Here is a 115,343-nt window from a genome sequence, read left to right on the forward strand (position 1 = left end):
ACACACATCCACCCCCGAGCGCCGCGACGCCCCCACCACCTCCTCGCCTTCCCGAACCAAAAGATCAACCAACAGACTCCCGATAAGACCACTCGCCCCCAACACCGTCACCTTCACCCTGCCAACACCTTCCATCCACACCACCAACCCAAACAACGGAAACCCAGACTACGTCGCACACCACACCACAAGATGCGAAAAGAACCTCCGCGCTGCGATCCGGTCATCTTCGATGTCGTACTCACTCAGAATGTCGATGCTTACGCCGCCCAGTTCTGGCATGGGGATGAACTGGACCTCGGCACCGTCGAACTTGACTGCCTATCCGCTGAGTAGCGTCGCGTTGCCGGACTTGGAACCGAACCGCCCTCGCCGAAAGGTTCGATCCTCGATCGTCGAAACCTACTGTGGTGCAAGTGTTCTCAAACGAGAACATGACGCACTACCTGTTGGCCTCACGTGGCGGTGCGTTCGGCTATCTCGAACGCGAGACACAGTTCGGCGAGTTCGCGCGGCACGGTCAGGGAGCGACCCGTGCGTTCCTCTATGCGCCGCAACCGGTTCCGCACGGTATTGGGATGGCAGAGCATGGCATCCGCGGTCTCCGAGATTGAGCCGCCATGATCGAGCCAGGCCGCGAAGGTCTCGCTCAGGGTGAGTCGTTCGTCGCTGGGCAGCGAACCGAAAGGGCCCAGGATGATCTCGGAGAGCTTGTGGGTTACCTCCGGCGCGCTGACCGCAGCGATACCCAGTACGGAATCATCGAACAGCCGCACCCTGCCATCCCGCCTGGTCGGCGCGTCGAGCGCCACCCGGGCGTAGCGCAGCGAGGTCGCCGTGTCGGCGAGATCGTTGAAAATCGGGCTGACACCGATATCAGTGGTCGTCACCTGTCCCAGCAGCTCGACGACGCGGGCGAGCAACGCGCTGGAGGGCAGGTGGGCAATACCTATCTGGAGATCGGGAAGCAGCCGCCACGCGGAGTGCACGTCTAAGTTACGCAACATGCCCGCGGCGCTGCGAAGTGCGTGCTGGCCGATGTTCGGCAATCTTGCGACGACCACAATATAGGGGCCGCGGGCGGGCAACCCCAGCAGCGCCGCAACATCCCACAGGCTGTACTCCCCCAGGGACCGACCCTGGAGCAACGCGCTCGGGCCGGATGGCTTGGTGCTTGCCACTATCGGCTCGCTGACGGAGAACTCCGACAACGGCGATCATCACACCCCGGCCAAACTCAACACCGGACCGGCGCCCGCCTGGGATTTGTGGCGCAGGATCGCGGCCAAGGATCCGTCATTCGGGCACCCCGACGTGTTCGGCGGCGACATTCCCAAGACCAAATGGGAGTCGGCCACCGTCACCACCTTGGATCACCGTATCCCGGAATACATTCAGAAGATCTGCAAACGAGATCCGTTCAGCGGCAAGGTGGTTACCGGCGGTATCGTCACGGTACGTGACTCGAAGTGGTTGATGAGCTGGACGGTCAACCGCCAGCCACACTTCAAACAGCAGCCCAAAGACCAGATCGTGGTCTGGGTGTACGCGTTGCTCGTCGACGTGCCCGGCGACTACGTCAAGAAACCGATGCAGGAGTGCACCGGTGAGGAGATCACCCAGGAGTGGCTCTACCACCTCGGGGTACCCGAAGCGGACATTGCCGACCTGGCCGCCAACGCGGCCAAAGCGGTGCCGGTGATGATGCCGTATGTCACTTCGTTCTTCATGCCGCGCCAGGCCGGTGACCGCCCCGACGTGGTGCCCGAGAAGGCGGTGAACTTCGCGTTCATCGGACAGTTCGCCGAGACCAGCCGGGACTGTATCTTCACCACCGAGTATTCGGTGCGAACGGGCATGGAGGCCGCGTATCGGTTGCTGAATATCGAACGGGGCGTACCCGAGCCCTTCGGATCCACCTACGACGTACGCAAGCTCATCGAGGCGTCACTGCATCTGCGCGACGGGGAGGAGATGCACCTACCGGTGCCCGAGATTCTGCGCAAGCGGATGATGGCCAAAGTGACCGACAACGAAGTCGGCACACTGCTGGTTCAGCACGGCCTGCTCGCGGAGTAGCGGCTCGCCGAGAACTCGCACCATGCGGTGCCAGCTCCCTCCATCTATGCCGTGCTGCTCCGATCCTCGATCCATTTCGATGATCGGAGCACGCGTGCTTTCACCGACCGCACCGGTAGAGGCGTTGTCACCCCGCCTTGACGATGTAACGGTCAGAGTGCCGCCGGAGCGGCGGATGGCGGTGCTACGAGTTGCGCGTTCTGGCCTCGTATCGGTGCAGCTGAGGCGTTCGCGTCAGACGCCAGCGCCCTGTCGCAGCTCCGCCTCGGCTCGGTGCCAATTCTCCTCATCTGTCCCACGTACTTCCGAAAGTGAGATGTGGTAGGCGCGTTCGGCAATCATCTCGTGGGTGAAGTCTGGCAATTTGGCGTTCACCGTCGCCCTGCTGGCGGTCGGCTTCTTCGCCCTCGCCGCCGGCTTGCTGTCCGGCGCCGCAGTCCTCTTCGAGGGTGCGCGGCGGGCGGGTGGCTTTGCCGTCCCCGCGTCCGTCAAGGTCTTTTTCGCTGCCATAACGGCACTCCTTTTACGTGCAATAAGCCGAGGCGTCGATGCCCGGCGGAAATCATTCTTCCTCGGCAGCCGGTGTTCATCGGTCACTGCGCGTGCGTGTCGCGGTGGGATGTCATCCCGTCGATCGACCGTTGTCGGACGACTACGCGTTGGGTGCTGTCAGCGGCCGGGGCGCACTGACACCCTAATTGGAGCCTCCATGTGCCCTCGGCTTGCTTAAATGAATGCGTGGGGGCGCTAGACCATGGATGACACAGTGATCGACGACGGTGACGCCACTGAAGAACCAGGGCCGGCGGGAGAGTTCGGCCGCTACGAACTGCTGTCTCTGCTGGGTGCGGGCGGTATGGGACAGGTGTGGCGAGCGCGTGACACACAGACCAACCGAGTGGTGGCGCTGAAAGTACTGCCCGAGAATTCCGCCGATGACGAGGAGCCGCGCGAACGCTTCCGGCGCGAATGCCAGGCGGTGGCACAGCTGACCGAGCCGCACGTGATTCCGATCCACGACTTCGGCGACATCAACGGTCGGCTCTATCTGAACATGCGCCTGGTCGACGGCATCGACCTCCGCACGCTGATCAAACAAGAAGGCGCCATGCTGCCGCGGCGTGCGGTGGCGATCGTCGCTCAGATCGCCGGCGCACTTCAGGCAGCCCACGACGTCGGGCTGGTGCACCGCGACGTCAAACCCTCCAATGTTTTGGTGTCCGCCAACGACTTCGCGTACTTGATCGACTTCGGGATCGCCCACGCCTCGGAAGACCTCACGCTAACCAAGGCCGGCCAAACCATCGGTACCGCAGCCTATATGGCCCCGGAGGCCATCGGCGCTGCGATCAAAACCCATTCCCGCGTTGATGTGTACGCGCTGACTTGCGTGCTGTACGAATGCCTGACCGGTCAGCCGCCGTTCAGCAGTGACATCGGTGTGCAGGGCATGATCGCCCACCACCTCCACACCCCACCGCCGAAACCCAGCGTGACCAAGCCCGGCGTGCCGGCCGCGTTCGATGCCGTCATCGCCAAGGGAATGGCCAAGAACCCAGACGATCGCTACCAGACCGTCCAAGACCTGGCTGCGGCCGCTCGCGTCGCAGTGGACGATCAGGTGGTCGACACCCCCGAAGCAGCGGAGTCAAAACAGCAACGAAAGCGATTGCCCGGTACTGCAATCAAGTGGATCGCCGCGGCGATCGGCGCGGCTGTTGCCATCACGGCGGCGCTGATCATCGACGGCCGGCTGTCGTCCGACAAGGGCGGCACGTCCAAAGTGCCGACCACGCAGGGCTTCTCGGCGCAGACGCCGCTGGGATTCGTCGACGTGCATCTCGCCACCGGTGTCGCGGTCGATGGGACCGGCGACGTCTACGTCACCGACATCGGTACCGACCGAGTGCTCCGGCTGTTGGCCGGCAGGGAGACAGCGGACACGCTGCCCTTCAGCGGCTTGAAGAACCCGCGGGATGTGGCAGTCGATTCGGCGGGCGACGTCTTCGTCGCCGACTCGGGCAACGACCGGGTGCTGCGACTGGCGGCAGGAGCGCCGGCCGCAACGCCTTTGCCCTTCATCGGGCTCAACGATCCGCGCGGTGTGGCGGTGAATGCCGCGGGCGATGTTTTTGTCACCGATCGCGGCAACGATCGGGTGTTGCGGCTGGACAAGGGTTCGGCTACTCCGACGGCGCTGCCGTTCACCGGTCTCAACGATCCGCGCGGCGTTGCCGTCGACGCAGTGGGTGATGTCGTCGTTACCGACACCGGCAACAATCGCGTGCTACAGCTGGCCGCGGGCGCGGCCGCGCCGACGGTGCTACCGTTCGCCAGCCTCAATGATCCCCAGGGCATAGCGATCGATGCCCGCCACAACGTCTACATCACCGATCGCGGGAACGCCGGAGTGCTTCAGCTGCGGCCCGACGCGCCGGGTGCGATACCGCTGCCCTTCACCGGCCTCAACGATCCCCAGGGTGTGGCAGTCGACGGGATAGGCGACGTCTACGTGACCGATGTGGGAGCTACCCCCGTGGTGAAACTCCCGGTCAGCTAGTCACAATGACGTCGTGGTCCTATCGGGTCTAGATTTTGGCGTCCTCGGTCCGCTGCAGGTGAGCGTCAACCGCGAGTCGGTGCCGTTGGGTACGCCCAAGCAGAGTGGCGTGCTGGCGCTACTGCTGATAAGTCGCAATCGGCCCGTGTCGAGGGACTCGATCATCGACACGATCTGGGACGACTCGCCACAAGCCGACGCGATCCACAATCTGCACGTCTATATCGCAAACCTGCGCAAGATCCTCGGCTCATCCGGGAGCGATCCCAAGACCATATTGGCCAGTGCGCGGCCGGGCTACCAGCTCAACGTGCCCGACCCCGCCTGCGACCTGGGCCGGTTCAACACCGAAAAGGCCGCTGGCGTGCAAGCCGCCGCCGCAGGTCGTTTCCCACTAGCCAGCGACCGTCTGTCGGCGGCGTTGGCGCAATGGCGCGGCCCGGTCCTGGACGATCTACGTGAGTTCAGGTTCGTCGAACCGTTCGCCGCTGCCCTTGTCGAGGACAAGATGACCGCCCACGCGCTGCGTGCCGAAGCCGAAATCGCTTGTGGGCGGGCAGGTTCAGTGATCAGCGAACTCGAGGAACTGGTCACCGCGGACCCCTATCGGGAACCGCTGTGGGCCCAGTTGATCACCGCCTACTACCTGACCGAACGACAAACCGACGCCCTCGACGCATACCGGCGACTTCGATCCACGTTGTCAGAGGATCTGGGCATCGAACCCGGACCCACCGTGCGTGCGCTGCAGCAGCGGATCCTGCGACAGGAGCGATTGGACGTCCAACAGATCGCCCAAAACGACGCGTCCGAAGTCGCCACCATGCTCGAGCTCCACACCTCGACGGTGAACCCGGCGCCCTCATCGAACCGTGCACAGCTGCGCGACGCCGGCGGCCGCTACTATCCGCTCGAAACGGTGGTCACCGGGATCGGCCGGCGCGCCGACAACAGCGTCGTGATCGACGACCCGAAGGTGAGCCGCTACCACGCGACGATCATCGACACCGGAGCCAGCTTTGTGATCAACGACCTGCGCTCGGGCAACGGCATCGTGGTGGGGGGCCAGCGCGTCCGCGGCAGTGCGACGCTGGCCGATGGCGACGTCATCCGCATAGCCGGCTACACATTCACCTTCGAAATCGCGCCGGCCGAGCCAGCCTGACCTCGCAATTTCGGCGTTGAGGATCCGTTGAGGATCCCGTCCGATCCTTTTTCTCGACCAGCCCACAGGCTTCGAGAAAAGGACTCCACATGAGCACCGACAACTTCGGGTACAAGCCCGAACTCAAAAGATCGCTCGGGTCTTTCCAAGTGTTCGCGATCTCGTTCGCATCAGTTTCCGTCATCATCGGCATCTTCTCGACGTTCGGCAACGTCCTACAGAGCTCCGGCCCGGTCGGAATCTGGCTGTTTCCGGTCGTTGCCGTCGGCCAGATCCTCGTCGCGTTGGTGTACGCGCAATTCGCGGCCCGCATCCCGCTCACCGGCTCGTCCTACCAGTGGGCATCGAGGCTGGCCAATCCGAAGATCGGCTGGATGTTCGGCTGGGTCACGACGTGCAACGTCGCGATCAGCGCACCTGCGGTCGACAACGTGTTAGCCAGCCAAGTTCTGATGCCGTTGTTCAACATGGCGCCCAATGCGCACACCGCAAAGGTCATCACGATCGTGCTGCTCGTTGTCCAAGCCGTCATCGTGATCATGTCGATGAGGGTCGTGGGCTGGATGAACTCGCTTTCGGTGGGCATCGAACTGATCATCGTGGTGGTACTTGGCGTCGCATTGGTTATCGCCGTCGTGCTCACCGGCCACGGCTCAACGGAGAATCTGGTGTCGCAGGGCATCGCTGCGGGCGCACCGAACTACTACGCGATCGGCGGTGGGCTGATGGCCGCGATGATCATGGGCCTGTCGACGCTCCTCGGCTTCGATGCCGCGGCGAATATGGCAGAGGAAGCCAAGGATCCGTTCCGCTCTATTCCTCGGGCGATCGTCGGATCCGTCGTCGCCGCAGCGATCTTGGGAACACTGTTCGTCGTCGCGCTGACCGTCTCGATCAAGGACATGGGTGCGGTATCGCACAGCGCTTCGCCCGTCGCCGAGATCATGAATCAGCAGTTCGGTCCCGGACTGGAGCGGCCCTTCCTGGTCGTGATCGCCATCGCGTTCTTTGGCGGCGCAGTCCTGGCCATGGCTGGGACTTCTCGGATGATCTACGCAATGGCACGCGACGATCGCTTTCCCGCACACCGCGTCTTCAAGCGGGTGAATCCCCACACGCACACGCCGATTCAAGCGACCCTTCTTCAACTCGGGCTCGGCGTCGCGCTGATCACGGGGTTGAGCGACGGCGTCATGATGCAGCTGATCCTCGCTGGCGCGATTATCGTCAACATTCCCTACGGCATGACTGTCGGCCTGTACTTAGTGGTGCGAGGCAAGCTCGAGCGCACTGAGGGAGCCTTCAACCTCGGCCGCTTCGAACTGCCCGTCGCAGTCACCGCGCTTCTCTGGCTCGTGTTCGCCGCATTCGTGTCGATCGTGACCTCGCCGTCCATTGTCCCGATCCTGATCGTCGTCGGGATGCTGCTCGTCGGCGGCATGTACCTCGCCTACCTCCTGGTTTTCCAGCGACATGTGCTCGAGCACGAGCCCGGTCAAGCAGTGGGTGCCGCCCTCACCGAGGACGAGCAGGAGACGCCGTCGAAGGAGAAGGAACTGGTCTGCTGCTAGCTGGTCCGTCCGGACAGGAATTGCCCGAACCCTCGCTGAGGGTTCGGGCTTTTTCTTGGGGAAATGCACTGCGCCACAGCGATAACCAGTAGACCGTCCGCATCAGCGAAAGTTCGTCGAACCTCATCCCGGCTTGCGAGCAGGTCGATGGCAACATGGCGCGCTGCAACGCTTTCTGCCACGCATTGAATTCTGACCTGCCCCAGTGCCTAGTTGTCGGACGGCGGGGATTTCGGTTGGAAAGGTTGATACCACCACCAGTCGGCGCGTTCGCCGGCGGGTCCGGGGCATGATGGGACATCGGGTGGGGGTGTGGTTGGTGGGCGGGCCAGCGACCCCGCGTGCAGTGCTCGACCGTTACTGTCGGTGACGATGAGGTGGTCGGCAGGTCCGCTGATGGTGATGTCGCCGCGGTGGTGTGCCCGATGGTGGTGCGGGCAGAGCAGGACAAGATTGTGTAGTTCGGTGGGGCCGCCGTCTTCCCAGTGGTGGATGTGGTGGGCATGCAGTCCGCGGGTCGCGCCGCAGCCGGGCACTGCGCACGTGGCGTCGCGGTGTTCAAGTGCGCGGCGCAGCCGCCGGTTGATGGTGCGGGTGGTGCGGCCCGCACCGATGGGTTGACCGTCGCGTTCAAACCAGACCTCACAGGTGGCATCACAGGTCAGGTACTGCCGTTCGGCCTGCGTAAGAAGAGGGCCCAGATGTAGTTCCCCGGTGCGCTTTTCGACGTCGAGGTGGACGACCACGGCGGTGCGTTGACCGTGGGGGCGGCACGCAACTTCGGAGTCCCAGCCGGCCTCGACCAGGCGCATGAACGCGTCGGTGGTGTTCGGGAGAGGTGGGACGCTGTCTGTGGCGTGGTTGTCGTGGTCGCGTTTGTATTCGACGACCAGGGCATCGAGGTGCGACTGTAGTGCGGCATCGAAGGTGGCTGCTTCGTCGTGGGGAAGGGTGATCCTCCAGGTAGTCGTATCATCGCCCGAGGTTTTGGTGATCTTGCGCTGCGGTTCTGGCCGGGGAGCGTGGTCGGGGCGGGGTTCGAGTTTGATCGCTTTGCGCAGCTGTCTGACCGTCGCAACGGCGGCCTGCTGTGCGTAGTGTTCATCGGAGCCGTCGGCGGCTCGTTCGGCGATGACACCGACCTGATCCAGTGACAACCGGCCCTCCCGCAACGCTTGTGTGCAGCGAGGAAACTCCGCGACCCGGTGGGCGATGGTGGCGATGGTGGCGGCGTTCGTCGAGGAGACACCGAGTTTCCACGCCACCACAGCCGCCACCGACCGCGCCGCGGTCATACCGCAGAGGTTGCCGTGGTCCAGCTCGCCCACGAGCTCCACGATGCGCCCATCAATCGCATTGCGCTGACCGGCCAACTCCGCCAGCTCCTCGAACAACGCCTCGAGACGCTCTTTAGGACTGACTACCGCGTCAGAGGTTGCCGTCACGGACATAACGACATCATTGCAGTGGGGTACGACAAGTCTCGGCTGCGCGAGTTCTGATGCTACGAGTGCAATGAGGCCCCGGGTACGACGAGTTCGACGCGGCGAGCGGCCTCGTGGTCGCCGGCGATTTCCGCGGTGACGCTACGCACTTGCTCGTACCCGGTGAGCGCCAAGAAGGTTGGTGCGCGCCCGTAGGACTTCATGCCGACCACGTACATACCAGGCTCGTCCGGATGTGAGAGTTCCGCGACGCCATGCGGTAGCACGCTTCCGCAGGTATGCACGTTCGGGTCGATCTGCGAAGCCAGTCTGATTGGGGCCTGCAATACCAGGTCGAGCGCCAAACGCAGTTCGGACAGGATCGACAGGTTCGGTCGAAAGCCGTTGAGTGCCAAGACCACATCGGCCGCAGGAAGGGAACATCCGTCCTCCCCGACAAGAACCACCTGCGTGCCGTCGACGTCGACGCGGTCGGTGCGAAACCCTGTCACCACGCTCAACAGCCCTTCGTCGACCGCGGCGTGAACCCGGGTGCGCAACGCATCTCGCTGGGGGAGAACGGAATCAGCGGGTCCGCCCGACGCGCCGCGGCGAAGCGCCCATGTCACCCGTGTCGTCGGCTCGCGGCGCACCGTCTCGACAAGACCGATGAGCGCAGTCATCGCAGAATGCCCACTTCCGACCACGACGACGTGCCGGCCAGCCCATGACATGAACGATGAACGGCGCGTGTCGGCGGCCCGGCGTCAGCACCCGGTCGTGTCCCTGACGCGAGACACCGGTCACTCGCTGGACATACCGCACGCGTTCGCCCAGCGGCACCAGATATCCGTCGTGCCATTCGCCGCCGGTCGGATACCCAGATGCCGGTGGGACCCAACCCGTGGGAGCCAGCAGTCGTACCGCCGCCTCGTCCACCAATTCGGGCGACGGCGAGAACATGCGTACGTGACCCCACTGCGCTACGGCGGCCCCGGGGCCGTCGCCGGCTTCGATGACCACGGGCTCCAATCCCTGTTCCAGCAGATGAGCTGCTGCCGCGAGCCCCTGCGGTCCCGCTCCAATCACAACGACAGGCAAATCGGTCATCGTGCATTCCTTCGATTGAGCGTCAATAGTTTTGACGGTTGCCTCAATGCTTGTGGCTGGTCCTCAACGGAACCTCAATGCAAGCTCGGCGCAAGTGCGGTCTGTTCGCCGTCCGACCGGGTGGCGGCACTGAAGGTACTGCCCGAACATTCCGCCGATGACAAAGGTCTGCGCGAACGGTTCCGGCGGGAGTGCCAGGCGGTAGCGCAACTGACTGATCCTCACGTGATTCCGATCCACGATTTCGGCGATATAGATCAAACTTGCAGGCAACTAGCCCGTTATTCGCCATTGAGGATCCGTTGAGGGTCCCGCTCGATTCTTTTTCTCAACCAGCCACACCAGGTGGCTTACGAGGAAAAGGAACTCCAATGATCAAGACCCGCATCGCCAGCACCGCAGCAATCTTCACGTTCGGGCTCGCCGCCCTCGGCGGGGCCGTCTTTGCCGCACCGGCCAGCGCCGCGCCCGAGACGACCGTGACCGTGGATGGAACGGCTATGAAGGGGACCGCCGGACCGTCCGTCGAAGACGCCGGGCGGGTCGCTAACGAGTTGGAGAGCGCGACCCGGGGTCCGAACGTCACCGGCGTGTCCGCACCGGGCAGCGCCGCGACCAAGGTCCACGTCCTGTTTCCGCACGACCCCGCGCCGCACAGTGACCACAATGGTCAGGGGCATAAGGGCGGCAACGAGACGCGGCCGGAGCCTGGACAGCCTCCGTCATCCATCGGACACACGGACACGGTGCACGGACGAGGTTAGACGTTCGTGCCTATGGCCTGTAAAGCGTTTTGGGACCGTCTGCCACACTTTCGCCCCGTCGGGCGCAGTGCACAATGTGGGTGATCCGGCATCTGAAACATGTTGATACGAATCTGAAATCTGTAGACGCAGGGATTCGGCTCTTCCTACGACGTGCGCCCGCTCCGCTCGAGTGTCAAGGCAACGGCTATTGCGGGAAGGCGTGTGAGATGCGGATTTTCCAAGCACCGTCGGGTTGGCGCTGGAAGATGTCGACCCCATCCTCGCGGGTGGTTTCCAGCGTCTTGCCGGTGGTATCGGTGACGGTGAGCGGCCAGATCAGGCGGACGGCGGCCAGGTCCCCGTCGACGAGAATCTCGGAAATCTCAGGTTCGGCGTAGGTGTAGCGCCTGGCGGGATCGGCAAACAGGTTCTGCATCTGGTCGCAGAATGCGCGGTGGTCGCGGTCGCGGCTTTGCGGGTAGGCCAGCACGACGTCATCGGCGAACAGCCCGCACACCGCCGACAGGTGGCGGTCGTTGAAGTCGTGCGGCCATTGCCGTAGTGCGGCTTCGATGGCCGCCCGGTCGGCGGCGGGATCATGCCGGGGCGCGGCCCGGTTGTCGCAGGCTGTCACCATGGCAACCAGCATGACCACTGAGACGAGCGCTGTGCGCATCCCCACAGGCTAGTACACACTCAAAAGGATAATTGGGGGTTGTGCTGCTCGGCGAGGTTGGTCGCGTTGAGGCGACGCTCGCAGCTGATGCGGGCGTGGCATAGAACACTGGGATAAACAGTGCCCCAACGGATTTGGTGCGCCACTGGCGGATCGTGGGTGACTGCCGCACATGGCGATACGGCCTGGGATCGCGGACGACGCTACCGACGGGCCGGATATCACACCAAGTCATTGACGAACATGGGCTGCAAGATGTCCTGCAGGCGCACGTAGTTCGCGAAGGGCCGATTGTAGATCCTGCAGGTGGGGTAGCACGACGAGCCCGTCACAGCCCGGGGCGCCGCTCTCCATGCCGCCGGTGGAGAAGTTTTGCAGGATGTATTTCCCGGGGACCGCCGCGGCAAAGCACGGGACCTGCGCCGCCGGGTCGAGTGTCAACTCATCCACGCCAGTCACGCTGGCCAGTGCCGATCCGGTGCTCTCCGAGAACGTGCCCGGTTCGAGGTTGGCGATGAGCTCGGTGGCAACGCGTTGGCGTGCTCGTCATCTGGAGTGACGGGCGACAGCAAGTGCGCATCGAGAGCGCACAGATAGAACGGCACCCCTCGAAAAGGCATCAACTGCAACCAGTTTAAATACCTCGGCGACTACTTAAACTGGCGCACGAGCGCGGCGGTGCCGCGCACCGGCGCACCCGAACCGCTCGCCAATGTAGCCACCCACTAATCAACCCGCGGTTCGGATCAGCTAGTACGATCACCGGGCGTCCGAACGACAGTCCCCGACAGAACCAGGCGATTCACTCAGCCAGGCGTCTGGACACTACGAGGAGGCGGGGAGGTTTTGGCATACCTCGTGGAGTTCGGAGTGGTAGGTGTCCGAGAGGTGTGTCCGCAAGAGTTCAGCGAATCCGCCGGTATCGTGTGCCTTTATTTTTTCGACCATTGTGTGGTGTTCGGCGATGATCGCCTCGCACCGGGTGAGAAGAGTCTCGCCGTAGCTCAAGAGTAGGAAGCGCTGGCGGTCGCCGACCTTGTCGTACAGTTCCAACATCACGCGGTTGTCGCCCGCTTCGACGAACGCCCGGTGGAATTCGATCGTGAGTTCGATGAAGCCGACAGCATCGCGATCGGCAAGGCTGGCTCGTTGCCGGTGGATTTGGGCGCTGAGCCGGCTAACCAGCGCATCATGTGCCACGGATGTGGCACGTTGTACCGCAGTGCTTTCGATGATCAGGCGTGCATCGGCGAGGTCCCTGACATCCCGGGCGCTCAGGCCGCGGACCAACGCTCCGCGCTTGGGATAGACCGTGATCCATCCTTCATCTTGAAGGAGAGCCAGCGCCGTGCGCACGGGTGTTCGGCTCACCCCGATCTCTGCTGCTAGCCCGGCTTCTCCGAGCATCGTGCCGGGTTCGTAATTCCCCCGGAGAATGCCGTCGAGTATCGCATCGTAAGCGCGCCGTGTAGCACTCCCAGTGTCCGCCATGGATACATTTTGTCCCCTCAGGCGTACAACGTCCAGTTTTAAAGGGATAAAACGCAAATCACAGCCGACCAATAGGGGTGAATATCGCGATTCCATTTGTTGGATGCATCTTGTATCCTAGCTTTATGAAGCGAAACGTGATGAGAAGGGGACTAGGTACAACGATCCGGTCGGGCGGTCGCGATCTAGCGGCGGTGTGGGTTGCGCTGGCCGTCAGCCTCGTGCCATTCCCAGAGGCATCTGCGGTTGGCGCGACACTTGCGGAAACTGGTCCAGATCCGGTGTATGACCAGGTGTGCATGAATCTGGCGTTCCGCCATGCGACGCACGGTGTCGGGATGAACGCGCATTCCGCGAAGTGCGCTGCTGCACTGAGTCCGCCTGACTACAACTGACAGGTGGCAAGCGCATCGGGAGCCACCCGGGGTGCTTTCGGCACCGAGCCGTAACGACCAGTGGTCGCGCTGTTCATCTAAAGACGCTGCAGTCTAACGCTTTTCAGTGAACCAGCAAGGCGATTGCCCGCATGGAAAGCGGAGTTAATGGCGCTGGGCAAATTCTGTGCCGCCACGCCAGCATCCACCCGATCTGGCGACCTGGGCGTTACGCTCCTCGGGACCCCAGCACCTTATGTCTGCGAGGGCCCTTGCTGTTCGCGGCACGTTGGATCATAGCGATTGTGAATGAGTCAAGCGTGTGTGAGGCTTGTGGTGAGACATTCGATCGCAGCGGCGATCGGTGATTCGGGATGCCACACCGCCTCGTAGAAGATCTCGACTTCCTGACCGTCTTCGAATAGGGCTCGATGGACGGTGTCGGAGGACGTGATCTTCGATTTCGGCAGGATGGCTAAGCCCAAACCCAAACCCGCCCACTGTTCGAGGACGCTGTAGCTGGTGGCGGCACCGGGGTAGGTGTGCAGGTCCAGTCCCTGCGCCTCGAACAACTGTTCAGTGAACTGGCGCAATCCGCAGGTGTTCGGTACCACGATGAATGGGCCACCGGCTGCCTCGGTGAGTTCAACGGGGGCAGCGTTGGCTTTTTGGCGAGATTCCTTTGGGCTGACAAGGACTACCGGTTCCGAATCGATGATCCGATGTTCGAAGCGGGGCAACGGTTCTACGGACGGTATCAGGATGACGTCGAGCTCACCGCTGAGCAGCCCCTCGCGCAGTTCGGTCATGTCTGCCTCGAGCAGCACAAGTTGGCGGGGATGGTCGAGCCCGCACACACCGGCAAAAGCGCGGGCAACCAAGGCTGGGTTGATCAAGGGCGACAGACCCATCCGGATGCTGTCACGCTCTGGGGTCCGGGTGAGCCGTCGTGCCTCGGAGACGATGGCGTCCAGTTCCCATAGCGCACGTTCGATCAGGGGCACGATCTTCTCGCCGAACGCGGTGAGGGTCACCCCGCGGGGCGAGCGGTCGAAAAGCCGTTCGCCCAGCCGCTCTTCGAGTTTGGCGATTCCGTTCGACAACGCCGGCTGCGTTACACCGTATGCGCGGGCTGCTGCGCTGAAGGACTTGGTCTCCGAGACCGCCTGAACGTATCGCAGACCCTCTAGGCTGAGGCGCTCTGTCATTACCGTAGTTTATCGCGACAGCGACGATGGTTAGACCTTCAGTGCCAGCACCCAGCGCGCGGGGCGGGGGTCACACGTTGCCCAGGGTTCCTCCGTCGACACAGATGGTTGCATCGTTGATGTAGTCGCGTGCGTGCTTGCAAGATAGACAATCGCCGCGGCAATCTCTTCGGGCCGGGCGAAGCGGCCAATGTCATTGGGATACCACTCTACTGATGCGCGGTGCTCGATCGCGTCCCAGTCGTGGACCCAACCACGTTGGGCGGCAATCTCTATCGCCATCCGGCGGAAGGGTTCGGTGAGGATGATGCCGGGGAACGGTGTTCGAGGTCACTCCCCTGCCGGCCAGGTCCCGAGCCAGCGAAGTCGCAAGGTTGTGGCGAGCAGCCAGTGCTGCGCTGTAGCGCGGTTGGACAGGACCGGGTTGTATCGCGAGCCTGCACTGCGAATGGCGGCGGCGACATCTCTGGTGCGGCTTTCGTTGCGGCCGTGCACAATGACCGACGCTCCTTCAGCGGCCAGCATCTGGGCGATCGCACCCCGTCAACCGGTTGCGTGGGTCGGTACTAGACGCGGACCGCTGCTGCCGGGACGCCGGTTGCGTGACTGGCCGTCAACGCATTCGACAACCGCTGCATGTAGGCCTCGGTCAGCGGGGTGGGGCGCAACGCATACCGTTCATTGAGTAGCGATCTCCACAGATCGGTCAGGGAGGCGCGTTCGGCGGCGACGAGCACCGTTTGCGCCAGGATGTCTCGCTGCGCGTGGGAGGCGCCGATCCGGATGACCCGGTAGCGGACAGGAAGAAGCCTGTCCACCGCCACCGCGTAATTGCCCTCGGCGAATGCGAGTGCGCCGTCGATGAGACGCCTGCCGATACTCACGGTGATGTCATGGTTGTCGCCGACGCCCTCGCGTTCAAATCGGTCCAGTGAGTCGCGCACCCGTGCGAGGTCGCCGGCACTCCCTCCCCGGGCGACGCTGATGGCCAGGTGAAGGTCGTTGAACGCCAACACATGATCGTCAACCCGGGCCATCCAGGCCCGACTCAACTGCGCCCACCGGTCTCCGACGGAAGCACCCGCCAACTCCACCCGCCACAACATCGCCGTGCCGTCGATCATGGCCAGAAGGTCGTTCTGGGCGACCAACGGTTGCACAAATTTGTCGTAACCGGCCAGCGCCTCATCGAATCGGCTGTTCTCGATGAGATAGAGCGCCAGGTGCCATCCGTTGTGGACGGCAAGATTGTGCGATCTGCTCCACCCCGGCTGGGCACCTTTGAGGAAATCAATACCCTCTTCGTGGCGGCATTCGTCCTCCAACACGTGAGCCAGTGCATGGACGGCCCAGCCGTCTTCGGGGTCGAGTGCGATCGCGCCGCGTGCCATGTCTTCGGCGCGGCGCAGGTCGCCGGCTTCTTCGAGCCCGAACGCATATTGGCCCAAGATCCGACCGTAGAAAGCATCCGAAGAGCTCCAGAACGGCAGCGTCCGCGCTACCGAATCGCGAATCTTCTGAGACTCACCCAGATACAGGTACGCCTCCTGAGCGAATCGGCCGGCCAGCGCGTCACGGGGATTTTCGAGCAGAATCGATTCCCAGATGTCGGTGGCCTTGTGCATCTTCCCCGCAGACAGTGCGCGTGCGGCTTCCAGATGCATGCGCTCACGTACTGTCGCCGCTTGCGCAGTCACCTCGGCGGCCGAGATCGCCTCAGTCACTTGACTGTTGATTCCCGGGTTCCCGCCGAGCATCAGCATGCTGGCGGCCATACTGTTGCCGAGAGAGAAGCCGGGGTCAGCTGACGCTGCGTCACGCAGTGCCTGCGCGGGTGCGCCCCGCCAACTGCAGTAATCGACGATGACCGTGTCGAGGACCTGCACGCTGGATGCCGAGCCGGTCACGTCAAGTCCGTGCGCATCACGTAACAGCTGAATCACCTTTCCATTCAACGAGTGTCACCACCAGGATTTGTTTCGATTGAAGGCGGGTCGACATTGCAGCGGCCGCAGCGTTGGTCGCCTGTGGCGGGCAGTTGGCTCCCGCGGCCGAGTCGCTCGACGGTTTGCCCGCGCCGAACCGATATCGGCGGTGCTGCCTCTACGACGATGAGCGTCGCACATCGGTCGCGGAGTCCGCAACGAAGTCCATAACTCCTCGTTATGGTGCGATATTCAAATCGCCTCTACTGCAGGTATTCGACACCGCTCTACGGTGGTCTTGGCAATGAGAGGGCCGACGGTAGCCCTCGGTAGACGCGAAGAGGATGTGAAGGCAATGGTCGCGGTCGCCGACTTGCTGCGTGAATACGACCGCGCCCGTGCGTATACCGACGACCTGTGGCGCGATCTGTCCGCCGACGAGGTGATTTGGCGGCCACATGAGAATTCGAGTGCGATCGGCTGGCATCTTGGGCATCAAGCGCATGTGGCGCACTTCATGGTGCGCAACCTGACCGCCGCGGAACCCTCGCCTGACCCCGAACTGGACGCGGTGATGGATTCCGCTCAGCCGGAACAGTTTCGGGGCGCCCTACCAGCGGTTGAGAGGATAGCGCGGTTTCGCAGTGCGGTGGCCGCGCGGGTTCATGCCCGTATGGAGGACATCGCTGCTAGACGCGTGAAATCCCCGGATCAGATGACCATCGTTGCGACACACTTGATGACTGCATTGATCAACCACGAATACCAACACGATCAATGGATCGGAGAGGTCCGGACGCAAGCGTTGGGCCAGGAGCTTCCTCCAGATCCGGATACAGACAGTGTCACCCGCGTCGACGGCTACCTTGTCTTGGCACCGCCGATCTGACCTGACTCGCCTGTACACAACTGCGGTGCAACAAGAACGACCGCCCAAACTGCTGCCCTCGTAAAAACACAACGAATCACCAGGAGAAGCCATGTGCTACCACGAACACACTGACGTCAAGTACGCGCGCAACATCCGCACCTCCATCCCGGAGGCCTTCAAGGCCTACATGGAATGGGACGAGCACGTTATGCGCAACCCCGACAACGAGATCCCACCCAAGTATGCCGAGCTGATCGCCGTCGCCGTTACCTTGGTCACCCAGTGTGCGTACTGCATCGAAACTCACGCGAAAGCCGCTCGGCGACTCGGCGCGACCGAGAAGGAACTGGCCGAAACCATCATGATCGCAGCCGCGCTGCGCGCCGGCGGCAGCTACGGACACGGATTCATGGCCATGAAGTTCTTCCACCAGGACGACGAACAGGCGTAGCTGTCGAGCTGCCCCGGACCGCTCGGTTGCCCGCACCCCTAGCTGTGGGCAACCGAGCCCACCGTCATCGTAGGGGCGTCCGCAACGTCAACAACGGCTCTCGCCAGAACGCGTTACTGTTCTGACGAGGGCCGTTGTTGGCTTTTTCCCTTATGCCCGCGGCAGATTCGACCTCGAATACGTTCGGGGATGTCCAAGTGCGTGACGGCTCAGGTGAGCACATCGCGCAGGTGCGCCTCGAGCGCCTGCTTGGACAGCGCACCACTGATCGACTTGATGATCTGTCCCTTGCGGAAGACCTTCACCGTCGGAATCGTCGTGATCTGAAACCGCGCACCCATCGAAGGATTCTCGTCGACATTGACCTTGACGACCGCGAGCTTGTCAGCGTATTCGGAGGCAACGGCGTCGATGATGGGTCCCAACGCCCGACACGGCGGGCACCACGCGGCCCAGAAATCGACGAGAACTGGCTTATCAGAGGTCAACACCTCGGCGTCAAATTCAGCTTCAGAAACAGCACGTGCTGGGGACATGGTTCTCCTTACGTTCCCACTGTGGTTACGAGCGATGCTGCGGCACAGCGCTATTCATTGGTGTGCGGTTTGGCGCGGTGGTCAGGTCGTCGCAGGTTGCAGAGCGTTGTCAGTAGCGTCGTCGAGCGCCGCCAGATACTGTTCAGCGTCAAGCGCGGCGACGGCTCCCGATCCCGCGGCGGTGATCGCCTGCCGGTAGTGCGGATCGATGACATCGCCAGCGGCGAAAACGCCGGCAAGGTTCGTCCGGGAGCTGCGGCCCCGCACGGCAATCGTGCCGTCGATGGTCAGGTCCAGCTGACCGTGTACCAAGTGCACCCGGGGGTCGTTACCGATGGCCACGAACACCCCGCCGACCGCCAGACGGCGCTCGTCGCCGGTCACGGTGTCCCTCAAATGAATGCCCTCGACCCGAGATTTCCCGGAGATGCCGGTGACCGCGCTGTTCCAAACGAAGGCGATCTTCTCGTTGGCCAATGCCCGCTGCTGCATGATCTTCGACGCCCGCAGGGTATCTCGCCGGTGCACGACGTACACCTGCGAGGCGAACCTGGTCAGAAACAGCGCCTCTTCCATGGCCGAGTCGCCGCCGCCGATAACCGCGACCGGCTGGTCGCGGAAGAAGGCGCCGTCGCAGGTGGCACACCACGACACGCCGTGTCCGGACAGCCGGCGCTCGTCGTCCAAGCCCAGCGAGCGGTACGCCGAGCCGGTCGCGATGATGACCGCAGGCGCCTCATAGGTCGCACCTGAACCGACCGTCACGGTTTTGACCGGCCCCTGCAAGGACACCTCAGTGACGTCGTCGTACAGGATCTCGGCGCCGAATCGCTGCGCCTGCGCCTGCATCTGGTCCATGAGCTCGGGCCCCATGATGCCCTCGGGGAACCCGGGAAAGTTCTCCACCTCAGTCGTCTTCATCAACTCGCCCCCAGCCTCGACCGCCGAGGCCACCACCAACGGTTCCAGGTCAGCGCGCGCGGCGTAGATGGCCGCGGCGTACCCGGCGGGACCAGACCCGACGATGATTATCTGTCTCATACCCGAACTCTTTCTGTCGTGTGCGTAAACCGCCGTTGCTGCGGCCGCCGGGAGGCACAACCCGGGACGGCCCGGCTCACCGCCCCGCGCCCGCAGGCCATCGCGGCGTTTAGGCCGTGGTGTAGACCCGGACCTCGGGGTCCGCCTTGAGCAGAGGGCCCAGCTCGCCCACGACATCCTTGGTGAACAGCTCCGAAGACAGGTAGGCCTGCGCCTGTTCTGCCGTATCGAAGCCGTGCAACACCTGGACGTCATCGTCACGGACCAGCAGCTCTTTGCTCGTGGCGCCGTCAATCGTGTCCAAGAACGGCTGCTTGTAGCGTTGGTAGACGCCGGCGGCGGTCGCGCGGTCCGCGTCGTCGATCGTCAGCGTGATTTCCAGATAGGCCATGTAGATCTCCCTGATTTTCTGCAGATGGCAAGGTTTTGCCACATGCAAACGTTATGGGAGGGTCGTGTGCCCGGGTAGACACTCCACCTGAATGGGGATATCAATTGCCGATATGCCCCCGTTGGTTGCGCCTATCGCAGAGCGACGCGATAGCCAGCTATTTGAGGGACTGTTGATCAAACGTAGTGCATGGCGAGGCGGGTGCTGTTGCAGCCAGTGCTCAATCATTCATATTCGTTATTGCTTGATTCGTGTACCGCACCTACCTTGACGCCCGCCCGACCCCTAGGCTTACTCGCTATCAGGTCCTTTGTCGATAATGCTCCCGCATGGGACAGAAGGGTGCTGCCGGATGGTCAGCAGTGCTGTTGTGATGCGTGTCGACGCCCCAGGCGGGCCGCTTGAGCCGCACCGTGTCACGCTCACCTCACCGCAGCGCGGCTGGGTGCGTGTGGCGGTTGCTGCCTGCGGTGTCTGCAACGCTGATATCGGCACGGCGAAGGCCGGCGGCGGCGCTCAACTGCCGGTGACACCCGGCCACGAAGTTGCCGGTGTGATCGCCGAAGTCGGCGAGGGTGTCGACGGGTGGGTGACAGGCGACCGAGTGGCTGTGGGGTGGTTCGGGGGCAGTTGCGGTCACTGCGGCTTTTGCCGCCGGGGTGATGTCGTCCATTGCCCGGAGCGGAAAATACCCGGCCTTTCGTATCCGGGCGGCTGGGCCGAGTCCATCACGGTCCCGGCCGACGCGTTGGCGCGGATTCCTGACGGGTTGGATCTGGATGAGGCAGCTCCGATGGGCTGCGCGGGCGTCACCACGTTCAACGCGATCCGACAGGCCAATATCGGCGCCGGCGGGCGCGTCGCGGTGTTCGGCCTCGGTGGTCTCGGCCACCTGGCTGTGCAGTTCGCCGCGGCGATGGGCTATGACGTCTGCGCGATCGCCCGCGGCCCGGAACGGGCCGACATCGCTCGGCAGCTCGGCGCGTGCAGCTATATCGACAGCCAAGCAACCGCCCCCGGTGCGGCGTTACACGCCAGCGGGGGCGCGGATTTGATAATCAGCACGGTGCCCACGACCGAGCCGGTCGCCGAGCTCATTCAGGGCCTGCGTGTGCACGGCCGGCTGACCCTGATCGGAGTCGACGGTGGATCACTGCAGATTCCCGCCGCTCAGCTGGTGATGAATTCCCAAGTGATTACCGGCCATCTCACCGGCAGCCCCGCAGACACCGAGGAAGCGATGCGTTTTGCCCACATCAACGGTGTCCGGCCCTTGATCGAACGGATGCCGCTGCAGGCGGCAGGCCAAGCCGTCGACCGCCTGCGCAGCGGCAAACCACGTTTCCGCATCGTGCTCGTCGGGCCGCCGCCACGATGAGCCCGGACGTGGCTCACTGCGAGGTAGTTGTTGTCGGTGCAGGGATTTCCGGACTCGCCGCTGCTGACGCGTTGACCTCGGCAGCCCACTCAGTCATGGTGCTGGAGGGGCGCTCTCGTGTCGGCGGCCGCGCCCTCAGCGTCGATTCTGCGGCAGGCGGTGTCGATCTCGGTGCCACCTGGTTCTGGCCCAACGAACCTCTCATCCGATCGCTCACCGACGAGCTCGGCGTCGCCACCTTCGAGCAGTACTTGGCCGGTGATGCGCTCTTCGAACCCGATACGCCCGACTTCGTCCGGCGCATCGATGGAAATCCGATCGACATGCCCGCCGCGCGGTTCACGACCGGGGCTCACACGCTGGCACGCCGGCTGGCAGACCGAGTGGGCTCAGCCGCAGTTCTGCTCAACCATCCCGTCCTCGGTGTCACCGTCACCGGTGACGGTGTCCTCGTCGAGACACCCACGATGACGGTGAGCGCAGAGCACCTCGTCCTGGCCGTCCCCCCAGCGCTGGCCGTTGAATCGATCACGTTCACACCGCAATTGCCCACGCAGCTGCGCAGCACCGCCGCGGCGACTGCGGTGTGGATGGGCGACATGGTCAAAGCCGTGGCCATCTACGATGAGGCATTCTGGCGCACCGATCGGCTGTCCGGGTCGGCCATCAGCTACCGCGGCCCGTTCCGCGAATTCCATGACCACAGCGGCTCAGATGGTAATCCGCCGGCGCTGTTCGCCTTCGCCCCGGCTCAACACTTCCGCGGCGTCGACGCCGACACCATCGACTGCGTATTCGGCCAACAGTTGGTCCGCCTGTTCGGCGTTGCCGCCACCCGAGTTCGCCAAACCCACATCATCGACTGGAGTCGCGAACAATTCACCACCCCGGCCCAGCCGGCCCACAATGCCGGCACTCACACTTACGGTGCCCGCGCCTTCCACCAGCCGGCCCTCGGAAGAATCCATTGGGCCTCAACGGAAACCGCCGACATGTACGCCGGGCACCTTGAGGGGGCGATCCGCTCGGGCCTGCGCGCCGCACGCCATATCACCCGCCAGCTGGTACCCGCCTCTACCGATTCCTAGCGACGCATCCCGTCCGCCACCGGTCAGTACCCGGTGCGCAGGCAGTTCCGTACCGCCACCACGGGTGGTGGCCGTCGCTGACACTAGGGAAAGAAAGACGACGAATGCTGCAGCGCACGTTCGGTGCTCCTGATGATGAGCCATCGGTGAACGCCGGGAGCGCGCGGCGCCAGCGCAACCTAATCGCCGTCGCGGCAGTAGCCGCCTTGTCCTGCTGGTTCTCCGCCTCGGCGGTCGGACCCAGCCTGGCCGGTTTCCTACACATCGGCACGGCCGAGTCTGTGGCGTTGACATCGATCGTTCAAGTGGGTTTCGTCATCGGCGCGTTCGGCTCTGCCGCGTTGAACTTGGCCGACCGGTTTCGCCCCAACTCGATGTTCGCCGTGAGTGCCGCGCTCGCGGCCGGATTCACCGCATTACTGCCGTTGTGTGCCAATACCTTTCAGGCAGCGCTGGTGCTGCGGTTCGCGACTGGGTTTGTCTTGGCAGGCGTGTACCCGACCGGGATCAAGCTGATGACCAGTTGGGCCTCGGAGCGCACACGCGCGTTGTCGCTGGGCATGCTCATCGGCGCCCTCACCATCGGATCGTCACTGCCGCAATTGATTCGCGGACTCGGACCGCTACCATGGCAGACGGTCATGCTCGTAGCGGCAGGGATCACCGCGTGTGGGGCATTGACGGCAGCGTCACTCATCAAGGTCGGACCCAATGTCAAGACCTCCGGCGCAGTGCGCGAAATAGGCTATGCCATCCGAATGTTCACGCAGCGTCGCCCGCGACTGGCCAACCTCGGCTATCTCGGCCACATGTGGGAACTGTATGCCTTGTGGGCCTGGATGCCGGCGTTCCTGATCGCCAGTCAACAGGCACGCGGTGCGGAACCGACTTCAGCGGTGTACCTCACCGCATTCCTGGCGATCGGCATCTCGGGGTTCCTGGGATGTTTGGCCGGCGGCTATGTGGCGGACCGCCGTGGACGCTCCGCTGCTGCCGTCATCGCCATGATCATCAGCGCTGTCTGTTGCGTGCTGTCGTTCGCGGTGTTCTCGGCGCCACTGCCGCTGCTCGCCGTGTTTGCCTGCGTGTGGGGAGCCGCGGTGATCGCTGACTCGGGGGTGTTCTCGACCGCCCTGAGCGAAAGCGCCGACCCGACTCTCGTCGGTACAGCACTGACGGCCCAGATGGCCTTCGGGTTCCTGTTGACCGTCGCCAGCATTCATCTCGTGCCGATCCTCGCGGCCACCATCGGTTGGCGGTATTCGCTGACCGTTCTGGCGATCGGACCCATTCTGGGCGCCCTGGCGATGCGTCACTACGACCGCGGCTGACAGCTCGACCGTCGCCGGCCGTAGTCTCGGGCGAGTCGGGTGCGGTGTGACGACAACGAGGTGTTCGGCTTCGTGCCAAAGCGCTGTCCAGGGTCTTCGTGCGGCGCCTGCACCGCGCGTAGGGCGCACTGCACTGGTCGCGGTCGACGGACCACGATCGTGTTGGGCGGGTGGATTACCGTTGTGGCAACGACCCGACAACGATCAGAGTCCTAGCTCTTGGGGGCGAATTGTGACAGGCGCAGGCGAGGTGGCCGCGTCCCCGTTGCGGCGGGACGCTGGTAGGGCGCTCTGGCAGCAGTTGCGCGAGGATGTGTTGCGCCGCCTCGACGCCGGTGAATTCGCTGAAGCTTTTCCTGGAGAGCAGCAGCTGCGCGAGGAATATGGCGTCAGCCGTCAAACCGTACGGGAGGCTCTGCGCGCGCTGCGGGAGGACGGTATCGTCACCGCGGCCCGCGGCCGCCAACCACGCGTCGGTGGCCACGAAGAAATCACCCAGCCGCTCGGCGCGCTCTACAGCCTGTTCGACGCTGTCGAAGCCGCGCACCTGCGCCAGCACAGCCTTGTGCTGCGTCTTCACGAAGTCCACGATGCGCACGCAGCAGTGCGGCTGGGCTTGGAGGAGTCCACGCCATTGATTTACCTGGAACGCTTACGACTGGCCGACGGGACTCCCCTCGCCGTTGACTGCACCTGGCTTCCGGCCGCGATCGCTCGGCCGTTGCTTGGCGCGGACTTCTCCCACACATCGCTGTACAACGAACTAGCCCACCGTTGCGCGATCCGGCTGACCGACGGCCAGGAGGACATTCGGGCGCATATTCCGACCGCGGTGCATCGTCGTCTCCTTGAAATCGGCGACGACACTGCGGTGTTGCGCGTCGAGCGTATCGGTCGAGTGGGCACCGTCGCAGTCGAGTGGCGCATCACGACGATCCGTGCCGACCGGTTTTCCCTGCACGCCAAGTTTTCGGCCCGAACCGGCTACATCACCCAGATCATGCAGTGATCGCTGTCACACGACCCATATGTTCTCGACAGGCCGCCGAGTCGGGGCAGCGACCGTGGCTGCTCGGGCTCGATGTCCGCACCCAGGCACGGCATATTGGTCCTCGAATTCCCTTGAACACGTGCTCCTTCGGGTGTCTCCATTCTGAGCGGATGTGCGTAGTTAAAGAGGGATGCCGTCGAGGTCAGGGAGTGATCAGCCCCAGGCTCTGGATCGCGACGTAGCCGGCGACGACGACGAGCATCGCCGCGAATGTTCTGGCCAACACGGACTCCGAAACATGCTGCGCCACAAGCTTTCCCAGCACCGAGCCGAGGATGGCTGCGGCGGCGACCGGGAGGATGACCGCCCAGTGCGGTGCGCCATCGCCGATTCGCGCACCGAGAGCGACCAGCGAGTTGAGTGCGATCACCAGCAACGACGTGCCCACGGCGACAGGCATCGAATATCCGAGCAGCAGCACCAGGGCGGGCACGATGACGAATCCACCACCGACGCCGAAGAATCCGGTCAGCAGTCCGATGACCACCCCGGCTAGCACGACGCGGGGAAGTGACGTCGCATGCCTTGTGGGGCTCCGCTCGGCACTGTCCTCGACGGGGGTCTGGTAGGTCGCGGCGGTGCCGGCCGGCAGAGGCTGTGCGGCCCAGCTGGCGGCTTTCCGGGGTCTGGTGCGCATGACCAGTGAAAGTGCCACCAGGATCATCAGCACCGCGAACGCGCCGAGGATCGCCGATGCCGGTACCAGTCGGCTCAGCACGGTGCCCAGCGATGCGGCAGCGCCACCGATCACTCCCAGGCTCACACCGGCCCGCCACCGAACGTGGCCCACCCGCGCGTGCGCGACCGTCGCCGCCACCGAGGAGACAGCCACGATGATCAGGCTTTGGGTAACTGCGTCGGCTAGCGGCTGGCGCAGCAGATAGACCAGCGCCGGCACGGTGATGATCGACCCGCCTCCACCGAGCGCACCGAGGCATACTCCGATACAGCAGCCGAGAAGCAGTGAGAGTGCAATCGTCAATGTAGACAACCCTTTTGGCGGTGTGCACCGGGTGATGCCAGCATGCCGTGTGTGGTGCCACAGTTGCCGGTGGAGTTCGGAACCATCGTGTGCTCCCGTTGCTTGTTCGATGTGGATACGCGAGCCGGTTCGACCAGAGAAACGCCGTGGCGGGATGGGGCGATGTCCGTGTCGCGTATGCCGTCGGTGTTGCCCGGCCGACGGTTCTTACGTTAATGTACGGTCATTCAATATATTAATGTACGTACATTAATCAATCTGATTGCAAGGGCAGGCCACACGCGTATGACCTCCACATCCCCACATCACGAGATCGTCATCCTCGGCGGCGGCAGCGCGGGAATCAGCGTTGCGGCCCGGTTGAACAAGCAGGGTCGCAGCGTCTGCGTGATCGACCCCGCCGTCACGCACTACTACCAACCGCTGTGGACACTGGTCGGCGGCGGTTGCGCCAGCATGGACGAGAGTGGCCGACCCGAGGCATCGGTGATGCCGTCGAACGCGCACTGGATCCAGCAGGCCGCCACGGGCGTCGACCCGATGCGGCGCGAGGTTCGAACCACGGGCGACGGCGTGATCACCTACGATCGCCTGGTCGTGTGCCCGGGAATTCAGCTCGACTGGGATGCCATTGCCGGTGCGAGGGAAGCGCTCGCGACACCGTACGCGTCGAGTAACTATGAACGTGCGCTTGCGCCCAAGACCTGGGAACTCATCCGCAACATGCGCTCGGGTACCGCAGTCTTCACGATGCCGTCAGGTCCGATCAAATGCGCTGGTGCTCCACAGAAGATCGCCTACCTTGCCTGCGACTACTGGCGGGCACAGGGTGTCCTTGCTGACATCCGGGTGGTGCTTGTGCTGCCCACTCCGCGTACGTTCGGACTGCCCGCATTCGCCGACGCCCTCGATGCGGTGGCCGCCGGCTACGGCATCGAGGTTCGCACCGGCAGTGAACTCACCGAAATCGACCCAGACATGCGGCAGGTCACTATCGTCGATAACGCCACCGGCAGTCACGACGCGCTCGCCTATGACATGCTGCACGTCGTGGCCCCACAGTCGGCGCCGGATTGGATCAAGGCCTCGCCGATCGCCGACCCGGATAATCCTGCCGGCTGGGTGGACGTCGATCAGTACACGATGCAGCACCAGCGGTTCGATGACATCTTCGCCCTCGGTGATGTCGGCTCGACACCGAATGCGAAAACCGGTGCCGCAGTGCGTAAACAAGCTCCCGTCGTCGTCGCCAACCTGCTCGACAGTCTGCGCGGGCTCCCACTGACCGGGCGCTACAACGGATACGGATCATGTCCGCTGACGACTTCCCGCAAGGCAATGCTGCTCGCCGAGTTCGACTACGACATCAAGCACACCCCGTCGTTCCCGCTCATCGACACCACCAAACCACGCCGTGACATGTGGTACCTCAAACGATACGGGCTGCCCTTCCTCTACTGGAACATGATGCTCAAAGGACGGGCGTGATGCCGTCCAATCATCCTGCTTCTCACGGTATATCGTTTACGCGGTCGCCAATCACACTTCTGCGCAGATGGTTATCCTAATACTATTAGAAATAGTAGGTCGGCATGGAGTGTTGACACATTTACGGCAGACAATGAGCCGGTGTGGGATCTCCGGTGGCGTGATTCGCGGTGAGCTGACCGGCGGCGAACGGGCAACAAGCTAGCCGTACTGGTGCTGGGCTATTTCGCCGGGAAACGCAATCAGGCTGTCTAACAGACTATCTCGGCGCGATTGAGTTTGCGATGAGGCAGGTGGACCGGCGGCGCGCGGTCAGGACTTCCGCGCGACGTAGTAGTAGTTATTCGGATCCGCCTCGGTCTCGGCGACCTGCACGTCGGCGAAGCCGGCGTCACCCAACAACGATATGGCCAGATGCCGACCCCACATCGTTCCTAATCCGGCGCCCCCGAGACCGAGCGAGACCGACATGCAGTGCATTAACGATACGGCGTAGCGATAGGTCGACATGGGAACCCCGACGTTGTCTTCGAGCCGGCTGGACGCTTCGATGTCCACCATCAAAAGCACGCCACCTAATGGGAATTGATCAGCGAGCCTTCGATCGGTGATGGTCGGTTCGGGTGATGCTGATTTCCGAGCTGCTGGTCGGTGAGCACTACTGCCACTTGGAATGCTGGTCGATTCCTAGGCCTAGATCGTGCCCCGGCCGGTTGGTGAGGTCGCCTCTAGCGCTGATGGGGTGTCGTGCTTCGAGCACTGATCCATTAGGTTGCCGCCGGGTGTCCTTCGGCTCGAACAGGTTCCGTTACATCGAGCGAGCAGGGAGGCGAGTTGACGCTATTCATTGGAGACGACTGGGCTGAAGACCACCACGATATTCATCTGATGGACGCCGATGGCACCAAACTGGCGTCGCGTCGATTACCCGAAGGACTGGCCGGCATTCGCGGGTTCCACGAACTGGTCGCCGCCCACGCCGAGGCACCCAACCAGGTGGTGATCGGTATCGAAACCGACCGCGGCCTGTGGGTCGAAGCGCTCGCCGCGGCCGGCTACGAAGTGTTCGCGGTCAATCCGCTCGCCGTGGCCCGCTACCGCGATCGCCACCAAGTCTCGGGCGCAAAGTCTGATGCTGGCGACGCCAAACTGCTCGCCGATCTGGTGCGCACCGACCGGCACAATCACCGCCCGATCGCTGGGGACACGCCGAATGTCGAGGCCATCAAGGTGCTGGCGCGGGCGCACCAGAACCTGGTCTGGAGCCGCAACCGCAACACCAATGCGCTGCGTAGTGCGTTGCGGGAGTACTACCCCGCTGCGTTGGAGGCCTTCGACTCGCTGGCCGACCGCGACGCCCTGGCCATCTTGGGTCGCGCTCCCACCCCGAACGACGCCGCACGACTGAGCGTGGCAAAGATCCGATCGGCACTCAAAGGCGCTGGGCGACAACGCAACCTCGATGTCAGGGCACTCGAGATTCAGACCGCTTTGCGCACCGACCAGCTCGCCGGCCCGCCCGAGGTCGCCGCCGCGTTCGGGGCCACCACCCGCGCCGCGGTTGGGATCATCGCCGAGCTGAACCATCAGATCGCCGAACTCGAAGCCGAGTTGGCGACACATTTTGAGGCACACCCGGACGCCGACATCTACCGCTCCCTGCCAGGACTTGGTGTCATCCTCGGCGCCCGGGTGCTCGGTGAGTTCGGGGACGACCCGAACCGCTACACCACCGTCAAGTCTCGCAAGAATTACGCCGGAACCTCACCATTGACCGTCGCGTCGGGCAAGAAGCGTGCCGTGCTGGCCCGTCACGTCCGCAACCGGCGTCTCTATGACGCCATCGACCAGTGGGCTTTCTGCGCCCTGACCAACAGTCCGGGAGCCCGCGCCTTCTACGACAAGCACCGCGCCGCCGGAGACCTGCACCACCAAGCGCTACGAGCCCTGGGCAACCGCCTCGTCGGCATCCTGCACGGCTGCCTACGCCACCACACCACCTACAGCGAACACAAAGCCTGGTCCCACCGCCAAACCGACTCCGACAACAAGGCTGCTTGACAACTTACGCACCTGGGATGTCTAGGCGCAATGAGCGATGGATATTCGCCAACACTCGCGCGGGGTCCGCCTGATCGTGAATCGCATCGAAGGCCGTGACCGCATCGTACGTGCCAACAACGCTCAGTTCAGCCAGGTTTCGATCCTCGAACGTCACGTTAGTCAGCCCGCGCCGGGCCGCCTCGTGTGTGCCGGCGGCAATCGCGTCACCAGAGAAATCGATACCGGTGAACCGGCTTGCTGGAAATGTCTGTGCCATCAGGTTGACGGCGTGACCACTCCCACAACCAAAGTCGGCAAGATCGATTCCTTCCCGAAGGCGTTGAAGCAGGCCCGGGACCAACGGAATCACCACGTCGATCAGCGATCGGTCGAATACTTCGCCGCTTCGCTCTGCCATGACCCGGTGAAACCGCGGATAGTCGCTGTAGCTCAAACCGCCGCCGTTATGAAAACAGTCGATGATCTTCTGCTCAACTTCGGCAAGAAGGGGGATGTACTGAGTGACACGGGCCAAGTTCGCGGGACCCGCTGTGCGGGTGAGGACTTCGGCCCGATGCGCTGGCAATGTGTAGCTAACGGTATCCGGGTCGTAATCGAGGACGCCTGCCACGGTCATCCCACCTAACCACTCACGCACGTACCGTTCATCGAGGTTGGCCGCGCGAGCGATCTGGCTGCTAGTTGCAGCACGCTGTTCCGCCAAGACATCCAACAGTCCCAGTTGATGCCCGATGCTCAGTAGCAATGTAAGGCCCGCACTGTCAATTGCCGACACCATCCGCTGCGCGAAAACATCCGCGGTCTCACCGACTCCACACGACATGTCACCATCAGCGCTCACGTCATGAGATGCTACCCCGATCCTGGAAGCAAGTCGCACAAGACAATTCGAAAAGACGTGCGATGCAGGTCGATTCAGACGGACCGTGACATGTCGTGGGGTGTAGAGGCGTCGTTTGCCCATCCACCCACCGCCGTCGGCACGAACCACCGTGCTATCCGCAGGCGGTGGGCAGTCGGCGCGACAACAGTCATCGTGATGGCCGCCCTCACCGCCGTGGTTGCTGTGAGCCTGAACTGCGGCGAGTATCAGCGCACTCACGACGCCGGCCATCTCGCAGCTAGTTCATGGAACGCCGCGGTCACCTGGTTGCGCGAGCAGTGCGGGTGACTCATCTCACCGGAGCGGTGGGGCGGGATCGGGGTTTGGGACAAAATCACGAATGTTGTTCCTAATTCTCGCGACTGGCGTGTCTCGTCGGCAAGTTGCTTTTTGCGAATCACGTTGTTCCACAACGTTATTTCATTTACTGAAAATGGACAGACGTCGACATGACGGTGAGCCGACCGGAATAACAAGGGGCACAGTTACTTTCGGTTACGCGCGAGAGTCACTCATTCGACGGAGGCCTCTGCGATGGACTCTCGCACCCAATTGTTCCTTCCCCGTCCACGTGGGGACGGGCTTCGGATCGCGAGGCGCAAACAGATGGCATCTTGATCCGAACGTGGTGCGGCCACCGGAGCGGTGTGTGCAAAGCTCACTCAGATCGGGATAGTGCGCCGGTCACTTCGTCGGCTGCATGCTGAAGCTCGGATCGGGGCACAGCATGCGCAGGTCGGTGCCATAGGTCTCTCCGAGGTGCCGGCGCAGCGTCTCCGCGAACGCCGTAGCATCGCCGTCGCGCAGCTCCTGGACGAGCACGACGTGCTCGTTGATGATGTCCGCGCACCGCCCGAGCAGGGCGTCGCCGTAGCTGAACAGGAGGAACCGCTGTCGATCGGCGAGGCGGTCGTTCAGTTCGAGCAGGACCATGTTCTGGCCCGCCTCCACGAAGGAGCGGTGGAACGCGATCGCGGACTCGATGAAAGCGCGCAGGTCGCCGCGCGACAGTGTGTTCCGTTGGACCTCGATCGACTCGTCCAGCCGCGATGTCAAAGCCTCCCTGCTCGCGGCGTCGGCGCGCTGCACCGACGTGGATTCGAGGATCAGGCGCGCGTCGGCCAGGTCGGCGACCGCCCGCTCCGAAAGGCCTTTCACCAACGCTCCCCGCTTGGGATACACGGTGATCCAGCCGTCGTCTTGCAGACGCGCGAGAGCGGTGCGCACAGGTGTGCGGCTGACACCGATCTCGGCGGCCAGAGGTGCCTCGGCCAGCATCGTGCCGGGCGGAAACTTGCCGTTGAGGATCCCATCAAGGATCGTCGAGTAGGCGCGATCTAGGGCACTCTGTGGGGTCGGCATCTACCTCATCCTCTTTGAACGCTCGACTTCCCGGGCGCCGCATCCATTTGGCCTGACTGCGAGTCGGTCTGCCGGGCTGTCCAGGGATTCAATTCAAGATACATGTTGCGGCAACAGATGGATCCATCTAGGATGCAACAGGATCCAAGTGCGTCTCAACCCGCGGCTCGGTCAGCCACTACGTCCTCACCCACTCGCCAGTTCCGGTCGTCGTGGCGCCCACCGACAATGCCCGCGACTGACAGTTCGGCACCACCAGAAATGACCACCAGACAAGGAATGACAGATATGTCCACACGCGACCTCACAGCAACCGACTTCACCGACACGATCGAGGGTGACGGCATCGTCCTCGTCGACTTCTGGGCCGCCTGGTGCGGCCCGTGCCGGATGTTCGCTCCCGTCTACGAGGCGGCCTCCGGCGAGTACGAGGATGTCCTCTTCGCCAAGGTTGATACCCAGGCCAACCAGGATCTCGCCGGAGCGATGGGGATCACCTCGATCCCCACGGTGATGGCGTTCCGCGACGGCATCTGCGTGTTTTCCCAGGCCGGGGCGCTCCGCGCCGCCGCGCTGGACGACCTCATCACTCGGATCCGCGCGCTCGACATGGACGAAGTCCGAACCCAGATCGCACAGCAGAGCTGAACCTGGGCAACGGGTCGCATCGAGCGGGGAACTCATACGCGGTAACTAGGATGCATATCGCATTTATTCGGGATGCGTAGCCGGGACGCAGCTCGCGCACCAACCTGGCTGAAGTGTTCGCTGCCGGCGACGTGATCGACCCGCATTACCGGCAGGCCGCTACTGCGGCCGGTTCCGGGACCGTCGCCGCTCTCGACGCTGAGCAGTACCTGGCTTCTCTGGAGGGCGGCACCGCAGCGGTAGACCACGACGTGCTGGCTGGGACGGTCCAGCGATGAGGCGAGGCAAGCACGCCGACCGGATCGACGTCCTCAAGCTCGACATCGACGAGAACCGCGGCTCCGCGTAGCGGTACGCGATCCAGTCCATCCCGACGATGAAGCTCTTCGTCGGCGGCGAGGTCGTCAAGACGATCACCGGCGTCGTGTCCCGCCGAACCGTCGAGGCCGAGCTCGCGGACTACTTGACCACCAACCGAACCGAATCGAGATAGGCCACCGAAATGACCGAACAAGGACAAGTGCAGACACAATCCGCGCCGATAGGGGAACGCTGGACCGGCGCAGCATGGGGCCTGATTCTCATCGTTGCCGGCGCGTTGTTCCTCGACGGGTTGGACCTGTCGATGGTCAACATCGCCCTGCCCACGATCGGCAGAGAACTCCACCTGGAAGCCGGGGCGCTGCAATGGATCGTCAACGCCTACATCCTCGGCTACGGCGGTTTCCTGCTTCTCGGCGGTCGCGCGTCCGATCTCTTCGGCCGACGCACCGTGTTCCTCGTCGCGGTTGCCGTGTTCGGTATCGCCTCCGTGGTCAGCGCCTTCATGAGCGACATCGGCTGGCTGATCGCGCTGCGCTTCCTCAAGGGAGTCGCCGCCGGTTTCACTGTCCCGGCGGGCATGTCGATCGTGTCGACTGCGTTCGCCCCGGGCGCCTCACGGATGCGCGCACTGAGCATCTATGCCGTGTTCGGGACGATGGGCTTCACCCTCGGCCTGGTGATCGGCGGAGCATTGACCCAGATCGGGTGGCGACTGACCCTTCTCGCGCCTGGACCGATCGCCCTGGTGTTCTTCGTTCTCGGCCTCAAGCTCGTGCCCACGACGGTGCGGCCGGTCTTTTCGTGGAGGCAGTTCGACCTGTTCGGCGCGGTCACCCTCACGGCCAGCTTGCTCCTGCTCGTGTACGGGCTCGTGCAGGGACCGGCGCTCGGCTGGGGCAACCCAGGAACCTGGGTTCCGATCGTGGTGGCGATCGTGTTGCTCGCCACGTTCCTCGTGATCGAGTCCAAACACCCGCACCCGCTCATGCGACTGGGCATCCTCACGAATGCTGGCGCGGTCCACGCGAGCGTATCGGCGGGTCTGTTGCTCGGCGCGTTCATGGGCTTTCAGTTCCTGGTCACCCTCTATGTGCAGGGCGGCCTGCTCTGGATTCCGATCATCGTCGCGCTGGCGTTCCTGCCGTCGGGTCTGCTCCAGCCGTTCCTCGGCCCACGCATGGGACCGATCCTCGCGCGCCGAGGATCCACCGGAGCCATCCTCGTGGCCCTCGGACTGCTCACGATCGGATACCTCCTCATGCTCCGGACCGAGCCGGGAATGTCCTACTGGGAGTTCCTGTTCCCGACCATGCTCCTCATCGGCCTCGCACACTCCATCGGCCTGCCCGCAGTGACCGTCGGCTCCACCCACGGCGTGCCGGAGCACGAGCACGGCCTGGCCTCCGGGCTGCTCAACACGAGCTTCCAGGTCGGAGGGGCCATCGCCATCGCGGTCGTCGCGGCAATCCTCGCCAGCGCCAAGTCCACGCCCGTCGAAGGGGAACTGCTGCCGAACTTCCACCAAGGGATGTTCGCCGTCGTCATCTTCGCCGCCGTGGGGGTCGTACTGTCGGTGATCCGGCTCATCCGCGAACAACGAGAGCACCCCCGCCCAGAAGCACTGGCGCACTGAAGTGTCGCCGGCGGGGTCCCGTCAGCGACGCCCTGAGGCGGACCGACGGATACCTGCTCCTCAACCCCCTACGCTGACAAGCGGCCGTACCGGCCGGACAGGTGAAGCAGCTGACCGACGACTCACCACCGTGCGGCTGCGCCAGTTGGTCATTGAGTGGATTGTCGGCACGTCTCCTTGCAGATGTCACTTCTCGTGACCGCGGCTTCGACGTTCCATCGGGCCCAGAAACCTACTATTACGTATAGTACTTAGTCAGATAGTAGGAGTGGATCCAGTGGGGTGATGGGACCTGTGCGGCGTGGAATGTCTTCGTGGTTGCGGAATGTCGGCGGGTTGGCGCCTGGACTAAAAATGTGGACACCGCGCCAGGTGTGGTCCGCGGCGGCGGCGGCCGCCACGTTCGGGTTGATGATCGGCGTGGTAACCGCACTGATTCCGAATCCGATCTTCACTCGCGACATACCCCCGCTCTGGTGGAATTACCCAGTTTGGGTATTGACGTCGGTGTTGTCCGGGATGTTGGTGGCCACCTACGTGCCCGGGCAAGCCGACTCGCAGGCCAGGAGGGGTGCGCATCCGGACGACGGTGACGACTCTGTGCCCTCGGAGCGGACAACGGGCCGGTTCGGGATAGCCGGTGGCATGTTGGCGTGGTTCGCGGTGGGCTGCCCGGTGTGCAACAAACTCGCTGTGCTGGCGTTGGGCTACTCCGGTGCGATTACCTGGTTCGCGCCGGTTCAACCAATCCTCGCCGTGGGTGCACTGATCTTGACCGCTACGGCTCTGACCTGGCGGCTGCGCCGGCAGCTTGTATGCCCAATTGAGACCTGAAAGATCCCAACCTGCCATTCCGGTCAGACCTGACGCCCTATGCCCGGCCTACCACCCTCAACGGAAAGAACGACTCAGCCGCACGCAGGCAAGCCGCTGTTGTGGCAGCGAATGTCGTTGCGGCACTGCGCAACCGGATACCAACTGCCCGGTGTGGTGGTTATATCGCCCGCCCGAGGGCGTTGACCGCACTGCAGGGGCCAAGACGCAATCGTTTGCCACCCTCGCCCATACGGCGTGAGTGTCATGGTTGTGGACTGAGCGCCGACCTCGCTCTGGTGCCGTCGGCAACGCGTCAGGATGGCAGACCGCTCGCCGTGTGAGTCTGCCCCTCATGTTTCGATGACGCGGGTGACGTAGGGCGTCATCCCAGAGGTGCGCACCGGCGACACCTTGACCGGCACCCCGGTCTGTTGCGCTTCGAGCATCTGTCCGGCGCCGAGGTAGAGCGCTTCATGCTGCCCGCCGCCGGGGCCCCAGAACAGCAGGTCCCCGCGTTTGGCCTGCGATGGAGGAAGCTGACGGCCCGCCCTGTACTGGTCGCCGGAATACCGGGGCAGCAGCACTCCTACCCCGGCGAACGCATACCGCGTCAATCCCGAGCAGTCGAAGCCGACGGTGTCGGCGCCGGAGTCCACCCCGCGGCTGGGCCCGGTCAGGCTGCCACCTCCCCAGGAGTACGGCACACCCATCTGCGACCCTGCCCGGCGTATCACGTATTCGATTGCTTGCGGGCCGCGAATCCGCCCGCCGGGCATCGAGTTCATCGCGGGTGTTTGGGTACCCAGAATGCCTACGCTGCCAAGGAATTTGCGGCCAAGTTCGAGAGTCGTTTGAGTCGACAGCTGCATGGCCTGCAGTGTTGCGTTCGCGATCGCTACCGGATCACCAGGTGCCCCTGCGCTGACCCGTTGAGGCAGCGTGGGATCCCACGCCCCGGGGTCGGCTACTGCAGTTCCGGCGGGCATGCCGATCACTAATCCGAGTGCAGATAAGCACCCGATGTGGATTGCTGCGCGGCGATGCAACGCTGTCTCCCGTCGTCGACAAACGGTCTATCTACGTACTTACTACATACGTAGATAGACCGTAGCTAGTGGAGTTGCGACGACTGAGCACGAATGTGTTCCAGTTCGGTAAAGCTGCGCCGCGGCATGCTCGGCGCCACCGCCGCGCCCGACCGCCCGCGGCGCCTGGCGGTCAGTCCTACTGGCAGCGGGTCACAATGTGCACAGAGTGAGCGCGACGGGCAGGAGTCCGATAGTCGCCATCATGATCGCTCTTAGTACGAGTCCCCGAGGTTGCCACCTGAATTGAGGCGGCGGCTGTGCCAGTCGGATGGCCCGGTCCAGCACCGCGGTACCCGCCGCGGCCAGGACCGTGCCCTCGCGCGGTTGCCGAGTGCTCAAAGCGACGATGCTGGTCAACAACGCATCGCGGGAATGGTGGCGGGTCGCAACGTCGTCGGCGCACATCTCCAGCAAGGTAGGCACCGTACGTGCGGCGTAAACCATCAGCGGCAGCCGCGGTAACGCTGCCGCCAGCGCGTGCAGTGTGGCGACGATGAGGTGATGTCGTCCACGCAGGTGCGCCCGCTCGTGCGCCAGCACCGCCGCCAGTTGACGAGGATCCAACAGTTCTAGAGCCCCGGTGGTGACGACGACCGCAGTCTTGCCGCCGCCCGCAACGCAATAGGCCGTCGGCTCGGCTGCCGTGACCGCCACGACACCGTCGTACTCCGACGGCCGTCCCACGATGCGGACCGACTCCACGTGGTGCCGATTCTGCCGCCGCGTGCTCAGCAGCGCGCGCACCAGACGTCGCGCGGTGTAGACCGCAACCGCCGCCGTGAGCGTCAGCAGCACGGCCACAAGCACGGTGGCGACAGGTGGCGGGGATGCCAGCACTCTGGTGATCCCCAGTGTTTCCACGCAAAAGGTGGGGGCGGTGTGGGTGAGCAAGCTGCGCGACGCACCGATGACAAGGATCGCCAAGGCGCCGAGCCAGGCACACAGTGCCGATCCGACCGCAGTCAACCAACCCGCAACGGACAGTCGGGGCTTGACGTCCTGCCACACCGGGCTGATGAGGAGGACCGGCGCCAGCCAGGTGAGGGCCGCTGCGTACAGGAGAAGAAACGTGACCGCGTTCATCGCGCGGATCGGTTCTTCTTGAGCCGCGCAAGCGCCTGACGCAGCTTCACCGAATCATCTTCCCCAATCTGGTCGAGAAAAAAGTTGAGGATCAACTCGCCGTCACCGCCGGATTCGAAGACGGTACGCATCAACTGCGCGGAGTGCTCCTCACGGCTCATCACCGGCCGATAGTGATAGGCCAGTCCGACCTTCTCCCGTAACAGCCAACCCTTGCGGAAAAGGTTATCCATCGTCGACATCACTGTGGTGTAGGCGATCTGGCGGTGCGTCGAAAGCTCGTCGTGGACCGCACGAACCGTCGTGGGCTCCGCGCGTGACCAAAGCACCTCCATCACGACGGCTTCCAAGTCACCGAATGTTCTAAGACTCACTGTCGCTTCCCGCTCGCTGCGAAATCTCGGGACCGGACGAGTTGGTTTCGCGTCGACCGTCTGCTGTTCGCACCCCGCTAGCGCGATCGTAGCCGGTCTCGTTCGGCGCCTCGCTGGTCTCGGTCGAGTCGCTGTTGGCCGGAAGCCGTGTGCGCCGGCGGCGGGCGCGGATGAGGCGCCACCCGATGAGAACGGCCGCCACGAGCAGGATGAGCACTGCATCGTTGATATGCGAAGACAATTTGGCCAGCCAGACCTGCAGGTCGTACTCCGAATCGACAGTCAGCACACTGCCGAGGCTCGCAGTTCCGTCGGTGAGAAGAAATGCCACCCCGAGGACTATGAGGATCAGCCCGCTCAGCAACGATGTGGTGTGGGTGCGGACGGGTCCCAGCTGGATTGGACGTCCCCGCAGCCAGGAGCGTTCAGAGAGCCGCAAACGGTTCCACATCCAAGCCAGCAGAAACAGCGGCGCGGTCATACCGAGCGCGTAAACGGCCATCAGCAGTCCCCCGTAAACGGGGTCCGCGCCCATCGCCGACATGGTCAGCACCGCGCCCAGCAACGGCCCAGAACAGAAACCGGCCAACCCGTAGACGGCTCCCAACGCCAGCACCGACATGGTGCCTGAGATGTCGATCCGGGCGGTCAACCGTTGTATTCCCGGCAGGGCAAATCCTCTACCGAACAGCGTCACGACTCCCAACCCGATGAGCACCAGCCCACCGACTGTGGTGAGTTCGCTGCGATAGCGGGTGATCGCGCCTCCTAGTGCGCCGACGCCGGCACCCAGGGGCACGAATACGAGGCACATGCCCGCCCAGAACGCCAGGGTTCGGCGCATCAGCACCTGCACGCGGTCGAACGCGTAGGCGAAAAACGAGGGGAGCAGCATTGCTGAGCACGGGCTGAGCAGGGAGGCGACCCCGCCGAGGAAGGCGCCGAGGAATCCGATTCCGGTCATCGGCGGTTGAGAGCGTTGTCGATCGCCTGAACGAAATCGGCGGTGGGTTGTGCACCCAGCATGGGTCTGCCGGCGATCAGGAATGCCGGCGTGCTCGGGATACCGATGCTGTTTCCTTGTGCGAAGTCCGCGTCGACGGCCGCATCGAAGGCGCCACTGTGCATCCCTGAGGTAAATCGGTCGATGTCGGGAACCCCGGCCTGCCGGGCAAAGCCGATCAAAGCCTGTTCGGTCAGGTCGGGCTTGGATCGCTCCGGAGCGGCGGCATAGACAGCTCTATTGAATTCCCAGAACTTGCCTTGATCGGCGGCTGCTCGCCCAGCCAGGGCCGCCAACCGCGATTGCTCACCGAAGATGGGGAAATCACGCCACTCGATGCGCAGTTTCCCATCATTGACGAAACGCTCTATCAGCACGGGTTCGGTATCGCGGCTGAATTTGGCGCAGAACGGACATCGATAGTCGGAAAAGATCACCATTGCCACTGGCGCGCGGGGATCGCCCAAGGCCAAGGGGTCGCCGGGTTGACGACGCTCTATTGCCGCCGAAAGGCCGCCGTCGGGGCTTGTGGTCGCCGCGACACTGTGTTCGGTCACCGACGGACCCGCCACGGTGGCCGGATCACCGTTGAACTTCATCATGACCACAACAATCAGCACCGTCGCGACGACCAGCAGGCCAATCACGAACCGGACATCGTTCTTGCCGTCGACTCGACGACCACCCATCGGCTCCTCCTGCTACCTTGGCCTACGTACCTACGGCGTATCTACGTAGATATTACATACCGGGAATGTTCGTACCGCATCGTCAGATGGGAAGTGCTCACGTGTCGCGACGCATCCACCAAAGTCAGCGAGCGGCAACAGGACTGATCACTGTTCCGCGATCGGCGCATCCTCGGCTGCAGCGCAAGCATTCGAGGTCCGTGCTGGCAACACTGCTGGTGGTTTTGACTATGTGCGGCTCGATTGCGACCGGTAGAGGACATGCCTTCGAGGAGTCTCCCGAGATCGTGGCACCGCCCAGACTCGACGTCACCGTGGTGCCGCTTGGCCACGGATACCGCGAAGACGCACCACCCGTGCTCACGCCGCCCCCGCCCGACCCTTCGTTGCAGAACCCGGTCACCTTCACATCCACCTCGGGGGCCGCGTTGCTCGAGGGAAGCACATACGGCGTTGGCACCGTCATCGTGGCCAGATTCGACCGAGCCGTCACCGACCGGGCGGTCGCCGAGCGTGAACTGTCGGTCAGCACCGACCCGCCCGTTGCGGGTTCGTGGTACTGGATGGACAGCCGGCACGCTCATTGGCGACCCCGCGACTATTACAGCCCAGGCACCCAGATCCTCGTCACCGGGCCGGACGACAGTCGATCCGCCATCAGGATCGGAGATTCGCACGTATCGATCGCCGACGATAAGACCAAGAAGATCGCCGTCTACCAAAACGGCGAACTGGTACGCACCATCCCCACGTCGATGGGAATGGGCGGATCCGAAACCGTTTCCGGCAACACCATTTCGTTTTGGACGCAGCCGGGCGTCTACACGGTGATGGACAAGGCCAATCCCGTGGTGATGGATTCGTCGAGCTACGGCCTGCCCGTCAACTCGCGGTTGGGTTACAAACTCACCGTGAACTACGCGGTGCGGCTCACCAACAGCGGCATCTATGTACACCAGCTCGAGGACACCATTTGGGCGCAGGGCAACACGAACACCTCGCACGGATGCCTAAATGTGAACGCCGCCAACGCACAATGGTTCTACGACTTCTCCCAACCCGGTGACGTGTTCGAGGTCCGCAACACCGGCGGAGAACCCCTGCCGATCTGGCAGAACGGTGACTGGAGCGTGCCGTGGTCACAGTGGCGCACCGGCAGCGCGCTGCAGTAGCCGATACAGCATCGTGGCAGAGCGCGCCGGCGCTGTCGATCACGAGTGTGTGGGGTGGTAGGCGACCGCTCGGTGAAAAGCAGACGCCGGAATCACTGCGCCGGGCTCGGGTGACGGCCGCGCGGCCTGCTGGTCATCCAACGTCTTTGCGTCAGTGAGGAAATTTCTTCACCGGGCCGGTTGGGTAGATGAGAATATGTTGCTGTTCAATGCCTTTAGAGTCGCCAATGTTCATACAATTGAGGTGCGCATATTGCTTCGCGCCGGCCCTGCTACGACGTAGAAGCAGCGGGTGAAACTCGCCGCTGTAGGTCTTGACGTGTTGCGGGGCAACAAGAAACATCCCGTCGTGACCGGTGCGCTCGGTGTTGCGGGATTCGGTCGGCGAGAAGTCCCAGTGCGCTGCGAACAGGCTGTCCGCGAAAGCCGCGATCTCGGTTGCGCCCCGCCACGTTTCACACCACTGCTCGATGATGATCCGCCCGGCCTTCTCCTGCTCCCGAAACCAATTCCAGACGTACATGAACATGTACTTCTTGTTCTTGCGCTCACGTTCGTTGGTCGTCATGATGGCCTGCCGGACACCACCGACCATTTCTACGGCAATCCCCGATGTAATAAGAAGTTTTAGGATTTCCAAGTCGTAGCACGGTCACCGGGAATCGCCGTCCCCTCTTACGAAGCGTGACCTTTGTGTGCACCATGCACGTTCCGTGAATATGCGCGACACGAATCATCATCCCCTGAAGGCAACTTGGCGCGCAGACTTGTCGCCATGAATGCTTGCCGACCCTGGCGCAGCACCCGCGCCGCCCTCGCGTTCTGCGCACTCCTTCCAATACTGAGTAGCTGCGGGTCCGGCGGACACCCTCCCAACGGTTCGAGTGAACAGACTCAGGCGGCAGGTCAAGTGGTGGTCACTGATGCGCGCGGACCGGAAGGGCCCCTGTTCATCGATGGCAAGCTCTACTATCTACAGTGGGTATCCGGCACTCTTTCGGTCTGGGATGGCCAAAAGAGCATGGTATTGAACGATACTGCCGATTGCGGTCACAACGGTTTGGCGCTCACCAAGCAGAACACCTTCTTCGTGACCTGCAGTCACGACCCGGGCGCGATCCTTGAACTCGACAAGACCGGAAAAGTACTGCGCAGCTGGGATACTGATGGCACCGGTCAGAAATTCGCCGGCGGTTTGAACGACGTAGTGATCGCAGCCGACGGCGGTGCGTACGCAACGGCTTTCGGCCCAGCACTCGCCACCCCCACGTCGGTGGCCGGCAAGCTGTTCTACTTGCCGCCGGGCGGATCGAACTGGACGAAAGTGGCGGATGACTTGAACTACGCCAACGGTGTAGGTATTTCGCCCGATCAGAAGACGCTCTACGTAAGTCAAACGGTCAGCAACTCCATACTGCAGTTCAACATCGGGAAAGACGGCACGCTCAGCGACCGCGCAGACTTCGCCGTCCTCAGTAGTCTGACCGACTCGGGGAGTAGGTCGCCCTGGCTCGGTCCGGACAGCATGAAAGTAGACGGCGAGGGCAATGTTTTTGTGGCCCAATGGTTCGGGGGCAAGGTGCTGAAGCTGTCCCCCAAGGGGGAACTCCTGCACGAATTCGACATCCCCGAGGGTGACGGTACGACGAACATCGCGTTCAGTCCGGACGCGACCGACCTCTATGTGACGGTGGTAAAGGATGCCAACGATCCCGACGCCAAAGGCAGCATTGTGAAGATCAAGAATGTCCAATAGTGTGCCTCGACCGCTACGCCAGTGCTGACTCCTGCCCGCAGACCGAGGGTTTCTGACTGGACGTTTCTTAGGGTAAAACGCTCGCCTTATCGAACAGGACTACGTCGAGTAGGAGCTGTGGATGCCGAGTTGGACCAAAGACCTGGCTACTCAGCGGAGTACTTCCTTGACGTGGGGTATCACGTTGGAACCCCATGCCCCCAACCGTTTTGATCTAATGCGAGCTTGAGTGGCTGGTCGTCCAACGGGCCGGTCAGCTCGGACATTTTGTCATTGACCGTCTGCAAATGGGGCGAGGCCACCTCGCCGCCCGAGTCACTCCGCTACGAAACTAACCGGTCGACGAGAACCTGCACGGAGCCGGCTCAAGACGTCTGGCGACACCCTTATCGTTGAGTCACCCGTCCCGGACTACCGCCAGCAGTGGGCGTGACAACAGCCGATTTAACGATACCCCCACGGGTCCAGGCATTGGACGCCGAGTGGTTCGAAGTGTCGGGTGTTGCGGGTGACGACGATCTTGTCCGTGGCCTGGGCGACGGCCGCGACTAACGCATCGTCATACGGAGCGTGCTCGGGCACGCGGTAGGTGGCCAGTGTGCGGGCGGCGGCGAGATCGAAAGCCAGTGTCCGCCGGGCGAACACGGGCAGCACTTTGTTGTCGAACCAACGTCGTAGGTGTTCACCCTGAGCTGGGTCGGTCCGTTCCTTGGCGATCACGCCGCGTTCGATCTCAGCCAGCGTTGTGGCCGCGATGAACTGTTCGGACGCTTTTACCGAGTCTGCCCACGCTGCCACCGCCGGATTGCGTCCCGGCACGCGCAAAGCCGACACCACGTTGGTGTCGAGTACGTAGGTCACAGTTCTGGGGTGCGTGCGGTCAGGCCGAGGCGTTCGGGCTCGAAGTCGATGTCATGACCGGTGTCGGCAGCCAGCAGTACCGACATGGGGACATCCTCGCCCGACAGTCCCGCGGTGAGGATCGCACGGGCTTCGGCTTCGACGGAGTGATGGTGCCGTGCGGCACGTACGCGCAGTGCGGCCTTGGTTCCCTCGGGAAGGTTGCGGATCACGATCTGCTCCATACGACAATGATATCAAAAAAGTGATATCAAATTGCGATACCTCCCGCGGCGGTGACTCCCAAGTTCGTGATCAAACCGGCTGGCACGGTGATCAGCGGCTTCGGCCGCGACGGTCATGACATAAGCGTATCTAATGTATAGTAAGAATTATTAGCTTCACTGAAGCACCGGAGCGCCCTACGGTCGACCACATGGCCTCCCCTGTCCTGCTCGGCTTTCTGACCGCGATGACGCTTATCGCCGCCATCGGCGCACAGAATGCGTTCGTGCTGCGTCAGGGCATCCGTGGAGAGCACGTAATCCCGGTGATCGCGTTGTGCACGGTCTCGGATCTGATCCTGATCGCCGCCGGCATCGCCGGCGTCGGGGCGTTGATCACCGCCCATCCCGACGCGGTGATGGTCGCCAAGTTCGGCGGTGCCGCATTCCTCATCGGATACGCCGTACTGGCAGCCAAACGGGCCTACCAACCGTCGACCCTCAACCCATCGGAGAAGACGCCGGCACGCCTGGTTGAGGTGCTCCTGACGTGCGCAGCACTGACCTGGCTCAACCCGCACGTGTACCTCGACACGGTGGTCCTGCTCGGCTCGCTGGCCAACGAACAACACGAGCAGCGTTGGCTTTTCGGTGCGGGCGCGGTCACGGCCAGCGCCGTGTGGTTCGTCAGCCTCGGGCTGGGTGCCCGCCGGCTCGCCGGGTTGTTCGCCACCCAGCTGACCTGGCGCGTACTCGACGGCGTCATCGCCGTCACGATGGCAGCGCTAGGCGTGTGGATGGTGGTGTCTTGACGCATCCGCGGGGTCGCCGCCGCGCCGACCCGCTCCTTCGGCAAGCTGGATACCAACCGAAACCCGAGGAGGAGCATCCGTGGACTTCACGACGATCCGGCACCAGCTCGACGACGGCATCCTCACTGTTGTTCTCGACCGCCCGGAAAACCTCAACGCCTTCACCGTCGAGATGGCCGACGAGTTGGAACAGACCTTCGTGGCAGTCAACGATGATGACGCGGTCCGCGCGGTCATCGTCACCGGCGAGGGCCGGGCGTTCTGCGCGGGCATGGACTTGTCGAGTGAAGGCAATGTTTTCGGCCTCGATGAGTCGACGTCGCCGTCCCTGGCTGACATGGCCGATCTCGACTCCCCCGAGTTGCGGCGGATCCGCGATACCGGCGGTCGCGTGACCCTGGCGATCTACGCCTGCCGTAAGCCCGTGATCGCCGCCATCAACGGGGCCGCGGTGGGCATCGGCGCGACGATGACGCTTGCGATGGACGCCCGGCTCATGTCGACCAAAGCCCGGTTCGGCCTGGTCTTCGGAAAACTCGGTATCACCCCGGAAGCGTGCTCGACGTGGTTCCTACCCCGGATCGTCGGTATGCCAACAGCTTTGGACCTGGTATACCGCTCTGACATTCTCACCGCAGACGCTGCTCGCGAGATCGGGTTGGCGCAGGCGGTTCACGAACCCGACGCACTTCTCACCGAGGCGCGGGCCGTGGCCGATGCGTGGACGCGCGACCGCTCACCAGTGTCGGTCGCGCTCATGCGTCAGATGTTGTACCGGAACTCAGCCGAACCACACCCGGTCAACGCACACCGGGTGGACTCGCTGGCCATGTTCTACACCAGCATCGGCGACGGCAACGACGGTGTCCGGGCCTTCCTGGAGAAGCGGGCCCCGCAGTTCTCCGCCCGCGCCTCCGAGATGCCACCGTTCTACGGGGAGTGGATCCGCAGCGAGTAGCCCGCTGCCAGAAGCGCTTTCGAATTGAGCTTCGTCGTCGTGAAGGCGCCGATCGAGTTCATCCATCTACGGGGTAGTGCGGGCCGGCCGCCGGCGGCCGCAGCCGTCACCGCAACGGCGGTCGGTAACTCTTCAGTGACGCGACCACTGCAAAGCAGTTACTCTGGCTAAGTGCCGACAATTGTGTCCCGGCGGGGGTTTCTGGCTATCACCGCGGGTATGGCGCTCGTGGCCGCATGCAGTTCGGAAAAACCCGGCGAGGTCGCCAGGGACGGTTCCGTTACCGTCCGGCACGTCTTCGGCGAGACAAAGATCCCGGCCGCGCCGCAACGGGTGGTCAGTGCCGGCTTCACCGGCCAGGACGACCTCCTCGCGGTCGGCGTCGTACCGATCGCGGTCACCGAGTGGTTCGGCGGTGAACCGTTCGCGGTATGGCCGTGGGCCCGCCCCGAACTCGCGGACGCCCAACCCACCGTGCTGAGCCTGACCGACGGCATCCAAGTCGACCAGATCACGAGGCTCAAACCGGACCTCATCATCGCCACCAACGCCGGGCTGGACGCCGACACCTATACGAAACTGTCCAATATCGCCCCGACCATCGCGCAATCGGGCGCCGATGCCTTCTTCGAGCCATGGAAGGACCAGGCCACCAGCATCGGCCAGGCGGTGTTCAAGAACGACCAGATGACGGGCCTGATCAACGGTGTCGACGAGAAGTTCAAGACCGCCGCCGCCAACAACCCGCAGTTCAACGGCAAGAAGGCGCTGTTGCTGGGAGGCACGCTGTTCCGCGACAGCGTCCAGACGACCACCCCCGGCTGGCGCACCGACTTCCTGACGCAACTCGGCTTCACCATCCCACCGGTCGAGGAGCTGATTCCCCGCGACAAGATGGCCGCCGTCCTCGACAGCGCCGACGTACTGATCTGGACCACCGAGAGCGATCAGGACCGCGACGCGCTGCTCGCCGACCCCACCATCGCCGGCCTGCAGGCCACCGCCCGCAACCGCCACGTGTTCACCACCAAGGATCTGGCCGGAGCGATCGCCTTCGCCTCTCCGCTGTCCTACCCACTGGTGGCTGATCAACTGCCGCCGCTGCTGGCCCGCGCGCTGGCCTGACAAGATAGCCCGGTGACAAGCACCCAAGAGCAGGCGCACCGCGGCACGGCAGCCATCGGCTCCGCCTACTATCCGGTACTCGTCGCGGTGTTCACGGCGCTGGTGATCATCTCCAACGTCACGGCCACCAAGGGCGTCGCGTTCGGGCCCATCATCACCGACGGCGGGTTCATCGTCTTTCCGCTCACCTACATCATCGGCGACGTGCTCTCGGAGGTGTACGGGTTCAAGGCCGCCCGCCGCGCGATCTTCCTCGGCTTCGCGATGAACGTCCTGGCGGCATTCATCTTCTGGGTGACCATCTATCTGCCGGCTGCGGACTTCTATACCAACGAAGAGCACTTCGAGAATGTCGTGCACGCCTACACGCAGCTGATCGTCGCCGGGCTGGCCGGTTTCATCGTCGGGCAGACCATCAACGCGTGGGTTGTCGTCGCGATCAAGGAGCGGACCAAGGAGAAGCACCTGTGGGCCCGCCTCGTCGGATCCACCTTCGCCGGACAGCTGGGCGACACCCTGGTGTTCTGCAGCATCGCCGCCGGCGCCATCGGCATCTCGACCTTCAAAGACTTCGCCGTCTACACCGCGCTGGGCTGGTTCTACAAGACTGCCGTCGAGGTGGTCATGCTGCCGGTCACCTACCGCGTGATCGCTTTCATCAAGCGTCGAGAGCCCACATATCAGCTTGCGGTGTGAGGCTTCGGTAAGGCAGCTCTGGCAAGGCTCATAGAGCCGCCACTTTCATCCCTACTCGCAGGTAAGTTCGGATTATGAGTGTGACATCAGATGTGGTGGACGCGCTGGTCTTGCCAGCCGTTCACGAATATGGGGATCATGGGCTGCTGTTCGAGTTCGACAGTACCGCCGAGGTTTTGGCGTGGACCGCCAAACTGCAGGAGACCGATCTGCTCGGCGTCGTCGATATCGTCCCAGCATCTCGCACCATCCTGGTCAAGCTCGCCAGCCCGCGCTACCAGCCCGGCGCCCGGCAGCGGCTGAGCAAGCTCCGGCTGGCGCCGGAATCGATCGTGCCCCAACCCGCGAGCGGCAAGGTCGACCTGACGATCGATGTCGTCTACGACGGCGCTGACCTGCAGGAAGTGGCCACACTGACCGGGTTGACCCCTGCGGCGGTGATCGCGGCGCACATCGGCACCCCGTGGCGGGTCGGATTCGGCGGTTTTGTACCAGGTTTCGCATACCTGGTGGACGGCGACCCGCGACTACAGGTCCCCCGCCGCGCCGAGCCGCGCACCAGCGTGCCGCCCGGAGCCGTCGCGCTGGCCGGCGAGTTCAGCGGTATCTATCCGCGGCAGTCACCGGGCGGCTGGCAGTTGATCGGGCACACCAACGCCGTGCTGTTCGATGCCGATCGCGACAAACCGGCGCTGCTGACACCGGGCATGCGGGTGCAGTTCCGGGCAATCGGCTGACCGGCCACAGACGTAGGAGAAGTCGATATGACCACGACATTGGAAGTTCTGCGCACCGGTCCCCTGGCACTGCTCGAAGACCTGGGCCGGCCCGGCCTGGCGCACCTGGGCGTCACTCGCTCGGGTGCCGCCGACCGACGCTCCCACACGCTCGCCAACCGGCTGGTGGCCAATCCGGGTGAGCACGCCACCGTCGAGGTGACCTTCGGCGGGTTCTCGGCGCGGGTGCGCGGCGGCGACGTCGCCATCGCCGTCACCGGTGCCGACACCGATCCGGCGGTGAACGGAGTCCCGTTCGGCACCAACAGCATCCACTACGTGCATGACGGTCAGGTGATCTCGTTGGGCGCACCGCACTCGGGTCTGCGCAGCTATCTTGCGGTGCGCGGTGGCATCAACGTCGAGCCGGTACTCGGCTCACGCAGCTACGACGTGATGTCGGCGATCGGCCCGACCCCCCTGCGGCCCGGGGACATCCTCCCCATCGGGGAGCACACCGACGAGTTCCCCGAGTTGGACCAGGCGCCGGTCGCCGCGATCAGCGACGAAGTGGTCGAGCTGCGGGTGGTGCCCGGTCCACGCGACGACTGGTTCGTCGACCCCGACGTGCTCACCCATACCAACTGGCTGGTGACCAACCGCAGCGACCGGGTCGGCATGCGCCTGGTAGGTATGCCGTTGGATTACCGCTGGCCGGACCGCCAGCTCCCCAGCGAAGGCGCTACCCGCGGAGCAATCCAGGTACCGCCCAACGGTTTTCCGGTGATCCTCGGGCCGGACCATCCGGTCACCGGCGGCTATCCGGTGATCGGTGTGGTGACCGACGAGGACATCGACAAGTTGGGCCAGGTGCGGCCCGGCCAGACCGTCCGACTGCACTGGGCGCACCCGAGGCACCCGTTCGAATGAGCCGCACTGGCCATTGACCGGGTACCGAGCCGAGACACCCGCGCGCGTCACTGGTAGAAACAGGGTGTGCTTACCGGGGATTCTGCTCCTCACGTCCGTGGAGACTTTGGTGCTCGTGTCCGGGACATCCACACCGCACGCCTGGTCCATACCTCCGACCTTGACCACGAGACCCGCGAGGACACCCGCCGCATGGTCATCGAGGCGTTCGGTGGAGACTTCACCGACGCCGACTGGGAGCACACCCTCGGCGGTATGCACGCGCTGATCTGCCGTCATGGTGCGTTGATCGCGCACGGCGCGGTCGTCCAGCGGCGGCTGCTCTACCGCGACACCGCGCTGCGCTGCGGTTACCTGGAGGGTGTCGCGGTGCGCGAGGACTGGCGCGGTCAGGGGCTGGCCACCGCGGTCATGGACGCCCTGGAGCAGGTGCTGCGCGGCGCCTACCAGATTGGTGCGCTGAGCGCATCCGAAGAGGGCCGGCCGATGTACACGGCGCGCGGCTGGCTGGCGTGGCAGGGTCCGACCTCGGTGCTGCAGCCGGCGGGCGTGGCGCGCACGCCCGGCGACGACCGGTCGTTGTTCGTACTGCCCATCGATCTACCGGACGGCCTTGAACTGGACACCACCGCCGAACTGACGTGCGACTGGCGCGACGGCGACGTCTGGTAACCGCCTCGCACGTCGGTCTACTGCTGGTTCCACCTGTCCGCCGCAACAGGCGTCACAATGGTCCCGACAAACCGACACTCCTCGGTAATGGCCGAGGTAATGACTTGGAAACACGGCGTCCCATGACTGGAAACATGACCGAGCCCGACTGGGCACCGCTCACCGGCTTTCGTGTGGCGGTAACCTCCGCCCGACGTGCCGATGAGCTGAGCACGCTGCTGAGACGGCGTGGCGCGACGGTGACCAGCGCGGCCGCCATCACGATGGTTCCCCTGCCCAACGACGACGAGCTGCGCACCAACACCGAGACACTGATCGCGAATCCGCCCGACATCGTGGTTGCCACCACCGGGATCGGCTTTCGCGGCTGGATCGCCGCTGCGGCTGACTGGGGCGTGGACTCTGAGCTGACCCACGCCCTGAGCCAGGCGCGCGTCGTATCCCGCGGGCCGAAGGCCACCGGCGCGCTGCGAGCCGCCGGTCTGCCGGAGGAATGGTCACCGGATTCGGAATCCTCCCGCGAAGTCCTGCGCTACCTCGTCGAGCAGGGAATCGCGGGCTGCCGCATCGCCGTCCAGTTGCACGGTGCGACCGACGAATGGGATCCGTTCCCCGAATTCCTCGACGAATTGCGAAGTGCCGGTGCGGAAGTGGTGCCGATCAGGGTATACCGCTGGCATCCCGCGCCACGCGACGGCGAATTCGACCAGTTGGTGACCGGTATCGCCGAACAGCGTTTCGACGCCGTGAGTTTCACGTCGGCGCCGGCCGTGACCGCGGTATTGATGCGGGCTGCGGAGATGGGAATCGCCGATCAGGTGGTGGCGGCACTGCGCACCGACGTGCATGCGATGTGCGTAGGACCGGTCACCGCTCGGCCACTCGTCCAGCTCGGGGTGCCCGCCTCGGCACCCGAACGCATGCGGCTGGGTGCGCTGGCCCGCCACATCACCGACGAATTGCCTCTGCTGCAGGCCCGCACCGTCCGAGCCGCCGGTCACACACTGGAGATCCGGGCTACCTGCGTGCTGATCGACGGCGTGGTCAAGCCGCTGTCCCCGGCTTCGATGGCGACCATCCGCGCGCTGTCGCACCGACCGGGCGCGACAGTGTCCGAATTCGACCTGCTTGCCGTCTTGCCGGGTAGCGGAACCGACATTGACGCCGTGGAAACGGCAGTGCTGCAACTACAAACTGCCTTGGGAGACAAGAACATCGTGTCGGCGGAGGCGAGCCGCGGCTACCGGCTGGCTGTCGACGAACCACACTCTCCGGTGGATGCAGACCTCTCCGATGCGCGATAGGCCTGGCACTACTGTCAACCGTTACCGGCCGATCGCATAGAACTGACCTATGCCGCCACCGGCACGCTCAGCGTCGCCGAAGCCAGCGCGCAGCGCCAGCGCAGCGGCCGCCTTGTGGTGGCGTCCTACCTGTTTGCCGACGGGCTCTTCCAGGATCGGTTGTGTAATGCCGGTGAGGATATCGTCAGCGAGCCGCTGGGCTGGCACCCCGGCATGATTCGGCTGATCGCCAACCGGTTCCGCAGAGCCGGTGTGCTGGGCCTGCCGGCCGCGGCGTGCGGCCTGTGCGCCGACCACGAACGGCCCGGCAAGCACAGCCAGCAACGCCACTGCGCCACCTCCACCGACCGATAGTGCCGCCGTCCGGCGCTCGGCGACCAGCCCCTCGCACTGCTGGGCGTAGTCACTCATCGCATAGCCCGGCCCGGCCAGGGTGTGCTGGTCCAGATTGAGCAAATCCTGCTTAGCTGCGACGTCGTAGGACGGGTGCATACCGGTGCCGCACGGAATCGGCGCACCGGTGCGGTCGACCACATCAAGACCAAGTGGCAACGTCAGCGCGATCGCCGCGCCGAGCACGGCGGCCGCACCGAGCAAACCGACCATCTTCGCCATGGAACCCGCAAACGTCATCCTCGTCAGCCCCTTTTAGAAGCACCCTGCTACGCGATAGTAGCGGTCTACAGCGAACTTATCTAGTTAGCCATAAAGATCCGCCGGGGGTCGCTCACACTTATTCAACTACTGTTCATCGCGATGCTCTGCGGTATAAAGACCGTGTGTATGCCGATATTTGTCCACGTAGCCACATAGGTTGGCGTTCAAGTCGGTCACGGTGACGCAGTAATCGAAGGTTGTACTCAGCTATCGCGTGTCCAATGTTTCGGCCGATACGCCGCGCAACGGCTCCGACAGCGCCGAGTTCGCCGCAGCCACCGCGGCCCCGCTGCGGACGAACTCCACGGCAGCTTCGACCTCGCGGGACAGGAATCGGTCCTGGCCAGGGCCGGGCACCTGTTCGCGCAACGCGGCGACGACAGCCCCGGTCGCCGGGCCCGGCTGCAACGGTGCGCGCAGATCGATGGCCCGCGCCGCGGTCAGCAATTCGATGCCGAGCACCCGGGTCAGCCCGTCGATCGCCAGCCGGAGTTTACGGCCCGCAGACCATCCCATCGAGACATGATCCTCCTGCATCGCGCTCGACGGGATCGAGTCGACGCTGGCGGGCACGGCCAGCCGCTTGAGCTCGGACACGATCGCCGCCTGGGTGTATTGGGCGATCATGTGACCGGAGTCGACGCCCGCGTTATGCGCCAAGAACGGCGGCAGGTGGCGCGACCGTGCCACGTCGAGCATCCGGTCGGTACGCCGTTCACTCATCGACGCCACATCTGCGACTGCAATGGCCAGGAAGTCCAGCACGTAGGCGACCGGCGCTCCGTGGAAGTTGCCGTTGGACTCCACTCGACCGTCGATCGTGACGACCGGGTTGTCGATCGCCGAGGCCAGTTCGTAACCGGCGATGGTGCGGGCATGGGCGAGGGTGTCACGCGCAGCACCGGCGACCTGGGGCGCGCACCGCATCGAGTATGCGTCCTGGACGTAGGTGCAGTCGGGACCCACGTGGCTCGCCACGATCGGGGAATTCGCCAGCAGCGCACGCATATTCGCGGCCGCCACGGACTGGCCCGGCTGGGGCCGCAGGGCCTGCAGATCGGCCGCGAACACGCGGTCGGTACCGAGCATCGCCTCGACGCTCATCGACGCCGTCAGATCGGCGCAGCGCAGCAGCATGTCGAAGTCATGGCAGGCCAGCAGCAGCATACCGAGCATGCCGTCGGTGCCATTGATCAGCGCCAGACCATCCTTTTCCGCAGGCTCGACCGGCTCGATGCCGACCTCATGCATCGCGTCGGCGGACGCCCGCAGATTGCCTGCGGCGTCACGCACGTCACCCTCACCGAGAAGCGCGAGTGCGCAGTGTGCCAGCGGCGCCAGATCGCCCGAACAGCCCAGCGAACCGTACTCCCGCACGACGGGCGTGATCCCGGCATTAAGCAGGGCGGCCATGGTGGTGGCGATTTCCGGCTGCACCCCCGTGCATCCGGTGGCCAGCGTCGAAAGCCGCAGCAGCATGAGCGCGCGGACCACCTCACGCTCCACCTCGGGCCCAGATCCGGCGGCATGCGACCGGATCAGGGAGCGCTGCAACTGCACTCGCTGGTCGAGGGGGATGTGCACACTGGCCAGCGCACCGAAACCGGTCGACACCCCGTAGTGCGGTCTCACATCGTGGGCCAGCGCATCGATGATGGTGCGCGCCTCTGCGATCGCAGCAAGCGCGTCGCTACCGAGTTCCACGCCCACTCCGTGTCGGGCGACAGCAACGACGTCAGCCTCCGAAACCGGCCCCTGGCCGACGATGACCCGGGGCGGCGTGCTGTTCATCTGATTCTCCCTACCGAATGGGTGTGAGATCTCACGGAACCACGATGGACCAGCACCAGAGAGTGCGGGCGATTTTGATGGCAGTCGAACCGTGGAAAAGCCAAGTCCAGTCGCGGTTCTGCGACGGGGCGCTACAGCTCGATGAATGCATACATTCAGTATCGACTTCCAGGTTAGTGTGATTATCCAGTAGATATTGGCCGGGGACCGTGAACAGGTCTTCCTTCACAGTGCACATTCGGCTAACACCGTCGAATCGAGGGACGATGCCGACAGGGCGGACACCAGCAGCTGCGGCCAACGTTCGGCGCTCGCTCAACATGCTGATCGAGGGGCGGGCCAACGCTGGCTAGAGGAGTTCGACCAGCGCGCCGCAGACCGCAATCCGTTTCTCGATTAGCCGCTCTACCAACGAGGTTCAAGGGAGAGATCACATGGAAGGCGCCCGTCCAGTACGTGCCCCCCGCGGTACCACCCGGACTGCTCGCAGCTGGTACACAGAAGCCCCGCTGCGCATGCTGATGAACAACCTGGACCCGGAAAACGCCGAACGGCCGGACGACCTCGTCGTCTACGGCGGCACCGGACGAGCCGCCCGCAACTGGGCCAGCTTCGACGCCATGGTGCGCACCCTGAAGACCCTGGCTCCTGACGAGACCATGCTGGTGCAGTCCGGCAAGCCGGTCGGCGTGTTTCAGACCCATGAATGGGCCCCGCGGGTGCTGATCGCCAACTCGAACCTGGTCGGCGACTGGGCCACCTGGCCCGAATTCCGGCGGTTGGAGCACCTCGGCCTGACCATGTACGGGCAGATGACCGCCGGGTCGTGGATCTACATCGGTACCCAGGGGATCGTGCAGGGCACCTACGAAACCTTCGCTGCCGCAGCGGAAAAGCGCTTCGGCGGCACCCTGGCCGGAACCCTGACCCTGACCGGTGGCTGCGGCGGTATGGGCGGCGCGCAGCCACTGGCGGTGACCCTCAACGGAGGTGCCTGCCTGATCGTCGACGTCGACGAATCCCGGCTGCGTCGGCGCGTCGAACACCGCTACCTCGACGAGGTCGCCGACGACCTCGAGGACGCGATCAAGAAGGCCGTGGACGCCCGGACCAACAAGCAAGCCCGGTCGATCGGCCTCGTCGGGAACGCCGCCACGATCTTCCCCGAGTTGCTCCGCCGCGGTGTGCCGATCGATCTGGTCACCGACCAGACCAGCGCACACGACCCACTGTCGTACCTGCCGGAGGGCATCGACCTCGAGGACTGGCACGATTACGCGGAAAAGAAACCCGACGAATTCACCGACCGGGCCCGCGAATCCATGGCCAATCAGGTCAAGGCCATGGTCGAGTTCCAGGACGGTGGCGCCGAGGTGTTCGACTATGGCAACTCGATCCGTGACGAGGCCCGCCTCGGCGGCTACGACCGGGCTTTCGAATTCCCCGGATTCGTTCCCGCCTACATCCGCCCGCTGTTCTGCGAGGGAAAGGGCCCGTTCCGCTGGGTCGCGCTGTCGGGTGACCCCGAGGACATCTACACCACGGACAACGCCATCATGGACCTGTTCCCCGACGACGACCGCCTGCACAAATGGATGCGCGGCGCGCGTGAGCGCATCGCGTTCCAGGGCTTGCCCGCCCGCATCTGTTGGTTGGGTTATGGCGAACGCGACAAGGCCGGCGTGCTGTTCAACGATCTGGTGGCCAGCGGCAAGGTGTCGGCACCGATCGTCATCGGCCGCGACCACCTGGACTGCGGCTCGGTGGCCAGCCCCTACCGAGAGACGGAGTCGATGCTCGACGGATCAGACGCGATCGCCGACTGGCCGCTGCTCAACGCCCTGACCGCCACGTCGTCCGGTGCGGCGTGGGTGTCGATCCACCACGGCGGCGGCGTCGGCATCGGCCGGTCCATCCACGCAGGTCAGGTCGGTGTTGCCGACGGGACGGAGCTTGCAGCACAGAAGCTTTCCCGACTGCTGACCAACGACCCAGGCATGGGCATCATCCGCCACGTCGATGCCGGTTATGAGCGGGCCGAGGAGGTCGCGAAGCAACGCGGCGTCCGGATCCCGATGAAGGAGGGCTAGTGCCCGTACACGAGGAGGACAAGATGGACCCCGCACGCGAGGAGGACAAGATGGGTCAGCGCAATCTCTCGGAGCGATTCGTATCGCTGTGGGCATCGCTCACGCCGATCGGCCGCGACCCGGGCACCGGCGGTTACCGCCGATTCGCCTGGAACGCCGCCGATCACGAGGTGCGCGCATGGTTCATCGATCAGGCCAACCAGCGCGGCCTGTCCTACCGGGAGGACCGCAACGGTAACCAGTGGGCATGGTGGGGCGAGCCGGGACCGGATGCCGTGGTGACCGGAAGCCACCTCGACAGCGTGCCCGACGGCGGCGCCTATGACGGTCCGCTGGGTGTTGTCTCGGCTTTCCTGGCGGTCGACGAGCTTCGCGCGCAAGGGGTTGAGCCCGCACGTCCGTTCGCGGTGACCAATTTCGCCGACGAAGAAGGCGCCCGGTTCGGCGTCGCCTGTATGGGCAGCCGGCTGCTGACCGGCGTGATCGAACCCGACCGGGCCCGCGGGCTGAAGGACGCCGACGGCGTGACGCTGGGCGACGCGATGCGCGCCGCCGGTGTGAATCCCGACGGGCTGGGCCGTGATGAGCAGGCACTCGAACAAATCGGGGTATTCGTCGAACTTCATGTCGAACAGGGCCGAGCGCTGGTCGATATGGACGCCGCGGTAGGAGTCGCGACCGCCATCTGGCCGCACGGTCGGTGGCGGTTCGAATTCCTCGGCGAGGCAAACCATGCCGGCACCACACGCGTGGACGACCGCGTCGACCCCATGTTGCCGTTCGCGAGCAGCGTGCTCGCTGCCCGGGACACGGCCGCGCGCATCGGCGCCCTGGCCACCTTCGGCAAGGTTCTCGTCATTCCCAACGGCGTCAACGCGATTCCCTCGGCAGTCCACGGCTGGCTGGACGCCCGCGCGGCTGACGACATGGTGCTGGAGAAGTTGGTTTCGGAGGTCACCGCGGCGGGCGAGGCCGCGGCCGCCGAACACGGCGCCACGTGCACCGTGACGCGCGAGTCGTATTCGCCCGTCGTCGGATTCGATAACGGGCTGCGAGACCGAATCAGCGCATGGCTCGATGATGCGCCCCAGCTACCGACGGGGGCCGGCCACGACGCCGGGATCCTGTCAGCACACGTCCCGACGGCAATGCTGTTCGTACGCAACCCAACTGGTGTGAGCCACAGCCCGGCCGAACACGCCTCCGACGAGGACTGCGTCGCCGGAGTAGTGGCGCTGACGAAGGTGTTGCGGGAATTGGTGAATGGGTGAGTCGGTGATGCGATATTTCGCCGATTACGCCTGGCTCGGTGGCGACCAGGTCAGCGATCGGGTGCTCATCGAAGTCGACGGCGAGAGAATCAGTTCGGTGACGGCAGGGCAGGACCGCCCGCCCGACACCACCCATCTGCCGGGCGTGACGCTGCCCGGCCTGGCCAACGCGCACAGCCACGCGTTTCACCGCGCCCTGCGCGGACGCACCCACCGTGGTGGTGGAACGTTCTGGACCTGGCGCGAAGACATGTACGCCGTGGCCGGCCGGCTGGACCCGGACTCGTATCACGCGCTGGCCCGCGCCGTGTACGCCGAGATGGCCCTGGCCGGCATCACCTGCGTCGGCGAATTCCACTACGTACACCACAGCCCGGACGGGACGCCCTACTCCGAAGCGAACGCCTTGGGCGAGGCGCTCATCGACGCGGCCGCCGACGCCGGAATCCGGATCACACTGCTCGACACCTGTTATCTGACAGGTGGTTTCGACATCGATCTGCACGGCCCGCAGGTGCGGTTCACCGATGGCACCGCCGCCGCATGGGCCGACCGCGTCGAGCGGTTGGCCCCCAGCCGCCAGGCCCGCATCGGCGCCGCAATCCATTCGGTGCGCGCGGTTCCGGCCGATCAACTCGACACCGTCGCCGAATGGGCGCAGAGCCACGGTGCTCCGCTGCATTTCCACATGTCCGAACAGCGCGCGGAGAACGAGGCTTGTATGGCTGCACACGGCTGCACCCCGACCCAGCTGTTGGGTGACCACGGTGCCCTGGGGTCGCTGTCCACGGCGGTGCATGCCACCCACCTCACCGACGACGACATCGCCGCGTTGGCCGGTTCGCACACCTACGTGTGTATGGCGCCGACCACCGAGCGGGATCTCGCCGACGGGATCGGCCGGGCACGCGATCTGTCCGATGCCGGTGGGCTTTTGGCTCTCGGCAGTGACAGCAACGCCATCGTGGACCTCTTCGAGGAAGCCAGGGCCATGGAACTCGACGAGCGGCTGCGCACCGAGTACCGCGGGCACTGGTCGGCGGCGGAGCTGATGCGGGCTGCGACGTCCGACGGGCACGCCTCGCTGGGTTGGCCCGAGGCGGGCCGGATCCAACCGGGTGCGCTCGCCGACTTCGTCACCGTCACCCTCGACTCCGTGCGGATGGCGGGCGCGGACGCCGCCACGCTGCTGGAGTCGGTGGTGTTCGCCGCGTCCGCCGCCGATGTGACCGATGTGGTGGTCGGCGGACGCCGCGTGGTCGAGCACCGACAACACGCCCGAGTCGCGGATATTCCTGCAGCGCTGCATGATTCGATCAGAGCGGTGGTCCGTTGAGTAGTCTTCTGATCGACAACATCGGCGCCTTGGTCACCAACGACCCGACACAGCAGGCCGGCCTGGTCGGCTTGATCGAGGACGCCGCCCTGGTTTTCGACGACGGCGTAGTGGCATGGGTCGGCCCGCGCGGCGCGGCACCGGATACCGACGACCGGGTCGACGCCGACGGCCGGGCCGTCATACCCGGGTTCGTGGACAGCCACAGCCATCTGGTGTTCAGCGGTGACCGCTCGGCCGAGTTCGCCGCGCGCATGGCCGGAAAGCCCTACAGCGCAGGCGGAATCAACACCACTGTCAACGCCACGCGCGCGGCGAGCACCGCCGAACTGCGGGCCAACGTGGGGCGCCTGATCGCGGAGTCGCGGCGCTCCGGAACCACCACCAACGAGTGCAAGTCGGGCTATGGACTCACCGTCGAGACCGAGCTGCAGAGTCTGCAGCTCGCCGCCGAGTTCACCGACGAGGTCACGTTCCTCGGGGCCCATCTGGTGCCGCCCGAATACGCCGACCGTCCCAACGACTACGTGGAATTGGTGTGCACGGCCATGGTCGACTCCTGTGCGCCCGCCGCAAAATGGATCGACGTGTTCTGCGAGCGTGGCGCGTTCGACGGTGACCAGACCCGGAAGATCCTCACGGCCGGGGTCGAGCGGGGCCTCATCCCGCGCGTGCACGCCAATCAGCTCGGCCCGGGCCCGGGTGTGCAAATTGCCGTGGAGTTCGATGCCGCCTCAGCCGATCACGCCACCTTCCTCGATGACGAGGACATCGCTGCGCTTGCCGCAGGCAACACCGTGGCCACGCTGTTGCCTGCCACCGAATTCGCCACCCGTCAGCCCTATCCGGATGCCCGGCGGTTGCTCGACGCAGGTGTCACCGTGGCGTTGGCCAGCAACTGCAATCCGGGTTCGGGTTTTACCACCAATATTCCGTTCTGCATCGCGGTGGCAGTGCGGGACATGAAGATGACGCCTGACGAAGCACTGTGGTCAGCGACCATGGGTGGAGCACGCGCGTTGCGCCGCACCGACGTCGGGCATCTGGCCGTCGGCGCTCGCGCGGATGCCGTACTGCTGGAAGCGAATTCACACGTACACCTGGCCTACCGGCCCGGCGTGCCATTGATCGAGGCGGTGTGGCGGGGCGGCGAGCAGGTCGTCGGCAGCGTCGGGAACCGGCACGGTCGGACTGGCAGCGCGTAATCAGGCTCGGACGGCTTCGCTGACGGCGAACAATCGCCGGGAACATGAGCGTAGTCCACTCAAGTTATAGGGGTAGCAGACCGGTGCAGTGCCGGTCTCCACCGACGAGGAGATTGAACATGAGCACATTGGCAGTGTGGGGCCGGCCCGGACATCCGGTCGACAGCTGGGTACGCACCGATACCCTCGCTCCTCGCGTCCGCGGCGAATGGATCAAGGACTTCAGCCCAGCCGCCGAGGTCAGTAAGGAAGGCGACGACGCGGTGGTGCGGCTGGAGCTGCCCGGAGTCGATGTGGCCAAGGACGTCAACGTCGAGCTCGACCGGGGCCTGCTGGTGATCCACGGTGAGCGTCGCGACGAGCGTGCCGAGAACACCGAGGGACGCACCGTGAGTGAGGTCCGCTACGGCTCGTTCCGCCGCGCCTTCAAGCTCCCGGCACACGTCACCGATGACGCGATCACCGCGTCCTACGACGCCGGAGTGCTGACCGTCCGGGTGGCCGGGGCCTACACCGGCGCCGAGCCGCGGCGCATCGAGATCTCGAGCAACTAGGAAGACAACGAAAGCCGGTGGAAATCAAGCAGTTCCACCGGCTTTACGCTATCGAGGGATCAGACCTCGCGTGGACAGACAGGGAACGTTCAGCGCCAGCGGACCAGGATCTCGTTCGCAGTCCCGGTCAGTGCCCGCTGCAGGAACGGTCCGAAGCTGATTCGGCCCACGCCGAGCGGGCCGAATGACGCCGGATCGTCGGCCTCCGGTATCGCGATCGCATTGACGGGCAGCGGCAGCTCAGATGTCAACTGTCGCATGGTTTCCGGATCATGACATCCCACCGGGTACAGGCAGTCGGCACCGGCCTGGGCGGCCAGTTTTAGCCGCGCCACCGCACGTTCTACGCGATCACTCTCCGAACCGTCCTGACGCAAGAACAGATCGGTGCGGGCGTTGATCACGACATGCACCCCGGCCGCGTCGGCGGCGTTGCGCAGTTCACCGACCAGCGCGGCATGCTCCTCGGGCTCGCGCAGCCGCTTGCCCTCCTTGTGCACGGTGTCCTCGATGTTCAGCCCGACCGCACCCGCGTCCAGCAGACCGTCGATGAGCCGCCCCGGCGTCTCTCCGTACCCGGACTCGATGTCGACCGAGATCGGCACGTCGACCGCACCGCTGATCTGGGCAACCCGCGCGGTCAGATCATCGAACGACATGCCCTCACCGTCGGCTTTCCCGACCGAATCGGCCACCGGATGGCTGCCCAGCGTCAACGCCGCGAAGCCCGCATCAACGGCGGTTTTGGCAGACCAGGCATCCCATACCGTGGGCAAAACCACCGGATTGCCCGGCCGATGCAACGCCAGCAGAGCCCTCGCGCGGTTCTGCAGAACCTGTTGGGACAGAACTTGTCGGGACATGCTCAAACCTCCCACTCAACGTGACCCGTGTCACTCTCAACTCATGATGCAGCTAGCACAGTTGTCGTAATGTGATTCATGACACCTTCAGCCCAAGGAGGTCACATGCCCAACTCCGAATTCGCCGAACTGCACGACCTCATAGACGAGATGCGTCGTTGCGTCACAACGCTGGCGGCCAAGTACGGCGACTCACCGGCCACGCGTCGCGTGGTCAATGATGCCGAACGCATCCTGCTCGACATCGACCGACTCGACATCGATGCCGAAGAACTCGAGATGCGCCACGGTGTCACCCGGCTGCGGCAGGACACCGAGAAGATCGCGATCCCCGACACCCAATACGACAGTGAATTCTGGGGAGACATCAGCGACGGCGGCGTCAGCGGCTAGTGGCGACACCACGGGCAGTTGACGCCTCACACAACAACTGAACCTGACGAAAGGGAACCGTGAGCGCGAACACCGCTGACCGTCGTGCGACCGGGGTCTTCTCCCCCACGCGCGCCCAGATTTCGCAGCGCACACTGCGGACCGACCGGTGGTGGCAGGCGCCGCTGCTGACAGATCTCGGCCTGGCGGCGTTCGTCATCTACGCCACCATCCGGGCGTTCTGGGGCAGCGCTTACTGGGTTCCGCAGTACCACTACCTGACGCCGTTCTACTCGCCGTGCGTGAGCACCGCGTGCGCTCCGGGAGCGAGCCACTTCGGGCACTGGGTCGGCGCCCTGCCCTGGTTCATCCCGATGGCCTTCATCTCTCTGCCGTTCCTGTTGGCATTCCGGCTGACCTGCTACTACTACCGCAAGGCCTACTACCGGTCGGTCTGGCAGTCACCGACCGCCTGTGCGGTAGCCGAGCCGCACGCGAAATACACCGGAGAGACCCGCCTTCCGCTGATCGTGCAGAACGCCCACCGGTACTTCTTCTATGTCGCAGTGCTGATCTCGCTGGTGAACACCTACGACGCAACCGTGGCGTTCCACTCCGAGGCAACCGCCAGCGGTTTCGGATTCGGTCTGGGCAACCTGATCCTGGTCATCAACGTCATTCTCCTGTGGGTGTACACCGTTTCCTGCCACTCCTGCCGGCACGTCACCGGCGGACGCCTCAAGCACTTCTCCAAACATCCGGTCCGGTATTGGATCTGGACCCAGGTGTCCAAGCTCAACACCCGGCACATGCAGTTCGCGTGGATCACGCTGGGCACCCTGATGCTCACCGACTTCTACATCATGCTGGTCGCCAGTGGAACCATCTCGGACCTGAGATTTGTTGGCTGACAATGCAATTCATAATGATCAAAGTAGTGGGGATATAGATGGCTGAACTGGAACGGCATCAATACGACGTTGTCGTGATCGGTGCCGGCGGCGCAGGACTGCGCGCGGTGATCGAGGCCCGCGAGCGGGGTCTGCGAGTGGCAGTGGTGACCAAATCGCTGTTCGGCAAGGCACATACGGTGATGGCCGAGGGCGGCTGCGCCGCGGCGATGCGCAACGTCAACACCAAGGACTCCTGGCAGGTGCACTTCGGTGACACCATGCGCGGTGGCAAGTTCCTCAACAACTGGCGGATGGCCGAACTGCATGCGCAGGAAGCCCCGGACCGGGTCTGGGAACTGGAGACCTACGGAGCGTTGTTCGACCGCACCAAGGACGGCAAGATCAGCCAGCGCAACTTCGGTGGCCACACCTACCCGCGGCTTGCGCACGTCGGCGATCGCACCGGCCTGGAGATCATCCGCACCCTGCAGCAGAAGATCGTCTCGCTACAGCAGGAGGACAAGCGCGAACTCGGCGACTACGAGGCGCGCATCAAGGTGTTCCACGAAACCGCGATCACCGAGCTGCTGTTGGACGATGCCGGGCCCGAGAAAAGAGTGGCTGGGGCGTTCGGCTATTACCGCGAAAGCGGTAATTTCGTGCTGTTCGAGGCCCCCGCGATCGTGCTGGCCACCGGCGGCATCGGCAAGTCGTTCAAGGTGTCGTCGAATTCGTGGGAGTACACGGGCGACGGGCATGCGCTGGCTCTGCGCGCCGGCTCGACCCTGATCAACATGGAGTTCATCCAGTTCCACCCCACCGGCATGGTATGGCCGCTGTCGGTGAAGGGCATCCTGGTCACCGAGGGGGTTCGCGGCGACGGCGGGGTGCTCAAGAACTCCGAGGGCAAGCGGTTCATGTTCGACTACATCCCCGCGGTGTTCAAAGGCCAGTACGCCGAGACCGAGGAGGAAGCCGACCAGTGGCTCGCCGAACAAAGAGGATCAGCCGACGGCAATGCCCGGCGCACTCCTGACCTGCTCCCCCGCGACGAGGTGGCTCGCGCGATCAACTCCGAGGTGAAGGCGGGTCGCGGTTCGCCACACGGCGGGGTGTATCTGGACATCGCATCGCGCATGCCGACCGAGGAGATCAAGCGGCGGCTGCCGTCGATGTACCACCAGTTCATGGAGCTCGCCGAGGTCGATATCACCAAGGACGAGATGGAGGTCGGGCCGACCTGCCACTACGTGATGGGCGGGATCGAGGTCGACCCGGACACCGGTGGCGCCATCACCCCCGGTCTGTTCGCAGCTGGTGAATGTTCGGGCGGGATGCACGGCTCGAACCGGCTGGGCGGAAACTCACTGTCGGACCTGTTGGTGTTCGGCCGCCGTGCCGGGCTCGGTGCCGCCGACTACGTGCGGGCGTTGCCGGAGCGGCCGAAGATCTCCGACGCCGCGATCGGAGAAGCCGTCGCAACCGCGTTGGCGCCATTCGAGCAACACGAGCAGCCCGAGAACCCGTACGCATTGCACGCCGAGTTACAGCAGTCGATGAACGACCTCGTCGGCATCATCCGCAGAGAAGCCGAGATCGAAGAAGCGCTCGACAAGCTCGCCGAGCTACGCCGACGTGTGCACAACGTCAGTGTCCAGGGCGGACGGGTCTTCAATCCCGGCTGGCACCTGGCAATCGACCTGCGCAACATGCTCCTGGTCAGTGAATGCGTCGCGAAGGCCGCACTGGCGCGCACCGAAAGCCGGGGCGGACACACCCGCGACGACCACCCGAGAATGGACGCCAATTGGCGCAACACGCTGCTGGTATGCCGGACCGTCGACGATGAGGCCGGTGATGCGCTGGTCCCGGACGTCTCGGTGACACCGGAATCGCAAGCCCCGATGCGGGCCGACCTGCTGGCCACCTTCGAGCTGTCCGAACTGGAGAAGTACTACACCCAGCAGGAACTGGCCGAGCACCCCGATTGGAAGGGCTGAGATGGCTAAATACGACGCGAGTCTGCGGGTCTGGCGCGGAGACAATACCGGCGGTGGCTTGCAGGACTACACCGTCGAGGTCAACGACGGCGAGGTGGTACTCGACATCATCCACCGGCTGCAAGCCACCCAAACGCCCGATCTGGCGGTGCGGTGGAACTGTAAGGCGGGCAAGTGCGGGTCTTGCTCGGCGGAGATCAACGGCCGCCCACGGTTGATGTGCATGACGCGGATGTCGACGTTCGACCCTTCCGAGACGGTCACCGTGACACCGCTGCGCACCTTCCCTGTCATGCGCGACCTGGTCACCGATGTGTCGTTCAACTACGAGAAGGCCCGGCAGATCCCGTCCTTCACCCCGCCCAAGGATCTGCAGCCCGGCGAGTACCGCATGCAGCAGGAGGACGTCAACCGCAGCCAGGAATTCCGTAAGTGCATCGAGTGCTTCCTGTGTCAAAACGTCTGCCACGTGATCCGTGACCACGATGAGAACAAGAAGTCCTTCGCCGGCCCGCGTTTCCTCATGCGGATCGCCGAACTGGACATGCACCCGCTGGATACCGTCGATCGCCGGGACATGGCCCAGGACGAATTCGGGCTGGGCTACTGCAACATCACCAAGTGCTGCACCGAGGTCTGCCCGGAAAATATCAAGATCACCGACAACGCGCTGATCCCTATGAAGGAACGCGTGGTGGACCGCAAGTACGACCCGATCGTGTGGCTGGGCAACAAGCTCTTCAAGCGGTAGGACAACACAACAGCCAGTGTTCAATGACGAGGCGGCGTAGGCTCGTCGAGAGCAGCCAATCAAAGTCGAAAGGCAGCCGATGAGCATGCGACAGACCTACAGTGTCAACGACATCCGTACGGCAATCCGCCAACTTTCGGCCCGCGCGGAACTGGCCCGCAAGGAAGGCCGGCCGGAAGACGCCGCCGAGATCGAACAACGAATCGCCGGTTATCGCGAGGAACTCTCCGAACGTCCCTGAGCTGCCTGGTCAGTCCTCACCCAGCCGACGAAATGCACTGCGGTGGAACACGATCGGTGCGATATCGGAGTGCACGGTGATCTCGCTGACCCGCAGCAGCACAATGGTGTGATCGCCGGCGGGCACCAATTGTTCGATGGCGCTCTCCAACCACACGCTGGTGCCGTGGATGAACACCGCACCCGATTCGCGTGATTCGGTCTCCAGACCCGCGAAGCGGTCGCCGGTCTTGGCTGCCAGCGTGCGGACGGCGGCGTCGTGGCACTCGCCAAGCACACTGATGCCGAGGGCGGGCAGTTCCTTGAGCTTCGGCCATGTGGTGGAACTGTTCTGCACACAGAAGGACACCAGCGGCGGGTCCAGAGATACCGGGACGAAAGTGCTGGCAGCCAGACCGACCAGCGCGCCATCGACCTTGGCGGCGATCGCGATGACACCGGTCGGGAAATGACCGAACGCTTCACGCAGCGATGTCGGGCTCAAATCTGTAGCACTCATATCAGCTCCATCTTCACATGCAGCGTCACCCACCGGCCACCGTCACGCTTGCCGTGAACAGAACTTGGCCGCCCCACCGCCGAGCGGTTTGAGTAGCCTGACGCCATGCCCAACGTGTCGATTCCTTCCGTGCTGTGTGAACGTTCTCGTCTGGACGGGTAGCCGGACGACCGCTGAATCAACATGTGGATTACGCCGTTGCTGGTGATGGCCGCTGCGGTCAGCCTGGAGCCGTTTCGGCTCGGCATGACGGTCCTGATGCTCAACCGGCCCCGACCGCTGCTGCAACTCGTCACGTTCCTCGCCGGTGGTTTCGCGATGGGCATCCTGGTGGGTGTGACAGCGCTGTTTGTCCTCAGACCGGCCTTGGGATCAGCCCATTTCGCCCTGCCCAGGGTGCAGATGGCGGCAGGTGTGATCGTGTTGCTGGTCGCGGCGGCTGTGGCCGTTGGCCTCGGTGGGACGAAAGCCGGACGCCGGGGACAGCTCGCGACACGCACCAGCCGACTGATGGAAGGCCATTCGTTGTGGATAGCGGGCGTCGCGGGGCTCGGCATCGCACTGCCGTCCGTGGACTATCTCGCCGCGCTCACGATCATCATCGCCTCCGGTGCCGCGGCCGCCACCCAGGTCGGTGCGTTACTGCTGTTCAACGTGGTGGCGTTCGGGCTCGTCGAGATCCCTCTGATCTGTTACCTGGTGGCTCCGGACCGCACTCGGGCGATGCTTTCGGCACTACACGACTGGCTGCGGGCGAGGCACCGCCGTGAAGCCGCCGCCCTGCTGGCCACGGTCGGCTGCGTGCTGTTCATCGTTGGGTTCGTCGGCCTGTAGCGACGCCGAGGCACGCCTCGTCAATTACGAGGCGTCCAACCGAGTGAATTCGTCCTGCTGGTACTGCTCTGCGCAGGCGGCGCGGCGGATCTTGCCGCTCGTCGTCGTCGGGATCGACCCGGGAGGTACGAGCACGAGATCCCCGACGTTCAACCCGTGCGCATTGGAGATCGCGGAGGTGACGTCGCTCTTGACCGCACTGAACCAGTGCACGGCCTCGACTGTGGACTCCGTGCGCTTCTTGACCTCGATGACGGTGACCAGCTTCTCGGTGCTGTTCACCGGAACCGAGATCGCCGCGACCCGGCCACCGGTGATCTGCTGGACCGTCGCCTCGATGTCCTCGGGGTAGTGATTGCGCCCGCGGATGATCAGCAGGTCCTTGATGCGCCCGACGATGAACAGCTCACCACCGGAGACGAAGCCCAGATCGCCGGTTTTCAACCAGGGCCCGGCAACCGTGCCGGGTGTTGGGTCGGCGAGGGTGGCACCGAAGCACTCCTGCTCCTCGGGTGACCGGCGCCAGTACCCGGCTGCGACGTTGTCGCCGTGCACCCAGATCTCGCCGACCACGTCCTGCGCGCATTCCTGGTTCGTGTCGACGTCGACGATCCGCACCGCCGGCGATTGCGGCAGCTTGTACTTGACGAGCGCTGAGCCGCTCCCGGCCGAGCACCGCTTGACGCGACCGGCCGACAATTCATCGGTATCGAAGGCGACAGCCCCCGACGAGTCACTCCAGATGCCACTTGCCACGTAGACGGTCGCCTCCGCCAGACCGTACGAAGGCCGCAGCATGTGGTCACGGAAATTGAAGTGGGCAAACCGATCTGCAAAGCGTTCCAAGGTGGCCGGGTCGACCCGCTCCGCACCGTTGATGATGCCCAGCACTCCACCGAGGTCGAGTCCCGCGAGATCGGCGTCCTTGGTCTTACGGGCTGCCAGGTCGAATGCGAAGTTGGGCGCGGCGGAAAAGGCACCGGAATTCTCGGCGAGCGCCCGTACCCATCTGGACGGCTTCTCCAAGAAGGCAACCGGGCTGGTCAGCGCTGCCGGATAGCCGCCCAGGATGGGTGCGCAGACACCTAGCACCAATCCCATGTCATGGTAGAAGGGCAACCACGACACGATCGTCCTGTCGGTTGCGGACTTGACTCTCGCATCCGCGAACAAGCCGTGCATCAGCTGCTCGAAATTCGTGTGAAGGTTGCGGTGCGAGATCATCACCCCGGTGGGCAGCCGCGTCGAACCGGAGCTGTACTGCAGATACGCCGTGCTGGGGAACTCAGCCGCCTCGGTACTGGGTTCGCCTTCGGCATCCAGGTTGAGCGCATCGACCGCCACGATCTTCGGCACGGTGTCCATTTCTGACTGATCGACGTAATTGCCGACATCCTGCGCGACAGCGGACGTCGTGAGGACAACCGCCGGCGTTGTATCGGCGATGACCGCACTCACACGATCATGGCTCGAGCCGCGATGAGGCAGCGGTAGCGGAACCGCGATAAGCCCTGCCTGCATGGCTCCCAGGAAGGCCAGGATGTATTCCAGGCCCTGCGGGGCCAGGATCAGTGCCCGATCGCCGACCTCTCCGTGTGGCCGGATCTCACGTGCCATGTTCATGGTCCGGCGGGACAGCTGCGCCCACGTAAGACTCGTCGCGACGCCCGCCGGGTCGTGTTCGTAGTCGGTGAACGTGAAGGCCACATCGTCGGGACGCAGGCTGGCACGTCCGTGCAGCATCGAGAGAATGGTTGATTGGGTAGACATCACATCACGTCCGTAACTAGTCGAATCTGTCGGCTCGGTGTCGTAATCAGCCGGCACCCTTGGGGTTCAGCACGGACATCGCGGCGTTGACGATCTCCGACATGGGATCGGTACCGCCGCCGAACGTCGCCTTGTTTGCCGGTGCGGTGACTTCCGCGGGGTCGAAACCGTGCACCGGGTCCACTGTGACCGGAGCGGTCGCCGGATCGTCGTTTCGCGAATAACCCGCATTGACCATGGGCAGCAGCACCGCATCCAGCTGGTTGAGCGTGTTCTGGTCATATCCCAGGTACTTGAAGGGCAACACCAGCGGCAGATGCTCCTCGGGGATCAGGTACGTCGTCGTCGTCGCACCCTTGGAGTTGACCGTCGTCCGGATGTTCTGCGGCGGGACATTGCTCGGATTGGTGAACGCAATCGCGGTGTGACCGGTGGCCAGCCCGGCGATCGCGTTGATGACGCTCATCCAGTTGTCGGGCCGGTCCGGCCAGTCGGCGATGCTGTCGTAGGCCGAGACGAACTGGTCGGTGTGGTACTGACTGTCCACAGGAGCCGGCATGCGGTAGTCCATGAACGGTACGACGCTGCCGACGGGAAAGTTCTGGGTCAGGAAACTCGCGTTGAAGGGGCTCTTGGCGAGCGGGTCGCCGAACGTCGCGAAGGACAGTTGGTCTGGCGGCGGAGCCGTCGGATCGTTGGCCAGGCGCGCCTTCACGGCATTGAGCACGAGCGCTCCCTCGGACAACCCCATTGCCTTGCCTTTACCGCCTTTGCGAATGGCGGCATCGAGATTTCCTTCGCCCTGGTCGACCGACTCGCCGATGCTGGGACCGTCCAGCCCCAGACCGGGCTGGATCTGCTCGCCGATCGCACCGATACCGGGGAAGAGACGTTCCAGGGTGTGGCCCTGAACCTGTCCTGCCGGATAGTCGACCTTCACCCGCTTCAAACCGGGGAACCACTGCTCACCCGTCATCCGGATGTACTCATCGTAGGGAATACCGAGAACATGAGCCCCGCCCAAGGCGTACGCGGTTCCACGGTCTGGATTCGCAGGGGCCGGCGGTCTGGACGACACCGAGTCATCGGCCCACGCGCTCCCAACAATGCCGAAAGATCCTGTGACGCTGGCGGTCACCAGCAGTGCAAGTCCAGCTAGGAGTTTCTTCATGTCCACTCCCATCGCCCCGCTTCGGTTCGTAGTTTCACATACATCACGTGCACGCGTCCGGCCCGCCCCGCCTGAGAAATTGCTCCCTCACGTCGGCAGCAACTTTATTGCTCCTCACGTCGGCAGCAATTTTTTTGCTCCTCACGTCCGCAGCAACTTTATTGCTCCTCACGTCCGCAGCAACTTTATTGCTCCTCACGTCCGCAGCAACTTCGACTTGATCAACCGCGACGGCCAGAAATTCGCCTGCCCTACCAATGTTGCAATGGCAGGCACCGTAATGGTGCGCACCACGAAGGTATCCAGCAGGATCCCCACACCGATCACGAAGCCGCCTTGAACCACGAGACCGATGCTGGAGAACAGCAGACCTGCCATGGAGGCCGCGAAGATGAGGCCCGCCGCGGTGATAACGCCGCCCGTCGAACCCAAGGTGCGAATGACGCCGTACCGCACACTGTGCAGAGACTCGTCGCGCAATCGCGACACCAGCAGCATGTTGTAGTCGGCGCCCACGGCGACCAGCACCACGAACGCCAATGGCGGCACACTCCAGTGCAATGGCTGGTGGAGTAGGTATTGGAAGGTCAGGACGCTGACTCCCATCGCCGCGAAATACGAGATCACCACAGAACCGACGAGGTAGAGCGGCGCCACGACCGACCGCAACAGCAACATCAGGGTCAGCAGCACGACGATGAGCGTCGCGACGATGATGTAGCGGATGTCCTGCTGGTAATAGTCGCGGGTGTCGCGCAATGCGGCGGGGAACCCGCCCATCGATATCGTCGCGTCGGCCAGCGCGGTGTTCGGCTGGGCGCCCCGAGCGATGTCCTGAATCTGATTGACCTGGTCCATCGCTTCAGAGCTGAACGGGTTGAGCTTGGTTTGCACCAGGTACCGCGCCGAGCGACCGTCCGGCGAGACATACGCCGCGGAAGCCTTCTTGAAGTCCGGCAGGCCCAGCACTTCGGCTGGGATGTTGAATCCCGCCTGTGACGGGTCCGCAGCATCGGTCCGCATCGTTATCAGGAATGCCGAAGCCTGATTCAGTCCGTCGGCGATCACCTTGACCTGTTTGACGAGTTCGTCAACCCCGCCTGCCACTTCGCGGCTGCCGCCGGCCAGCCGGTCGGCCCCTTGTTGCAGCTGCCTCATGCCGGCCTGCGGGCCGCCGGGTTTGTCGAGACCCAGGGTCTTGACCACCTTGGAGACGCTCGCCAGGGCGGCGTTGAGCTTGTTGACCGTCGCGGTGAGGGTCTGCTTGTCGTCGACCCCCTGGAGTTGATGCGCGAGATCGTTGATCTGGTCAAGGTTTCCGTCGCCCCGCGAGTCGCTCAGTTTCTGGAACTGGGCGCGGGTTTCGCTGCACGACGGGTTGGCATCGCAGACCGCATTACCGTTCAGCGCCTGCAGAACCGGGTCGATCCATCCGAAGATGTTCTTGACGGCCGAGAAGTTGTACCCCATGGAGTTGGCGAGCGTGTTGATGCTCTGCACCAGCTTGGCCGCGGTTTGGACGTCCTTCACCAGTTTGTCGCCACCGTATTCGGTGCGCACCGAGGACATGGTGTCGACCAGGCTCTGAATACTGGGCGCCACCTGCGCGATCTGGGTGCGCACGTCGGCGAGGCTGTCGGCCAGGGTGTTGGCCCCGTTCGTCAGTCGGTTGAGGTCGCCGGTGCGCTGGCCGATCTGATCGGAACCGTTTGCCAGCCGGTCACCTACCAGGCCCGCCTGGTAAGTGGCCCGGAACTCGGGCGGCACGTCGCCGAGGGGCCGGGTGATTCCGCTGACCATACCGACATCGGGCAACTGCGCGACCCGTGAAGCCATCTGCTCCAGGTCCGCCAGCGCACGCGGTGTACGCAGGTCGTGCGGCGACTGCACGAAGATGTATTCGGGAATGGACTGGGCGATGGGGAAATGGCGTTCGACCGCGGCGTACCCGATGGAACTCGGTGCCGACGCCGCCACCACCTTGCGATCGTCGTAGCTGTATCGCGCGAAGATCGCGCAACCGGCCAGTAGGGCCAACACGAGCAGGCTGGCAGCCAGGTGCGCCACGGGCCGACGCACGATCCGAATACCGGAGCGCCGCCAGAATCGAGCGGTCAGCTCGCGCCGTGGCTTGACCCAACCACGTGGCCCGGCCAGCACCAAGATCGCAGGCAACAGGGTCAGGCCGGCGACGAACGCGACAGCGATACCGATCGCCGACGACACCCCGACCGTTCTGAACACTCCCATCTTGGAGAAGCTCAGGAGAAGAAACGTCATACCCACCGTGGTCGCGGATGCGGTGATCACCTTGCCGATCGAGATCATCGCCTTCTTTACGGCCTGATCGGAATCCGCGCCCGAACGCAAATAGTCGTGATAGCGGCTAATGAGAAAGACCGCATAATCCGTTCCGGCGCCGGCCATGATCGCGCTCAGGAACACCACGGACTGGTTGGAGACACCCGAACCGGTCAGCTCGGAGAAGCCGGCTACCAGTGCTTGTGCGATCACGAGCGACGATCCGATGGTCACCAACGGCAGCAGCATGGTGACCGCACTTCGGTAGACCACCAACAGCACCGCGAGGACCAGGACCGCGATCGCGATCTCGATCGGCAGGCGATCGCGTTGACCCGCGACGGTGAGGTCGGCAGCGGTGGCCGCAGGACCGGTGACGTGCACCTGCGTCGTGCTGCCGGCTGTACTACGAGCCACGATCTCGGAAACCCGGTTGAACGACTCGAACGCCCGGGGCGTGCCCAGCTCACCCGCGAGACCCACCGGTAACACCCAGGTCGTCTTGTCCTCACTGGTCATGAACTTCCGCAGCTGAGGGGTGGCGATGAAGTCCTGCACACTCACGACATCGGCCTGGTCGTCGCGCAATGCGTCGACCAGCTTGCGGTAGGTCGCCTCGTCGGCGGGTCCCAACCCCTTCTCGTTGATCAGCGCCACCAACAGGAGGTCGTCGTTGCCCGGTTCGTGAAACGCCTCGGTCATCTTCTGCGCGGTGACGCTCGACGGCGCATCGTTGGGCAGGATGGCCAGCGGATGCTTCTCCGCCATGTCGCTCAGCGACGGGAAGGCCAGCGGTAAGGCGACGAGCAGCGCCACCCAGACCCCGATCACCGCCCAGGGCCAGCGCACCACGAGATCGGCTAACCGTCGCATGTCGCGCTCACCTGGCCATCACCATCCGTGTTCCTCGCGGTTATCCCGTGCTCCTCGCGTCCGCAGTGTTATTCCGTGCTCCTCGCGTCCGCAGTGTTATCCCGTGCTCCTCGCGTCCGCAGTGTTATCCCGTGCTCCTCGCGTCCGCAGTTTTGCTCTCCGCTAGGCGACGCGGCCCCAGTCTCCGCTGTCAGCAACCCGTCCGGATACCGACTTCATCGCCTCCAGGTAGCGAGTCACCGATTTCTCGGCGACCGGATTGTCGGGATGCATGATCGCCATGACCGTGCCTTCCCCGTACCGGAATATGTAGATCGTCAATTGATAGGAGAACCGATTGTCCGGATACATTCCGATATTGTTCGCGAGGCCCAAGTCGCCCGCGGCGAGGATGGCGTTGAGCGGTGCCGCGCCACCATGCAAGAAGTTCGACACCGGGAAGTTCGGACGAGGCCAGTTCAACCACGGCGCCAACTCCAGTACTCGGTAATACGGAACTCTCGCCATGTCGAGGCTCGAATCGAAAGAAGCCTGCGCTGCCCATGCGGCATCACTGAAAGAGGTCGCCGCGACCGGCACGGTGATGGGAATCAAGCCGGTGAACCAGCCCTGTGTCATGAAATTGTCGCTGGCGGTGCGGGAATCCCTCGGAGTGAGCCCGTAATACGTGAGCGCACCGGTGAACTCGTGCTCCACCAGAGCCAGACAGGCAAACAATCCACCGACGAAGCGCGCTCCGGCCGCCGAGCAGGCCGATTCGAAACGTTCCGTCTGCGCCGGGGACATCAGGACCTCCGAGCTCCAGGCACTACTGGTCGACTCGTCCGGGTTGCCCAGCGGCAGCGGGAATTCGGGGAAACCGTCACTGTTGTTCGCAGCGAAGTCAAGCCATGCCCGCACTCCCGGCGAATCCACCGTCAGCGCCGACGTGTACTCGCCCTCGCGCACACAGAAGTCATCGAAGCTACCGGCATCGGGCAGCACAAGGGCTTGACCGCTGCCACTCATCGCCGAATACATGCCGTTGGCTTCCATCATCGTCGTTCCGATCAACGTCGCGTCCCCGTGAACGTGATCCATGGCAGCGAAGAAGGTGAAGTGACTTTCGTTCTGAACGATCCCGAAAGTGAAGCAGCCCCATTCCAACGGATTCGGTATGTCGACGACATGGGCACGTATTTCGTCCGCCGTCATGTGACCCTGATCGACCGGTACGAATTCGATGTCGGCCGGATCGTCGAGGGCATGGCGGATGAAGTCACCTTCACCGGTCCGTTCGAACCAACTGCGGAATGTGTCGTGCCGACGCAGGTAGGTGTTGACGGCGTGGTCCATAGCCGAGATATCGCACTGACCGGCCACCTCACAACTGGCGATGATCTGCCGGGAGAAGTTCAAACCCGCAGCTGTGCGTTCGCTGTAGTTACGAAGATGCTGGCGCTGCATGTAGCTAACCGGAACCGGGCTGACCGGCGCTCGCTTCGCCTTTTCCTGAGCGGCGGGCGTGGGGTGCCAGGACGTGACCACGCCTGAACTCAACGACCATTCCTCAAGTGCGCCAACCGTTATCTTCCCGATGCGCAAAAGCTCGTCCCCTCTCAGGACTCCCGGTTAAAGCTGGATCCAGGGTCGGCATGACCCGTCGCGGCACAACATACCCTCGGTACCACCGCAGCCGTCCAGTACAGGTTCCTGGCAGGGCAGCGAACGGCGCACGCCCCGGCTGGGCACGCCTATAGTGTGCGTCGAGTTGATCGACCGGGCGCTGCGGGGAGCGCGGAGTCTCAACCTGACCGCGATGCAAGGAGGACAACGCCATGGGATCCGTCGAGCGTCCGATCGAGCCGCCGCCCCGTTTTGCCGTCGTCGGCTACGCGGCACGGTTCCCAGGAGCACCGGATGCCGAGACGTTCTGGGATGTGCTGCGAGAGGGCCGCGACGCGATCTCGGAAGTACCCGAGGACCGCTGGGACGCCGACGAGTTCTTCGACCCGGAACCCGGTACGCCGGGCAAGGTGGTGACCCGTCGGGCCGGTTTCGTCGACGACGTGACGGGGTTCGACGCGCCGTTCTTCGGCATGTCGACCCGCGAGGTCAGGTTGATGGACCCGCAGCATCGACTCCTGCTGGAGACCGCTTGGCGCGCGGTGGAGCACTCGGGGATCGCGCCGACAGCTCTGGCCGAGACCAACACCGGTGTGTTCGTAGGTTTGGCCACCCATGACTACCTGGGAATGGCCTCCGACGAGCTGACCTATCCCGAAATCGAGGCCTACATGGCCATCGGGACGTCGAACGCCGCAGCTGCCGGGCGGATCAGCTACCGACTGGGGCTGCAGGGCCCCGCAGTCGCCGTCGACACCGCGTGCAGCTCGTCCTTGGTGGCCATCCATCAGGCCTGCCAGGCGCTGCGCCTGGGCGAATGCGACCTCGCGCTGGCCGGCGGGGCGAACGTCCTGCTCACGCCGGCAACCATGATCACGTTCTCCAACGCGCACATGCTTGCACCCGACGGCCGGTGCAAGACCTTCGACGCAGCCGCGGACGGCTATGTGCGTGGCGAGGGTTGTGGCGTCATCGTCATCAAAGGTCTCGAGGACGCGATCCGCGACGGTGACCGGATCCGGGCCGTGATCCGCGGCAGCGCGATCAACCAGGACGGCGCATCGGGCGGACTGACGGTGCCCAACGGCGTCGCTCAGCAGCGCGTCATCACCGATGCGCTCAAGCGCGCAAACCTCGAACCCAGCGACGTCGGATACCTGGAAGCGCACGGTACCGGTACCTCGCTGGGCGACCCGATCGAAGCCCAGGCCGCGGGCGCGGTGCTCGGCGCCGGACGCGAACCCGACCGGCCGTTGTTGATCGGCTCGGCGAAGACCAACATCGGGCACCTGGAAGCCGCTGCGGGCATCGCAGGCGTCATCAAGGTCATCCTGTCGCTCGAGCATGAGACATTGCCCAAGCATCTCCACTTCGAGAACCCGTCGCCGCACATTCCGTGGGACCGCCTTGCAGTGGAGGTGGTGAAGGAGACCATGCCCTGGGAGCGCAATGGGCAGCCACGTATCGCCGGGGTCAGCTCGTTCGGGTTCGCCGGCACCAACGCGCACGTCATCCTCGAAGAAGCCCCGGAGCCGGCGGCGGCACCGCAATCGGTCGAGCAAGCCGGGTTCAGCATCCTTCCGCTGTCCGCGCGGACACCGGCCGCGCTCGTCCAGCTCGCCGACGAATATCGCAGCTGGTTGATCTCACACCCCGAAGCCACCTTGGCCGACGTGTGCTTCACTGCCGGCGCGGGGCGAGCACACCTGGAACACCGGGCCGCCTTGGTGGTCAACTCGAGGGAATCCGCCACCGAGCTACTCGGCGCGCTCGCGGATGACCGCCCCGCACCCGGTTTGGTCCGCGGAGAATCCCACGAGGCGCCGAAGACGGCGTGGCTGTTCACCGGCCAGGGCAGCCAGTACCCGGGCATGGCCCGCGAGTTGTTCGCCACCGAGCCGGTGTTTGCCGAAACCGTGAAGCGCTGCGCGGCCGCGGTCGCGGATGTTCTCGAAAAGCCGTTACTGGACGTGATTTTCGATGCTGAAGCGAGCGAAGAGACGCTGCGGCAGACCTCCTATGCCCAGCCGGCGTTGTTCGCGCTAGAGATGGGGTTGGCCCGACTGTGGCAGTCGTGGGGCTTCGAGCCGGACGTGGTGCTGGGCCACAGCGTCGGCCAGTATTCGGCGGCCTGCGTCGCGGGCGTGTTCAGCCTCGAGGACGGCGCGCGACTGATGGCCGAACGGGGTCGCCTGTTCGGAAGCCTGCCCGCGGGTGGCCGCATGGTCGCGGTGTTCGCCGGTGCCGAGCGGGTCGAGAGCCTCACCGACGAATTCCCGACGCTGTCGGTCGCCGCCTACAACGGCACCAACACCGTATTGTCCGGGCCCGCAGAGGATCTGGAGAAGGCGGTCGCCCGGTTGACGGCCGACGGCATTCGGTACGACTGGCTGGAAACCAGCCACGCCTTCCACTCGGCGCTGCTGGATCCGATCCTCGACGAGTTCGAGTCCTATGCGAATCAGTTCACTTTCAAAGCACCACAACGGATTCTGATCGACAATCGCACCGGTGCCGCACTCGGCCGGAGCGTCAAACTCGATGGCGCCTACTGGCGCCGGCACGCACGCCAACCAGTGGAATTCGCCAAGAGCGTACGGACGCTGGCGGACCTGAACTGCAAGGTGTTGCTCGAGGTCGGCCCACGACCGGTGCTCACCGCCGCAGCGTTGGGCGCGTGGCCCGATCCAGCCACCGCGCCCCGGGTGATCGCCTCCCTGCGGCGAAACATTGCCGACAACCGGCAGATCACTGAAGCTGTCGCAGACGCCTACGTGTTGGGCCATCTGCCCGACTTCGCCGCCTTCCGGCAGCCTCATGCGCGCAAGCTCGATCTGCCCACGTATCCGTTCGAGCACCGCCAGTATTGGTATCGCGACAACAGAGATCAGGCTGAGCATCAGCCACAACAGCACGTTGCCGCGCGCACCCAGGCCGTCCGGCTCCTCGAGGACGGCCGGATCGAAGAGCTCGCAGCCCTGCTCGACGGCGCGGGCAGCGACCAACAGACCGTGAGCATCCTGACCAAGCTTGCGGCACAACACAATCAGCAACGCTCGACCCAGTCGATCGCCGACGACCGCTACGAGTTCCGCTGGGAGAAGGCGGTTACCCCGCTCTCCGGTGCGGAGGCCGGGGCGAGTTCCTGGATTCTCATCGGCGACGACTCCGATGCCGTCAAGCCTCTGGTCGACGCGCTCACCGCGCGTGGGCAGCAGCATCGTCTCCTCGCTCTGCCCGTCTCCGACGCCGACGAGGCGCAGCTCGCAGATGCGTTGCGCGCCGCGGTAACCGATGGTTCGACGCTGCGCATCGTGAATGTCACCGCGCTCAACTCAACCGGTGCACCGTCGATGCGATCACTGCTGCGGATGCAACATCAGGTCATGACCGGGACACGGCGGCTCCTCCGCGCTGCGGTCGCCGCCGGCCTGAGAACACCCATCTGGCTGGTTACCCGCGGCGCACAGCACGTCACCGACGCAGACACCGTGGCTCCGGAGCAGAGTGCCCTGTGGGGATTCGGCCGCGCAGCGGCGCTGGAACTGCCGCAACTGTGGGGTGGATTGGCCGACCTGTCCGCGGGTAGCGCCGACGAATGGTCCGGGTTGCTCGGCCGGATCACGGCGGCACCCGACTCGTCCGTCCGGGAAGACCAAGTCGCGCTGCGTGATCAAGCGGTCTACGTACCCCGGTTGGTGCGCAGGGAGGAATTACCGAGCGGTAAGCCACTCGAACTGCGTGCCGACGCAACGTATCTGGTGACCGGCGGGCTCGGCTCCATAGGACTCGAGATCGCCGGCTACCTGGCCTCGCACGGCGCCAAACATCTGGTGTTGACCAGTCGGCGTGAGCCCAGCGACACCGCCGCGCAGCGGATCGAGGGACTGCGTGCCCAGCACGGCTGCGACGTCCGGGTGTTCACAGCCGATGTCGCCGACGCGCACGATGTCGCGCGACTGCTGGCCGGCGTGCGGGCCGAGCTGCCGCCGTTGGCGGGCATCGTCCACGCTGCCGGCGAGATCGGCACCACTGCGCTGAGCGAGCTCGATTCTGAATCCCAGCAAGCCGAAGTGGATCGCGTCTTCGCCGGGAAGGTTTGGGGTGCATGGCATTTGAGTGAAGCGGTGGCTGACGAGAAGCTCGACTTCTTCATCAGCACCTCCTCGATCGCCTCGGTCTGGGGCGGATTCGGTCAGACCGCCTACAGCGCGGCCAACGCATTCCTGGACGGGCTGGCCTGGCGCCTGCGCGAGCAGGGCGTCGCCGGCGTCAGCGTCAACTTCGGCCCCTGGTCAGCAGGCATGGCCGACGCGGAATCTCGGAAGCGCCTGGAACAGCGCGGAATCCGGACACTCTCGCCTGCCGATGCACTGGCCGGCCTGGCCGACGTGGCGGCATCCCCATCGGCACAAGGCGTCGTCGCCCGCATCGACTGGGCCCGCTTCCTGCCGCTCTACCAGCAAGCGGGCCGGCGGGCATTCCTGGCGGAGTTGGAGCGTGAGGTACCCACCCAGGTGTCCGTGACGCAGTCCGGCACTGCCTCCGGGAAAACCCAGCTGGTCGAACGGCTCGCAAGTGCCCCGGTTCAGCAGCGCAAGAAGCTGCTCACCGATTACCTGCGCGACGCGGTGGCAGAGGTGACGCGCGTGGACTCCACGGAGATCCGCGAGGACGCAGGCTTCTTCGACCTCGGCATGGATTCACTGATGGCCGTCGAACTGCGCCGCCGCATCGAACAAGGCGTCGGTGCGGAGATACCGATCACCCTCGTGATGGATTACCCCAGGCTCTCCGATGTGGCCGACTACCTGCTCGGCGATGTGCTCGGGCTCAGCGAGCAGGCCAAGTCGGTACCTCAACCGGCCTCGGTGCCCACCAGCACCGACGAACCGATCGCGATCGTCGCGGTGTCGTGCCGTTTCCCCGGCGCCCCCAACCCGGAAGCCTTCTGGGACCTGTTGTCCGGCGGTGTCGATGCCATCCGGGAAATCCCGGAGGACCGCTTCGACATCGACGAGTTCTACGACCCGGATCCGGAGACGGCGGGCAAGACCTACACGCGCTTCGGCGGATTCCTCGACGGAATCGACGGATTCGATCCCGAGTTCTTCGGCATCTCTCCGCGCGAGGCGCTCTGGATCGAGCCCCAGCAGCGGCTGATGCTCGAAACGGTGTGGGAAGGCTTGGAACGAGCGGGCTACTCGCCGGCCTCTTTGCGCGGCAGTCGAACCGGCATCTTCGCGGGCGTGGCTGCCAATGAGTATGCCCATCTGCTGTCGTCGGAGTCGATCGACAAGATCGAGCCGTACTTCATCACCGGCAATGCCCTCAACGCCATCTCCGGTCGAGTTGCGTTCGCGCTGGGATTCGAAGGCCCGGCAATGGCCGTCGACACCGCGTGCAGCTCGGCGCTGGTCGCGATCCATCAGGCCTGCCAGGCACTGCATTCCGGGGACTGCGACCTGGCGTTGGCCGGTGGAGTCAACGTCCTGCTGTCTCCGGTGACGGTCGTCGCCGCCTCCCGCGCGCGGATGCTGTCTCCCGTCGGGCGATGCAAGACCTTCGACGCGTCCGCCGACGGCTACGTGCGCAGTGAAGGCTGCGGCATCCTCGTGCTCAAGAGGCTCAGCGATGCTCAGCGTGACGGCGACCGGATCTGCGCGGTCATTCCCAGCAGCGCGGTGAACCAGGACGGTGCGTCCAGCGGTTTGACCGTGCCCAATGGTGGTGCACAGCAACGGCTCATCGGAACGGCGCTCGCGCGCGCCGGGTGGACCGGCGGGGATGTCGACTACCTCGAGGCGCACGGTACGGGCACCCCGCTGGGCGATCCGATCGAGGTCCAGGCGGCCGCCGCCGCCTACGGCGCCTCGCGCGAGGCGGACCGGCCGTTGCTGATGGGCTCGGTGAAGACCAACATCGGACACACCGAATCCGCTTCGGGCGCAGCAGGACTGATCAAGGTTGTGTTGTCGCTGCAGAACGAGGTACTCCCGCAGAGCCTGCACTTCGAGAACCCGTCACCGCACATCCCATGGGACTCGCTCTCGGTGCGGGTGGTGGACGAGGCGATTCCGTGGCAGGCCAACGGCAGGCCCCGGCGTGCCGGCGTGAGTTCATTCGGGTTCACCGGCACGAACGCGCACGTGCTGATCGAGGAAGCGCCGACACCGGCTGAATTCGCGCCGGAGACGCCGGCCGAGAGCCCAGGTGTCAACGTGCTGGCACTGTCCGCGCGGTCACCGGAAGCCCTGGTGACGTTGGCAAAGCGCTACGGGGCGTGGTTGGACGCCCACCCGGACGCCGATCTCGCCGACGTATGCGTCACCGCGGGCGCGGGCCGTTCGCACTTCGAACATCGCGCCGCGCTGGTCGTGGATTCGTTCGCCGACGCGCGCGCGGGACTCGCGGACCTTGCCGAAAACCGCACCCGGCCTGGCGTGCTCCGTGGCGAGCACACCAATCGTCCGACGACAGCCTGGTTGTTCACCGGGCAGGGCAGCCAGTACCCGGGAATGGCACGCGAGTTGTTCAGCGCCGAACCGGTTTTCGCCGAAACCGTGAAGCGCTGCGCGGAGGCGGTCGACGACATCCTGCCGCGTCCGTTGCTGGAGGTCATGTTCGCCACGGACAGTGACGCCGGAGAAAGGCTGCGGCACACCTCGTTTGCCCAGCCGGCACTTTTCGCCGTCGAGATGGGCTTGGCCCGGCTGTGGCAGTCATGGGGTGTCGAGCCCGACGTGGTGCTGGGTCACAGCGTGGGCCAGTACGCAGCGGCATGTGTGGCGGGAGTGTTCAGCCTCGAAGACGGTGCACGTCTGATCGCCCACCGCGGCCGACTGTTCGGCAGTCTCCCCGCGGGTGGGCGAATGGTTGCGGTGTTCTCCGACCCCAAACACGTCGAGCAGATCGCGAGCGAATTTCCGCGCGTGTCGGTCGGCGCCTACAACGGTCCCAACACCGTGCTTTCTGGCCCCGGCGAAGATCTGCAACAAGCGGTCAACCGATTCGAGGAAGACGGCATCCGCTGCACCTGGCTGGAGACCAGCCATGCCTTCCACTCAGAACTGCTGGATCCGGTGCTCGACGAGTTCGAGGCATTTGCGGCGCAGGTGCAATTCGCTGCCCCGACGCTGCCGCTGGTCTGCAACCGCACCGGTGCGGTGCTCACGCCCCAGACTCCGCTCGACGCTCAGTACTGGCGGCGGCATTCCCGCCAGCCGGTGCAGTTCGCCGAGAGTGTGCGCACGGTGGCGGCGCTGGGCTGCTCGATATTGATGGAGATCGGTCCGCAGCCGGTGCTCACCGGAGCCGCGGTACAGGTCTGGCCGGCGCACTTGGCCGCGCCACGGGCGATCGTCTCGCTGCGCAAGGGCGTTGGCGACCGTCGCCAGATGGCCGACGCGGTGGCCGCAGCCTACGTCGGTGGCCACCGGCCGAATTTCGCTGCACTGTATGGTCAGCCACATCGCAAGGTGGAGCTGCCCACCTACCCGTTCCAGCATCGTCGCTTCTGGCCCAAGACAGGTGGGCTCGCCATAGAGGGGTCGGTCGGCTCTGCGGGATCCGGAATCCTCGGCAGCGCCAAAGATCTCGCTTCCGGCGACTCGGTCTACACGAGCAGGCTGTCCGTCAAATCGCAGCCCTGGCTCTCCGACCACGTCATCTACGGCACCGTCGTCGTTCCCGGCGCGACCTACGCCGCGATGGCACTGGCCGCGGTAGGCACCCCGGCGCACGCCAAGGACGTCTTCTTCTACGAGCCGATCATCCTGCCCGAGAAGAGTTCCCGCGAAGTGCAGTTGACATTGCACCCGGCCAACGGCGGCGGCGAATGGAAGTTCCAGGTGCACAGCCGTCCGTTCGGTGTCAGTGACGCCGAATGGTCGTTGAACGCCGAAGGCACTGTGGTGAGCGGCGTCGGCGACGACACCGGCGAACCGGCGTCCGAGGACGATCCGATCGACGAGGCCATCGAGCGCATGAACCGCATGCGTCCGCAGGAACTGTTCGAGACCTTTGCCGACCTGGAACTGGCATGGGGACCGAACTGGTCCGGTTCCCTGAAGTCGCTGTGGCTTGGTGAGGGCGAGGCGATCGGCGACATCCTCGTCGGCGAGGAACTCGCCGAACACCTCGGAACCGAGCCGATGCACCCCGTGCTGATGGACTTGTGCACCGGCGTCGCCTTCCCCGCGTTCCCAGCGCTGCTCGCGGCCCAACAGGGCGTCAACGACCTGTTCCTGCCGTTGCGGTACGGGCAGGTGACGCTCAAAGAGAAGATGCCGCGACGGTTCTACTGCCGTGCGAAGTGGCATGAGAGCGCCCTCGACAGCGAGACTCAGGTGTTCGATCTGGAATACCTCGATCGAGATGGCCGTCATCTCGGCGGAATTCGCGAGTTCACGGTCAAACGCGCACCTCGCGAAGCACTGCTGCGCGGCCTCGGCGGCGACGCCACCCGGCTGCTGTACACCCTCGGCTGGCACGAGGTTCCGCTACCGCCGTCCGGCGATGAGGCCGCAAAGGTCAGCGGCACCTGGCTGATCGCCGGGTTCGACGAACTGGCCGCCAAGGTGCCCGGCTGCGTCCGATTCGACCGGAACGCCGATCCGGAGCTCCTGGGACAGCTGCTGGTTCAGGCACACGAACGCGGCATGGGGTTCTCGGGTGTCGTGTGGCGTAGCAGCGGACCGGGCGCAGACGCGGCGGCGGACGCCGAGACGCGTCTCGAAGCTGAGATCGCCAACCTGCTGAGCGCCGTGCACACCGTGCAGGATGGTCAGGTCAGGCTGCCCGGCGGTCTTTGGATCGTCACCGAACGGGCCGTCGCCACCGAGTCCGGTGAGCCGGTCGATCCGGTGCAGGCCGCGCTGTGGGGCTTCGGTCGCACGACGATCAACGAGGAACCGGCACTGCGAGCCAAACTCGTCGACTGCGACGGGTCGGACGAGGCTGTACAGGCCTTGACCACCCTTTTGGCGGCACCGGTGGATGAACCGGAACTGGCTCTGCGGCAAGGAAAGCTACTGGCTTCCCGGTTGTTGCCGTGGGCGCGCAGCGGGCATCTCACGGTGCCGCGCGGTGGCGACTACGTGCTGGCGCCCACCGAACGCGGCGCGATCGACAACCTGCGGCTGATCGAGAAGGACGTGCCGGCGCCGGACGAGGGCTACGTACAGGTGCGGGTGGAGGCCGCGGGTCTCAACTTCCGCGACGTGCTCAATGTCCTCGGGCTCTACCCGGGCGACCCGGGGCCGATCGGTGGCGACTTCGCCGGCGTCGTCACGCAATTGGGTGAGGGCGTAACCGGGGTTGCGGTGGGCCAGCGTGTCTATGGCTCCATGCAGGGCGCGTTCTCCAGCCGGTTCAACGTGCCTGCTCAATTCCTGGCGCCGATCCCCGACGGGGTGAGCGCGGTGGAAGCTGCGACGATTCCCGCCGCGGCGCTGACGGTACGGCTCGCGTTCGACTGGGCGCAGCTGAAGCCCGGTGACAAGGTGCTGATCCACGCGGCCAGCGGTGGCGTCGGGTTGGCAGCGATCCAGATGGCGCAGCAGTGCGGCGCCGAGGTGTTCGCCACGGCCAGCACCTTCAAGCGTGCGACGCTACGCAGGCTGGGTGTGAAGCACGTCTACGACTCGCGCACAACGCATTTCGCCGATCAGATCCTGGCGGACACCGACGGCGCGGGCGTGGATGTGGTGCTCAACAGCCTGACCAGCGAAGGGTTCATCGAGGCGACGCTGAAGGCCACTGCCAAGCACGGCCGCTTCGCCGAGATTGCCAAACGCGACATCTGGTCACCCGAGCAGATGGCCGAGGCCCGACCCGACATCGCGTACGAGATCGTCGCTTTGGACACGGTGATGTTCACCGAACCCGATCGCATTCGCGACTTGCTGACCGAGGTGTCGGAGGGGCTGGCCGCAGCCGATGGCTCCTCGCGCAAGCACTCCTCGGCAGCCGACGGCTCCTCGCGCAAGCACTCCTCGGCAGCCGACGGCTCCTCGCGCAAGCGCTCGTCGGCAGCGCTGTGGACGCCATTGCCCGCCGAGATCTACCCACTGACCGAGGCGCGGGCCGCGTTCCGCCGCATGCAGCAGGCGCGGCACATCGGCAAGATCGTCGTGCAGATACCGAACCCGCTGCAGCCGCAGCCCGATCGGAGTTACCTGATCACCGGCGGGCTCGGGGCAATCGGTCTGCACACGGCGTCGTACCTGGCCCAACTCGGAGCCGGTGACATCGTGTTGACCAGCCGGCGGGCGCCCGATGCCGACGCGCAACGGGCGATTGAGGAGATCACCGAGCGCTACAAGACCCGAATCCACGTCTTCACTGCCGATGTCGGCGACGAGGCCCAGGTGGCGAAGCTGCTGGAACGGATCAGGGACGAGTTGCCGCCGCTCGCGGGTGTGGCACATCTGGCCGGCGTGCTCGACGATGCACTGTTGGGTCAGCAGAGCGTCGAGCGGTTCCGGACCACGTTGGCGCCCAAGGCGTTCGGTGCGTGCTACTTGGACCGCCTGACGAAAGACGACGATCTCGACTTCTTCATCGTGTCGTCGTCGGTGTCGAGCCTGTTCGGTTCACCCGGTCAGTCCAACTACGCGACTGCTAATGCTCTGCTCGACGGCCTGATCGCGCAGCGGAGGGCGCAAGGCCTGCCTGCCACGGGTGTCAACTTCGGTCCCTGGGCCCAAGGCGGCATGGCCTCGTCAGAAGCCGCGACCGCCAACATCAGTGCGCAGGGCCTGATTCCACTGGAACCGTCGGCGGCGCTCGCGGCGCTCGCCGAGGTCGTCGCCAACGGCACCGGCCAGGCCACGGTCGTCAAGGCCAACTGGCAGCGGGCCGCCAAGGTGCTGGGCAGTTCACGTCCACCGATCCTCGACCTCGTGTTGCCGAGTGCCGTCGGTGAGGTCGTCGGTGACAGCGAGGTCCTCAAGCAGCTGCTCGAGATCCCGGTGCCGCAGCGGGCCGGGTTCGTGACCGAGTTCCTGCAGAAGGAGGTGCAGAACTTCCTGCGGCTGGCACAACCGCCGGCCGCGACCAGCCGCTTCCTGGACCTGGGCACGGATTCGCTGATGGCAATCGAACTCCGCAACCGGCTGCACAGTCAGTTCGGCGGCAAGTTCACGCTCAACGCCACCGCGGTGTTCGATTATCCGACCATCGGTGGGCTGGCCGAGTACCTCGTGGGTCAGCTGCCCGACGCGGATGAGCCGGAATCGACGGAGGCACCGGACACACCCGAGTCACCGGAGACTGCGGAGTCGGTGGGGCCGGACACGCCGCGCGAAGCGCAGCAGGAGGACTGACCCCGGCTGAGACGCAAGACTGCCTCAAATCAGCTTGGCTGGTGCGGGGCAGTCTTGCGTCTGTCAGACAGCAGGGCATCGGCGAGATCATGATTCAAAGTTGGCGGTGTCGGTGATGTGACACCAAGCACCACCATCGGCTACGCGACCTTCCGCTGCCGCCTCGACGACGATGACTTTGCACGGTGGTTCGCGCGGTTCGGGGCAGGGCTGCATACTTCACCGCGACCGGACAAGCCAGATCGGCTCAGAGCAATACAAATCGCGTTGGTCGACCTGCTCGCCTTCCCTGATCCTGATCATGAACGCTTTCCCGACTACCGGGATCGACTACCAGGTGACGCGCAATCGGCCGCCGGGTGACGGCTTTCCAAGACCCGCCAACAGACACGGGGGTACTGGAAACGCCGGTTTTCGGGGACCGGAGTGTCTGCTCGGCGGGAAACTACCGAGGCCCAACGAGCGCTACCGTGACGAGCTTCACATTTCGACAGAGGTGCAGGCCAGGAGGCCGCGATCGGTCGACAGTCGAGTTCGATCAACCGCTGGGTTGGTTAGCCGGCGGAAATTGCTCGTGGTGGCTTTGCGTTGAAGTTACCGGACGGTATAGTTGACCTCAGTTACTGGTGGGTAACTTATCCGTAGTACCCAACCACAAGTGGCATTCTCATCGAGGAGGAAATGTGAGCCACTACAAGAGCAACGTCCGTGACCAGGTATTCAACCTGTTCGACGTCTTAGGTCTGGACAAGGCCCTCGGAACAGGTGACTACACCGATCTGGACGCCGACACTGCCCGCGAGATGCTCAACGAGATGGCGCGCCTGGCCGCGGGCCCCATCGCCGATTCGTTCGCCGACGGTGACCGCAACCCGCCGGTGTTCGATCCCAAGACCCACTCCGTGACACTGCCGGAGTCCTTCAAGAAATCAGTTCGTGCGGCGATCGACGGCGGCTGGGACAAGGTCGGCCTCGATCAGAAGTTGGGCGGCGTGCCCGCTCCCAAGGCGCTGCTGTGGGCCCTCAACGAACACATCCTGGGTGCCAACCCGGCTGTGTGGATGTACGCCGGCGGTGCCGCGTTCGCGCAGATCTTCTACAACAACGCCACCGAAGAGCAGAAAAAGTGGGCTGTCCTCGCTTCCGAGCGGGGTTGGGGCGCCACCATGGTGCTCACCGAGCCTGACGCCGGCTCGGACGTGGGCGCCGGCCGCACGAAGGCCGTCAAGCAGGACGACGGCTCGTGGCACATCGACGGTGTGAAGCGATTCATCACCTCGGCCGACTCCGACGATCTGTTCGAGAACATCTTCCACCTGGTGCTGGCCCGCCCGGAGGGCGCTGGCCCGGGCACCAAGGGTCTCTCGCTGTTCTTCGTGCCGAAGTTCCTCTTCGACTTCGAGACCGGCGAACTGGGTGAGCGCAACGGCGTCTACGTCACCAACGTCGAGCACAAGATGGGCCTGAAGGTTTCGGCCACCTGTGAGCTGACCTTCGGTCAGGACGGCAAGCCCGCCAAGGGCTGGCTGGTCGGCGAGGTGCACAACGGCATCGCGCAGATGTTCGACGTCATCGAGCAGGCCCGCATGATGGTGGGCACGAAGGCCATCGCGACCCTGTCGACCGGCTACCTCAATGCTCTGGCGTACGCCAAGGAGCGCGTGCAGGGCGCCGACCTGACGCAGATGACGGACAAGACCGCGCCGCGCGTCACCATCACGCACCACCCCGACGTCCGTCGCAGCCTGATGACCCAGAAGGCCTACGCCGAGGGCATGCGTGCGTTGTATCTGTACACCGCGACCTTCCAGGACAAGGACGTCGCCAAGGCACTGCACGGTATCGACGGCGAGCTGGCACACAAGGTCAACGACCTGCTGCTGCCGGTGGTCAAGGGCTTCGGTTCCGAGCAGGCCTACGCCAAGCTGACCGAGAGCTTGCAGACGCTGGGCGGCTCCGGGTTCCTGCAGGACTACCCGATCGAGCAGTACATCCGCGACGCCAAGATCGACTCGCTGTACGAGGGCACCACCGCCATCCAGGCGCAGGACTTCTTCTTCCGCAAGATCGTCCGAGACAAGGGCCAGGCGCTCGCGTTTGTGGCTGGTGAGATCGAGCAGTTCATCAAGAACGAGTCGGGTAACGGCCGGCTGAAGACCGAGCGCGCTCTGCTGGCCACCGCACTTGCCGACGTGCAGGGCATGGCCGCCAGCCTGACCGGCTACCTGATGGCCGCGCAGGAAGACCCCAAGAGCATCTACAAGGTGGGCCTCGGTTCGGTGCGCTTCCTGCTCTCGGTCGGCGACCTGCTGCTGGGCTGGCTGCTGCTGCGCCAGGCCGCGGTGGCCATCGAGAAGCTCGACGCCGGCGCCGGCCAGTCGATGGGGGCTGACGACCGACTCTTCTACGAAGGCAAGATCGCCACTGGGTCCTTCTTCGCGAAGAACATGCTGCCGCTGTTGACCAGCACCCGCCAGGTTATCGAGACCCTCGACAACGAAGTGATGGAGCTGGACGAGGCGGCTTTCTAAAACCGCTCAAACACGAAGTGGCGCCGCCGGATATCACACCAACCCTCGTAGGCGGGGCCAGTCCCGAACCCGGCAAACTGGTCCGGGTGACTGAAGCCCGTGGCATCCTGCTGGTCGTCTCGTTGATGGCAACGACCGCGCTGACCCTTGCTCTGGGGATCACCGACCCTGCCGCCCCACTGTCCTACCCCACCAAATTCCTGGTGTGGAACTTGATCCTGGCGTGGATCCCGATGATCTTCGCCGTGGCCTTCGACCTGGTGGAACGACAGATCTGGCTACTGCCACTGGGCCTCGGCTGGTTGGTATTCCTGCCGAACTCGCCCTATCTGGTCACCGATCTGGTGCACCTCGGCGAGGGTTACGAACTGTGGCGGCATGTGCTGCAGTACGGGTTCGCGGCCTGGACCGGCATCCTACTCGGTGTGGTGTCGATGCTGTTGGTGCACAAGCGAATCGAGCGGACATTCGGCGGTGTCTGGGGTTGGTTGGTGGCGGTTCTTTCGGTGGGGCTGTGCGCGATCGGCGTGGTGATCGGGCGGTTCCAGCGGTGGAACTCCTGGGACCTGGTGAGGCGGCCCGATGCGGTCGTTGCGGCAACGTTCGAGTGGGTTCGCTCACCGCTGTCCTACGTACAGTCGACGGGGGTCGCCACGGCCGTCGCGGCGTTCTTCGGGCTGGCCTATCTGACTATTTGGGCGCTGAACGGTTTACAGTCCCGCGGTTGAGCGATGGTGCTGCCCGCCGATGCGAGGTCATAACGCGATTCGGCTCGACGACGGCACGCCCTAATGGCGCCCTGCCGATGCGCCCGACCGGCTGAATGACATCCTCATAGAGGTGGGTCGGCGACCGAGGTGTGGTCTCATCGATCCTTACGACATGGAAGGACCGCAATGACTGACGTCGATCGGCATGGACTCCGAACCCGCAGCGTGCACGCCGGCGATGTCCGCGACTCCCAGGGTGCTCTGCACTCACCGCTGTATGGGCATTCGACGTTCGGGTTCGAGACCACGGCCGACCTGCTCGACGTCGTGGAAGGACGCCGCCCCGGCAATCTCTACACCCGCTACGGGCTCAACCCGACCGTGCGGGCATTGGAGGCCAAACTTGCCAACCTCGAACACGCTGAGCAGGCCTTGGCATTCTCCTCCGGGATGGCAGCAGAATCGGCGACGTTCCTCGCACATGTCGGTGCCGGCGAACACATCGTGTGCCTCGGTGACGTCTACGGCGGCACCTACGAGCTGCTGCAGACCAATCTTGCCCACGTCGGGATCACCACAACGTTCCTGCGGGCTGACCAACGCGACCAACTCGCCGGGGCTCTCACCGACAACACCCGCATGGTGTTCTTCGAGACCCCCACCAACCCACGGCTGCACGTGTTCGACATCGCCGCGGTCGCCGCGACCGCCAAGGCCGCCGGGGTGCTTACGGTCGTCGACAACACCTTCGCCACGCCGGTCAATCAGAATCCGCTGCTGCTCGGCGCCGATCTGGTCGTCCACTCGGCCACCAAGTACTTGGGCGGGCATTCGGATCTGGTCGCCGGGACCGTCATGGGAGCATCCGATCTCCTGGTTCCGATCAACCTGTGGCGCAAGAACCTCGGCCAAATGATCGCCCCCGAGGTCGCCTCGCTGCTAGCACGTTCACTGCGCAGTCTGCCCGTGCGGGTGCGGGCCCAAAACGAAACCGCCGCACAGATCGCTGCGCATCTCGTCGCACATCCGCGAGTCGCCGAGGTCCGCTATCCGGGGCTCGCGGACGCCGAGCAGGCCGCGATCGTGGCCAAGCAGATGAGCGGCAGCGGCGGCATGCTGAGCGTCATCCTTGACGCCGACGTCCAGCAGACCGCCGCGGTGGTCGACAAGCTGCGACTGTTCTCGATCGCCCCGAGCCTGGGCGGAGTGGAAAGCCTGGTGACCCAACCGATCACCACAAGCCATCGCGACCTGACCGCCGAGGAACGTGCTGTACGCGGCATTACCGACGGCATGATCCGCATGTCCATCGGACTGGAAGACCCCGCCGACCTCATCGCCGATATAGATAACGCCCTCGCAGCGCTGTAGGGCTTGCAAAGACAAAAAAGGGCGGGTTCGGGAGGACATTTGGGGGCGTCTCAATCGGTCTCGCGCCGCCGGTCTTTCACCCCTTTGACCGACTCTTCGGATCAGTCACTCCCGAACCCGTCGTACGGTCGAGCCTACGCCTCCAGTACCCCTCAGACCAGAGGAAAATCGACCGGAATTCACACGCAGCTTTGAAGGTGGCCCCGTGTTGCCGTCGGGTCGGGGGGTCAGACGGCAACACGGAGCTACCCGTGTATCGATGCGCTCGCACAGACCGTTACACACTTGCGAAAACAAACTTTTCGAATGTTCTTCGCGGAGCCCGTCGAACCTGGTCAGGAGGGGATCAGACCTCCAGAATGGCCGCTACGCCCTGGCCACCGGCTGCGCAAATCGAGATCAGGCCGCGCGCCGGCTGCCCCGTCTGCTTCTTCTTTTCCGCCAGCTGCTTGGCAAGTTGGGCGACGATACGCCCGCCGGTGGCGGCGAAGGGGTGCCCGGCAGCCAGCGACGAGCCGTTGACGTTGAGCTTGGACCGGTCGATGGTGCCCAGCGCGGCATCCAGGCCGAGGCGGCCCTTGCAGTACTCGTCGGAATCCCAGGCCGTCAGCGTAGCCAGCACGACGGAAGCGAACGCCTCGTGGATTTCGTAGAAATCGAAATCCTGCAGTGACAGGCCGTTACGGGCCAGCAGGCGCGGCACGGCGTAGGTGGGCGCCATCAGCAGGCCGTCGGGTCCGTTGACGTAGTCGACAGCCGCCATCTCACCGTCGACGAAGTAGGCCAGCGGCTCGTGGCCGTGGGCCTGGGCCCAATCGTCGCCGGCCAGCAGCACCACCGAGGCCCCGTCGGTGAGCGGGGTCGAGTTACCCGCGGTCATCGTGGCGTCGCCCAGCTTCACCCCGAACACCGGCTTGAGCTTGGCCAGCTTCTCCGGAGTCGAATCGGCACGCAGGTTGTTGTCGCGGTACAGGCCGAGGAACGGCGTGACCAGGTCGTCGAAGAAGCCGCTGTCGTAGGCGGCGGCCATGTTGCGATGGCTGGCGGCGGCCAGTTCATCCTGGTCGACGCGCTTGATGCCCATTTCCTTGGCGGTCACCGCGGCGTGCTCGCCCATCGATTTGCCGGTGCGCGGCTCACTGTTGGCGGGAATCTCGACGCCGACCGAGGCCGGCAGCTTGCCGACCAGTTTGAGCCGGTCGACGTTCGACTTGGCACGGCGCAGTCCGAGCAGAACCCGGCGCAAGTCGTCACCGAACGCGATCGGGGCGTCGGACGCGGTGTCGACGCCGCCGGTGGCCGCCGAATCGTACTGCCCCAGCGCGATGCTGTTGGCCGCGGCGATGGTCGCCTGCAGGCCCGTGCCACAGGCTTGCTGCACGTCGAACGCCGGCGTGTACGGCGACAGCGCACTGCCCAGCACGCATTCGCGCATCAGGTTGAAATCACGGCTGTGCTTGAGCACAGCGCCGCCGATCACCGCGCCGAGCCGCTCGCCGGCCAGCTCGAATCGGTCGATCAGCCCGTCCAGGGCCGCGGTGAACATGTCCTGGTTGGAGGCGTTCGCGTAGGCGCCGTCGGACCGCGCGAACGGAATCCTGTTGCCACCCAATACGGCAACGCGTCGCCGGGTCGTGTTGTTGGCCATCTGTTTGCCCTCCACTTTCGGGTTGTCCGGGGCCATATTACCCACTGTTCTTACTCAGGAGTAAGTTCGTGGGTATGGCTACCGACCTGCTCTCTCAACTGGTGAACTCCGGGCCGGGATCCTTCCTGGCCAAGCAGCTGGGCGTACCCCAGCCCGAGACCTTGCGCCGCTACCTGGCCGGGGATCCGCCGCTGGCGGGACCGCTGCTGATCGGCGGCTCCGTCGCTGGTGGCCGTGTGGTGGAGCCCCTGCGCGCCGCCCTGGCCGACGACTACGACATCGTCTCCAACAACATCGGCGGCCGGTGGGCCGACTCTTTCGGTGGCGTCGTTCTCGACGCCACCGGTATCACCGACGTCGCGGGCCTCAAAGAGCTGTACAAGTTCTTCACCCCGGTGCTGCGCAACCTGGGCCCGTGCGCGCGCATTGTCGTCGTCGGCACCACGCCGGAACAGGCTGCCGGCGTCCACGAGCACATCGCTCAGCGGGCGCTGGAAGGCTTCACCCGGTCACTGGGCAAGGAACTGCGGCGCGGCGCCACGATCGCCCTAGTGTACCTGGCAGCTGATGCCAACCCCGCCGCGAGCGGCCTGGAGTCCACGATGCGGTTCATCCTGTCGGCGAAGTCCGCCTACGTCGACGGGCAGGTGTTCCGGGTGGGTGCCGCCGATTCAACCGCGCCGGCCGACTGGGACAAGGCGTTGGCCGGCAAGGTCGCCGTCGTGACGGGCGCGGCCCGGGGCATCGGCGCGACCATCGCCGAGGTGTTCGCGCGCGACGGCGCTGCCGTGGTGGCGGTGGACGTAGAGAGTGCCGCCGAGGATCTGGCGCAGGTGGCCGAAAAAGTCGGCGGGACGGCGCTGATCCTGGACGTCACCGCCGACGACGCCGTGGACAAGATCACCGCGCACGTCACCGAACACCACAGCGGCAAAGTCGATGTGCTGGTCAACAACGCCGGCATCACCCGCGACAAGCTCCTGGCCAACATGGACGAGGGACGCTGGGATTCCGTCATCGCTGTTAATCTCCTTGCGCCGCAACGGCTCACCGAGGGTCTGGTGGCCGCGGGGGTGCTGGGAGAGGGCGGCCGGGTGATCGGCCTGTCATCGATGGCCGGCATCGCAGGTAACCGCGGGCAGACCAACTACGCCACCACCAAGGCCGGCATGATCGGGCTCACCGACGCACTGGCACCGGTGCTGGCCGAGAAGGGCATCACCATCAACGCGGTGGCCCCCGGATTCATCGAGACCAAGATGACCGAGGCGATTCCGCTGGCGACCCGCGAGGTGGGCCGGCGCCTCAACTCGCTGTTCCAGGGTGGCCAGCCCGTCGACGTCGCCGAGTTGATCGCCTACTTCGCCAACCCGGCGTCGAATGCCGTGACCGGCAACACGATCCGAGTGTGCGGCCAGGCCATGCTGGGGGCGTGACCGGGTGAACAACATGCTCAGGGCCGTAGTGGGGGCGCTGCCATTCGTCCCCCGCTCCGACACCCTGCCCACCCGCACGATCACCGTCGACGACCTGGCCATCGACCCGGCCAACGTCGCGGAGTACGCACAGGTGACCGGGCTGCAGTTCGGCGACACCCTGCCACTGACCTACCCGTTCACACTGACCTTCCCGACCGTGATGTCGCTGGTCACCGGATTCGATTTCCCTTTCGCCGCAATGGGTTCGGTGCACACCGAGAACCACATCACGCAGTACCAGCCGATCTCGGTCACCGACACCGTCGGCGTTACCGTCCATGCGGCGAACCTACGCGAGCACCGGCGCGGACTGCTGGTCGATATCGTCACCGCTCTCAAGGTCGGCAACGATCTGGCCTGGCACCAGGTGACGACGTTCCTGCACCAGCAGCGAACCAGTCTGTCCGACGAACCGAAGCCGCCGCCGCAGAAGCAGCCCAAGCTCGGGCCACCGAACGCGATTTTGCGGATCGCACCTGGGCAGATCCGCCGCTACGCCGCCGTCAGCGGGGATCACAACCCGATCCACACCAACCCCGTCGCAGCCAAGTTGTTCGGTTTCCCCACCGTGATCGCCCACGGAATGTTCAGTGCCGCGGCAGTTCTGGCGAACATCGAGGGACAGCTGCCCGACGCAGTGAAGTATTCGGTGCGATTCGCCAAGCCGGTGATCCTGCCGGCCAACGCCGGGCTCTACGTGTCACGCGATGCCGACGGTTGGGCGCTGGCGCTGCGCAACCTGTCGAAGGGCTACCCGCACCTCACGGGGACGGTGTCGGCCCTCTGAGTTCGTAACGCGGCGGTTTGTGTCTACAGTCTGGCGGTGACTTCCGCCAAAGTGCCCCCGGTAAGGCTGGTCCGCGCCGTCGACCGCATTCGTCATCACCTGCGCCTGTTGCATCGGCGGTCGGCGCCGCCACCGGCTGCCCTCTTGGAGATGATCCTCAACGCCTGGGTGGCCCAAGGCATCACCGCAGCTGTCCAGCTCGGTGTGGCCGACGCGCTGGCCGGCGGCCCACTGCCGCCCGAGGAGCTGGCCCGCCGGGTCGACGCCAACCCCGACACCCTCAACCGGCTGATGCGCGCGTTGGTCGGCGAGGGCATCTTCCGTCGCACCCGCGACGGACGCTACGCGCTCAACGCATTGGCCGACCCGCTGCGGACCGATGCCCCGGTGTCGATCGCCGGGATGGCGCGGTTCGTCGGCGCTCCGGAACACCGCGAACACTGGAGCCGCCTCGGCGAGGCCGTGCGCACCGGCGAGGCCGTCATCCCCAAGATGCGCGGCATGCAGGCGTTCGAGTACCTCAGCTCCGAGCCCGAACTCGGGGTGATCTTCAACGACGCCATGACCTCCGTCTCGGAGCTTGCGATCGCCCCTGTGGTGGCAGCCTTCGACTTCACCCCGTACGCCACCATCGCCGATGTCGGCGGCGGCCACGGCCGGCTACTCTCGGCCATCCTGCAGGCAACGCCGTCGGCCCGCGGCATACTGTACGACCTCCCGCAGGTGGTCGAGGGGGCGCCAAAGTTGTTGGCCAAATATGGAACTGAAGATCGGGTGGAGATCATCCCCGGGTCGTTCTTCGAGAGCGCACCCGCCGGTGCGGACCTCTACATCCTGAAGAACATCATTCACGACTGGCCTGATGAGCAGGCCGTGTCGATCCTGCGCAACATCCGCGCCGCCGCTCCGGGCGCCACCCTGCTGCTGGTGGAAGCTGTTATCCCCGAACATGATCGGGGATTCCTCGGCAAATGGATCGACATGGAGATGCTGATCGGAATCGCAGCCCGGGAGCGCACCGCGGCGGAGTACCGAAAGCTCTACCAGGAGGCCGGTTTCCGTCTCACGAACGTGGTACCGACAGCGTCACCGTTCAGCCTGGTGCAGGGCGTCGTGGTCTGACACCTCGGACGGCTTGCCCTTGAGGCCACGCCAGAACAGGTTGATCATCAGCTCGGCGGCCTCGTCCACATCGGCGTCGCCCGAGCTGACACGGGTGGCGATGGCCTCGCCGGCGCCCACCAACGCCACCGCCATCATCTCGAAGTCGCTGTCCGGCGCAGGGTTACGCGTTCCCGTGCTGAGCAGCCTGGCCACCAGATCGATGATGCGTTCGCGACCTTCCCGTACGGTGTGGGCGAACGCCTGCGAGCTGGTGGCCTGCGTGTAGAGCACCATCCACGACGCCCGGTTGGCATCGATGTAGGTCAAGAATGCCAATACCGCATTGCGCAGCAGGTCCTTGGGGCTCTGGGTGAAGTCGATCTGCCCGCGCACCACGTCGACGAACCGGGTCAGCTCCCGGTTCAAGCAGGCGCCGAACAGCTCCTCTTTGGACCCGTAGTAGAGGTACAGCATCGGCTTGGAAATCGCGGCCTGCGCGGCGATCGCGTCCATGGACGTCTCGTGATAGCCGTTGACCGAGAAGATCTGCACCGCGGCGTCGAGCATCTGCTGTTCTCGGACGGCACGCGGCAGCCGTTTGGTTCCACCTGCCATCCGATGATGGTAACTGTCAGGGCATAAGCTCGGCGGGCCGTTGCTCCATCCCACAGCACAACCGCGTCGGCGGCAACGTCTGGAGATCGGTGGGGTCAGCCCGCGCAGCGCAGCGGGCCTTTGACCGCGGCGTTCCGCTGCAGCGATGCATTGATGTTGTCCATCGACAGTTCGCCTGCCGCCACAGCCTTTTCCAGTCCATCCAGCACCGAGGGCACTTCCTTGGTGGTGATCCACAGGGCGTTGTCGGCGCCGGCCTGCAATGCCTTGAGTACCGCCGCGGACACACCGTAGCGTTCGTTGATCGCGGCCATGCTGGACAGGTCATCGGTGTAGACCAGCCCGTTGAACGGCGGGCCACCGTAATTGCCGGACCGCAGCAGCTCGTAGGCCGGCGCGCTGAGGCTGGCCGGGTCGGTTCCGGTCAGTCCCGGAACCTCCAGGTGCCCGACCATGACGGCGACCGGGGCCTCGGTGGTCAGCGTGCGATAGGGCACCAGATCGTCTTGCTGCAGGTCGGCCAGCGGAGGTGTGGTCACCGAATTGGTGTGCGAGTCACCGGATCCGTGACCGTGACCGGGAAAGTGCTTGAGTACCGGCAGAATTCCGGCCTCGCGCAGGCCGCGAGCGTAAGCCCCGGCGTATTCGGTGACCTTGGCCGGGTCGTTGCTGAAGGACCGGTCACCGATGACCGTGTCGTCCGGGGCGTCGGTGACGTCGACGACAGGGGCGAAGTCCACGGTGATACCCAGATCGTGCATCTTCTTGCCGCGCTCCAGCGCGATGCCGTACACCTCGTCGGAGGTCTGAGTCTGGGCCAGCACCCGCGGCGACGGCTGCTTGCCGATGATCGATGCGAGGCGCGACACCCGGCCGCCTTCCTCGTCGACGCTGACCGCGAGCGGCAACGGACCGGCCGCGTCGGCGATGTCTTTCAACGAACCGTCGGAAAACATGGACAGGTCGGTCCAACTGCCGATCATGATGCCGCCGACATGCTGCTCGGTCACGACCTGGCGGGCATCGTCGCCGTCGGTCACCCCGACGGTCAGCAACTGGGCCAGTTTGTCACGGGTGGGCAGTGCCGTCAGATCGCAGCTCTGCGCGACCGGCGCTTTGGGCAGCGGCTTGCTGCTGCTCGCATGTTGGTGATCCGCTGGCGCCTGGGTGGATGGCGAACACGCCAGCAACAGTCCGGACAGCGCGACGAGCACACTCAGAACGCGGGGCATGTGTCCTGAGGGTAGTCACAACGGCCGCTGCGAACCGACCTCGGGCTCGACGCCGCCGGTCCCCCACACCCGCTGAGTTGATAGTCAGCCAGTTTTCGGGCCGATACAAAGCTGTACTACCTGGTGTGAGGGGCCGTGCTAGGTTGGCCGGGTGAACCGGTTCGTCGTCCCGTCTGCCGCCAGCATCGTGGTCGGCTTGTTGTTGGGCGCGGCCGCCGTGTTCGGTGTGACGCTGATGGTGCAACAGGACACGAAGCCTCCGCTGCAGGCGGGTGATCCGGCGTCGTCGGTGCTCAACCGAGTCGAGTACGGCGACCGTACTTAAAACTCGGTCGCTCCGCTCCTGCACGCCGAACGCAGTCCCACCGCGCCGCTCTCCCGGCGCTGGTTATGGCTGGTCACCGCGGTCGCTCTCGTCCTGACCTTCGCGCAGTCGCCCGGGCAGATCTCCCCCGACACCAAGCTCGACCTGACCGCCAACCCGCTGCGGTTCCTGGCCCGCGCGTTCAACCTGTGGAACAGCGACCTGCCGTTCGGGCAGGCTCAGAACCAGGCATACGGCTATCTGTTCCCGCACGGCACCTTCTTTCTCATCAGCCATGAGCTCGGGGTGCCCGGCTGGATCACCCAGCGGTTGTGGTGGGCGTTGCTGCTGGTCGTCGGGTTCTGGGGCCTGCTGCGGGTCGCCGAGGCCCTGGGTATCGGCAGCACCAGCTCGCGGGTGCTCGGCGCGTTCGCGTTCGCGTTGTGCCCGCGGGTGCTGACCACGCTTGGCGCGATCTCGTCGGAGACGCTGCCGATGATGCTGGCGCCATGGGTGCTGCTGCCGGTGATCCTCGCGTTGGGCGGGACCGGAGGGGTGGGAGTAGGCCGGCAGGGACGGCACAACATCCGGCTGATGGCGGCCCGATCGGCCGGCGCGGTCGCCCTGATGGGTGCGGTCAACGCCGTCGCAACCCTGACCGGATGCCTGGCCGCGCTGATCTGGTGGGCCTGTCACCGGCCGAACAAGCTGTGGCTGCGATTCACCGTGTGGTGGTTCGGCTGCACGGCGCTGGCTGTCACCTGGTGGGTGATCGCGCTGGTGATGTTGGGCCGGATCAGCCCGCCGTTCCTGGACTTCATCGAATCCTCCGGCGTCACCACGCAGTGGACCTCGCTGACCGAGATGCTGCGCGGTACCGACAGTTGGACACCGTTCGTCGCGCCCAATGCCACCGCCGCGGCGTCGCTGGTGACCAGCACGGTCGCGGTGCTGGCCACCACGCTGGTGGCCGCGGCGGGCCTGGCCGGGCTGGCGCTGCGTTCGATGCCCGCCCGCGGCCGGCTGATCACCATGCTGCTGATCGGCATCGTGCTGCTGGGCCTGGGCTATTCCGGGGGCCTGGGCTCACCCATTGCGCATCAGGTGCAGGCCTTCCTCGACGGCACCGGCACCCCGCTGCGCAACCTGCACAAACTCGAACCGGTGATCCGCCTGCCGCTGGCCCTGGGCCTGGTCCATCTGCTGGGCCGGATTCCATTGCCGGGTACCGTCCCGCGCCCGGTGTGGGTGAGTGCGTACGCCCATCCGGAGCGGGACCGGCGGGTCGCGGTGAGCATCGTGGTGCTGGCCGCGCTCGCGGCGGGCACCTCGATCGCCTGGACCGGCCGCATCGCACCGCCGGGTACCTTCAGCGCGATCCCGCAGTACTGGCATGACGCCGCCGACTGGCTCGACGAACACAACACCGAGCGTGGCCGCGTGCTGGTGGCGCCGGGTGCCCCGTTCGCCACCCAGGTGTGGGGCACCAGCCACGACGAACCGCTGCAGGTGCTGGGCAACAGCCCGTGGGGTGTGCGTGACTCGATCCCGCTGACCCCGCCGGAGACCATCAGGGCGCTCGATTCGGTGCAACGGTTGTTCGCCGCCGGCCGACCATCCGCAGGGCTCGCCGATACCCTTGCCCAGCAAGGTATTTCGTACGTCGTGGTGCGCAACGACCTGGATCCGGATACGTCGCGGTCGGCCCGCCCGGTGCTGGTGCACCGGGCGGTGGAAGGGTCCGGTGGGCTCACCAAAGTGGCCGAGTTCGGCGACCCCGTCGGACCGGGCACGCTGGAGGGGTTCATCGCCGACAGCGGGTTGCGGCCGCGTTATCCCGCGGTGCAGATCTACCGGGTCGACGGCGCCGCGACGGCGGGCAAACCGTATCTGGTCGACCCCGACACCATGGCCCGCGTGGACGGCGCACCCGAGGCACTGTTGCGTCTCAATGAGCGCCGCCGCCTGTCCGGCCTGCCGCCGCTGGGACCGATGCTGCTGACCGCCGACGCGCAGCGTGCCGGGCTGCCCGTCACTGTCGGCGGCCACGGCGTGGTGATCACCGATACCCCGCAGGCCCGCGAGATCGACTACGGCCGGGTCGACGACCATGCGTCGGCGATCCGCACGCCCGACGATCCGCGGCACACCTACAACCGGGTGCCGGATTACCCGTCCCGCGGGGCCGAGCCGGTGTACGGCCACTGGGACGGCGGGCGCGTGACGGTGTCGAGTTCGGCGGCGGATTCGACGGCGCTGCCCAACGTCGCTCCCGCGACGGGACCGGCCGCGGCGATCGATTCGGACCCGTCGACCGCGTGGGTGTCCAACGCCCTGCAGTCCGCCGTCGGCCAGTGGCTGCAGATCAACTTCGATCATCCGATCACCAACGCCACCCTGACCATCACTCCGAGTGCCACCGCCGTGGGCGCGCAGGTCCGCCGCATCGAGGTGGCCACCGCGACCGGTACCAGCACGCTGCGGTTCGACGCCGCGGGCAAGCCGCTGACCATACCGCTGCCGGTCGGGGAATCCCCGTGGGTGCGGATCACCGCAGTGGCCACCGACGACGGCTCTCCGGGCGTGCAGTTCGGCATCACCGATCTGGCCGTCACTCAATACGACGCATCCGGCTACGCCCACCCCATCAACCTGCGGCACACCGTCGATGTGCCCGGGCCACCGCCGGGTTCGCCTGTGGCGCAATGGGATCTGGGTACCGAGCTGCTGGGCCGGCCCGGCTGCGCCGAAAGCCCCGTCGGGGTGCGATGCGCGGCGGCGATGGCGCTGGCCTCCGAGGAGCCGGTGAACCTCAGCCGCACGCTGACCGTTCCGGAGCCCACCAAGGTACGCCCGACGGTGTGGGTGCGGGCCCGCCAAGGCCCCAAGCTGGCCGATCTGGTCGCTCAACCCGGTACCACCAGAGCTTTTGGCGACGCTGATCCGATCGACGTGCTCGGCTCGTCATTCGCGGCCACCGATGGCGATCCCCGCACCTCGTGGACGGCTCCGCAGCGGGTGGTTCAGTTCAAGGCGCCACCCACGCTGACGCTCAAGCTGCCGGCCGCGGCCGAGGTGGGTGCGCTGCGCATCGATCCAGGTGGGGCGGAGCCGCCGGCTCACCCGAAGCTGGTGTCGATCGACCTGGGCGACGGCCCGCAGGTGCGCAAGCTGCCGGGTACCGGTGAACCGCAGACCTTCAAGCTCAAACCGCGGGTGACGGACACCATCACCGTCTCACTGTTGAGCTGGAACGACGTCATCGACCGCACGTCACTCGGTTTCGATCAGCTCAAACCGCCTGGGCTGGCCGAGGTTTCGGTGTTCGATACGCACGGCCGGCCGATCGGCGCCGCCGATGCCGCCACCAACCGGGCCCGCATCGTCTCACTGCCCTGCGGGCAGGGCCCGATCATCGGTGTGGCGGGGCAGTTCATCCAGACCTCGGTCCGCACCACAGTCGCGGCGCTGCTCGACGGCGACCCGATCCCGGCGCAACCGTGCCGCACCGATCCGATATCGCTGCCGGCCGGCCAGCAGGAGCTGCTCGTCAGCCCGGGGGCGGCATTCGTCGTCGACGGCATCGTACTATCCACGCCCAATGGCCAACTACCCACGGCGACAACGACCCTCGCCGAGACGCCGGAGTGGGGACCGGACCGTCGAGAGGTGCGGGTGACGCCCACGTCGACCTCGCGGATCCTGGTGGTGCCCGAGAGCATCAACCCCGGCTGGATTGCCCGCGACGCGGCGGGGACCCGGCTCGAACCGGTGACCGTCAACGGATGGCAGCAGGGCTGGGTGCTTCCGGCCGGAACGGCAGGCACAGTGACGTTGTCGTTCGACTCAAACCGCCCTTACCGAGCCGGTTTGATCGGCGGGCTGGCACTGCTGCCGCTGCTGGCACTGTTGGCGCTGCTACCGGTGCGGCGCCGGTCCCCGGAACTGCCTGCGGCCCGACCGTGGCAGCCCGGTCCGGTGCTGAGGTGCCTGGGCGTGCTCGCGGTCGGCGCGGCGATCTCCGGGATACCGGGGGTACTCGTCGTCGCGGCCGCCCTAGGGGTGCGCTACTGGCTGCGCGACCGTGAATCCTCGTGCGACCGAATCACCCTCGGCTTGTCGGCGGGCGGCTTGATCCTCGCCGGGGCCGTCCTGTCGCAGAATCCGTGGCGCTCGGTCGACGGGTATGTCGGGCACTCACCGTGGGTGCAGTTGCTCGCGTTGATATCGGTGGCGTTCGTCGCGGCGTCGACAGTGGTGTTCCGGCCGCGCGCATCAGGCGCTCAGCTCGACGCGAGCGCGGCCGCATCCTCGTCGGCGAAGGTGTCCTCCAATGTCAGCGGTGAATAGTCGAGGTCGATCTCCTCGAGCGGGCGTCCCCGCGCGCTGCTGATCGTGCCGAACCGGCGCATGCCCTTGTCTGCGGAGTACTGCATGAACTCGTCCTGGACCAAGCCGAAGGGGATGTCGGGGGCGTAGAGAGCGAAGCCCTCCTCGGTGAGTTGCAGTGCGAGCGGGATCAATTCATTCATCCGGGCTTCGAACACCGCCCAGTTGGCGTCGTCGGCGGCGACGTGTCTGCGGCAGGTGAACGTACCCCACGCCATGTGGCGCCGCTCGTCGTCACCGATCCTGCCGACCAGCTCCTGCATGCCCGGCAGGATGCCGCGATCAACGCAAATCTTGTGCCACGCATAGTATCCCGTGAGCGCCAGCATGCCTTCGACGATGTGGTTGTAGGTCACCGATGCCCGCACCTGAGCGGCCGGTGACGGGTCGGTGTAGAGAGCGTCGAGGGCGGCCGGAAGCTCCTCGTAGAACATCTGCCGATATGCCGGCAGGTCATCGAAGTAGTTGTGCAGATCGTCGGTGATACCGACTGTGTCGAGCCACATCCGGAACACCTGCGTGTGCTTGGCCTCCTCGAAGGCGAACTGGGTCAGGTACATCTCATCGCCAAGCCGTCCCTCGGCCCGCATCGCGCTCATGAACGGCTGGATGTCCTTGGTGACCGCCTCTTCGCCGGCGATGAACTCGGCGCACAGCCGGGTGGCGTATTCCCGTTCGCGATCAGTCAGCGCCTCCCAGTCCGCCCGGTCGCGGGAGAAGTCGATATCCGCTGGATTCCAGAACTTCGCATTCCCTCCGGCGAACAATCGCAACGGCACGCTGTCCCAGTTGAGACCGCCGCGGCTCAGCGAGCCGAAATGTGTGTGCGACATCTGGACCTCCTCAGATCCAGGTGGGGTGACCACTGGCCATCTTACTGTGATGTATCTCACAGTCAAAGGCTCTTCACCGCGATGCGGTCGTCACCGCAATTCAGATCGCGCGCTACGGCGCCGGTGTGTCGGCGCCGTAGCGGCATAGTGAAGATCATGGCTGACGTTCGCAACATCTTGGAAAGGCACCAGTACGAGATCACCGTCGACGGCGAGCATGCCGGCCTCGAGGCCTACGTTGACGCCGGCGATCAGCGCGTTTTCTACCACACCGAGATCGATGACAGGTTCAGCGGCCGCGGCCTGGCCGGCGAACTGGTTTCCGCGGCGCTGACCGACGCCCGCGCGGCGGGCAAGCGCATCGTCGCGGTCTGCCCGTACGTCGTCAAGTACGTCAAACAACACCACGACTTCGACGACATCCTCGACCCGGTCACCCCCGAGGCCATGGCCGCCGTCGAAGCCGCAGACTGGGCCCGCTACTGACCGGCCCTCAGCGCAGTGCCGGTTCGGGCTCCGGTTCTGGTTCGTCGGTGATCGAGCTGTCCAGCGGCGGGACGGGACGCTGGCTGCGGTACTCCCAGCGCCGCAATGCCTCCCGGCACGGCGACTCCACCAGGGCGTAGCTGACGGCCGCGAGCGCGAAGCCGAAGACCAACGTCAGCACCAGCACGGCCGGCATGCCGCCGTTGAACAGAAACTCTCCGATCATCGGAAACACCATCGCCAAGGCGGCCAGGTGCCACACGAACAACCCGTAGGACCAGCGGCCCAACGTCACCATCACCCGGCTGCCGAGGATCCGGTGCGGTGTACCGGGCCGATCCAACACCAGCGGGGCCAGCACCGCAGCAGCGAGCACGGCGCCCATCGCCGTCTTCAACGTCACCTGCTCGACCGATCCCGGCCGCAACCCCTCAAGCCCGGCCAGCGGCGATGCGGCGATCCCGAATGCCGTCGCCGCGATCAGCGCCATGAGCAGCGGACGCCGGCCCAGCCGGTGCGCCCAGCCGAACGGCGTTACGGTGAGCTCGGCCAGGACCATTCCCGCGGCGAACCACGAGAAGAACGCCGGCGGCCAGTTCCACTGGTTGAGCCCGGTGCTGCCGTCGAACGGGATCCGCACCCAGGCCAGGCTGAGCAGGCCCACCGCGATGATGACCCCGATCCGGGCCCGCACCGGCACGCGGCGGGCCAACAGCGCCAGCAGCGGCAGCACCAGATAGAAGGTGACCTCCACCGACAGGCTCCACATCTGCGTCAGCCCGGCGGTCAAGGTCAGCGGAACGTAGATCTGCGTCAGGCTCAGATTGGCCAGCCACACCGTGAAGTCGGCCTTGGCCTCCGGGAGCAGCAGCAGGATCGCCACGACCGCCACCACATATCCGGGCATGATCCGGACCAGCCGCGACCGCAGGTAGTGGCCCGTGTGGGGCCGCGGGCGCAATCCGCGGGCGGCGGCCGCATGACCGCGCCACAAGAGGAAGCCCGACAGCGCGAAGAAAACCGCCACAGCGAGGTCGAACCGGCCGAAGATGCGGCCCATCACGCCGGTGGTGTGTCCCGTCTGGAATGCCACATGCGTCAGCACCACACCCATGGCGGCGCAGGCACGCATGCCCTCGACTGCCGGCAGGAAGGTCCTCGTCCCGCCGACCTCGAAGTTCGGGTCCGATTGCCGGGTTGCCACGACGACCAGTGTGCCGGGACGGCGCAGGCACGCCAAACCCGAGGTGGGCTGCCGCCACGAGATGTCCTTGTCGTAAGTGATGGCCTTAAATAGTGCTGTTAGGGTCGAACGGGTTTGCCTGGAGGACGAGTTGGCCCACACCAAAGGAGGCCCGGTTTGAACCGCGCTGTGGCGCTGCGTATCGCGGCGTGCGGACTCATGGGGTTGGGTGCAGCCCTGTTGATCGCCGCCCTGCTGCTGACGACCTACACCAAGGGCAAGATCGCCAAGATTCCGCTCAACCTGGACACCACGCTGGTCAGCGAAGGCACCGGGACCGCGTTCGACCCGGCCTCGTTGACAGCCGAGAAGTTCTCCGTGGACCGCAACGTGCCGGTGGCAATGCAACAGCAGATGAGCGTCGAAGCCCCGGCGAACGCCGATGTGGTGACCCTGCAAGTGGGCACGTCCCTGCGGCGGACCGACCGCCAGCAGGACACCGGCCTGCTGCTGGCGATGGTCGACACGGTCACCATGAACCGCAGCACCGCGTTGGCGGTGTCCTCGGATACCAACCCGGGCGGGTCCATCCAAAGGCCGCGCTCCATGGACGACCAGAAGCCGCCCACCAGCGTCGCGCTGCCGCACGAGGGGCTGACCTACCGGTTCCCGTTCGACACCGCGAAGAAGACCTACCAGATGTTCGACCCGATCGCGCAAAAGGCGTTCGATGCGAACTATGACGGCGAAGAAGACGTCAACGGGCTGACCACCTACCGGTTCACCCAAAACGTCGGCTACGACGCCGACGGCAAGCTGGTCGAGCCGGTGAAGTACGCCTCGCTGTATGAGGACGACGTGGACAGCACCGTCAAGGCACGCGCCTCGGTGTGGGGTGTGCCGGGCGAGCCGGACGAAGAGATCACGATGAACCGGTACTACGCCGCGCAACGCACCTTCTGGGTGGATCCGGTGTCGGGCACCATCGTCAAGGCCACCGACCACGGCTACCAGTACTACGCCCGGGACGCCCTCAAGCCCGAGGTCACCTACGTCGACTACAAGGTCACCTCCACCGAGAGCACCATCGAGTCGCAGGTCGCGTCCGCCCGCGACGAACGAGACCGAGTTGCGCTGTGGTCCCGAGTCCTGCCGATCACGTTCACCGCGCTGGGCCTGGTCATGATGATCGGCGGTGGGCTGCTGGCCTGGTTCGTGCTGCGCGCCGAGTCGACGCTGATCGACCCGGGCCTGGACAACGCCGACCACGGATTCTTCGACACTCAAGGCATCCAAGTGCCCGGCGCCGAGGCCAAGACCGAAAAGCTGCCCGCACAGCGGCCCTCTGACCTGCCACCGGACCGACCAGTCTGATTTCGTCCCGGTTCTGGCTGCCGGCCTACGCGCTGGCGCTGTCGTTGTTGGTGACGGCGCCGCTGCTGGGGCCCGGCTATCTGCTGTTGCGCGACGCGGTGTCGACGCCGCGTTCGTATCTGACCGATGCTGCACTGGGCCTGTCCGAGTCGGCCCCCCGCGCGGTTCCTCAGGACTTTTTCGTCGCGGTGACGTCGGCTGTGCTCGATGGCGGCGTGGTCGTCAAGGCATTGCTGGTGGCCGGCCTCTGGCTGGCGTCGTGGGGGGCCGCACGGCTGGCCGCCGGCGTTCTTCCCGACGCAGGCCGGGCCGGGCAGTTCATCGCCGCAACGCTGGCCGGGTGGAATCCGTATGTCGCCGAGCGATTACTGCAGGGCCATTGGAGTCTGCTGGTCGGTTACGGCTGCCTGCCGTGGGTCGCGACCGCGGCGATACGGCTGCGCACCGGGTCCCGCACGCGAGGAGGACAAACCAACCCCCGCACGCGAGGAGGACAAACAAACCCCCGCACGCGAGGAGCTGCGTTCGCACTGGCGTTCTGGACCGCTGTGGCCGGGCTGACACCGACGGGTCTGCTGCTGGCCATGGTGGTGGCACTGACCTGCGTCGCGGTACCCGGTGACGGCTGGGGACGGGCCCGGGTCGCGGGATTGAGCATGGTCGCCGCGGCGCTGGCCGCGACACCCTGGTTGACCGCGGCACTGGTGGGGGGTGCGGTGAACTCGTCGGCGTCGGCGGCGGAGTTGTCGGCCGGAATCCACGCGTTCGCCGCGCGCGCCGAACCCGGGCTGGGCGCACTGGGCAGCCTGGCCGGGCTCGGCGGTATCTGGAACAGTGCAGCCACACCGGCGTCGCGAGCCTCGTTGTTCGCATTGCCGGCCACGCTGGTGCTGCTCGGGGTGGTGGCGGCGGGCCTGCCGGTCGTATTGCGCAATCCCGCCAGACGTATGACGCTGCCGCTGCTGGTCCTGGCCGCTGTCGCTGTCGTCGGCCCGGCATTGACGGCGACCGGGCCCGGGATGGCACTCGTCGAGGCTGTGGTGCGAACAGTTCCCGGGCTTGGTGTGCTGCGCGACGGGCAGAAGTGGGTGGCACTGGCCATGCCCGGATATACGTTGGCGGCCGCGGCAGCTCCGCTGACGATGCGACGCCGGCTCTCCACGACCGCGACAGCTGCGGTGTGTTGTGCGGCATTGATCGCAGTACTGCCCGACCTGGCGTGGGGCGTGGGCGGCCAGATGCGCGCCGTGCGCTATCCGACCACCTGGACGACCGCCGCCGCCCAGATCAATGCCGATCCTCGGCCGGTGGCGGTGCTCCCGCCCGACATCATGCGGCAGTTCCCCTGGGCCGGGTCGGCACCGGTACTCGACCCGCTGCCCCGCTGGCTGCGCGCCGAAGTCTTCAGCACCGGCGATCTGTCGATCGGCGGGCACATCGTGCCGGGCGAGGGCGCCCGAGCACGCGCCGTGCAGCAATTGCTGCTGTCCGGAGCGTCACCGCAGCAACTGGCCGACGCCGGTGTCGGCTGGGTGGTTCGTGAGACCGGCGGCGATGTCGCGGTGCAGCGGATCGGCGGCTCGGCGCCCGCGGCAGCGCATCGCGGCATCCTGATCGCCGCGCACCTGGTCTGGCTGGGTTTGCTGATGGCTGCCGGGATCGGGTTGGCAGTGCAGACCGCGCGCTCGTCGCATCGGCGCGGCTAGCGCAGGGCGTGGCCGTACGTGGCAGCGGCCACCGGGTCACGGCCGCGGACGACACACCCGGGGCAGTCACACCCGCCACATCAGTCCCGGTCCCGAGAGCACAAGCGTTGTGCCCGGCTGTTAGCGACAAAGTCGCGGAAATCGCCTCAACCGCAACGCTGTTCACTGCGACACCGCGCGACGAACCTCACTGAACGCGCCAACAACGCCAGTCGCACCAGCAACAGAATATTCTGCGCCCGCATATCGGCGACCTTGTCGCTCGCAGCGCGGGCACGTAACCAGTGCGACGGAAAGGGTCCTGTGGTGCCAAATTGGTGCATGGGATTGGCCGACGCGAGACGACTGATGCCTGTGGTGCCTATGTGGCGATTTCCGCGACTTTGTCGCTAATAGCCGGGCACACCCACTACGGTCTCGGCACGGTGACGGATGTGACTGTTGTGAAACTTAGACCAGGCCGCTGATGTAACGCCCGTCGCGCACAGACTCCAGCACGGTGCGCATCGCCTCGGCACTCTGCGCCCAGGAGAATTCGTCACTACGGGTCTGCGCCTTGCTGCCCAGCTGGACCCGCAGGACACCGTCGGACAGCAGCCGGCCGAGTCCTTCGACGAGGCCGTCGCGGTCCTCGACCAGCAGTCCGGTCACTCCGTCGACGATCGAATCGGTCAGCCCACCCGAGGCGCGATAGCCAATGGTGGGTACGCCGTGCTGGGCGGCCTCGGTCACCGCCAGCCCCCAGCCTTCCTTGCGGGACGGCAGCACATGCACCCAACTCTGTTGCAGCACACGGTGTTTGGTCACATCGTCGACGTGGCCGTGGAACGTCACCGCGTCGCTGATGCCGAGCAATTCGGCGTGGTCGACCAGGCGCTGCCGCCACCAGCCGTCGCCGAGGATGTCCAGGTGTAGGTCCGGGATGCTGGCCTGCAACGTCGCGATCGCTTCCAGCGCATCCTCGATCTGCTTGTGCGGCACCAGCCGTGACAGCACCACCACGCGCGGTGTGTATGAGCGCGGTAATTCCAGGCTTTGCGCCGGGGCTTCGTCAAGACCGTTGCGCACCACAGCGATTCGATTGGAATCCACACCGAGTTCGTTGAGGTCGCGGGCCGAGGGCAAAGACACCGTGACGTACTGGTTGTATCGATGCAGCAGCGGCGACAACCGCGACTCGACGAACCACCCGACCCGGCCCATCACCGGCCCCGCCACGGGCCACAGCTCACGGTGGCAGTGGTGAACCAGCACCGCCACCCGCCGGCCGAACGCCAGCCGGGCCAGAAATGGCAGACCATTCTGGGTGTCGACGACAACATCGGGTCTCACGCGCCGCAGCGGCCCGAGACCGATGCGGGCCAGGACCATCGCCAGACCGGCCCAGATGTAGACCGTGTGGCGGCCGCCGGCACGGCTGATCCGCACGCCGTCGACGACTTCATTGCGGGCCGCACCCGAATACCGGGCCGTGCGCAGGGTGACATCGACTCCACGACCGGCCAGATACGCGCCGATGCGCTGTACATAGGCCTCGCTGCCGCCGCCCTGCGGGTGGCCGGTATCGCGCCAACACAACAGCAGGACGGCACGCACGCGAGGAGCACCAACCTGTGGCTGCACGGGACGGTCGGACATCGTGTCGAGGGTACCGGTGAGTAGTTTGGGCGAGTGCAGCCCACCGCACTCTTTGCCCGCCGGGCCGGCCTACGGCGCTCAGTACGTCTGCTGAGCGAGTTCCGCTTCGAGCAGACCGAACCGGCCCGGTTCTACGGCGCGCTGGCCGATGACACGGTTGCCATGGTCACCGATCTGTGGACCGGCTGCACCGGTGATCTCGCGACGGGACGCACCGTTGTCGACGTGGGCGGTGGGCCCGGCTACTTCGCCTCCGCGTTCGAGGCCGCCGGAATGCATTACATCGGTGTCGAACCCGATCCCCGCGAGATGCATGCGGGTCCCGCGGGTGACGTCGCTGGCGGCAGGTTCGTGCGGGCGTCCGGGATGGCGCTGCCGTTCACCGACGACAGCGTCGACATCTGCCTGTCGTCCAATGTGGCCGAGCATGTGCCGCAACCGTGGCTGCTGGGCAACGAGATGCTGCGGGTCACTCGGCCGGGCGGGTTGGTGGTGCTGTCCTACACGGTGTGGCTGGGTCCGTTCGGCGGTCACGAGATGGGGCTGACGCACTATCTCGGCGGGGCGCGCGCCGCCGAGAGGTACACCCGAAAACACGGCCACCGACCGAAAAACGACTACGGATCGTCACTATTCGCGGTGTCAGCTGTCGACGGACTGCAGTGGGCGGCCAGCACCGGGGCGCTCGTCGCCGCATTCCCCCGCTACCATCCACGATGGGCCTGGTGGATGACCTCCGTCCCCGGGTTGCGGGAGTTTCTGGTGAGCAACCTGGTGCTGGTCCTCCAGCCCTGAGGATTCGCCGATCGGGACAGTTCTCGTTTTCCCGCCGCCGAGGCGATCACCCACTCCCCCGTAGACCCCGAGGAGCCGCGACCCTGCCAGGAAACCGACAGGCGATGTTCAGGTTGCCCAGCTACGGTGGCGCCCATTCGACCACCCGTAGCAAACGATTCTAGGGAGAAACCCGATGGCAGTCTCGGTTGATTTGGCCAAATCGCTCGACAAGGCATACGAGGAGAAGACTCTCAAGGACATCCTGGATGCGTCGCCTGCGGCGCTCGCCGGCGTCACCGACGCCGACGCCAAACACCTCGAGGAAGCGTTCAACATCAAGACCGTGCGCCAGCTGGGTGCCAACAAGTTCTTCGCTGTCGCTGCGGCCCTGGTGGCGCTGGAGAACGCCGGCTGATTTTCCCGCGCGGGCACCTGATGTGATCGGTGTCGCGCCTGAAAGAGGGTCTTCGTGCCGCCGGCGCGGACTACATCGACATCGTCGCTATAGCCCGCGCCGACAACCACCCTGTCTGACAGTGGATCGAGGCTAGGGTGTGCCGCGTCCGTGAATGTCTGCGGTTGAAGCAGACTCTGCGCCGGTAGCAGATGCGTGCACCGTGAGCGCATCGTCCGATTTACCTTTACCGGACCTCAGCTCGTGCTGCGTATACAGCCAGATTGGTATGAATACCGCGAGCACGACGAAGCCTAGCAAGGTTGAGGTCCAACCGATTTCGAGGCTGTTGAGGTAGACCACACCGATCACACACAGCGGCACATTGAACAGGCCGAAGCCCAGGGCCACCCACTTCCAGCCCCTGGGTGCCTTGAAAGGTCGTTCCAGGTTGGCGAAGGCTGGATTCGTCTTGGCTTTGAAGTAGGCGAACAGGCCGATGCCATTGGCGCAGGTGTAGCCGATGGCTGAGGCCGCCAGGATCGCCGGGATGGATCCGATAAATAGCAGCGCCAGGTTGAATGCCGCGGCGGCGAACATGGCAACGAACGGGGTTCCCCGACGATTCGTGTGGCCGAGTACTCGGGGCAGGTTTCCTTCCTCTGCCATGGAGTGCAGGGCGCGGGCGGAACCCAGGTAAGCGGTTTGGATGATCAGGATCATCGCCGCGATCAGCATGATGATGGTGACGGTGGTACCGGCATCGCCGAAGACCGAATGGGCGACGGGGACGAGGGGTGAGATGGGTTCGGCCTGTACACCGTCGACGCCGAGGACACCGATGACTACGGCTTGCACCAGGACGAACGAGAAGAAGCAGATGACGCCGCAGGTATACAGCGCTTTGGGGACGTCCTTGCCGGGTTTCTTGTATTCGGGGGCGTAGATGGCGGCAGTTTCCCAGCCTCCGGTACTCCACAGGGCGATGGCGAAGAGGCCGAAGAGGATCAGGATGTGATGTGAGTTCCAGGACCAGTCAGCCGGCATCCAGTTGTCGGTGATGTTGGCCATGTCAACGTGGCCGGTGGCAAAGGGCGCGACAGTCAGGACGGCCAGGGGGATCAGTGACACAGCTGCGAGGATGTACCCGAGGATGGCGCCGTCCTTGAGGCCGAACCAGTTCACCACGGACAAGAGGGTGAAGATGACCACACCCGAGATCAGGCCAAGCTGGTATTCGCTGAAGTGTGCGGCCAGCCCCGGAAACAGCCCCTCCAAGTAACCGCCGACCAGGATGGAGAAGATCGACAGCACCGAACTCCAGGCGAGGGCGTAAAACCACGCACAGGAGCCGCCGAGCAGTTTTCCCTTGTCGTATTTGCCCTTGTAGTTTTCGGTGCGGAACACCTGCTGCACGAAACCGGGCAGGCCAGAGGCTTCGGGGAAGGTGGTGGCCAATTCGGCGTAGGCGGTGTTCTGGAAGAAGGTCTGAAGGATTGACAGTCCCCAGACAAGGATCGCGGCGGCCGCCACGTAGCTGGGCAAGTAGCCCAAGGATGGCAGGATCAACAAGGGCACGCCCAGCGCGATGGCCAGCCCTTGCTTCCAGTCGATCGACCGTTTCAGGTGATCGGCTCCATCCAAAGTTTCTTGACTCATGAGATTTTCCTTTGATAAAGGCGAAAGGTTATAAATAGTCCTACTGACAATTTGAGAGGGCATTACCTGCCGTCGTCCGGCAGGATCAACAAGAGCAACCGGGTGGCAGCTCTACGGTGGATGCCCTCGGCGACACCCATCACCGCCCAGTAAAAAACGCACGAGACCGAGGTGCACGCAGATATTGGGCAGGCCGCACGTTTGTTGTCTGCGAGCGGCTGGGTAGGGACACGAATCTCAGATTTCGAAGTACCGGAAGGAGTGAGATTCCAAACCGTCTGGGTTGGGTCCGTAAGTGGTGAGCATCCGCGCGTAGACGGGCGCCCAGTACCGGCCCAAGCGTCCGGCATTCACGCGAGCCGAATCACCTGGTCCCAGAATGACAGACTCACCGTCGCACTCGATATGGAGTTCGCCTTCCACAACGAAGGCCGTCTCTGTGTGCGGGTGGAAGTCCTCCCAACCACAGCGATCCATCTCCCACTCCGAGAGTATGAAATCATCCCAAGCACCCACAGGATCGGCGTTTACGAACCTGCAGCGCATCCGAGGCCATTCATCCTTCATGGCCTCCACGGGTTTCGCCGGCCAGGAATCGATTGCTTTCCCCGTCGTCAGTGTCGAAGGCGGGTTGGTGGATTTCGTCATTTGCTATCCGTTTCTCAGAGCAATCCGTATTACGGAAGGCTCCCGTCAATAATTCAGGAAAAGGAAGACAGACGTTTTCAAATGGGCAACAGTCCTCAAAGAAAACGCGGAATCTGTCAACCTTTCTTAACACACAGTTTTCGGTGACTACGCCAATGAGGACGCAGGCTCCAGGCCCTCCATCACCGACCTGGTCTCTCACTGCGGAGCGTAGAGTCCAGGTCGACCTGTCGGGTCGATGGTGTTACGGCCCGCGGGTTTAGACGCCGGCCTTGATCAGAAGTGCATCAACCATTGTGAAGAACATGGCGCGGAAATCGGTCGCCGTAGGGTCGGTCATATACTGAATGGCCGCTCCGTCGTAGATCATCAGAAATGACCGTACGAGCGTAGTGAATTCCATGACACACTTGTCACCGTTGTTTTCGGCTGCGGCGGAGAAGATATTTCCCAACTCCACCACGTAGGCAGGATAAATCTTTGCGGCCAGCGGGCTTACGGAAGCATTTCGCGTTGCCCACAGGATGAGCTCGATCTCGGCGAGGAGGCTTGCGGGCTCTTCGGTCAACATGCGCCAGTATTCTTCGGCCACCTGTTCCACAGCCTTACGGAGTCCCAGGTGAACCGAAATGTCGCGAGAAAATTGGTTCAAGTTCTTCAACCAAGCTTCGGCGGCCGCGTCCATGAGCTCGCTCTTATCCTCGAAGCAATAGTGTGCGGTCGCCAAGGGTGCCTTGGCCTCCTTGGCGATGGCCCGCATGGTCACTGACTGAACACCTTTACGCCTCATTAGTTCCAGGGTCGCTGAAATCAGCTGTCCTCGTCGTTCGTCTGCGGACACCCGCATAGCCACCCCTCCAGTCACCTGGTTTCACTCCGTCTGAGAATCTTCCCCAAGACTATTGCTTGGACTACAGAGTTTCCCATCTTGGGAAAGGCAGGTGACTGGAGCATCGGCTCAGGTGTGAGCTGGCCGCGCCCGGGACTCGAGCACTTCTGTGTGGTGGACCAGGGATGGCCCCGCGCCTGGACCGTCTTGCCCGTCCTTGCCGCCCCGGTGCCTGTCGGTGAGACCGGCAGGCGCTCGGACATCGTCTTGTGAGGGGCCGTTGAGGTACCGCGCCATGGTGTCGTCCAAGGCGTTGATCCAGCGGGTGTGATGCTTTTCCGATACGGTGCCGGTGATCGCGGAGGTATGCACCGCGTCGCGGTAGCCGAGGATGTCGGTGTGCTTGTTGTGCATCCAGTCCTTGAACAACTGGCACACCGCGTCGAGGTCAAAGGACGGATAGTCGGTGGCGTCGATAAGTTCGCGCACGTAGTCGGTCTGGAATTCCGCCTCCGCGTCATGATCGGGGAGCGTGGCTTGACGCTCGAGCCAGAGCTCGATATCCGCCTCGCGCTTGTCGAATGACGGGAGCTCGATCACTCCGGTCATGACATCGCGAGCAAACCACGCCTGTGCGTCGAACATGTTGAACGTGTAGTACTGGTCCTGCGCGCCGAGATAGAACAGGTTGGTGTTCTGCTGCCACACCACGCCCTTGTAGAGGTTGGCCGGGTACAGCACGTTCGGCGAGGACAGCGAGAGCTCGCTGGGCAGGAACGGATACTTGTGCTGGTATCCGGTGCACAGCACGACCGCGTCGAAATCGTCTTGGGTGCCGTCACTGAAATATGCGGTGTTGCCCTCGAAGCGGGTGACCAGCGGACGCTCCACGGTGTTCCAGGGCCAGTGATAGCCCATCGGGTTCGTGCGGTAGCTCATGGTGATGGACGCCGCACCCATCTTGTGGGACTGCATGCCGATGTCCTCGGCGGAATAGCTGCTGCCGATCATCAGCAACCGCTTGCCGTAAAAGCGCTCCGCGCCGCGGAAATCGTGGGCGTGCATGACCTCGCCCGGGAACGTCTTGATGCCCTCGAACTCGGGAATCGCAGGAACGTGGAAGTGACCAGTGGCCACCACGAGCTTGTCGAACACGTAGGTTTCCGTCTGGTTGGTCTTGAGATTCTCAACCGTGACAGTGAATTCCTGCGTGTCCTCGTTGTAGCTGGTATGGCGGGCAACGGTGTTGAACTTGACATACTTGCGAACGTCGGACTTCTCGACACGGCCCTTGATGTAATCGAAGAGAACCTCGCGCGGCGGGAAGGAGGAAATCGGGCGGCCGAAGTGCTCGTCAAACGAGTAGTCCGAGAATTCCAGGCACTCCTTGGGCCCGTTGGACCACAGGTGGCGGTACATGCTGGAGTGCACCGGCTCGCCGTAATTGTCCAGGCCGATGCGCCAGGTGCTGTTCCACTGGCCGCCCCACTCGCTTTGCTTCTCGAAGCATGTGATTTCGGGGATCTCAGCCCCTTTTTGGCGTGCTGATTCGAACGCCCGCAGCTGCGCCAAGCCGCTGGGGCCGGCACCGATAATTCCGACTCGTAATGCCATGTTACTTTCCTGTTCCTAAATTTTTTGCGGGTTGTGGGTGTCCAACGTCGCGAGTTGATTTGCGCATCAAGGCAGCAGCCAAGGAATCCCGATTTCCGGGAACGGGTGATGCCTTTTACACCGGGATATTTCCCGGGAGTCAGACAGAAATTCCAGGTATTACTGACAAGTGAAAAAATGTCAGAGATAACCAGGACAGCTGTTGCGCATTCCTGACATGTCAATGCCGCTACGCCGATGCGCAGAAAACAGCGGGATCTGCGTTCGTCACATGAGAGGGCTGTCTACCCATCTGGCGAACGCAGTGAATGGACTAGGGCGCGAAGGTGCGGTCGCCGACGAAGAATCCGAGCGCGTACTCAGGGGTCTCGAACTTCACAGTCGTCCCCTTGGGGAAGAACAGCACGTCGCGCTCCTTGGCGTGCGTGACCTCGCCGGTGTCCTGATCGGTGAGGATGAACTCGCCCTTCACCACGAGCTTCATCTCGTCGTAGGTGTAGGTGTAGACCAAGGGCTCCGACTTCTTCAGCTCGAAGAACCCGGAACACATGACCGCCCCCTCCGGGTTGTGCAAGGAGTCGGCAATGGCCGCGACCACCCCGGCCTCGTTCATACTCGGCAACCCCTCATAGCCCTTCTCCACCTTGTGGATGGCGCCAGCCTTGCTCAAGGTTCCGACAGTCGTGATTTCAGACATGGTTACTCCAATTCGTGTGGTAAAGAGAAATTGCTGCCCAGCCGAGCTGTTCGGTTCAGTTAAAGACTGTTGGCCCTTGGTGCATATATCTGGATATGGGCTTTGCACCTTGATCGCATACGAGGCTGCGTCAAACTTCGCCTCACGCCCCAATTAGGGCTTCGAGACGAGTCATCTGCAAATCCGATGTTCTCGATTCCTAGCGGACCAACCGAATTCTGCTCCTTACTCGCCTGGTGTGATGCCAATCACGTGCACTCACTCAATGAGAGTGACATGGACGGTTGTTCATGTCAACCGTTCAAGAGAAAGTTTTTTGAGCACCGTCGGTGTCGAGGCCGAACAGGCCGGGTGGCGCCCTACTCTTTTTGGCCGCTGACCAGGTGCGGAGCCGCGGGCCGATGCGTCCGCAACGAACGCCGTGGCGCCAGGCCGACGCCCAGGATGCGGCGATTTCGGCTTTCCCGAGGTTCGCTTCGGCTGGCTAGGCCCTCGTCCAACGGGCACACACGAAATCGCCGTTGACCGCCGAGGACTCCAACGCCCACTCCGAACGCAGCGGCAACACCGGCGAGCCCGCACCGAGCGTGCACGGCGCGTAGCTGACCACCAACTCGTCCACCAGCCCTGCCGCCACGAACTGCGCCGCGACGTCACCACCGCCGATCACCCAGACGTCCTTCCCGGCTGCCGCCGCCACAAGGGTCGGATGCAACTCTGCGACCGCACCGTCGAACGCCTGCACCGAACGCCCGGCACTCACCGCGCCGACGATATCCGGCCGGTGGGTCAACACCCAGGCCGGTTGTTCGTACGACCACTCA

At 64.6% G+C, this 115,343-nt stretch carries 94 protein-coding genes and 5 pseudogenes (1 of these 99 running past the window's edge); 55 read left to right on the forward strand and 44 right to left on the reverse strand.

The window, feature by feature from the left end; all coding sequences use genetic code 11:
• Positions 1–135: NAD-dependent epimerase/dehydratase family protein (locus H276_RS24665; RefSeq protein WP_155943072.1), on the reverse strand; the 135-nt coding region annotated here is incomplete at its 3' end.
• A gap of 57 nt (positions 136–192) precedes the next feature.
• Here H276_RS24665 and H276_RS24670 point away from each other — a divergent pair.
• The gene (locus tag H276_RS24670; protein ID WP_019971663.1) at positions 193–336 is read left to right on the forward strand and encodes a hypothetical protein; all 144 of its coding nucleotides are present in this window, start codon (positions 193–195) and stop codon (positions 334–336) included.
• Positions 337–455: 119 nt separating this feature from the next.
• Here the strand turns inward: H276_RS24670 and H276_RS22935 are convergent, their stop codons facing one another.
• Positions 456–1,181 carry a CdaR family transcriptional regulator gene (locus H276_RS22935; protein WP_155943073.1) on the reverse strand — a complete coding sequence of 242 codons (726 nt, stop codon included), beginning with the start codon at positions 1,179–1,181 and terminating at the stop codon, positions 456–458.
• Between H276_RS22935 and H276_RS22940 the strand changes: the two are divergent.
• From H276_RS22940 to H276_RS0112580, 4 genes and pseudogenes are all read left to right on the forward strand, one after another.
• Positions 1,153–2,079: pseudogene (locus tag H276_RS22940) on the forward strand (oleate hydratase); the annotation flags it as partial. The gene H276_RS22935 and the pseudogene H276_RS22940 sit on opposite strands and share 29 nt — an antisense overlap.
• A 754-nt stretch (positions 2,080–2,833) precedes the next feature.
• Positions 2,834–4,639 carry a serine/threonine-protein kinase PknD gene (locus H276_RS0112570; protein WP_019971667.1) on the forward strand — a complete coding sequence of 602 codons (1,806 nt, stop codon included), beginning with the start codon at positions 2,834–2,836 and terminating at the stop codon, positions 4,637–4,639.
• Between the two features lie 13 nt (positions 4,640–4,652).
• Positions 4,653–5,804, forward strand: a complete 1,152-nt coding sequence (locus H276_RS0112575; RefSeq protein ID WP_026356914.1) for a BTAD domain-containing putative transcriptional regulator — start codon at positions 4,653–4,655, stop codon at positions 5,802–5,804.
• Positions 5,805–5,893: 89 nt separating this feature from the next.
• Positions 5,894–7,375, forward strand: a complete 1,482-nt coding sequence (locus tag H276_RS0112580) for an APC family permease (protein WP_019971669.1) — start codon at positions 5,894–5,896, stop codon at positions 7,373–7,375.
• Between the two features lie 209 nt (positions 7,376–7,584).
• On the opposite strand, the gene H276_RS0112585 is transcribed toward H276_RS0112580, so the two are convergent.
• Together H276_RS0112585 and H276_RS24090 are read right to left on the reverse strand one after the other, a co-directional pair.
• The gene (locus tag H276_RS0112585; protein WP_019971670.1) at positions 7,585–8,826 is read right to left on the reverse strand and encodes an HNH endonuclease signature motif containing protein; all 1,242 of its coding nucleotides are present in this window, start codon (positions 8,824–8,826) and stop codon (positions 7,585–7,587) included.
• Positions 8,827–8,879: 53 nt separating this feature from the next.
• A pseudogene (locus H276_RS24090) lies at positions 8,880–9,909 on the reverse strand (NAD(P)-binding protein).
• Between the two features lie 105 nt (positions 9,910–10,014).
• Between H276_RS24090 and H276_RS25310 the strand changes: the two are divergent.
• A pseudogene (locus H276_RS25310) lies at positions 10,015–10,167 on the forward strand (serine/threonine protein kinase); the annotation flags it as partial.
• 113 nt (positions 10,168–10,280) lie between these two features.
• Entirely contained in the window at positions 10,281–10,673 is a 393-nt protein-coding gene (locus H276_RS0112595; RefSeq protein WP_019971671.1) for a hypothetical protein, read from the forward strand.
• A gap of 187 nt (positions 10,674–10,860) precedes the next feature.
• On the opposite strand, the gene H276_RS0112600 is transcribed toward H276_RS0112595, so the two are convergent.
• The 5 genes from H276_RS0112600 to H276_RS0112630 all read right to left on the reverse strand — a co-directional run bounded on the left by H276_RS0112600 (position 10,861) and on the right by H276_RS0112630 (position 16,311).
• Positions 10,861–11,331, reverse strand: coding sequence for an SgcJ/EcaC family oxidoreductase (locus H276_RS0112600; protein ID WP_019971672.1), 471 nt, complete (start codon positions 11,329–11,331; stop codon positions 10,861–10,863).
• Positions 11,332–11,562: 231 nt separating this feature from the next.
• Complete coding sequence (locus tag H276_RS24675; RefSeq protein WP_155943074.1) at positions 11,563–11,781, reverse strand: hypothetical protein; 219 nt, start codon at positions 11,779–11,781, stop codon at positions 11,563–11,565.
• Between the two features lie 375 nt (positions 11,782–12,156).
• Positions 12,157–12,822 (reverse strand): GntR family transcriptional regulator, encoded by a 666-nt coding sequence (locus tag H276_RS0112610; protein WP_036460996.1) that lies wholly within the window; start codon positions 12,820–12,822, stop codon positions 12,157–12,159.
• 688 nt (positions 12,823–13,510) lie between these two features.
• Positions 13,511–14,404 carry a LysR family transcriptional regulator gene (locus H276_RS0112620; protein ID WP_019971675.1) on the reverse strand — a complete coding sequence of 298 codons (894 nt, stop codon included), beginning with the start codon at positions 14,402–14,404 and terminating at the stop codon, positions 13,511–13,513.
• A 566-nt stretch (positions 14,405–14,970) separates the two neighbouring features.
• Entirely contained in the window at positions 14,971–16,311 is a 1,341-nt protein-coding gene (locus H276_RS0112630; protein WP_155943075.1) for a tetratricopeptide repeat protein, read from the reverse strand.
• A gap of 373 nt (positions 16,312–16,684) precedes the next feature.
• On the opposite strand from H276_RS0112630, the gene H276_RS0112635 reads away from it, so the two are divergent.
• Together H276_RS0112635 and H276_RS0112640 are read left to right on the forward strand one after the other, a co-directional pair.
• On the forward strand, positions 16,685–17,218 hold the full coding sequence (locus H276_RS0112635) for a DinB family protein (protein ID WP_019971678.1): 534 nt from the start codon (positions 16,685–16,687) through the stop codon (positions 17,216–17,218).
• 91 nt (positions 17,219–17,309) lie between these two features.
• Positions 17,310–17,651 (forward strand): carboxymuconolactone decarboxylase family protein, encoded by a 342-nt coding sequence (locus tag H276_RS0112640; protein ID WP_019971679.1) that lies wholly within the window; start codon positions 17,310–17,312, stop codon positions 17,649–17,651.
• Between the two features lie 209 nt (positions 17,652–17,860).
• Here H276_RS0112640 and trxA (H276_RS0112645) read toward each other — a convergent pair whose 3' ends face one another.
• From trxA (H276_RS0112645) to H276_RS0112655, 3 genes are all read right to left on the reverse strand, one after another.
• Entirely contained in the window at positions 17,861–18,187 is a 327-nt protein-coding gene (gene trxA, locus H276_RS0112645) for a thioredoxin (RefSeq protein WP_026356915.1), read from the reverse strand.
• A gap of 81 nt (positions 18,188–18,268) precedes the next feature.
• Positions 18,269–19,228, reverse strand: coding sequence for a thioredoxin-disulfide reductase (gene trxB, locus H276_RS0112650; protein WP_019971681.1), 960 nt, complete (start codon positions 19,226–19,228; stop codon positions 18,269–18,271).
• A 109-nt stretch (positions 19,229–19,337) separates the two neighbouring features.
• Complete coding sequence (locus tag H276_RS0112655) at positions 19,338–19,661, reverse strand: hypothetical protein (RefSeq protein WP_019971682.1); 324 nt, start codon at positions 19,659–19,661, stop codon at positions 19,338–19,340.
• Between the two features lie 310 nt (positions 19,662–19,971).
• Here H276_RS0112655 and H276_RS0112660 point away from each other — a divergent pair, with 310 nt between their 5' ends.
• From H276_RS0112660 to H276_RS0112675, 4 genes are all read left to right on the forward strand, one after another.
• Positions 19,972–20,997 (forward strand): alcohol dehydrogenase catalytic domain-containing protein, encoded by a 1,026-nt coding sequence (locus H276_RS0112660; RefSeq protein WP_019971683.1) that lies wholly within the window; start codon positions 19,972–19,974, stop codon positions 20,995–20,997.
• Between the two features lie 8 nt (positions 20,998–21,005).
• A complete protein-coding gene (locus tag H276_RS0112665) occupies positions 21,006–22,085 on the forward strand; it encodes an FAD-dependent oxidoreductase (protein ID WP_196807905.1) in 1,080 nt (359 codons plus the stop codon).
• Positions 22,086–22,231: 146 nt separating this feature from the next.
• Positions 22,232–23,416, forward strand: a complete 1,185-nt coding sequence (locus H276_RS0112670) for an MFS transporter (RefSeq protein ID WP_036461020.1) — start codon at positions 22,232–22,234, stop codon at positions 23,414–23,416.
• A gap of 232 nt (positions 23,417–23,648) precedes the next feature.
• Entirely contained in the window at positions 23,649–24,425 is a 777-nt protein-coding gene (locus H276_RS0112675; RefSeq protein ID WP_019971686.1) for a GntR family transcriptional regulator, read from the forward strand.
• Positions 24,426–24,609: 184 nt separating this feature from the next.
• Here H276_RS0112675 and H276_RS0112680 read toward each other — a convergent pair whose 3' ends face one another.
• Positions 24,610–25,449, reverse strand: a complete 840-nt coding sequence (locus H276_RS0112680) for a sulfite exporter TauE/SafE family protein (RefSeq protein WP_026356918.1) — start codon at positions 25,447–25,449, stop codon at positions 24,610–24,612.
• 285 nt (positions 25,450–25,734) lie between these two features.
• Here H276_RS0112680 and H276_RS0112685 point away from each other — a divergent pair, with 285 nt between their 5' ends.
• The gene (locus H276_RS0112685) at positions 25,735–26,937 is read left to right on the forward strand and encodes an FAD/NAD(P)-binding oxidoreductase (RefSeq protein ID WP_019971688.1); all 1,203 of its coding nucleotides are present in this window, start codon (positions 25,735–25,737) and stop codon (positions 26,935–26,937) included.
• A 312-nt stretch (positions 26,938–27,249) separates the two neighbouring features.
• Here H276_RS0112685 and H276_RS0112690 read toward each other — a convergent pair.
• Positions 27,250–27,513: pseudogene (locus H276_RS0112690) on the reverse strand (methyltransferase); the annotation flags it as partial.
• 258 nt (positions 27,514–27,771) lie between these two features.
• On the opposite strand from H276_RS0112690, the gene H276_RS0112700 reads away from it, so the two are divergent.
• Positions 27,772–28,998: an IS110 family transposase gene (locus H276_RS0112700; protein ID WP_026356919.1), complete on the forward strand. Its 1,227-nt coding sequence runs from the start codon at positions 27,772–27,774 to the stop codon at positions 28,996–28,998.
• A gap of 25 nt (positions 28,999–29,023) precedes the next feature.
• Here H276_RS0112700 and H276_RS0112705 read toward each other — a convergent pair.
• Positions 29,024–29,824 (reverse strand): annotated as a pseudogene (locus tag H276_RS0112705) (class I SAM-dependent methyltransferase); the annotation flags it as partial.
• Between the two features lie 108 nt (positions 29,825–29,932).
• On the opposite strand from H276_RS0112705, the gene H276_RS0112710 reads away from it, so the two are divergent.
• Entirely contained in the window at positions 29,933–30,172 is a 240-nt protein-coding gene (locus H276_RS0112710) for a hypothetical protein (RefSeq protein WP_019971692.1), read from the forward strand.
• Between the two features lie 396 nt (positions 30,173–30,568).
• On the opposite strand, the gene H276_RS0112715 is transcribed toward H276_RS0112710, so the two are convergent.
• Positions 30,569–31,246, reverse strand: coding sequence for a GntR family transcriptional regulator (locus H276_RS0112715; RefSeq protein WP_019971693.1), 678 nt, complete (start codon positions 31,244–31,246; stop codon positions 30,569–30,571).
• 288 nt (positions 31,247–31,534) lie between these two features.
• Here H276_RS0112715 and trxA (H276_RS0112720) point away from each other — a divergent pair, with 288 nt between their 5' ends.
• From trxA (H276_RS0112720) to H276_RS0112740, 4 genes are all read left to right on the forward strand, one after another.
• Positions 31,535–31,894, forward strand: coding sequence for a thioredoxin (gene trxA, locus H276_RS0112720; RefSeq protein ID WP_026356920.1), 360 nt, complete (start codon positions 31,535–31,537; stop codon positions 31,892–31,894).
• Between the two features lie 113 nt (positions 31,895–32,007).
• On the forward strand, positions 32,008–32,172 hold the full coding sequence (locus H276_RS0112725; RefSeq protein ID WP_019971695.1) for a hypothetical protein: 165 nt from the start codon (positions 32,008–32,010) through the stop codon (positions 32,170–32,172).
• Between the two features lie 224 nt (positions 32,173–32,396).
• Positions 32,397–33,851, forward strand: coding sequence for an MFS transporter (locus H276_RS0112735; protein ID WP_019971697.1), 1,455 nt, complete (start codon positions 32,397–32,399; stop codon positions 33,849–33,851).
• A gap of 354 nt (positions 33,852–34,205) precedes the next feature.
• Positions 34,206–34,685, forward strand: a complete 480-nt coding sequence (locus H276_RS0112740; RefSeq protein WP_019971698.1) for a hypothetical protein — start codon at positions 34,206–34,208, stop codon at positions 34,683–34,685.
• 332 nt (positions 34,686–35,017) lie between these two features.
• Here the strand turns inward: H276_RS0112740 and ripB are convergent, their stop codons facing one another.
• From ripB to H276_RS0112765, 5 genes are all read right to left on the reverse strand, one after another.
• A complete protein-coding gene (gene ripB, locus H276_RS0112745) occupies positions 35,018–35,653 on the reverse strand; it encodes an NlpC/P60 family peptidoglycan endopeptidase RipB (protein WP_081625468.1) in 636 nt (211 codons plus the stop codon).
• 252 nt (positions 35,654–35,905) lie between these two features.
• Positions 35,906–36,838 carry a M56 family metallopeptidase gene (locus H276_RS0112750; RefSeq protein ID WP_019971700.1) on the reverse strand — a complete coding sequence of 311 codons (933 nt, stop codon included), beginning with the start codon at positions 36,836–36,838 and terminating at the stop codon, positions 35,906–35,908.
• Positions 36,835–37,212 (reverse strand): BlaI/MecI/CopY family transcriptional regulator, encoded by a 378-nt coding sequence (locus H276_RS0112755; protein ID WP_026356923.1) that lies wholly within the window; start codon positions 37,210–37,212, stop codon positions 36,835–36,837. Before H276_RS0112755 ends, H276_RS0112750 begins: the two co-directional genes overlap by 4 nt.
• Positions 37,202–38,176: a cytochrome c biogenesis CcdA family protein gene (locus tag H276_RS0112760; protein WP_019971702.1), complete on the reverse strand. Its 975-nt coding sequence runs from the start codon at positions 38,174–38,176 to the stop codon at positions 37,202–37,204. The genes H276_RS0112755 and H276_RS0112760 overlap by 11 nt, the downstream gene beginning before the upstream one ends.
• Positions 38,173–38,904: a thioredoxin domain-containing protein gene (locus tag H276_RS0112765; RefSeq protein ID WP_019971703.1), complete on the reverse strand. Its 732-nt coding sequence runs from the start codon at positions 38,902–38,904 to the stop codon at positions 38,173–38,175. Before H276_RS0112765 ends, H276_RS0112760 begins: the two co-directional genes overlap by 4 nt.
• A 65-nt stretch (positions 38,905–38,969) precedes the next feature.
• On the opposite strand from H276_RS0112765, the gene H276_RS0112770 reads away from it, so the two are divergent.
• Entirely contained in the window at positions 38,970–40,076 is a 1,107-nt protein-coding gene (locus H276_RS0112770; RefSeq protein WP_081625461.1) for a L,D-transpeptidase, read from the forward strand.
• A 151-nt stretch (positions 40,077–40,227) separates the two neighbouring features.
• On the opposite strand, the gene H276_RS22955 is transcribed toward H276_RS0112770, so the two are convergent.
• Positions 40,228–40,644: a hypothetical protein gene (locus H276_RS22955; protein ID WP_155943076.1), complete on the reverse strand. Its 417-nt coding sequence runs from the start codon at positions 40,642–40,644 to the stop codon at positions 40,228–40,230.
• A gap of 342 nt (positions 40,645–40,986) precedes the next feature.
• On the opposite strand from H276_RS22955, the gene H276_RS0112780 reads away from it, so the two are divergent.
• The gene (locus H276_RS0112780) at positions 40,987–41,832 is read left to right on the forward strand and encodes an SMP-30/gluconolactonase/LRE family protein (RefSeq protein WP_019971706.1); all 846 of its coding nucleotides are present in this window, start codon (positions 40,987–40,989) and stop codon (positions 41,830–41,832) included.
• 444 nt (positions 41,833–42,276) lie between these two features.
• On the opposite strand, the gene H276_RS0112785 is transcribed toward H276_RS0112780, so the two are convergent.
• Positions 42,277–42,693 (reverse strand): type II toxin-antitoxin system VapC family toxin, encoded by a 417-nt coding sequence (locus tag H276_RS0112785; RefSeq protein WP_019971707.1) that lies wholly within the window; start codon positions 42,691–42,693, stop codon positions 42,277–42,279.
• Positions 42,690–42,905: a FitA-like ribbon-helix-helix domain-containing protein gene (locus H276_RS0112790; protein WP_155943082.1), complete on the reverse strand. Its 216-nt coding sequence runs from the start codon at positions 42,903–42,905 to the stop codon at positions 42,690–42,692. The genes H276_RS0112785 and H276_RS0112790 overlap by 4 nt, the downstream gene beginning before the upstream one ends.
• A 203-nt stretch (positions 42,906–43,108) precedes the next feature.
• Between H276_RS0112790 and lysE the strand changes: the two genes are divergently transcribed.
• From lysE to H276_RS0112830, 8 genes are all read left to right on the forward strand, one after another.
• Positions 43,109–43,708: an L-lysine exporter gene (gene lysE / locus H276_RS0112795; RefSeq protein WP_019971709.1), complete on the forward strand. Its 600-nt coding sequence runs from the start codon at positions 43,109–43,111 to the stop codon at positions 43,706–43,708.
• Positions 43,709–43,787: 79 nt separating this feature from the next.
• Complete coding sequence (locus tag H276_RS0112800; RefSeq protein WP_019971710.1) at positions 43,788–44,666, forward strand: crotonase/enoyl-CoA hydratase family protein; 879 nt, start codon at positions 43,788–43,790, stop codon at positions 44,664–44,666.
• Positions 44,667–44,837: 171 nt separating this feature from the next.
• Positions 44,838–45,791 (forward strand): ABC transporter substrate-binding protein, encoded by a 954-nt coding sequence (locus H276_RS0112805; RefSeq protein ID WP_026356924.1) that lies wholly within the window; start codon positions 44,838–44,840, stop codon positions 45,789–45,791.
• Between the two features lie 12 nt (positions 45,792–45,803).
• A complete protein-coding gene (locus H276_RS0112810; protein ID WP_019971712.1) occupies positions 45,804–46,487 on the forward strand; it encodes a queuosine precursor transporter in 684 nt (227 codons plus the stop codon).
• A 74-nt stretch (positions 46,488–46,561) separates the two neighbouring features.
• Positions 46,562–47,224: an allophanate hydrolase subunit 1 gene (locus H276_RS0112815; protein WP_026356925.1), complete on the forward strand. Its 663-nt coding sequence runs from the start codon at positions 46,562–46,564 to the stop codon at positions 47,222–47,224.
• A gap of 27 nt (positions 47,225–47,251) precedes the next feature.
• On the forward strand, positions 47,252–48,133 hold the full coding sequence (locus tag H276_RS0112820) for a 5-oxoprolinase/urea amidolyase family protein (RefSeq protein WP_018602656.1): 882 nt from the start codon (positions 47,252–47,254) through the stop codon (positions 48,131–48,133).
• A 66-nt stretch (positions 48,134–48,199) separates the two neighbouring features.
• Positions 48,200–48,805 carry a GNAT family N-acetyltransferase gene (locus tag H276_RS0112825; protein ID WP_081625463.1) on the forward strand — a complete coding sequence of 202 codons (606 nt, stop codon included), beginning with the start codon at positions 48,200–48,202 and terminating at the stop codon, positions 48,803–48,805.
• Between the two features lie 134 nt (positions 48,806–48,939).
• Positions 48,940–50,109 carry a uroporphyrinogen-III synthase gene (locus H276_RS0112830; RefSeq protein ID WP_019971715.1) on the forward strand — a complete coding sequence of 390 codons (1,170 nt, stop codon included), beginning with the start codon at positions 48,940–48,942 and terminating at the stop codon, positions 50,107–50,109.
• 21 nt (positions 50,110–50,130) lie between these two features.
• Here the strand turns inward: H276_RS0112830 and H276_RS25665 are convergent, their stop codons facing one another.
• Together H276_RS25665 and hutH are read right to left on the reverse strand one after the other, a co-directional pair.
• On the reverse strand, positions 50,131–50,742 hold the full coding sequence (locus H276_RS25665) for a hypothetical protein (protein WP_155943077.1): 612 nt from the start codon (positions 50,740–50,742) through the stop codon (positions 50,131–50,133).
• Positions 50,743–50,973: 231 nt separating this feature from the next.
• A complete protein-coding gene (gene hutH / locus H276_RS0112840; protein ID WP_019971717.1) occupies positions 50,974–52,557 on the reverse strand; it encodes a histidine ammonia-lyase in 1,584 nt (527 codons plus the stop codon).
• Positions 52,558–52,991: 434 nt separating this feature from the next.
• Here hutH and hutU point away from each other — a divergent pair, with 434 nt between their 5' ends.
• The 5 genes from hutU to H276_RS0112865 all read left to right on the forward strand — a co-directional run bounded on the left by hutU (position 52,992) and on the right by H276_RS0112865 (position 59,013).
• Complete coding sequence (gene hutU, locus H276_RS0112845) at positions 52,992–54,647, forward strand: urocanate hydratase (RefSeq protein WP_026356927.1); 1,656 nt, start codon at positions 52,992–52,994, stop codon at positions 54,645–54,647.
• 50 nt (positions 54,648–54,697) lie between these two features.
• A complete protein-coding gene (locus tag H276_RS0112850; RefSeq protein ID WP_026356928.1) occupies positions 54,698–55,918 on the forward strand; it encodes an allantoate amidohydrolase in 1,221 nt (406 codons plus the stop codon).
• Positions 55,911–57,254: a formimidoylglutamate deiminase gene (locus H276_RS0112855; RefSeq protein WP_019971720.1), complete on the forward strand. Its 1,344-nt coding sequence runs from the start codon at positions 55,911–55,913 to the stop codon at positions 57,252–57,254. Before H276_RS0112850 ends, H276_RS0112855 begins: the two co-directional genes overlap by 8 nt.
• The gene (hutI, locus tag H276_RS0112860) at positions 57,251–58,459 is read left to right on the forward strand and encodes an imidazolonepropionase (RefSeq protein ID WP_019971721.1); all 1,209 of its coding nucleotides are present in this window, start codon (positions 57,251–57,253) and stop codon (positions 58,457–58,459) included. Before H276_RS0112855 ends, hutI begins: the two co-directional genes overlap by 4 nt.
• A gap of 119 nt (positions 58,460–58,578) precedes the next feature.
• The gene (locus tag H276_RS0112865) at positions 58,579–59,013 is read left to right on the forward strand and encodes an Hsp20/alpha crystallin family protein (protein ID WP_019971722.1); all 435 of its coding nucleotides are present in this window, start codon (positions 58,579–58,581) and stop codon (positions 59,011–59,013) included.
• An 89-nt stretch (positions 59,014–59,102) separates the two neighbouring features.
• Here H276_RS0112865 and H276_RS0112870 read toward each other — a convergent pair whose 3' ends face one another.
• Entirely contained in the window at positions 59,103–59,876 is a 774-nt protein-coding gene (locus H276_RS0112870) for an isocitrate lyase/phosphoenolpyruvate mutase family protein (protein WP_019971723.1), read from the reverse strand.
• Positions 59,877–59,981: 105 nt separating this feature from the next.
• Here H276_RS0112870 and H276_RS0112875 point away from each other — a divergent pair, with 105 nt between their 5' ends.
• The 5 genes from H276_RS0112875 to H276_RS24685 all read left to right on the forward strand — a co-directional run bounded on the left by H276_RS0112875 (position 59,982) and on the right by H276_RS24685 (position 64,133).
• Positions 59,982–60,269 carry a hypothetical protein gene (locus H276_RS0112875; RefSeq protein WP_019971724.1) on the forward strand — a complete coding sequence of 96 codons (288 nt, stop codon included), beginning with the start codon at positions 59,982–59,984 and terminating at the stop codon, positions 60,267–60,269.
• Positions 60,270–60,328: 59 nt separating this feature from the next.
• Positions 60,329–61,159, forward strand: coding sequence for a hypothetical protein (locus H276_RS0112880; RefSeq protein ID WP_019971725.1), 831 nt, complete (start codon positions 60,329–60,331; stop codon positions 61,157–61,159).
• A gap of 38 nt (positions 61,160–61,197) precedes the next feature.
• Positions 61,198–63,141, forward strand: coding sequence for a fumarate reductase/succinate dehydrogenase flavoprotein subunit (locus H276_RS0112885; protein WP_019971726.1), 1,944 nt, complete (start codon positions 61,198–61,200; stop codon positions 63,139–63,141).
• A 1-nt stretch (position 63,142) separates the two neighbouring features.
• On the forward strand, positions 63,143–63,892 hold the full coding sequence (locus tag H276_RS0112890; protein ID WP_019971727.1) for a succinate dehydrogenase/fumarate reductase iron-sulfur subunit: 750 nt from the start codon (positions 63,143–63,145) through the stop codon (positions 63,890–63,892).
• Between the two features lie 79 nt (positions 63,893–63,971).
• Positions 63,972–64,133: a hypothetical protein gene (locus tag H276_RS24685; protein ID WP_019971728.1), complete on the forward strand. Its 162-nt coding sequence runs from the start codon at positions 63,972–63,974 to the stop codon at positions 64,131–64,133.
• A gap of 9 nt (positions 64,134–64,142) precedes the next feature.
• Here the strand turns inward: H276_RS24685 and H276_RS0112900 are convergent, their stop codons facing one another.
• A complete protein-coding gene (locus H276_RS0112900; RefSeq protein ID WP_026356930.1) occupies positions 64,143–64,631 on the reverse strand; it encodes a flavin reductase family protein in 489 nt (162 codons plus the stop codon).
• Between the two features lie 183 nt (positions 64,632–64,814).
• Between H276_RS0112900 and H276_RS0112905 the strand changes: the two genes are divergently transcribed.
• A complete protein-coding gene (locus H276_RS0112905; RefSeq protein ID WP_019971730.1) occupies positions 64,815–65,465 on the forward strand; it encodes a GAP family protein in 651 nt (216 codons plus the stop codon).
• A gap of 24 nt (positions 65,466–65,489) precedes the next feature.
• On the opposite strand, the gene H276_RS0112910 is transcribed toward H276_RS0112905, so the two are convergent.
• The 4 genes from H276_RS0112910 to H276_RS0112925 all read right to left on the reverse strand — a co-directional run bounded on the left by H276_RS0112910 (position 65,490) and on the right by H276_RS0112925 (position 73,164).
• Positions 65,490–67,235: an AMP-binding protein gene (locus tag H276_RS0112910; RefSeq protein ID WP_081625469.1), complete on the reverse strand. Its 1,746-nt coding sequence runs from the start codon at positions 67,233–67,235 to the stop codon at positions 65,490–65,492.
• Positions 67,236–67,281: 46 nt separating this feature from the next.
• Complete coding sequence (pe, locus tag H276_RS0112915) at positions 67,282–68,406, reverse strand: acyltransferase PE (protein WP_051111433.1); 1,125 nt, start codon at positions 68,404–68,406, stop codon at positions 67,282–67,284.
• 195 nt (positions 68,407–68,601) lie between these two features.
• The gene (locus H276_RS0112920) at positions 68,602–71,580 is read right to left on the reverse strand and encodes an RND family transporter (RefSeq protein WP_026356933.1); all 2,979 of its coding nucleotides are present in this window, start codon (positions 71,578–71,580) and stop codon (positions 68,602–68,604) included.
• A gap of 162 nt (positions 71,581–71,742) precedes the next feature.
• Complete coding sequence (locus tag H276_RS0112925) at positions 71,743–73,164, reverse strand: condensation domain-containing protein (RefSeq protein ID WP_026356934.1); 1,422 nt, start codon at positions 73,162–73,164, stop codon at positions 71,743–71,745.
• A gap of 233 nt (positions 73,165–73,397) precedes the next feature.
• Between H276_RS0112925 and H276_RS22960 the strand changes: the two genes are divergently transcribed.
• From H276_RS22960 to H276_RS0112950, 4 genes are all read left to right on the forward strand, one after another.
• A complete protein-coding gene (locus H276_RS22960) occupies positions 73,398–84,512 on the forward strand; it encodes a type I polyketide synthase (RefSeq protein WP_019971735.1) in 11,115 nt (3,704 codons plus the stop codon).
• 683 nt (positions 84,513–85,195) lie between these two features.
• Positions 85,196–87,043, forward strand: a complete 1,848-nt coding sequence (locus tag H276_RS0112940) for an acyl-CoA dehydrogenase (protein ID WP_019971737.1) — start codon at positions 85,196–85,198, stop codon at positions 87,041–87,043.
• An 86-nt stretch (positions 87,044–87,129) separates the two neighbouring features.
• Complete coding sequence (locus H276_RS0112945) at positions 87,130–87,771, forward strand: DUF1361 domain-containing protein (RefSeq protein ID WP_026356935.1); 642 nt, start codon at positions 87,130–87,132, stop codon at positions 87,769–87,771.
• 168 nt (positions 87,772–87,939) lie between these two features.
• Positions 87,940–89,124 (forward strand): PLP-dependent aspartate aminotransferase family protein, encoded by a 1,185-nt coding sequence (locus H276_RS0112950; RefSeq protein ID WP_019971739.1) that lies wholly within the window; start codon positions 87,940–87,942, stop codon positions 89,122–89,124.
• 346 nt (positions 89,125–89,470) lie between these two features.
• On the opposite strand, the gene H276_RS0112955 is transcribed toward H276_RS0112950, so the two are convergent.
• Entirely contained in the window at positions 89,471–90,772 is a 1,302-nt protein-coding gene (locus tag H276_RS0112955; protein ID WP_026356936.1) for an acetyl-CoA C-acetyltransferase, read from the reverse strand.
• 74 nt (positions 90,773–90,846) lie between these two features.
• Between H276_RS0112955 and H276_RS0112960 the strand changes: the two genes are divergently transcribed.
• Genes H276_RS0112960 through H276_RS0112970 form a run of 3 tightly spaced genes read left to right on the forward strand, consistent with a single transcriptional unit; the run spans position 90,847 to position 94,159 of the window.
• Positions 90,847–92,208, forward strand: coding sequence for a 3-oxoacyl-ACP reductase (locus H276_RS0112960; protein ID WP_019971741.1), 1,362 nt, complete (start codon positions 90,847–90,849; stop codon positions 92,206–92,208).
• Between the two features lie 13 nt (positions 92,209–92,221).
• Positions 92,222–93,037, forward strand: a complete 816-nt coding sequence (locus H276_RS0112965) for a MaoC/PaaZ C-terminal domain-containing protein (protein WP_051111437.1) — start codon at positions 92,222–92,224, stop codon at positions 93,035–93,037.
• Positions 93,038–93,073: 36 nt separating this feature from the next.
• Complete coding sequence (locus tag H276_RS0112970; RefSeq protein WP_026356937.1) at positions 93,074–94,159, forward strand: methyltransferase; 1,086 nt, start codon at positions 93,074–93,076, stop codon at positions 94,157–94,159.
• On the opposite strand, the gene H276_RS0112975 is transcribed toward H276_RS0112970, so the two are convergent.
• Positions 94,124–94,756 carry a TetR/AcrR family transcriptional regulator gene (locus H276_RS0112975; protein ID WP_019971744.1) on the reverse strand — a complete coding sequence of 211 codons (633 nt, stop codon included), beginning with the start codon at positions 94,754–94,756 and terminating at the stop codon, positions 94,124–94,126. The two genes, H276_RS0112970 and H276_RS0112975, sit on opposite strands and share 36 nt — an antisense overlap.
• Before the next feature lie 95 nt (positions 94,757–94,851).
• Positions 94,852–95,988, reverse strand: coding sequence for a glycoside hydrolase family 3 N-terminal domain-containing protein (locus H276_RS0112980; protein WP_019971745.1), 1,137 nt, complete (start codon positions 95,986–95,988; stop codon positions 94,852–94,854).
• A 151-nt stretch (positions 95,989–96,139) separates the two neighbouring features.
• Here H276_RS0112980 and H276_RS24105 point away from each other — a divergent pair, with 151 nt between their 5' ends.
• Together H276_RS24105 and H276_RS0112995 are read left to right on the forward strand one after the other, a co-directional pair.
• A complete protein-coding gene (locus H276_RS24105) occupies positions 96,140–96,313 on the forward strand; it encodes a DUF2613 domain-containing protein (RefSeq protein WP_018602702.1) in 174 nt (57 codons plus the stop codon).
• An 18-nt stretch (positions 96,314–96,331) separates the two neighbouring features.
• Positions 96,332–100,642, forward strand: coding sequence for an alpha-(1->3)-arabinofuranosyltransferase (locus H276_RS0112995; protein ID WP_196807906.1), 4,311 nt, complete (start codon positions 96,332–96,334; stop codon positions 100,640–100,642).
• On the opposite strand, the gene H276_RS0113000 is transcribed toward H276_RS0112995, so the two are convergent.
• Positions 100,576–101,514, reverse strand: a complete 939-nt coding sequence (locus H276_RS0113000) for a R2-like ligand-binding oxidase (protein ID WP_019971748.1) — start codon at positions 101,512–101,514, stop codon at positions 100,576–100,578. The genes H276_RS0112995 and H276_RS0113000 overlap by 67 nt on opposite strands.
• A 156-nt stretch (positions 101,515–101,670) precedes the next feature.
• On the opposite strand from H276_RS0113000, the gene H276_RS0113005 reads away from it, so the two are divergent.
• Positions 101,671–102,000: a GNAT family N-acetyltransferase gene (locus tag H276_RS0113005; RefSeq protein ID WP_036461033.1), complete on the forward strand. Its 330-nt coding sequence runs from the start codon at positions 101,671–101,673 to the stop codon at positions 101,998–102,000.
• A 7-nt stretch (positions 102,001–102,007) separates the two neighbouring features.
• On the opposite strand, the gene H276_RS0113010 is transcribed toward H276_RS0113005, so the two are convergent.
• Entirely contained in the window at positions 102,008–103,132 is a 1,125-nt protein-coding gene (locus H276_RS0113010; protein WP_051111438.1) for an acyltransferase, read from the reverse strand.
• Positions 103,133–103,360: 228 nt separating this feature from the next.
• Here H276_RS0113010 and H276_RS0113015 point away from each other — a divergent pair, with 228 nt between their 5' ends.
• Both H276_RS0113015 and H276_RS0113020 read left to right on the forward strand, forming a co-directional pair.
• Positions 103,361–104,557: a DUF3068 domain-containing protein gene (locus H276_RS0113015; RefSeq protein ID WP_026356940.1), complete on the forward strand. Its 1,197-nt coding sequence runs from the start codon at positions 103,361–103,363 to the stop codon at positions 104,555–104,557.
• 17 nt (positions 104,558–104,574) lie between these two features.
• The gene (locus H276_RS0113020) at positions 104,575–106,263 is read left to right on the forward strand and encodes a hypothetical protein (protein WP_081625464.1); all 1,689 of its coding nucleotides are present in this window, start codon (positions 104,575–104,577) and stop codon (positions 106,261–106,263) included.
• Positions 106,264–106,713: 450 nt separating this feature from the next.
• On the opposite strand, the gene H276_RS0113025 is transcribed toward H276_RS0113020, so the two are convergent.
• Positions 106,714–107,901 (reverse strand): glycosyltransferase family 4 protein, encoded by a 1,188-nt coding sequence (locus H276_RS0113025; protein ID WP_036461008.1) that lies wholly within the window; start codon positions 107,899–107,901, stop codon positions 106,714–106,716.
• A gap of 33 nt (positions 107,902–107,934) precedes the next feature.
• On the opposite strand from H276_RS0113025, the gene H276_RS0113030 reads away from it, so the two are divergent.
• Positions 107,935–108,696, forward strand: coding sequence for a bifunctional 2-polyprenyl-6-hydroxyphenol methylase/3-demethylubiquinol 3-O-methyltransferase UbiG (locus H276_RS0113030; protein ID WP_019971754.1), 762 nt, complete (start codon positions 107,935–107,937; stop codon positions 108,694–108,696).
• 175 nt (positions 108,697–108,871) lie between these two features.
• A complete protein-coding gene (locus H276_RS0113035; RefSeq protein WP_019971755.1) occupies positions 108,872–109,093 on the forward strand; it encodes a hypothetical protein in 222 nt (73 codons plus the stop codon).
• A 132-nt stretch (positions 109,094–109,225) separates the two neighbouring features.
• Here H276_RS0113035 and H276_RS0113040 read toward each other — a convergent pair whose 3' ends face one another.
• The 6 genes from H276_RS0113040 to H276_RS0113070 all read right to left on the reverse strand — a co-directional run.
• The gene (locus tag H276_RS0113040) at positions 109,226–110,716 is read right to left on the reverse strand and encodes an APC family permease (RefSeq protein WP_019971756.1); all 1,491 of its coding nucleotides are present in this window, start codon (positions 110,714–110,716) and stop codon (positions 109,226–109,228) included.
• A gap of 252 nt (positions 110,717–110,968) precedes the next feature.
• Positions 110,969–111,379, reverse strand: a complete 411-nt coding sequence (locus H276_RS0113050; RefSeq protein WP_231376666.1) for a cupin domain-containing protein — start codon at positions 111,377–111,379, stop codon at positions 110,969–110,971.
• A gap of 259 nt (positions 111,380–111,638) precedes the next feature.
• Positions 111,639–112,226: a TetR/AcrR family transcriptional regulator gene (locus H276_RS0113055; protein ID WP_081625465.1), complete on the reverse strand. Its 588-nt coding sequence runs from the start codon at positions 112,224–112,226 to the stop codon at positions 111,639–111,641.
• A 111-nt stretch (positions 112,227–112,337) separates the two neighbouring features.
• On the reverse strand, positions 112,338–113,822 hold the full coding sequence (locus tag H276_RS0113060; RefSeq protein WP_081625466.1) for an NAD(P)-binding domain-containing protein: 1,485 nt from the start codon (positions 113,820–113,822) through the stop codon (positions 112,338–112,340).
• Between the two features lie 313 nt (positions 113,823–114,135).
• On the reverse strand, positions 114,136–114,519 hold the full coding sequence (locus tag H276_RS0113065) for a cupin domain-containing protein (protein ID WP_019971760.1): 384 nt from the start codon (positions 114,517–114,519) through the stop codon (positions 114,136–114,138).
• A gap of 484 nt (positions 114,520–115,003) precedes the next feature.
• Positions 115,004–115,343 carry the 3' portion of a dihydrofolate reductase family protein gene (locus tag H276_RS0113070; protein WP_019971761.1) on the reverse strand. It continues 188 nt past the right edge of the window, so 340 of the gene's 528 nt are visible here — the last part of the coding sequence; the start codon falls outside the window, past its right edge; its stop codon occupies positions 115,004–115,006.

Origin of the sequence: Mycobacterium sp. 141 (assembly GCF_000382405.1) — a bacterium.
Classification (GTDB): Bacteria; Actinomycetota; Actinomycetes; order Mycobacteriales; family Mycobacteriaceae; genus Mycobacterium.

Excerpts from the sequence above, each read along its gene's own strand:
- H276_RS0112980 (WP_019971745.1), bottom strand. The coding sequence starts at position 95,988 with ATGCCCCGCGTTCTGAGTGTGCTCGTCGCGCTGTCCGGACTGTTGCTG.
- H276_RS0112610 (WP_036460996.1), bottom strand. The coding sequence starts at position 12,822 with ATGGCGGACACTGGGAGTGCTACACGGCGCGCTTACGATGCGATACTC.
- H276_RS0112600 (WP_019971672.1), bottom strand. The coding sequence starts at position 11,331 with ATGCGCACAGCGCTCGTCTCAGTGGTCATGCTGGTTGCCATGGTGACA.
- lysE (WP_019971709.1), top strand. The coding sequence starts at position 43,109 with ATGGCCTCCCCTGTCCTGCTCGGCTTTCTGACCGCGATGACGCTTATC.
- H276_RS0112920 (WP_026356933.1), bottom strand. The coding sequence starts at position 71,580 with ATGCGACGGTTAGCCGATCTCGTGGTGCGCTGGCCCTGGGCGGTGATC.
- H276_RS0112760 (WP_019971702.1), bottom strand. The coding sequence starts at position 38,176 with ATGACCGGAATCGGATTCCTCGGCGCCTTCCTCGGCGGGGTCGCCTCC.
- H276_RS0112735 (WP_019971697.1), top strand. The coding sequence starts at position 32,397 with ATGACCGAACAAGGACAAGTGCAGACACAATCCGCGCCGATAGGGGAA.
- trxB (WP_019971681.1), bottom strand. The coding sequence starts at position 19,228 with ATGAGACAGATAATCATCGTCGGGTCTGGTCCCGCCGGGTACGCCGCG.
- H276_RS0112875 (WP_019971724.1), top strand. The coding sequence starts at position 59,982 with ATGCCCAACTCCGAATTCGCCGAACTGCACGACCTCATAGACGAGATG.
- H276_RS0112685 (WP_019971688.1), top strand. The coding sequence starts at position 25,735 with ATGACCTCCACATCCCCACATCACGAGATCGTCATCCTCGGCGGCGGC.
- H276_RS0112710 (WP_019971692.1), top strand. The coding sequence starts at position 29,933 with ATGTCGTGGGGTGTAGAGGCGTCGTTTGCCCATCCACCCACCGCCGTC.
- H276_RS0112770 (WP_081625461.1), top strand. The coding sequence starts at position 38,970 with ATGTTCGTACCGCATCGTCAGATGGGAAGTGCTCACGTGTCGCGACGC.
- H276_RS24685 (WP_019971728.1), top strand. The coding sequence starts at position 63,972 with ATGAGCATGCGACAGACCTACAGTGTCAACGACATCCGTACGGCAATC.
- H276_RS0112815 (WP_026356925.1), top strand. The coding sequence starts at position 46,562 with ATGAGTGTGACATCAGATGTGGTGGACGCGCTGGTCTTGCCAGCCGTT.
- H276_RS0112850 (WP_026356928.1), top strand. The coding sequence starts at position 54,698 with ATGGGTCAGCGCAATCTCTCGGAGCGATTCGTATCGCTGTGGGCATCG.
- H276_RS0113055 (WP_081625465.1), bottom strand. The coding sequence starts at position 112,226 with ATGCGGGTGTCCGCAGACGAACGACGAGGACAGCTGATTTCAGCGACC.
- H276_RS0112585 (WP_019971670.1), bottom strand. The coding sequence starts at position 8,826 with ATGTCCGTGACGGCAACCTCTGACGCGGTAGTCAGTCCTAAAGAGCGT.
- H276_RS22955 (WP_155943076.1), bottom strand. The coding sequence starts at position 40,644 with ATGACGACCAACGAACGTGAGCGCAAGAACAAGAAGTACATGTTCATG.
- H276_RS0112635 (WP_019971678.1), top strand. The coding sequence starts at position 16,685 with ATGGTCGCGGTCGCCGACTTGCTGCGTGAATACGACCGCGCCCGTGCG.
- H276_RS0113060 (WP_081625466.1), bottom strand. The coding sequence starts at position 113,822 with ATGGCATTACGAGTCGGAATTATCGGTGCCGGCCCCAGCGGCTTGGCG.
- H276_RS0112580 (WP_019971669.1), top strand. The coding sequence starts at position 5,894 with ATGAGCACCGACAACTTCGGGTACAAGCCCGAACTCAAAAGATCGCTC.
- H276_RS0113035 (WP_019971755.1), top strand. The coding sequence starts at position 108,872 with ATGGCAGTCTCGGTTGATTTGGCCAAATCGCTCGACAAGGCATACGAG.
- H276_RS0112820 (WP_018602656.1), top strand. The coding sequence starts at position 47,252 with ATGACCACGACATTGGAAGTTCTGCGCACCGGTCCCCTGGCACTGCTC.
- H276_RS0112950 (WP_019971739.1), top strand. The coding sequence starts at position 87,940 with ATGACTGACGTCGATCGGCATGGACTCCGAACCCGCAGCGTGCACGCC.
- H276_RS0112900 (WP_026356930.1), bottom strand. The coding sequence starts at position 64,631 with ATGAGTGCTACAGATTTGAGCCCGACATCGCTGCGTGAAGCGTTCGGT.
- H276_RS0112765 (WP_019971703.1), bottom strand. The coding sequence starts at position 38,904 with ATGGGTGGTCGTCGAGTCGACGGCAAGAACGATGTCCGGTTCGTGATT.
- H276_RS0113010 (WP_051111438.1), bottom strand. The coding sequence starts at position 103,132 with ATGCGTGCCTGCGCCGCCATGGGTGTGGTGCTGACGCATGTGGCATTC.
- H276_RS0112750 (WP_019971700.1), bottom strand. The coding sequence starts at position 36,838 with ATGAACGCGGTCACGTTTCTTCTCCTGTACGCAGCGGCCCTCACCTGG.
- H276_RS0112905 (WP_019971730.1), top strand. The coding sequence starts at position 64,815 with ATGTGGATTACGCCGTTGCTGGTGATGGCCGCTGCGGTCAGCCTGGAG.
- H276_RS0112865 (WP_019971722.1), top strand. The coding sequence starts at position 58,579 with ATGAGCACATTGGCAGTGTGGGGCCGGCCCGGACATCCGGTCGACAGC.
- H276_RS0112855 (WP_019971720.1), top strand. The coding sequence starts at position 55,911 with ATGGGTGAGTCGGTGATGCGATATTTCGCCGATTACGCCTGGCTCGGT.
- H276_RS0112960 (WP_019971741.1), top strand. The coding sequence starts at position 90,847 with ATGGCTACCGACCTGCTCTCTCAACTGGTGAACTCCGGGCCGGGATCC.
- H276_RS0112885 (WP_019971726.1), top strand. The coding sequence starts at position 61,198 with ATGGCTGAACTGGAACGGCATCAATACGACGTTGTCGTGATCGGTGCC.
- H276_RS0112830 (WP_019971715.1), top strand. The coding sequence starts at position 48,940 with ATGACCGAGCCCGACTGGGCACCGCTCACCGGCTTTCGTGTGGCGGTA.
- H276_RS25665 (WP_155943077.1), bottom strand. The coding sequence starts at position 50,742 with ATGACGTTTGCGGGTTCCATGGCGAAGATGGTCGGTTTGCTCGGTGCG.
- H276_RS0113050 (WP_231376666.1), bottom strand. The coding sequence starts at position 111,379 with ATGACGAAATCCACCAACCCGCCTTCGACACTGACGACGGGGAAAGCA.
- H276_RS0113065 (WP_019971760.1), bottom strand. The coding sequence starts at position 114,519 with ATGTCTGAAATCACGACTGTCGGAACCTTGAGCAAGGCTGGCGCCATC.
- H276_RS0112740 (WP_019971698.1), top strand. The coding sequence starts at position 34,206 with ATGTGGACACCGCGCCAGGTGTGGTCCGCGGCGGCGGCGGCCGCCACG.
- H276_RS0112870 (WP_019971723.1), bottom strand. The coding sequence starts at position 59,876 with ATGTCCCGACAAGTTCTGTCCCAACAGGTTCTGCAGAACCGCGCGAGG.
- H276_RS0112595 (WP_019971671.1), top strand. The coding sequence starts at position 10,281 with ATGATCAAGACCCGCATCGCCAGCACCGCAGCAATCTTCACGTTCGGG.
- H276_RS0112640 (WP_019971679.1), top strand. The coding sequence starts at position 17,310 with ATGTGCTACCACGAACACACTGACGTCAAGTACGCGCGCAACATCCGC.
- H276_RS0112715 (WP_019971693.1), bottom strand. The coding sequence starts at position 31,246 with ATGCCGACCCCACAGAGTGCCCTAGATCGCGCCTACTCGACGATCCTT.
- H276_RS0112660 (WP_019971683.1), top strand. The coding sequence starts at position 19,972 with ATGGTCAGCAGTGCTGTTGTGATGCGTGTCGACGCCCCAGGCGGGCCG.
- H276_RS0112955 (WP_026356936.1), bottom strand. The coding sequence starts at position 90,772 with ATGGCCAACAACACGACCCGGCGACGCGTTGCCGTATTGGGTGGCAAC.
- H276_RS0112570 (WP_019971667.1), top strand. The coding sequence starts at position 2,834 with ATGGATGACACAGTGATCGACGACGGTGACGCCACTGAAGAACCAGGG.
- H276_RS0112910 (WP_081625469.1), bottom strand. The coding sequence starts at position 67,235 with ATGTCTACCCAATCAACCATTCTCTCGATGCTGCACGGACGTGCCAGC.
- hutH (WP_019971717.1), bottom strand. The coding sequence starts at position 52,557 with ATGAACAGCACGCCGCCCCGGGTCATCGTCGGCCAGGGGCCGGTTTCG.
- trxA (WP_026356915.1), bottom strand. The coding sequence starts at position 18,187 with ATGTCCCCAGCACGTGCTGTTTCTGAAGCTGAATTTGACGCCGAGGTG.
- H276_RS0112965 (WP_051111437.1), top strand. The coding sequence starts at position 92,222 with ATGCTCAGGGCCGTAGTGGGGGCGCTGCCATTCGTCCCCCGCTCCGAC.
- pe (WP_051111433.1), bottom strand. The coding sequence starts at position 68,406 with ATGAAGAAACTCCTAGCTGGACTTGCACTGCTGGTGACCGCCAGCGTC.
- hutU (WP_026356927.1), top strand. The coding sequence starts at position 52,992 with ATGGAAGGCGCCCGTCCAGTACGTGCCCCCCGCGGTACCACCCGGACT.
- H276_RS24670 (WP_019971663.1), top strand. The coding sequence starts at position 193 with ATGCGAAAAGAACCTCCGCGCTGCGATCCGGTCATCTTCGATGTCGTA.
- ripB (WP_081625468.1), bottom strand. The coding sequence starts at position 35,653 with ATGCCCGCCGGAACTGCAGTAGCCGACCCCGGGGCGTGGGATCCCACG.
- H276_RS0112975 (WP_019971744.1), bottom strand. The coding sequence starts at position 94,756 with ATGGCAGGTGGAACCAAACGGCTGCCGCGTGCCGTCCGAGAACAGCAG.
- trxA (WP_026356920.1), top strand. The coding sequence starts at position 31,535 with ATGTCCACACGCGACCTCACAGCAACCGACTTCACCGACACGATCGAG.
- H276_RS0113000 (WP_019971748.1), bottom strand. The coding sequence starts at position 101,514 with ATGTCGCACACACATTTCGGCTCGCTGAGCCGCGGCGGTCTCAACTGG.
- H276_RS22960 (WP_019971735.1), top strand. The coding sequence starts at position 73,398 with ATGGGATCCGTCGAGCGTCCGATCGAGCCGCCGCCCCGTTTTGCCGTC.
- H276_RS0112890 (WP_019971727.1), top strand. The coding sequence starts at position 63,143 with ATGGCTAAATACGACGCGAGTCTGCGGGTCTGGCGCGGAGACAATACC.
- H276_RS0113025 (WP_036461008.1), bottom strand. The coding sequence starts at position 107,901 with ATGTCCGACCGTCCCGTGCAGCCACAGGTTGGTGCTCCTCGCGTGCGT.
- H276_RS0113005 (WP_036461033.1), top strand. The coding sequence starts at position 101,671 with ATGGCTGACGTTCGCAACATCTTGGAAAGGCACCAGTACGAGATCACC.
- H276_RS0112620 (WP_019971675.1), bottom strand. The coding sequence starts at position 14,404 with ATGACAGAGCGCCTCAGCCTAGAGGGTCTGCGATACGTTCAGGCGGTC.